This is a genomic window from Sphingomonas soli NBRC 100801, from assembly GCF_001591025.1.
Taxonomy (GTDB): Bacteria; Pseudomonadota; Alphaproteobacteria; order Sphingomonadales; family Sphingomonadaceae; genus Sphingomonas; species Sphingomonas soli.
On the sequence record NZ_BCTZ01000001.1, the window covers coordinates 1 to 111,212 of the forward strand.

Sequence of the window (111,212 nt, forward strand, 5' to 3'; positions counted from 1 at the left end):
GCAACCGCTGCCGACGCGAACGCGACCCTGGCGGATACCAGTGCCACAGCGGCCGCGACGAGTGCGACCAGCGCCGAGGCGGCTGCCGCAGATGTCGCTCTCGCCCTTGCGACGCTACCCACCGCGGCCGGCACGTTCGCAACGCTGAAAGAGGCTATTGCCGCTGCCGGCCCGGCGGGGGTGCTCGTATTGCAGCCCGGCACGACCTACACGCTCGATCGCGGCATCGAGACGCTAGAGGGGCAGCAGATCGTCGGATATGGCGCTACGCTCAAGCGCTGCGATCAATTCACCACGACGACGACGACGGCGATCGTTTCGGGCGTCAGCGTCGAGGTCACGCTCACGGATGCCAGCGATTTCGAGATCGGCATGCAGGTTGCCTTCGCCGAGCAGGGCGTGGCGCGATCGGCCCTGGTGCTTAACTCGACGCTATCCGAGATCCGCGAGATCATCGACAAGGACGGCGACACGATCACGCTCGATATGCCGGTCGGGTGCAATTTAAGCATCGGCAGCACTTGCTTCCTCACCTTCGTATCGCTGCGGCTGGCACAAGGCGCTTCGGTGGAAGGCGTCACCTTCGATGGAAACCGCGACAATTTCGCATTTGCGCGCTGGGAGGTGACTGCCGAGGTCTGGACCGGTTCCACCACCTCCAACCAGACCATCAAGGCCTGCGTATTCCTGAATTCGCCCGGCGAGGCGGTCTCGGTTCAGGGCGACAATCCTTCGATTATCGAGAACCGCTTCGATACGATCGGGGGCAACGGAATCCATCTTTCCGGCGTGGTCGAAGGACTCATTCGCGGGAATACGGCGGCCAATGGCAATGTCGACATCGCAGTCGGCCATGGCGACGGCTTTGTATCGTTCAGCAACGGCAACAGCCGCATCATCATTACCGGCAATATCGCCAACACCTTTATCTCGGGGGTCGGCGCGGTAAACGACACCGACAGCGATGTTACGATCACCGATAACGATTTTAGAAACATGTACTGCTTCGGCATCGAAGGCGGTGGCAGCACCTTCAACCTGATCGTATCTAGAAACCGTATCGACGGAGTGGCGTCGGACCCCTCCAAAAAGCCTGCCTTGCCCTATTATGGCGGCATCGTTCTCGTCGGTTTGACGCAATTCAACTATTCGATCGGCGGAAATCAGGTTACCAATGTCGCTTCCGGGCAGGTGGCCTTTGCGGTCTCGATGCTGACAGGCTCCAAGAATCTGAAAGTCTTCGACAACAGCTTTGCTGGCGATTCCGTGCTTTCGGCGTTCTTCGATTCCGAGTTCGTGCGGAACACCGTCGAAGGCAAGCTCAGCGTATGGCGCTCGGTTCGCACGAAGGTGAACGAGAACATCGTCCGGCCGGCATCCAACCAGTACGGCATCGACCTTTATGGAACCGTCGATCAGGAAGACATCGAGATCGAGAACAACAAGGTCAGCGGCGGCATTTACGGCATCAACTTCGATCCCAACGCAACTTCGTACCGGAGCATTTCGTGCCGCGGCAACAAGCTGTTCAACCAGACCAAGCGCGGCATAAATTTTCCGGCATCCACCGCGACGATAACCGGTTTTTCCATCGACGCGAACGCGATCGTCGCCGGCCCCAATGCGGCCAGCGACTTCCTCGGCATCGTTCTCGGCAACAACAAGGTGTCGTTGAGCCGCAATACCGTGTCGAGCACATTGGCTGCCTCTTCGCGGGTTGGCATTTATCTCAGCGGCAGCTCTACGCCGACACTGGTCGCGGCCAGCAACGAAGTCCGTGGCACCTGGGCGCACACGATGTTGCTCACCGCCAATGCCGGCGCCGTCGGGGTCAATAACATTCTGCAGACGCTCAACGTGACGTCACCGACCGGCAACAGCTTTACCGGAACCGTCATCATCTAGGCATCACGCCAGATGGCCGGGCGGCCGGGATGTCCCGACCGCCCGGCGCTCATTTCCTTACCGTGGCGGACCGGTTGCGTATCGAAAGCATGCCCTTGCCGGGGTTCGTGATCGCGCCGCCATCGAACATGCCTGCTGCGACCTCGAAATTCTCGAACGTCATCGTCACGTTCGGGCTGTCGTTGCGAATGAAGTGCTGGAATGCCCTTGGCGTCGATCCGGATACGCGCACATCCTCGACCCGTACTTCGCTTCGCGGCTGCGAAGGCGGCGCGTAGATGAAGAAGTCCCGATAGGCGAGGGAAGCGTTGCCGAGCCGCTCGATCGTTCCGTGCCGCAAGATGAAGGACTTGGTCGGCAAACTCTGGATGCCATATTCCGGCCAGCCGGTTCGCGACCGGTAGGTCTGCCGCGAAATCCGCTTGAAGCTGAACCCGTCGACAATGACGGTCTTGTTCGCGTTCGAGACGGCGATCGGGACGTAGGTGTTGTCGGTAACGAGGTTGGTCACCAGCACCGTTTCCGCCATCGAGTTCACGCCCTCGTTGCAATCAATCGCCGTGATATTGGCGAGCGTCACGGTCGTGGGCTGTGCATAAACGTTGCCGAGCACTGCGGCCCACATGTTGCGGGCCGTCACGTTGGAGACCTTCATCGAGCCATAGTCGCGGGCGACCAAATTGATCGCCCCCCATTTACGGAACGGCACGCCGGTATTGTCGACGTTTACGCCGTCGATCTCCACCGCCCATACGCCGCTGACCTTGCTGCGTCCGCGAATCTTCTTGCCCAGGAGATTTCGGACCCTGGCCTCGGCGCGGCCTCGTACGGCGTTATCGTAATTTGAGATCGCCGACAGATCGAGCAGCGTCATGGTGTCAGTGCCATTCACATCGGCCACGTCGATCGAGAGCTTGCGCGCCGCCGGCCAGCGCCTGTGGTCCGACACCGCCGACACGGCGACGGCGTGGCCGCAGCATTGCTCGGCGCGAACCCCGCTGACGGTGCAGGCTTCGGGCTCGTCGAAGATAACGACCGATTTGCCTAGACGCTTCCCGCTGACGCCCAGCGCGTGGCAGTTCCTGACGCCGCGCAGTGCCGGGTTGGTCTGTTCGCTGAAGAATTCGACACCGTTGCAATATTGGCCGTTGGTCAGGTTCGTCGCAGAGTCGGCAACGTCTTCGATGTCGGAACTCGTATATTGCGCCTCGCCCTGAAAAACGATGTCGGCAACGGTGATGCCGTCGAGAGAGGCGGCGGCACCGGCTTCCTGTTTGAAGGTCAGCAGCGCATTGCCGCCCGGCCCGCGTGTTCGCCTGCGGACCAGGGTGCCGCCGGTAAAGGTCAGGCCGTTATTGGCCTGGGTGCCGATGATCTGGGTGACCGAATAGGCGCCATCCAGCACGATCGAAACGGTGCGCTTTTCGTCGGCGGGCAAGGATTTGTGATAATCGACCGCGCGCTGGATCGCTGCGGTATTGTCGTCGGCCAGATTGTCGGTCGCGCCGAATTCCTTGACGGAAATCCGGCGCTGGATCGCGGCTCCCAATCCCGCCGAGTACGCGAAAGCGGCAACGCCGCCCGTCGCGAGCACGCCGAGAACCGCTCGCCTGGCGTGAATCGGGGGGGTGCGTGAGGCCATGCCCCCGCATGCCCGACCTCGCATGGTCAGGCAATGCGGGCGAGGCCGGTTGCGTCATGCGCGGACGATGTTCTCCGCAACGATGCCAGCCCTGCCGCAAGCATTGCGGGTGTCGACGATCAGCTTCGCCGCACCGGCCAGCGCGGCATAATCGACCGCGTCGTGGTCGGTGGCGATCAGCACCGCGTCATAGCCGGCAATGGCCGCCTCGTCCCAAGCCACGCCATGCCGCCAGTTGAGCGTCGGATGTTCGCGGGTGCCGTCGATCTGCGCGACATGCGGGTCATAGAAATCGGCAGTGGCGCCGCGCGCCTCGATCATCTCCATCAGGCGCAGCGACGGGCTCTCGCGGATATCCTCGACATTTTTCTTGTAGGCGACGCCCATCACCAGCACCCGCGCCCCGCGCAGGCCGCGGCCGAAGCGTTCGTCCAGCGTGTCGGCCATCACCCGCACGACATGCTGCGGCATATCGGCGTTGATCTGACCGGCCAGCTCGATGAACTTGGTGTGCTGGCCAAACTCACGCGCCTTCCAGGTGAGGTAGAAGGGGTCGATCGGGATGCAATGGCCGCCCAGGCCCGGGCCGGGATAGAAGGGCATGAAGCCGAAGGGCTTGGACTTGGCGGCGTCGATCACTTCCCAGACGTCGATATCCATCGCGGTGAAGATCAGCTTCAGTTCGTTGACCAGCGCAATGTTGACCGCGCGGAATACATTCTCGGTGATCTTGACCGCTTCGGCGGTGGCGGCGGACGAGACCGCAATCGTCTGCGGCACGATGTGCCGGTAAAGCGCCAGCGCCAGCGTTGCCGAGATCGGATCGTCGCCGCCGACCACTTTCGGGATCTTGGTGGTCGAGAAGGTCGGATTGCCGGGATCCTCGCGCTCGGGCGAGTAAGCGAGGTAGAAATCGCGGCCGGCGATGAGGCCATTGGCCTCGAGGATCGGCTGCATCACTTCGCGGGTGGTGCCGGGATAGGTGGTCGATTCGAGGATGACGAGCTGGCCCTTGCGCAGCGTCCTGGCGATCGCCTGCGTGGTCGTCTCGACATATTTCAGGTCGGGCTCAAGGTGGCGCGAGAGCGGGGTGGGGACGCAGATCACGATCACGTCGGGCTCGCCGAGGCGCGCAAGATCGGCGGTGGCGGCAAGCTTGCCGGATTCGGCCAGCGGGGCAATGCGGGCGCCATCTATGTGCTTGATATAGCTGCGGCCCTGCTCGAGCGCTGCGATCTTGGCGTCATCGACGTCGAATGCGAGGACCGGGCATTTCGCCTCGCCGAACGAGACCGCAAGCGGCAGTCCGACATAGCCCATGCCGATAACGCCGATCAACGCCTCGCCGCTTTCGATGCGTGCTTGCAGCTTGAGCCCATGGACGGGCCATTCGATACTCATAAAATCCCCGCGTCAGCGTGTTGGGTGCCAGTTGCGGGCATCTTCGCTCAACAGGGGTTGCGGTTTCGATAACGGACGATGCGGGATCGTTTCATCATCGAACCAAAAAAGTCGCTGCGCCGACTGGGCGGGCTTATGCAGACCCGATGACCAAGACGGCATTGGACGCAAATTGACCGATTGACACAATCGCCGCCTGCGCATCTTGTAGGGCAAAGGGGATGGCGGCTTGCGCTGCTCCGTTCCAGTTAAGTTACGATAAAGACTGAAGAATAGTTTTGCGGGTTTCCGTAGATTTTGGGGGGTGAAATGAACCGGCAATCCCGCGCCAGGCTGAGCCGATCCACTTCGTTGGCTGCGCTTCTGCTCGCCGCCGCATGCAGCAGCGGCAGCGGAGGCGGTGGGGGCGTCAACACGCCGCCGGCGCCCGCTCCCAGCCCGACGCCGACACCCACACCGGTGCCGACGCCAACGCCGGTACCGACGCCCACGCCTACCCCGACACCGACTCCCGCCTATGACACCACGGAGTATCGCTCGACGGTCGGTGCGGTTTCGATGAACGCGCTGGTCGCCTATAATCGCGGCGGCACCGGTTCGGGGGTCAAGGTCGGGATCATCGATTCGGGCATCGACTTGCAGAGCGCTGAATTCGGCGATTGTTCTGGCGGGATCGGCACCGGCACCTGCCGGATCCTCGGCGCTTCGGCGAGCACCGCTGGCAACAGCTCGATCGACGATGAGGGCGGGCACGGCACCGCCGTCGCCTTCACCATCGCCGGACGGCGCAATGGCGCGGGCACGCACGGCGTTGCCTTCGACGCACAGTTGATCGTCGTTCGCGCCGACAATCCCGGCAGCTGCGCGACCGAGACTGCGGACGACGAAGATAGCGGCTGCAAGTTCGGCGACAATGCGATCGCGCGCGGGCTCGACGTGGCGCGCGAAGGCGGAGCGCGGGTGGTCAACATCTCGCTTGGCGGCTCGGCGCCCAATTCGACGCTGATCGCGGCGATCAACCGCGCGACGGCGGCGGGGATCGTCATTGTCGTGTCGGCGGGCAATGACGGGCCGGACGCCGCCAACCCCGATCCGTTCACGTCACCGGCGACCGACCCCGCGGTTTCGCGCGGACTGATCATCATCGCCGGATCGGTCGGCGAGAACGACACGATTTCTAGCTTCTCGAACCGGGCCGGCGCGAGCCAGCAAGTCTATCTGGCCGCGGTCGGCGAACGGGTGCGCGCGCCAAACCAGAGCGACACCGCGTTCTTCTGGTCCGGCACCTCCTTTTCGGCGCCGCAGATCGCCGGGGCTGTAGCGCTGCTGGCCCAGGCGTTTCCCAACCTTACCGGCGCGCAGATCGTGCAATTGCTGCTGACCACCGCGCGCGATGCCGGCGCGGCCGGGACCGATCCGATCTATGGCCGCGGCATCCTCGATCTGACGCGAGCGTTCCAGCCGGTCGGCACGACCTCGCTGGCGGGGTCGCGCGCGCCGACGTCGGAGAATTTCAACGCCGCGCTGTCGGCGCCGATGGGCGATGCCCAGCAGGGCGCGCTGGGCGTAGTGGTTCTTGACGGTTTCGACCGCGCCTTTGCCACCGATCTGGCGCGGACGATCCGGCGCGAAGGCCCGGCGCGGCAATTGCCGCAGCTGATGGCGTCGCGCCAGCGCAGTTTCTCGGTCGGTGTCAACGACATGAAGGTCGCGGTGTCGCTCGTGCCGACGGCGCAGAACGCGGTGCGGATCGAGCGGTTAGGGATCGGCAGCAGCGATGCGGGGCAGGCAAAGGTGCTGGCCGGTTCGGTGATCGCGCGGCTGGGCGGCACTTCGCAATTCGCGATCGGCGCATCGGAAAGCGCCGGCACGCTTTCGGCGCGGCTGGCCGGGGCGGCCGAGCCGGCCTTCCTCGTCTCGCGCGATCCAACGCATAGTTCGGGGTTCGACGTCGATGTGAAGGGATCGGCAGCGGTGCGCCGCCAGATCGGGCCATGGGGCTTTACCATCGGCGAGGAAGCCGGCGACGTGCTGACCCGGCGCGATACCCAGTTCGAGGCGCTGCGCTATAAGGCCGAGCGCTTCGGCTATTTCCGCACCACGCTCGGCGTCGATCATGCGTTCGAGGGGCTGCAGACAAGCTTCACTATCACGCATCTGCGCGAGGCCGATACGTTGCTCGGCGCGCGCTTCTCCGGCGCGCTGGGTGCGACGCGTGCCGACAGTGTCTTTCTCGACGCTGCTGCGCGCTACGATCTTGGCGATGGCTGGAGCTTCGGCGGATCCGTGCGCCATGGCTGGACGCATGCCAAGCTCCGCGGCGGGGTCGAGGGAGCGGGCCTGATCCGCACCAATGGCTTCGCCGCCGATTTCGGCAAGGCCGGGCTGTTCTTTACCAGCGACCGCTTCGGCGTCCGCGTCGCCCAGCCGCTGCGGGTCGCGAGTGGCGGGGTCGATATCCGGCTGCCCGGCGGCTGGGATTATTACACCGAGAGTGTCGATCGCTGGAACGTGACCCGCTTCAATCTGGCGCCGACCGGGCGCGAGATCGACTTCGAGCTGGCGTATAGCGCGCCGTTCCTGGGCGGGGATATCAGCAGCAATCTGTTCCTGCGCCGCCAGCCCGGCAATTTCGCCAGCATGCCGGTAGACAGGGGCGCAGCGGTACGGCTCAACTTTGGCTTCTGAGGTCCAGATTGCGCGGATCGGCGGTGGGGTTTAAGGGCCGCTCCTCGCTTTCAAGAAGGACGTTATGCCGATCAAGCCGCTCCGCAAGGCCGTTTTCCCCGTCGGGGGTCTAGGCACGCGCTTCCTGCCCGCCACCAAGGCGTTGCCCAAGGAGATGCTGCCGGTCGTCGATCGCCCGCTGATCCAATATGCGGTCGACGAGGCGCTGGAGGCAGGGATCGAACAGATGATCTTCGTCACCGGGCGCGGCAAATCGGCGATCGAGGACCATTTCGACATCGCATACGAGCTTGAGACGACGATGGCGGCGCGCGGCAAGTCGCTCGAGATTCTCGACGCGACCCGCCTCAAGCCCGGCGCGGTCGCCTATGTCCGCCAGCAGGAGCCGATGGGGCTGGGCCACGCCGTGTGGTGCGCGCGCGACATCGTTGGCGACGAGCCTTTCGCGGTGCTGCTTGCCGACGATTTCATGCTGGGCGCACCGGGTTGCCTCAAGCAGATGGTCAAGGCCTATAACCAGACCGGCGGCAACATGATCTGCGCGATGGAAGTCGCCGAGGAGGCCACCGACAAATACGGCATCATCACGCCCGGCGCACGCGATGGCGCGCTGACCGAGGTCAAGGGGCTGGTCGAAAAGCCCAAGCGCGGCACCTCGCCTTCGAACCTGGCGGTAATCGGCCGCTACATCCTCCAGCCCGAAGTAATGCGGGTGCTCGAAGGACAGGAGGCAGGGGCCGGCGGCGAAATCCAGCTGACCGACGCGATGGCACGGATGATCGGCAGCCAGCCGTTCCATGGCCTGACATTCGACGGTGTGCGCTACGATTGCGGCGACAAGGCAGGCTTCATCCAGGCCAATATCGCTGTCGCGCTTACCCGCGACGATATCGGCCCGGCAGTGCGGGAATTCGTCGCCGGCCGCTGCTGACTCGCCTTACTGCGATTCGAGATAGGCGTCGGTCGGCGGGCCGATGGGCGACGTGTCGCCGGCGCCGCCATCGCTTGGGTCATTGATGCTCGGCTCGAAGCTTTGCGCGCCCTGAAATCCCTCATCGTCATGGGTTTCAGCCTCGCCGCCCTTCTGGACATCCTCGACCGAAACGGTCGCCTTGTTGGAATCGGGACCGGAATAGGGTGAGTCAGCATGCGATTGCCCGCCAAACAGCGAACTCAAAAGGCCAGCCATGATACTCTCCTGAAGCTGCCGGGCTCGTGCGCCCGCGAACGGAGTCTAAAACCGACCGTCACGGCGCCTGTTCCATTGATCTGCAGCAAGTGATAGCGTGCGCGAACCGCCGGCGATCTGCTGGCGCGCAACATTTTAGCGGCGAGAGGAACGGCTTCTTCGCGGTTGTTGCCCAAACACAACGATTTGCGCCCAACAAATGCTTGACGGGGCCGACGGACCCAATAGCTTGACCCCACAAACAAAGCGGAAGCCATCCGCAACAAAAGGGGCATTCTATGAAACTCGTTCGCAATTCGCGCGCGGCACGCGTCGCGCTGTTGGCTTCGGCAGCCACCCTCAGCCTGGGCTTTGCCGCCTCGGCTTCGGCACAGACCACCGGCAAGATCTCCGCTTCCGAAGCGGAGCGTGAGTCGCAGGGCAGCGGCGCGCGCATCGACGCCGGCCAGGTCGTGCTCGAATCGCAGGGCAGCACGATCGACTATAGTCATGTCCTGATCGAGCCGCAGGCGCATATCGACATCAATGCCCAGCCCGATCCGGAAATCCTGATCGCCAATCCGGGTACCGCGACCACGGCACGCGACCCGGTAAACGTCACCGGCATCGGCCAGGTGATTTCGGATGAGGGCGGCGGCTTTATCGGCTTGTGCACCGGCACGCTGATCAATCCGCGTACGGTCATCTTCGCGGCGCACTGCGTCAACGATACCGCAGCGACCGACTATGGCGTGGGCGGCAAGATGATCGGCATCGGGTTCGAGACCAACACCCGCGCCAACGCCGCAGGCCAGACCGACGAGCTGGTGCGCTGGCTGCTCGGCGGAACCGGTGGCGCCGGCAAGGGCCAGACCAACATCGCCCAGGCATTCTACAACATCAACCAGATCAAATATAACCCGTACTCGCTCGAGCCGGCCGCCAATGGCTTCCTGTACGGCGACGTTGCGCTGGCGACGCTCGACACGCCGGCAGCGAATGTCCCGACCTGGGCGCTGCTGTTCTCGCCGCTGACCAACACCGGGACGATCGGCGCAGCCGGCACCGGCTTCAACGTCGGCATCGTCGGCTATGGCAATAACGGCACCGGCACCGGTGGCGCCTCGACATCGACCGATTTCCGCCGCCGCGCCGCCGAGAACGTCCTCGGCGCACTGACCGATCTGCAGACCTTCGAGGGCTTCCTGTTCGGCGGCGCGCCCAACGGGCTGACCCAGAACCTGTACTTCCTCGATTTCGACGATCCCCGCCGTGGCACTGCCCAGGCCAGCCCGTTCGACTTCAACGCCTTCCGTGACAATGCCCGGCCCGGCGCCAATGGCGGCGCTTCGCTCGAAGGCATTACCTCGCAGGGTGACTCGGGCGGCCCGCTGATCCTGCAGAACTTCACCCAGCAGTTCGTGATCGGCGTGCTGTCGGGCGGCTATACCCGCTTCTTCAACGGCCAGCCCGCCAACGGCTATGGTACGGTCAGCTTCTACCAGCCGCTCTATCTCTACTGGGATTATATCGCGGCGAATAACCCCTATCACTATGTGTCGTCGGTGGCGGGCAACGCCAACTGGACCGATGCGACGCACTGGATCACGACGCTGGATCCCGCCTATTATGTGATGGGCGTGAACGCCACGCCGGTGAACGGCATCCCGACCAATCCGGGCGAGCAGAAGAACGGCACGTCGGGCGATTTCGGCCAGATCTGCTTCCAGTCGGGCGGCACCAGCGACTGCCTCGACACCCGTACTGGCAACGAAGTGGTTGAAGCCCGGCCGATCGGCACTGCCGAAAGCCAGCCGGCCAGCGGCGATATCGCCTCGGCCGCCAGCCAGCCGGCGCTTGCGCGGGTCGATGGCAGCGAAGCGGTCCTCGAATCGCAGGCCGGTGGCATCACCACCCAGGCGCTGCCGCCTGCAACGCTTGCCAATGGCCTGCCCGGCGCGACCAACTTCGTGCCGATCAACGTCGATCCGGTCCGCACCACCGGTGCCGCGGGCCGTTACTTCGACGTGTCGCTGATCGCCAACGGCACGACGACGCTCAACACCGCCACCACCATTGATCGCCTGACCTTTGGCGGCAATGGCGCGACGCTGGCCGTCACCAGCGCCGGCACGCTTAACTCGCTGATCAACATCAATCACTTCGCCGGCACGCTCGACGTGAACGGCACGGTCAATTCGGTCGGCGACTATTCGTTCTTCGGCGGTCTGATCAGCGGCTCGGGCCGCATCAACGCACCGTTCGTGACCAGTGTCCTCGGCCAGTTCGCGCCGGGCACGATGGGCACGACCGGCACGCTGACCATCGGCGGCAACCTGATCCTGTCCTCGGGCTCGACCTACTTCGTCGATCTGTCGAGCACGGCATCGGACGTGATCGCCGTGCGGGCGACGACCTTCAACGGCACCACGCCGACGAACGGCCAGGCCAGCCTGGGCGGTAACCTGGCGATCACCTACACCAACGCGCTGCGCGCCGGGCAGAGCTACACGATCCTGACGGCGGAAGGCGGCATCACCGGCACCTTCGTCACGCCGACCGCTGTCAGCGGCATCCTGCGTCCGACGGTGACCTACACCGCCAACGCCGTTCGCCTCGCCATCACCGCCGGCACCTATGCCTCGGTGATCGACACGACGTCGCCGACCCAGGTCGCGTTCGGCAAGCTGCTCGACCTCAACCGTCCGAACGCAGCGACGCTCGACGGCATCTACGGCCCGCTCGATCTCGCCAGCGCGGCTGCGATCCGCACTACGCTGGAAGGTCTGGCGCCGACCACCGAGACCACCGTTCGCGGCCTCGGCACGGCGATGGTCGACTCGTCGGCATCGCTGATCCGCGATCGCGTCGAGACGCTCGACCTGTCGAGCGCCGGCGGCACGGTGGCCCATATCGGCCAGCCGCTCCGCGTTGCTTCGACCAGCATCAACAGCATGTCGAACCTCGCAGCCCCGGTCCTGATCGGTGGCGGCGACGAGCAGACCACGGTGCAGGAAGGCGCGCTGCCGGAGAATATGAGCGCGTTCATCGCCGGCGGTTACGTCGAGGGCAACAGCCGGGCGATGCCCGCGCTGATCGCCACCGCGCGTGACAAGTTCGATGGCTGGTATGTCGCCGGCGGTCTCGAGACGCTGATCGGCGACAATGGCGCCATCGGCTTCGCCCTGTCGTACAGCGACATGGACAGCGCCGGCGCGGTTGCCGGGCACTCGGCCAAGGCGACGTTGATCCAGGGCTCGCTCTACAGCAAGTATGAGTCGTCGAAGGGCCTGGTCCTCGATGCCCAGATCAGCGCCGGTGCACTCGACACGGATACTCGCCGTGTCGTGAACTTCGTCGGCACCAACTACACGCTCAGCGCCAAGGATACGGCGCTGGCCTTCTCGAGCGAAGCCGGCATCGGCTACAAGCTTGGGACGGGCGGGATTGCGATTACGCCGCGCGCCGCAGTGCGCTCGACCTATATCGACTTCTCGCGCACGATCGAAACCGGTGGTCCGGTGGCCATGCGCTACAACCGCCAGCCGGTGAGCAGCTCGCAGCTGCGCGGCGGCGTGACCCTGGCCGGCAACGGCAGCAAGGTGAAGCCGTTCGTCACCGGCACCTATGTCTATGACTTCGGCAAGACCCCGACGGCCTTCTCGGCGAACTTCGTTGGCGTCAACGGCACCGGCACGCTGTTCAACCTTGCCAAGCCGGACACCGACTGGGGCGAAATCTCGGGCGGCCTGACGATCAACACCGGCTCGGTGAATGTCTCGATCGCCGGTGAGACCACGGTGGGCCGCGACGATGTCGAGGTCCGCAGCATCCGCGGTTCGATCGGCTTCCGCTTCTAAACCGGAAGTCACGAAATCGGGCCGGGGCGGCCGCTCTCGCAAGGAGCGGTTCGCCCCGGCCCTTTTTCGTCATGGCGCGCGGCGGTTCATTCCGCCGCCGCTTTGTGTTAAGTGACTGAAGACTCGAAGGGGGATCGACGAGTGGACGAGACGTTGGAAAGGGATGCGGCCGATGAGACGGCCGCCATGGAGCACGATAACGGCGTCGTGCTCGAAGTCACTGAGCCAAAGGCCTATGTCTTTGACGGCTGGGGAATGACCCCGCTCGAACTCTAGCTGGAATAATGCGCCCGGTACCAGTCGACGAACCGCGCCACGCCTTCATCAGGCGTAGTTGAGGGCACATAGCCGGTCAGCTGCTTCAGCAACGCCGGCGACGCCTCGGTCGCATGGACGTCGCCCTGCTGCATCGGCATGAAATTCTTGATCGCGGTCTTGCCCAGCGCGCGCTCGGCGGCGCCGATATAGTCCATCAGCGGCGTGAGGTTGCCGCCGCCGATATTGACGATCCGGAACGGGGCCACCGGTGACAGGCTGTCATTCTCGACCGGCGTAGCGCCGGGTACCGCCGCGGTAAGCCGCGCGATCGCCTCGACCAGATCCTCGACATAGGTGAAGTCGCGGGCCATCTCGCCATTGTTGTAAACGTCGATGGGTTCGCCGGCGAGGATCGCCTTGGTGAACTTGAACAGCGCCATGTCCGGCCGGCCCCACGGGCCATAGACCGTGAAGAAGCGGAACATCGTGATCGGCGTCTTGAAGAGATGGGCGTAGCTGTGCGCCATCAGCTCGGTAGCGCCCTTGGTCGCCGCATACAGGCTCATGGGCGATGCGGTGCGCTGCAGCTCGTCGAACGGCATCTCCGTGTTGGCGCCATAGACCGAACTGGTCGAAGCCATCAGCAGATGCTCGGGTGGCGTGTGCCGGGCGAGTTCGAGAACGTTAAACGTGCCGACCAGGTTGGCCGCGATATAGCTGGCCGGGGCGTCGATCGAATAGCGCACGCCCGCCTGTGCGGCGAGATGGATGACGATGTCCGGCTTGAACGCCCGCCAGGCCGCGCCGAACGCTTGCGGATCCTCGATCGAGACCCGGGCGACCGAGAAATTGGCATGGTTTGAGAGCATGTCGTTACGCGCTTCCTTGAGCGCCACGTCATAATAGTCGGAGAAATTATCGACCCCGAGCACGGTTGCGCCCTGCTGGAGGAGCAGGCTGCTGATGTGGAAACCGATGAACCCCGCCGAACCGGTCACCAGAACGCGCTTGCCCGTCATCTACCCGCCTTCTTCGTTGATTCGCCGCACGCCATACACGCCCCGGCATCTTTCGGAAGCGCGATCGTGCGGAAGCGCAGGGTCAGGGCATCGACCAGCAGCAATTTGCCTGCGGTATCCTCGCCAAATGGCGCCACCGCGCGGATCGCCTCAAGTGCGGCGAGGCTGCCCATCATACCGGTCAAGGCCCCGAGTACGCCCTGTTCGGCGCAGCTGATGCCTTCGCGCTCGGGATCGTTGCCGACAAAGCAGCGATAGCAGGGCTTGTCCGCCTCCCAGCCGCGATACACCGCGAGCTGGCCTTCGAACTGGGCGACCGCGGCGCTGACCAGCGGGATACGGAGATCGAGCGCGGCGTCGGCCACCGCCAGCCGGGTGGCGAAATTGTCGCAGCCGTCGAGGACGACGTCATGCGCTTCGAGCAGGTTGTGGATGTTATTACGGTCGATCCGCTGTTCGATGCCGACGACATGGACGTGCGGATTGAGGGCTTCGACGCGCTCGACGGCGATTGCAGCCTTGGCACGGCCAATATCGGCGGTGGCGAACAGGGTCTGGCGCTGGAGGTTGGAGAGATCGACGCGATCGTCGTCGACGATCGTCAGGCGCCCGACGCCCGCGGCAGCCAGATATTGGATCGCCGGCGAGCCGATCCCGCCAGCGCCGACCACCAGCACGCTCGCCGCCTTCAATCGCGCCTGGCCGCCCCCGCCGATCTCGCGCAGCACGATATGGCGGGCATAGCGCTCAAGCTCCGCGTCGCTGAGGCTCATGTCGCCGAAATCATTTGGGAAGCGGGAAGGTGAGGCTGGTGCGATACCATTGTTCGCCCGCCGCCATCCGCGGCAGGAGATTGCCGCGCGCAAAGCCGGCGACCAGCGCCGCGGCATATTGCTCGACCGGCGCGCATTTGATCGCGCGGGGCACGGTGGTGCGGATGCCGCCTGCCTCATCGACCAGCACTGCGACATCGACGCGGATTTCGCCGCCGGCGCCCGGGCATTTATTGGCGCGCGCCTCACGGGCGACGAGCGCTTGCATCTCCGGTGTGACCAAGGGCGGCGCACGATATGGCAGCGGCGCCAGCGCGTCCCAGTTGATCGCGGTGGCCTGTAGCCCCGCGGCAAGTGCCAGTATCGCGATCATACTCCTGTGGAACCGAAGCCCCCGCTACCCCGCGCTGTTTCGTCGAGCGACCCGACTTCCTCAAGCCCCGCACGCTGGACCGGCGCGGGCACGAGTTGCGCAATCCTGTCTCCGCGCGCAATCGTGAAGGGCGTGTCACCAAGATTGGCCAAGATCACTTTCACCTCGCCGCGATAATCGCTGTCGATGGTGCCGGGGGTGTTGAGACAGGTGACGCCGTGCTTGAGGGCAAGGCCCGAGCGCGGCCGGACCTGGACCTCGAATCCCTCTGGAATCGCCATCGCGAAGCCGGTGGCGACGGCGTGGCGCTGGCCGGGCGCCAGCACCCAATCCTCGGCGGCGACCACGTCCATCCCGGCGGCGCCGTCGGTGGCATAAGCGGGCAAGGGCAGGTCTTCGCCGTGCGGCAAGCGCTGGAGGAGGATGCGGATCGGCGCGAGCATGTCAGTTCTTCCGAGGGAGCGATGCGGCAAGCCGTTGGGTGGCGGCGAGCAGCTCGGCGTTGTTGAGCAGGCCGTGCCCGGTGGCGGGCACGATCCGGTAATCGGTGGCGACGCCGCGCAGCGCCAGCGCCTCGACATAGGAACGCGACAGGGCAACCGGGGTATAGCCGTCATCGGCGCCGACCAGCACCGCCGCGCGTAGCGATGGATCTATGCCGCCGGCAGTCTGCAGCGGATCGAAGCTCGTCACCGGCTTGCTCCAGCCGAGATCGCCATATGTCTTGACCATGTGCTTGCGCCAATCGGCGAGCGCGCAGGGGCAGCCGGCCAGCACCAGTCCATCGACCAGGCCCGGCTTGGTTGCGGCGATATTGGCGGCGAGCGCGGCGCCGCCGCCATCGCCGACCAGGATCAGGCGGGCATTGCGATAGCGGCTGCGCGCGACGGCAATGGCGGCGGCGACCTTGTCGATCTGGACCTGGCCGTAATCGCCACCAAAGCCGGCCCCGCGATCGCCGGGCGAACGGTTGCCGCGGGCATCGTCATAGCCGGGGCGGAGGACCGTGGCGGCGGCGCTGTTGGGGATCGCCGCGGTGACGGATTGGGCGAACATGCGTTCGTCGTCGCGGATGCGGGGACCGTCATCGCCGTGGAGGACGATCACCAGCGTGCGGGCGTTGCGTGCGCCGAAATAATCGGTGTGGAGGTCGCTTGCTGGCGCGACCGGTGCGGGGCTGACGGCGGTTTGCGCGCAGCCGGCCAGCAGCAGCGCCGCAAGCGCGAAGCTAAAGCGCATCGGCGATCCGTTCCGCCAGCCGCCGCCCGACTTCGTCTTTGGGCAGCTTTTCCCAGCTTTCGACGCCGCCGGATGTGACGAGATGGACGGTATTGGCCTCACCGCCCATCACATCCCCGGAAACATCGTTGGCGACAATCCAGTCCGCGCCCTTGCGTTCGCGTTTCGCGGTGGCGTGCTCGATGACGCGCTCGGTTTCCGCTGCAAAGCCGATGACGAGGCCGGGGCGATGCGGGCTTTTGGCGAGCATCGCGAGGATGTCGGGGTTTTCGGAGAGATCGAGGCGGGGCGGGGCGGCGCCTTCCTTTTTGATCTTCTGATCCGCCGCCTCGGCACGCCAGTCGCCGACCGCGGCAACCATCACCGCGGCATCGGCAGGCAGCGCCTGCGCGACGGCATTGGCCATTTCCTGCGCGGTCTCGATATCGACGCGGGCCACCCCGGGCGGGGTGGGAAGCGCCACCGGGCCACTGACCAGCGTGACCTTGGCGCCGAGTGCGGCAAGGGCTCCGGCAATGGCATAACCCTGTCGGCCCGAGGAGCGGTTGGCGATGTAGCGGACCGGGTCGATCGGTTCGTGGGTCGGCCCGGCGGTGACAAGAATGTGCTTTCCGCGCAATCGCTCTCCCGCTTGCCCTGAGCCTGTCGAAGGGCTTTCGACAAGCTCAGGCTGACCGGAGAATTGGGATTGGATCGCAGCCAGGATCGCTTCGGGCTCGGGCAGGCGGCCCGGGCCATACTCGCCGCAGGCCATAGGGCCTTCATCGGGCTCGAGCACCGTGACCCCGTCGCTGCGCAAGGTGGCGACGTTGCGGCGGGTGGCGGCGTGCTGCCACATGCGCACGTTCATCGCCGGGGCGGCGAGCACCGGCTTGTCGGTGGCAAGCAACAAGGTGGTGGCGAGATCGTCGGCAATGCCCGCCGCCATCTTGGCCATCAGATCGGCGGTGGCGGGGGCGACGACGACCAGATCGGCTTCGCGGCTGAGCTGGATATGCCCCATCTCGGCCTCGTCCTTGAGGTCCCACAGCGTCGTGTAGACCTGGTTTTCGGACAGCGCGGCCAGCGTCATCGGCGTCACGAAATGCTGGCCGCCGGCGGTCAGCACGCATTTCACCTCGATCCCGGCCTTGCGGCACAGACGGATCAACTCGCACGCCTTGTAGGCCGCGATACCACCGCCGACGATGAGGAGGACTCGCTTGGTCATGCGCTCCAGGTTCCACGACGAACGCGCCATGCGGCGAGCGTGCCAATCGCGCTTGCGATGTAGAGATAGAGCGCCGGAACCACGTAGCTCCAGATCGTGAGCTCCTCGGGTTCAAACGGATTCACCGCCAGAAATAGCTCGAACAGCAGAAGCGTCGGGGTGGCTGCAATGAATCCCAGCAGCAGCCAGACGGGAAGGGGCCTTAGCCCTTTACGCTCGGCGAGACGGACAAGGAGGATGAAGAGCAGCGCGACAAAGGCCGCCACGCTTGCGGTCATCATCACGAATGGCAGGATCCCCGGAGACCAGTCCGCAAAATCGAGGCCTTGCGGCGAGCGTAGTCCTCGCCACGCGTCGATCGCGAGGCAGAGCGTTGTCCCGATCGCAAAGGGCACGAACGCACCCACGATCCATGCTTCCGACCAACTGCCGTTGCGGGGTGAAGCTACGTCGCTCATCGCGTCACCCTTGTCACGGTGATGCGCGGTTTGTCGAGCGCCTGGCGCCACAGGTCGCGGATGCCGGCGGGTGCGAACAGCAGGCCGAGCAGGAAGACAGGCGCGATCATCAGTGCCCAGTAAAAGGTGTCGAGACGGGCGAAGAGGGCGATGACAGCAGCGTATCCGGCGAGTATCGCGAACATGCGCAGGCCGAGCGGGTCGCGCCAACTGAGCCAGCCGAACAGCGCCAGCCCGACCAGCAGCGCCCCCGCCCAGACCGGCAGCATCTGCAGCGCCGTTGCCAGCACCGCCGCCTTGATGAAGAAGCCGAAGCCGAGCAGCCCCGCCCAGCCGGGCGACATCGGGTCGTGCGGCCCGGTCACGCCGGCGACGGCCCAGGCATGCGCACCTAGCGCCGCAGCGAACAGTACCAGCGCCACGCCCCAGCCGATCGCCTCGCGGCGCTCGCCTTCGCGCCAGGCGAAGACTGCCATGATCACTACATAGAGCGCAGCGGTTTCGCGGATCAGCATCGCCGCCAGCGCAATGGCGACGGCTTCGATCCAGCGGCCCGGTTTACGCAGTGCCAACGACAGCGCCACCAGCAACGCCGCCCAGATCTCATGGAACGGCGCGAGCTCATATTGCAGGAATACCAGCAGCGAGCCGAGCATCAGGATCAGCGCAGCGACAGCCGGCAGAGGTCTCGTTAACTCGCCGCGCAACCGGTTGGCCCAGGCCCCTGCCACGCACAGCACCAGCGCATAAAGAAACCAGCGCACCGGCAACCATTGCGGGATCGCCGCGAGGACGGTGGCCAGGCCGGGCAGGCGGAACGTCAGGAAGGGTCGCAGCGGATACTGGCCGGCGCGCAGGGCATCGGCGGCGGCGACATAATAATTCTCGCCGCCGCGCACCCCGGCGACGATCTTTTCATAGAGCGCGAGATCGGTTTGCCCGGCATCGTTGCGCACCGTCGATCCCATCGCCTGCGGATCGGGGCTGAGCAGCGCCGTCAGGCACAGCGCCAGCAGCAACGCAAGCAGGCCGAGCGCGACCCGGGCGCGGGTGCGGCCGAACGCGGCGAACCGCGACGGGCTCACGACAGCAGCCACACCGCGATGCCGGCGCTGATCACCGACGAGGCAATGGCAACGGCGATGTAGCGCCAGCCGCCGCCGACGCGGATCACTTCGATCTCGCGGAGCGGTGGCGCGGGCGGGGCGCCGCCGGCGGTGGGGTAGCGAGCCTCGATGTTGCGGATCAGCTGGGGCAGGCGGGCGAGCGTGCGGACATCCTCGATCAGCCGGTCGGCGATCGCGGCTTCTGGGCCCAGCTCGGTGCGGATCCATTCGCGGACGAACGGCGCCGAGACGTCCCACAGGTTGATATCGGGATCGAGCCCGCGGGCGACACCCTCGACCATCACCATCGTCTTCTGGAGCAGCAGGAGGTGCGGCTGGGTCTGCATGTCGAAATCGCGGGTGATCGAAAACAGCCCGTCGAGCATCGAGCCAATCGACATCTCTTTCACCGGCAACCCGCGCATCGGCTCGCCGACCGCGCGCAGGGCGGTGGCGAACTCGGCGACATTATGGTGCGGCGGCACATAGCCGGCCTCGAAATGGATTTCGGCGACGCGCTTATAATTTCCGGTGATCAGGCCGTAGAGAATCTCGGCCAGCCATACCCGGGCACGGCGGTCGATCCGGCCCATGATTCCGAAGTCGATCGCGGCGATGCGGCCGTCGGGGAGCGCGAACAAATTCCCCTGATGCATGTCGGCATGGAAGAACCCGTCCGAGATCGCCTGGCGGAGGAAGGCGTGGACGAGGTTGCCCGCCAGCGCCTGCATATCATGACCGGCGGCGAGCAGGTCGTCGCGCTTGGAGAGCTTGATGCCGTCGACCCATTCGAGGGTCAGCACCTTGCCGGTGGTGCGTGGCCAGTCGATCGCCGGAACCATGAAATTGGGCTCGGCCTGCATGCCCTCGGCCAGTTCGGAGGCCGAGGCGGCTTCGCGGCGGAGATCCAGTTCGCGCGCGGTCCAGCGCTTGAAGGTTTCGATGACCAGGCGCGGGCGCAGCCGCGAGGCTTCGCCCCCCATGCCCTCGACCTGGGCGGCAGCCCATTCATAGGTCTCGATGGCGCGGGCGAATTCAATCTCGATGCCGGGGCGCAGGACTTTCACCGCGACGATACGGCCATCCGTGGTCACGGCGCGGTGGACCTGCGCGATCGAGGCAGCGCCGACCGGGGCTTCCTCGATGCTCGCAAACAGCGCTTCGAGCGGGCGGCCATGGCTGGCCTCGATACGCTGGCGGATCACCGCGAAGGGCAAAGGCGGCAGCTGGTCCTGCAGCCGTAGCAGATCGTGCGCGGCTTCCTCGCCGACCAGATCGGGGCGCGTCGCCAGCGTCTGGCCGAGCTTGATCGCGGCCGGGCCGATCGCCTGGAAAGCGTCGGCATAGCGCGGCACTTCGGGCACGCGGGCACCGAACCGGGCGAGCCGGGCGACGCGGCGGACCGGTTTGGGTGTGTTGGGATCGCGCTCGATCCCGCGCAGCGCACCGTGCCGCGCGAGGATGCGTCCCCATTTGAGGAGACGCCAGAGATGGACGGCAGGGGCGGTCACGGGGCTCTAGATCTTCCAGCCGCTATGGATCGCCACCAGCCCGCCGAGCAGCGGCTCGACCTTGGTCTGGGTGAAGCCGGCTTCGCGGATCATCTTCTCGAATTCCGGCATCGGCGGGAAGCGGCGGATCGATTCGATCAGATAGCGATAGCTGTCCTCGTCATTGGCCAGCAGCTTGCCGAGCTTTGGGACGAGACGATGCGAATAGGCGTCATAGACCTGCGCGAAGCCCGGCCACTGGGTGGTCGAGAATTCGAGCACGTAGAAACGCCCGCCGCGCTTGAGCACGCGGTGCGCCTCCCGCAGCGCCTTGGGAATGTCGGTGACGTTCCGGATGCCGAACGCGATCGTATAGGCGTCGAAAAACTTGTCGGGCCATTGCAGGCTCTCGGCATTGGCTTCGGACCAGACGAGACCGTCGATCCCGCGCTCGGACGCGCGCTCTACACCGACCGCGAGCATCTCGGGATTGATGTCGGCCACCGTGATCGCCGCGCCCGATTTGGCCATGCGAAAGGCGATGTCGCCGGTGCCGCCTGCCATATCCAGGATATGCTCGCCATCGCGCGGCTTCACGCGCCGGACGAACAGATCCTTCCACAGCCGGTGCAGTCCGCCGGACATGGCGTCGTTCATCAAGTCATATTTGGAAGCGACGTTCGAAAAGACCTGGCCGACGCGGGCGGTCTTTTCTTCCGGGGCGATGTCTTCGTAGCCGAAGGAGACAGTGTCGGGCATGCCCGCCGCTCTAGCGGGGGCCGGGGACCGGGGCTAGGGGGTAGACATGCCAGAACTTCCCGAAGTCGAAACGACCGTGCGCGGTCTGGAGCCGGTGTTGAAAGGTGCGCGGATCGAGGGCGTGACGCTGCACCGCGCCGATCTGCGGCGGCCGTTTCCCGAAGGGCTGGGGCAACGCCTGATCGGGGCGATCGTCACCGGGATGGGTCGCCGCGCCAAATATGGGCTGATCGAGACGAATCGCGGCGATACGCTGATCTTCCACCTCGGCATGTCCGGACGCTGGCGGATCGACCCGGCGGAGATCGGCAAGCACGATCATTTCGTGATCGAGACAGCGAACCATCGCCTGGCGCTCAACGATCCCCGCCGCTTCGGATCGCTCGATCTGGTGCAGACGGACGCGCTGGCCGCATGGCCTGCGTTCAAGGCGCTTGGCCCGGAGCCGTTGGGCCCCGATTTCTCGGCGAAGCACCTCGCCGCCGCGTTCAAGGACAGGATCGCGCCGGTAAAGGCGCTCCTGCTTGATCAGCGCGTCGTGGCGGGCCTTGGCAATATCTATGTGTGCGAGGCGCTCTTCATCGCGGGCATCGCGCCCACGCGCGCTGCGGGGACGATCACCCGGCCGCAGCTGGAGAGACTGGTGACGGCGATTCGCGAGGTGCTCGAGGCGGCGATTCGCGCGGGCGGCTCCACCTTGCGCGACTATGCCCGGCCCGATGGCGAACTGGGCTATTTCGCCAAGGAGTGGCGGGTATATGGCCGCGAGGGCGAGCCGTGCAGGTGCGGGGGGCTTGTCGAGCGCCGGGTCGATTCGGGCCGTTCGACCTTTTGGTGTCCGAAATGCCAGCGTTGAGCCACGCAGCAGTTGACCCGAATCGCCTCAGACGTTAAGGGCCGCGCTTTCCCGGGCGTGGGCTCAGTCTCCCGCGCCCTCTATCTTTGAGCTAGGAACGATACGGCATGGCGAATACGCCGCAAGCGAAGAAGCGTATCCGGCGGAACGACCGCCGCGCGGAAATCAATGGTGCGCGCGTCAGCCGCATCCGGACTTTCGTGAAGAAGGTCGAATCGGCGCTCGATTCGGGCGACAAGGCAGCGGCATCGGCCGCGCTCGCAGCAGCCCAGCCCGAGCTGGCGCGTGGCGTTGCGAAGGGCGTGCTCCACAAGAACACCGCCAGCCGCAAGTTCTCGCGTCTCAATAAGCGCGTCGAAGCACTCGGCTAAGCTCAGCTTTTCGGAATATATGCCCCGCCGGACCCGCTCCGGCGGGGTTTTTCGCGTGTGCGAGAGGTCCTTGGGGGTGTCGGCACGCTTAACAGGGGCGCGAGCGACGCAAATCCGCGAGTCGCGCGCGGTAGGGCTTGGTTAACCATGTAAGTGATTGAAAAATCACGGGTAGAAACCACTACCCCTAGGTTTTCAGGCAGTTACGCGGAGTCAACAAAACTATTTCAGATTCTTTACATCCCGCCCCTTGCTCGACTCGCTGGCATCTTCCTAGAAAGGCCGTCCGGGCGGGTTCAGCGCCCGGATTTAGTGCCACTCAGAGTGCGGCCCGGGGGCTAATCCGGCTGCAGTGAGTCTTTTGTCGGGATTGTGTTCAGACGTGGGAAGCGCGGTTTTCCACGGAGGAGAGGTGCGTCTTTGACTCAGGTGCAGACCTTGGAGCGTGACGGAATGGAAGCAGTTGCCAAGGCCTGGGCGCACGTGCGGGGTAATCTCCGACGTTCGGCGGGCCAGCGTCTTTTCGACCAGTGGCTGAAGCCAGTGGTGCTGGTGGATGGCAGCAGCGCCGAATCGGTTCGCCTCGGCCTGCCATCGACGTTCATGACCCAGTGGGTGAAGAATCACTATTCGGAGCGCCTGCTACTCGAATTCCGCGCCGTGCTGCCCGATTGCACCAGCGTCACGCTCGAGACGCTGGCCGAGGAGCCCAAGCGCGTCCTGAAGCCAGTCGCCGCTGAAGCGCCCGCCGCGGCCGCTGCAGCACCGACCGAGCGCCCGCAATTCGATTCGCGATTCACCTTCCAGCGCTTCGTGACCGACGCGACCAATCGCGTCGCGTTCAACGCCGCCAAGGCGGTGGCCCAGCCGGGCGTGCCGCAGTTCAGCCCGCTCTATCTTCATGCCGGCACCGGGCAGGGCAAGACCCACCTGATGCACGCGATCGGCCACGCCTTCCTGGAGGCAAATCCCGACGCCACGGCGATCTATGTGACCGCCGAACGCTTCATGTTCGAATTCGTCCAGGCGCTCCGCGCGAAGGACACGCATGCGTTCAAGGCACGGCTGCGCTCGGTCGACCTGCTGATGATCGACGATCTTCAGTTCATCGGCGGCAAGGACGCGACGCAGGAGGAATTCTTCCACACCGTCAACGAGTTCATGGGCTCGGGCAAACGGTTGGTGATCGCCGCCGATCGCGCACCCCAGGCGCTGGAAGGTTTCGAAACGCGCCTCGCCGGTCGTCTCGGCTCGGGTCTCGTCGCCGACATCAAGCCAGCGGAACTGGAGCTGCGCCGCGCAATCGTCGCGCAGAAGCTCAAGGACATGCCCGCGGTCGACATGCCGCACGAGGTGATGGACCTGCTCGCCGCGCGGATCACGTCGAACGTCCGCGAGCTGGAAGGCGCGCTCAATCGCCTCGTCGCTTATGCCCAGCTTTCCGATCAGACGATCACGATCGATTTCGCTACCGTAACGCTGGGCGAAGTGCTCCGCACCGCGCAGCGCCGCATCACGATCGACGAGATCCAGCGCGCGGTTTCGGCGCATTTCGAGGTCAAGCAGATCGATCTGATCTCGGAGCGCCGCGCGGTCGCCATCGCCCGCCCGCGCCAGATCGCCATGTATCTCGCCAAGCGCCTCACTACGCGCTCGCTGCCCGAGATCGGCCGCAAGTTCGGCAATCGCGATCACTCGACGGTCATCCACGCGGTCAAGCGGATCGAGGATCTGCGCGGCAAGGATAGCGAGATAGACGGCGCTGTGCGCACACTGATGCGCACGCTGGAAGGATAGGGCTCCCTCCCATCGGGAGGGTCAGGGTGGAGGAGATGAGAGCGGGGCAACGCGAATTGTCACGCCTCCACCCTGATTTTTTCTAGGGCACGATCCGGAAGTAATAATTATAGTTTCGCGCCGTGCCGGAAACGATGACGTTGCCGATCGTGACATCATAGATCGTGTTCGCGGTCAGCCCCGCCACGGCGAATTGCAGATTGTTGGGCAGGCCGAAGCCCTCATTGTCGAACGCTATCTTCGAAACGCTCATCGCCGCGCCGCCGCGCACGCGCACCGCTACCGTCGCGCCCGAGAAATTTACGGTCGCGTTGGTGCCGAAATTGCTTGTCTTGTTGGCGATGACCCCGAAGGACAGCAACGCAGAGGTGTTGAAGTAGCTCGCCGGGTAATCCTGATAGGGATAGGCGACGAAATCGGGCAGGGGCCCCGCCGTGTTCTGCGTCGAATTGATCACCTTGATCGACGCCCCATCGGCGCGGTTGCTGGTCTGATAGCGGCCCGCGACCCGTCCGTAGGAAATCGTGCTGAGGAAGGGATAGAGCAGCCAGCGGCGATGCCCGACGCTGTCGATCACGAGATTGTTGACGTCGGTGATCCATCCGATGACGATGTCGGCATCCTGCGAATAGCGCAGCCCGCCCCCCATGCCGAGATAGATGTTGCTTTGTCCGGCAGCGGTGGCGCCAGCAGTGTTGTAGCAGTTCCAGCTCGTCGGCGGATTGTGGTTCAGCGCGCCGTTGGCCGCCATCATCAGCGACGATTGCATCACCGCTGCTTCCTCGCCGCTCGCATAGGTGACCGGGGGAAGCGCGTGGCGGGCGCGGATATCGTTGACCAGGGCGAGCACGCGCGCGCCCACCTCGGGCTTGAGCTGGCCCGGTTGGCACGCCGCGATATCTGGTTGCACGGTGTAGAGTTGGGCGACTGACGAGAAGAAGTCGGAGCCGGTTGGCGGCTCGGTGCTCGGCGTGGGGGTCGGGCCGGGCGCGGGCGTCGGCGCCGGGCTTGGTCCGGGATCGGGGGCCGGGGTCGGCGTCGGCGTGACCACCGTTCCGCCCGAGCCATCGGAGCCGCCGCCGCTGCATGCGGCGATCGCGAGAAGCGAGGGAAAGAGCAGAAGCCATGAACGACGCATCACCGGACCCTTCGGTCGAGGGCGCACACGTGGCGGCCCATCCCTCCGGACAACGCGGCAGTCGCCTGCGTGTTTCCCGGGAGAAGGGGTTAACCCGCTTTAGACCTGCAGCCCGACCGCCTTCTGGGCCGCCAGCAGGGTCGGCGCAGCGAGCGCACCGGCCCGCGCCGCGCCCCGGGCCAGTTCCGCGCCAACCGCCGTTCGATCGTCGAGCAGCCGCACCAGACGGTCGCGCATCGGCGCAAGCACCGACACGGCCAGATCGGCCAGCGCCGGCTTGAACGCGCCGAATCCCTTGCCGGAAAATTCCTCGACCACCGATTGCGGCGTGCGATCGGAAAGCGCGGCGTAGATTGTCACCAGGTTTTTCGCCTCGGGCCGCTCAGCCAGCGCATCGAACGAATCGGGCAGCAGGTCGGCGTCGGATTTCGACTTCTTGATCTTCTGCGCGATCAGATCGTCGCTATCGATCAGGTTGATCCGGCTCATGTCCGAAGGATCGGACTTGGACATCTTTGCCGTGCCGTCGCGCAGGCTCATGATGCGCGGCGCAGCCTTGGAAATCAGCGGCTCGGGCAGGGGGAACAGCTCCACGCCGAAATCGGTGTTGAACTTGGTCGCGACGTCCCGCGCCAGCTCGAGATGCTGCTTCTGGTCCTCGCCCACGGGCACATGGGTCGCCTGATAGACGAGGATGTCCGCGGCCTGGAGCACGGGATAGGTGAACAGGCCGACGCTGGCGCCCTCGCGGTTCTTACCCGCCTTGTCCTTCCATTGGGTCATGCGGTTCAGCCAGCCCATCCGTGCCGTGCCCTGGAGGATCCAGCAAAGCTCCGAATGCGCGGGCACGCGGCTCTGGTTGAACAGGATCGAGCGATCGTCGATTCCCGCCGCGAGCAGGGTTGCGGCCATTTCGATCGTCGAATTGGCAAGGTCGGACGGCGCGATGCCGCTGGTCAGCGCGTGGAGATCGGCGAGGAAGAACAGGCATTCGCCCCCATTTTCATCAAGGGCTCCCTGCATCGCCACCCATTGCCGGATCGCGCCCAGATAATTGCCGAGGTGCAGATTGCCGGTGGTCTGGATGCCGGAGACGACGCGCATGATTACTCCTGGATGCCGTCAGCAGGACGGCGCTTTCGAATAAGGGCCTTGATATCGCTGATCAGAAAGGCGCGGGTGACGAAACAGGCGACCCCATAGATCGCGACGCCGCCGGACACCAGAGCGCCGAGCGCAAGATAGCGCTGCCAGAGGAACCCATCCAGCCACGGATCGACCAGATGTTCGAGCCCGAATATCGCAGCGCCCATCAGCAGCGCGGCGAGCGCCAGACGGGGCAGGCGGCGGCGGAGCTGAGGGTCGGCGGCGAAATGACCGCGCTTGACCAGCGTATGGTACAGCATCGCAACGTTGATCAGCGCCGAGAGCGCGGTGGCGAGCGGCGGACCGATATGGCCGACGGTTGGGATCAGGCAGGCATTGGCTGCGATGTTCACGACGACCGAGATCATCGCGTAGCGAACCGGGGTCCGCGTATCCTGGCGAGCATAATAGCCCGGCGTCAGCACCTTCACCATGACATAGGCGGGGAGGCCGATCGAGAAGCCGGCAAGCGCCATCGCGCAGTTTCGCGCATCTTCCGCGTCGAACTGGCCATATTGGAACAGTCCGCGCACGATCGGCTCCGCCGCCACGATCAGCGCGACCATCGCGGGGAGGGTGAGGAACAGCGCGAGCTCGATCCCGCGATTCTGCGTCTCCATCGCCGCCTTTTCCTGCCCCGTGGTAAGCATCCGCGAGATAGTGGGGAGAAGGATGGTGCCGAGGCCGATTCCGATCATACCAAGCGGGAGCTGGTTAATCCGATCGGCGTAATAAATGTATGATAGCGAGCCCGATGCGAGCAGCCCGCCGGCAAGCGCGCTGGAGATGAGCAGGTTGATCTGCGTCGCTCCCGCACCGGCAGCAGCGGGAAGGATCAGCTTGAGCAGGCGCTTGATCTCGGGATTGAGGCGCGGGCGACGGGGGCGCAGCGAAACGCCGGCGCTCCGGCACGACCAGGCCAGCCAGCCAAGCTGGAGCGCCCCGCCGATCGGGATAGCGATCGCCTGTGCCCGGGCGGTTTCGAAAGGATCGCCGTTGAAGAAGACCAGCGCCGTCACCATCGCGATGTTGAGAAGCACCGGCGCGGCGGCATTCACCCAGAACCTGTCGAGCGAATTGAGGATGCCGCCGAGCAGCGAGGCGAGGCTGATGAGCAACAAATAGGGAATGGTGATCCGCGACAGCTCGACCGCGAAGGCGAACTCGTCCGGAGTCGGGTGCTGCTTCGAAAAGCCGCCCGAGATCGCCCATGTGAGCGGATAGGCGCCGATCAGCATTGCCGCGGTCAGCACCGCCAGGATCGTGAACAGCACGGCCAGTGCCTGTTCCGCGAAGGCCAGTCCGGCGGGCAGGCCGCCATCCTCGCTTACCTTGCGGTTGAACATCGGGATGAACGCGGCGGAAAACGCGCCCTCTGCGAAGAGCGCGCGGAACATGTTGGGAAGGCGAAAGGCGACCGTGAAGGCGTCGGAGGCGAAATTCGCACCCACATAGCGCGCCTGAAGCGAATCGCGCACCAGCGCCAGCACGCGGCTGGCAAGCGTAAGCCCGCCCACCGACCCTAGCGTGCGAACCAGCTTCATATCAAAATCCTCCCCCAGCTTGCTGTGGAAGGGAGATTATCGGCAGCATATTGCAGGGGCCGCGAAGATGGCGGTGGTACCGCCGCTCCTCCACCACCGCTTCGCGGCGGTTTCCCTCCCCGAGACATGCCCGGGGAGGAATTGAGAAGGTCACGGCGCCAGCCCCTGCGCGCGAAATCAGGCTTCGCCGGCCGGCTGGCTAAGCTGCTGTTCCTGCTGCGCGCGCTGCTGGATGTAGATACCGGCGAAATCGATCGGCTCCAGCATCAGCGGCGGGAAGCCGCCATCGCGAATCGCGTCGGCCAGAATACGGCGGGCGAAGGGGAAGAGGATACGCGGCGCTTCACCCAGCAGGAACGGATCGACCTGATCCTCGGGGATGTTGCGAAGGCCGAACAGGCCAGCATAAGACAGGTCCACGATGAATGCGGTCTGGGTCTCGGCCTGCGCGCGTACTTCGATCTTGAGCACGACCTCGTACACGCCTTCGCCCACATTGGCCGATCCAATGTTGAACTGCACGTCGATCGCGGGCTGCACCTGGCTCTGATAGATTGCCGGCGAGCTCGGATTTTCGAACGAGAGATCCTTCACATATTGCGAAATAACGCCCACCGAGGGGGCGGTGTCTTCGCCGTTGGGCGCAGGCTCGCCGAATTCGGGCAGGTTGTCGGTCTCGGCCATTCGAAGTTTCCTCTATAATTCCGGAAAGTTTTGCGCATCCGGCGCGTTTCGTCGCGTGCGCGCCTAGCAGGCGGCGTGGGGCGTTTCAATTGTCACCGCCCGATTGGCCGCGAATCGGGCGGATGATTTGAATAGCGGGCCGCTTGGGCCTATGTAGCGGATAACGAGACTGGAGAACCATGTACTACGTCATCCTCTTCGCAATGGTCGCGGCCTTTCTAGCGCTCCGGCTCTACTCGGTGCTCGGCAAGCGTACCGGGCATGAGCAGTTGCCGCCCAAGCCCGCTGAAGAGCGCCTTGGCCTGCCCGTCGCGCCCCGCACGATCGATGTGACGCCCGAAGTGCGCGAAAGCGGCACGCGCGTGATCGAGACGGGCGCCGAGAGCGGCCTTCGCGCGGTGATCGCCGCCGACTCGAGCTTCGATGTCGCGCAGTTCGTCGAGGGCGCAAAGTCGGCCTACCGAATGATCCTCGAAGCCTTTTGGAAGGGCGATGAGGAAACGCTCGGCTGGCTGGTCGAGGAAGACGTGCGCGAAGGCTTTACCCAGGCGATCGCCGAGCGCCGCAAAGCCGGACATGTGCTGGATAACCGGCTGGTCGCGATCGAGCGTGCGCTGATCACCGATGCGTCGGTGGAGGGCAAGGTTGCCCGGATCACCGTGCGCTTCGATGCGGACATCGCCGCGGTGACGCGCGATGCGGAGGGCAATCTGGTTGCGGGTTCGCTGAGCGACGCAGTCGAAACGCACGATAGCTGGACGTTTGCGCGCAACCTGCGCAGCGACGATCCAAACTGGAAGCTCGTCGAAACCGACGACGCCTGAGCAAGAGGCTGAAGTGATGCGGGCATGGGGGGCGATCGCGCTGGCGGCGTTGTTGGGCGCTTGCTCCGGGGGTGTCGTGCCCCGTTATGTGGAAACCGGCTCGCGACCTGCGCCGGTCAGAACGCCGGAACGCGTGCCCGAGCCGCAGGCTAATGTAGCCGTTCGGCAGCCGATCCCCGCCACCCCGCTGGCTCCCATCACCGCCCCTGCCGCTCCCGCTGCTGTGACCAGCGCGGCGAAGGCGGGAGTGATCGCGGGGCCACCGGTGGATACGCTACCCATCTCGGACGCAAATGCGGCCCGGGCGCTCGACGCATTCAAGCTCAGCTGCAATTCGCTTCAGAAGCGGACAGACAATAGCGGGCTGACGCGGGGGACCGATTGGGCCCCAGCCTGCAACGCCGCGCAGACCACGTCGCCGCGCGACGCGCGGGTCTATTTCTCGCGCTGGTTCGAGACGATCCAGATCGCTGACGGCAAGGCGCAGGCGACCGGCTATTACGAGCCCGAGATCGCCGGGTCCCGCGAGCGTCGACGCGGCTATGAAGTGCCGATCTATGGGCGTCCTACCGACCTGGTCGACGTCGATCTTGGTGCATTCTCCGCCGATCTGAAGGGCAAGCGGATACGCGGACGGGTGAATGGGCAGAGCTTTGTTCCCTATTTCGAGCGCAAGGAGATCGAACAGGGCGCAATCCATGATCGCGCGCCGGTCATCGCCTACGCTGCCGATCCCGTGGAGATATTCTTCCTGCAGATTCAGGGGTCTGGCCGTCTGCGCCAGCCCGATGGCAGCATCATCCGGATCGGCTTCGCGAGCCAGAACGGGCGTGACTATACCGGCATCGGCGCGCTGATGCGTGATCGCGGACTGCTCAAGCCCGGCGGGGCGTCCATGCAGGGAATCATGGCGTATCTGCGCGAGCATCCCGAAGAGGGCCGCGATATCATGTGGGAGAATAAGAGCTTCGTATTCTTCCAGGAACTGAAGGGCGCGGGCCCGCTTGGCTCGATGGGTCTGCCGGTCACCGGGCAGGTGAGCGCCGCAGTCGATGTGCGCTTCGTGCCGCTGGGCGGGCTGATCTTCCTGTCGATGGACCGGGCCGAGGCCAACGGGCTTTGGGTCGCGCAGGATACGGGCGGCGCGATCAAGGGCACCAACCGCGTGGATACCTTCTGGGGCGCGGGAGAGGAAGCGCGCGCGATTGCCGGCGGTATGAACTCGCGCGGAACCGCCTGGCTGCTCGTGCCGCAGGGCACCCTCGCGCGGCTCGCGGCCACGCCGTGAGACGGTTGGCGCCGGAGGAAGCGGCGCTGTGGCAAAAGGTGATCGCGACCGTGAAGCCGATGACGGGCCGCAAGGCTCCGTCCAAGCCCGTTGCCGCCGCGCCTGCACCCAAGCCCGTCCATCCCGCCTCCAAGCCGACGCCGAAGGTGATGAAGCCGGTCGCGCCGCCCGTGCCTGCTCCGCGCACCGTGGCGCGTTCGTCGAACACGCTGGACGGCAGCTGGGACCGGCAGCTCTCCCGCGGGCTCGTCTCGCCCGAGAGCGCGATCGACCTGCATGGGCACAGCCTGGCATCGGCCTATGACCGGCTGGATCGCGGGCTGGAACAGGCGATCGCCCAGGGGGACCGCGTGCTGCTCCTCGTGACCGGCAAGCCGCCACGCCCCGAATCCGAGCGACCCCATGCCCGCGGTGCGATCCGGGCGGCGGTGGGCGATTGGCTCGCTTCGTCGCGGCATGCCGGGCGCATCGCTGCAGTGCGAAATGCCCATCCGCGCCACGGCGGCAACGGGGCCCTATACATCGTCCTGAGACGACCCATTTTGAGCAACCGCGGAGAAAAATCTTAACCTATCTCTGCGATTTTCTCCGCTGCCGGATCGAGCTTTCGACGGGCGCACGAAGGGGGATTGGGCAGCAAAGGTGGAAGGATTCTCCTTAAAGAGCCGAGCCATCGCTTTTGCGATGTGCGCCGGGGCGGTGGCGTTCATCCTCGCCGTCGCCGCCGCATCGACTCCCGCAATGATCACCGTTGAATCCGCAGGCCGCGCGCTGATCGCCGCGATCGTCTGTGGCGTCATGTGCTGGGCTTCCGCCGAGCGCACCGTCGCCAGCACCGCAGGATCGATCGACGCCGCGATCGAGCGGCTGAGCCAGGCCGCGAATGGCGACCTGGAAAGCGAGATCCCGGCGGAGGTGGGCGAGAATGTCCCGCAGCTCGCCCGCGCGATGGAGGGGCTGTTCCGCCAGCTTCATTCGAACCTGGAAAGCGTCCAGCGGCTGGCGATGTTCGACCCCGTCACATCGCTTGCCAACCGCACCAATTTCCGCCGCACCGCGGAACGCATGCTCGCCGATATGCCGCCGGGCGAGAATGCGGTGCTCTATTTCATCGATCTCGACCGCTTCAAGGCGGTGAACGACACGCTGGGCCATGCAACGGGCGACGCGCTGCTGGGGATGGTCGCCAATCGCCTGCGCGCGGTGGCCGATCGCTTCGCTGCGGAAGCCGGCGGGCGGCAGCCGCTGATCGGGCGGCTTGCGGGCGACGAATTCACGATGTTCTTCCCGGCGCTGGCCGAGGTGAAGGATGCGGAGCGCATCGGCCGCGGCATCCTGTTCGCGCTTTCCGAAAGCTTCGACCTGGCGGACCAGGAGGTGTCGATCGGAGCCTCGATCGGCATCGCGATCCGGCCCGAGCATGGCACGACGCTGCATGACCTGATGCGCTCGGCCGACGCCGCCATGTATCACGCCAAGGCAATGGGCCGGGGCCGGGCGGAGCATTTCACCGACGCACTCGCCGCCGAGATCGCCGAGCGTGCCCAGCTCGAAAGCGACCTGCGCGAAGCCGTGGACAAGGACCAGTTCGCGCTGGTGTTCCAGCCGCAGGTTGCGGCCAATGACGGCCGCATCGTGGGGGCCGAGGCGCTGCTGCGATGGCGGCATCCGGACGGGCTCAAGATGCCCGGCGCGTTCCTGCAGCGTGCCGAAGAGACCGGGCTGATCGTCGAGATCGGCGAATGGGTGGTCAATAGCGTCGCCGAGACGATCTCGCGCTGGGGCAAGCTCGGCATCGAGCAGCGGCTGGCGGTGAACGTGAGCCGACGCCAGATCGACCATGCCGGCTTCTTCCGCCGCCTGCGCGAGGCGATGCTGGCCTCGTCCGCACCCGCGACGCTGCTGGAGCTGGAGATCACCGAGACGCTGGCGATGCATTGCTCCAGCGATGTGATCGAAGCGATCATCGCGCTGCGGGCGGACGGCGCCACGGTTGCGATCGACGATTTCGGCACCGGCTATTCGAACCTTTCGCGGCTCCGCGAGCTGCCGATCGACCGGATCAAGCTGGACCGCAGCGTGATCGAGCATGTCGCCGAGCATGCGGAAGCGCGGGCCATTGCGCAGGCCACGATCGGGCTCGTCCACGGGCTTGGCTGCGAAGCCGTGGCCGAGGGCATCGAGAATGAAGCGCAGGCGACGGTGCTGCGCGTCCTCGGGTGCGACGTGCTGCAAGGCTATGCGGTTGCCCAGCCGATGGCCGAAGCGGAATTCCTCACCTGGGTGCGCGGTGTGGAGCCACGGCGGATCGCCGGCTAGCGGAAGGTGACACTAAAGTGACACCAACGCGCGATCCAGGCGCGTGATCTGGCCGGCAGGTTCAAAGAGCGGCCGACAATGCCGACCGGCCCAGCCAAGCAGGCGAAATCCTACATTGCAAGCGTCATGCGAACGCCTGGCGAAGCACTTCCTCATAGACATCCGCCAGCGCTTCGAGATCGGCGAGCGCCACGGCTTCGTCGAGCTTGTGCATCGTCGCGTTGATCAGGCCGAATTCCACCACGGGGCAGATTTTCGAGAGGAAGCGGGCGTCCGAGGTGCCGCCGGTGGTGGACAATTCGGCCTCGACGCCCAGCTTCGCGCGGATTGCCCCCGCGACGAGCGAGGAGAGCGTGCCGGGCTGGGTGAGGAACGCCTCACCATAGACGCGGCCGTTGATCTCCGACGCCGGAGCGTGGCGGCGGACGATTTCCTCGACGCGGGCGATCAGATCGGGGCCGCGCTGCTCATCGTTGAAACGGATGCTGATCCGCGCCGACGCGCGGGCGGGGATGACGTTGGTCGCGCGGTTGCCGACTTCGAGGTCGATCACCTCGATATTGGAAGGCTGGAACCAGGCGTTGCCCGCATCGAGATCGATCGCGTCGATCTCCGCCAGCGCGCGAATCAGGCGCGGGACGGGATTATCGGCGAGATGGGGGTAGGCGACATGGCCTTGCTGGCCGATCACGGAAATGTCGATCACGGTGGAGCCGCGGCGGCCGATCTTGATCGTATCGCCGAGGCGCTGGGCCGAGGTGGGCTCGCCGACGAGGCACATATGGGGCCTGAGTCCGCGCTCGGCCATGCGCTCGATCAGGCGCGGGGTGCCGAAGGTAGCGGGGCCTTCCTCATCGCCGGTGATGATGAGGCTGACCATGCCGCCGGGCACGCGCGAGGCGGCATCGACAAAGGCGGCGATCGCGCCCTTCATGTCGACCGCGCCGCGCCCGTAGAGGAGTCCACCGCGCACCTCGGGCTCGAAGGCCCCGCTCGTCCATCCGCTTCCGGGGGGTACGACATCGAGATGGCCGGCAAAGGCGAAATGCGTGCCGCCATCGCCGCGCACCGCGAGCAGATTCTCGACCGGGCCATCGGGCGCTTCGCCTTCGATGAAGCGCTCGGTCCGGAAGCCGAGCGGCGCGAGGGCGGCTTCAAGCACATCGAACACGCTGCCGCGCGCGGGCGTCACGCTCTCGGCCGCGATCAGCGCCTTGGTCAGTGCGATTGCGTCCATCCACCCCTCGTCATCCCGGCGAAGCCCGGATCTGATGCCTCTTTCCCCGACCGCGTGGCAGTTGCAAAGAGATTCCGGCTTTCAATGGAACCAGGGAGACTATTCGGTGCCCAAGCTCGATCTCGATACCATCCCGCAGAGCAATGCGACGGGCTATCCCGAGCCCTTCGACAAGCCGGTGGCGGGACGCTGGTATCGCAGGCTCGGCCCGGTGAACGGGCTGACCAAGATGGGGGTGAGCCACGTAACGCTGGAGCCGGGCGCATGGTCCTCACAGCGGCACTGGCACCGCGAGGAGGACGAGTTCGTCGTGATGCTGAGCGGCGAGGCGGTGCTGATCGACGACGCGGGCGAACATGTGATGCGCGCGGGCGACTGCGCGACCTTTCCGGCGGGGGAGGCGAACGGGCACCATCTGCAGAACCGGACCGATCAGCCCTGTGTGTTCATCGCGGTAAGCGCCGGGGACAAGGCGCGGGATTCGGGGGAATATCCCGATGTGGACCTGATCTTTGGCCCGGACGGCTATGCGCGCAAGGACGGGACGCCATATTCGGCGAAGCGGGTGGCGTAGGGTTTCTCGGGGTGCGGAATAGGTAGGCAGCGGGACCCCGGGGCAAGCCCGGGGTGACGAAAGAGGTGGGTTGTCACCCCGGGCTTGCCCCGGGGTCCCGCTTCTCGCCTCAGAAGAGCGTGTCGGACAGATCGCGCCAGTCGGGATTCCCGGTTTCGATCAACGAGAATTTCCACGCGCGCCGCCAGCGTTTGACACGCTTCTCGTGCGCTATGGCATCGGTGATGGATGGTGCGTGGTCGGCCCATACCAGCCGGTGCAGTCCGTAGCGCTTGCAGAAATCGGAGCCTTCTCCGCTGCGGTGCTGGTGTACCCGGCGGGGCAGGTCGGAGGTGACGCCGACATAGATCGTGCCGCGGTAGCGATCAGCCATCATATATATCCAGCCGCCGGGGTGCGCCATTTGCGCAGGATGAAGAAGCGGGGCCCCGGGTCAAGCCCGGGGCGACGAAGGTGGGGGGCAGGGCAGCGGGACCCGGGTCAGGCCCGGGGCGACGAGGGTGGGGTCAGGGCAGCTGTGTCTTGTGTGGCTCGGAAGGAAGCGGGAGCCCGGGGTGACGAAAGAGGTGGGTTGTCACCCCGGGCTTGACCCGGGGTCCCGCTCGTCTTGTTCGGGCACGCCGTCAGCGGCCGGGGCGACGGTAAACGGTCCCGGTCAGCCGGTGGCGGGGAGCTCGAATTGTTCGATTACCCAATCCTCTTCCTGCGCGCCGGCGATCCAGTCTTGCATGAAGGGGTGCTGGAGCACGGCCATCATATAGGCCTGGGCGAAGCGGGCGGCGGGGAGGGAATAGGTGACGATGCGGGTGACGACGGGGGCGAACATGATGTCAGCCGCGCCGAAATCGCCGAACAGGAACTGTCCCTCGCCGCCGAAGCGGGCGCGGGCCTGTGCCCATAATTCCATGAGGCGGCCGAGATCCTGCTGGACGTCCGGATCGGGCGTTTTGGGCGGATAGACCTGGCGGATGTTCATGCTGTGCTTGCGGCGGAGTGCGGCGAAGCTCGAGTGCATCTCGGCGGCCATCGAGCGGGCCATGGCGCGCGCGGCGGGATCGGCGGGCCAGAAGCGCTCGTTGCCGGTCTTGTCGTTGAGATATTCGACGATCGCCAGGCTGTCCCACACCACGGCTTCGCCATCCCACAGGATCGGTACCTTGCCCGAGGAGGGGGCGAATTCGTCGCCCTCGCGGCGCTTGTCCCAATTCTCGTCATAGAGCGGGACGACGACTTCCTCGAACGGGATGCCCGACTGCTTGCACGCGAGCCAGCCGCGCAGCGACCAGGAGGAATAGGCTTTGTTGCCGATGATGAGCTTCATCGGGCGGGGATAGCGGGGCGGGCCGTGAGGGGCAACGGCAGGCGCCCGATGCTGATCAGCATTTCCCCCGGCCGCAGCGATGGTAATTTTCCCACCACGCCTTGTCCCGCAGCTTCTGATCGTGGCTGCGATTGTCGCCGCCGCCCGATCCGATGCCGGAGAAGGGGATGGCGATCGGGGGCCTTTGCTGGCTGGCGTTGCGGGCCATCTGCTCGCGGCTGCGGCGCTGCTCGGGCGTCTCGCACGCATGCGGGTTCAGATTGCAGAAGGCGATTTCGTAGCGATCCGAGGTGAAGGCCTGCATCCCGGCGCGACCGGCGGGGAGCGTCCCGATCTCCAGCGTGGCGGGATCGAAAATGACCTTACGGCTGCCGTTCACATAGAGAAACTCGTAATGGGTGGGCGCTTCCTCGACATAGATGAGGCTGGCGCGGGGGCCATTATCCATGCGGAGCAGCGTGTGGCGCGTGCCGGGGCGGCGGGGATTGGGCTGGCCGCGATAGACGACCCGGTAGCCGCTCTCCATCGTCGCCGCGCCCGAAACGATGCGATCGAGCAGCGCGTTGAAATCGGGAAGGATGGCACCGCGCGGAGTCCATTGCGGGCCGACCTGGGGCTTGAGCGCGGTGATGCGGCAGGCGGGCTCGGGCTTGCCATCCTCGCCCGGGCCGAAATCGGCGGTGAAGAAGACCACCGTGCCGCCAACATCGCGATAGTAAAGCGGGCGCGAAGCCTGTGGTGCGGGATCGAAGCCGTTCTCATAGGTGAGCTTGGCGAGATTGCCGCCGCGCTCCGCATCCCAGCACATGTTCAACGAGCCGAGGATCACGCGCTCTTTCATGCCGTAATTCTGGGCCGCTGCGGGCATTTGCAGGGCGGCAAGCATGGTGGCTGCGATCGCGAGGGGCCGGGGCATAACTCTCTCCACTTTGGTGCGACCCGTTACCCATAAGAAACGACTTTCCCGCTGGACGTCAAGGGGATGGCGAGGCCAGCTTAGAGGCGAAGGTGAATCCTGCGGCGATGCAGAGGGAGGAGCGCGGCGAGCACGATCAGCGTGACCGCGAGCGCATAAAGGAAGGAGGCGAGCCAGGGATCGCTTACCCACCCCTGGAGCCACGCAAAGCACCGGGCCTGGAAACCCAGCCGCATTCCCGCCAGCCCGATCAGCAGCGACAATATATAGCCGAGGATGGCGTTCATCCCGAACACGCGCAGCGGGCCGAGCGCGGTGCGGAGCGGGGGCAGGCGCATGGCGAGCACCGAAAGGACCAGCAGCAGCGCCGAAAGGCCGGATGTGAGCAGCACGAAGCTGGACGTCCAGAGCTTCTTGTTGAGCGGGAAGAGCGGGTGGAGGGCGAGGCCGATCGCGACGAGCACCACGCCGCCGATCGCGATCCATCGCAGAGCGCGCTGCGGATCGGCTTTCCATGCCAGAGCGGCGAGGATGCCGAGCAGGACATTGGCGAGCGCGGGAATGGTGGAGAACAGCCCCTCGGGATCGTAAACCACGTTGCCCGCCGCATCCTTGCCATGGCGCCAGATATGCTGGGTGCCGACCAGAGTACGGTCCACCCAGCCGGCGAGATTGCCTTCGGGCGTGAGGTCTCCGCCCCAAGCCATTGCGGCCCAATAGAAGAGCAGCAACGCGGCGGCGGCTCCGGCGATTGCCTGCCAGCGCAGATGGGCGTGGCCGTCTGCGGCCCTTCGTGCAGTGAGGATCGCGATGGTGGCGGTGAGGCCGTAGCAGAGGCCGAGACGAGGAAAGACGCCGAAGAAGCGCAGATTGGCGAGATCGGGGCGGACCAGCAATTGCCACGCCCAGCCGATCGCGATCAGCGCGAAGGTTCGCCACGCGATCCGCTTCCACAGCGCCGCATCGACCGTGCGCGGGAAGCTGAGCCCGAGCGCCACGCCCATCGCGCAGAGAAAGGCGGGGAAGACCAGATCGGTGGGGGTGAAGCCGTGCCATTCGGCATGATCGAGCGGCCACCAGACATAAGCGCCCGATCCCGGGGTGTTGACCAGGATCATCCCCGCGACGGCGAGGCCGCGAAAGATGTCGAGGCCCTCCATCCGGGCAGGGGCCATCCGGGCGGGGGCCATCCGGGCGGCCGGCGAGGCGGTCATTGCGGCCGGTCTGGGAAGACGGTCGGGCCGGGCTTGAGCTTGAGGCGCATGCTGGGCGGGCCGGACGGCTTCCTGCCGCGCGCGGGCGTGCCGGGGAGGCGGACGATCTTTCCGGCGTGCCAGTAATAAGTGAATTTTCCGCCGTCCCACCAATACCATTTGGCGCTGCGGAACTGCCAGCTCTCGGGCGCGCAGGCGTCGCAGGATGCCGCGCGGATCGCAGCGATGCCGGCGCGATCTGGCGGCGGCGAGGTCGCAGACTGCGCCAGCGCCAGCATCAAACCGATCGACAACATGGGCAAGGCTCCTCCGGGGCGCATGGTAGCGCGGGGCGGAGCGGGGTCAAAGGGCGCCGGAGGGCCGGCTGGCGGCCAGGGGCGAGCTTAGCGGATCGCTTCGAGGACCGCTGCGCGCAACTCGGGGATGCCCATGCCCTTTTCGCTGGACGTGACGATGATGTCCGGGTGCGCGGCGGGGCGCTTGCGCGCTTCCTCGGCGGTGCGCGCGGTGACTTCGGCGAGCTCGCTTGCCTTGATCTTGTCCGCCTTGGTCAGGACGATGCGGTAGCTGACCGCGGCGCTGTCGAGCATCTCCAGGATCTCGCGATCGACGTCCTTGATGCCGTGGCGCGAATCGATGAGCACCAGCACGCGCTTCAGCGCCTGACGCCCGCGCAGGAAATCGTTCACCAGATAGCGCCACTTGCGGACCATGTCCTTGGGCGCCTTGGCGAAGCCATAGCCGGGCATGTCGACGAGGCGGAACGCGAGCGGCTGGCCCACGTCGAAGAAGTTTAGCTCCTGGGTGCGGCCCGGCGTGTTCGACGTGCGGGCCAGGCCGTTGCGGTTGGTCAGCGCGTTGAGCAGCGACGATTTGCCGACGTTCGACCGGCCCGCGAACGCGACCTCGTTCACCTCCGGAGACGGCAGATGCTCGAGCGCGGGCGCGGACTTGAGGAAGGCGACCGGCCCCGCAAACGCCTTGCGCGCGGCTTCGATCGCCTCCGGGTCGAAAGCTTCGGTCACTTCGCCTTCGCATCCTTCTTGGGCAGCGGCTCCTTCAGCCCGGGATGCTTCGAATAGAGCCAGCGCTGCTGCGCGATGGTGATGACGTTCGAGGTGATCCAGTAAACCTGGAGACCCACCGCGAACGGCGCCATCACGAACATCAGCATCCACGGCATGATCGCGAAGATCTGCTTCTGGATATCGTCCATCGGCGCCGGGTTCAGCTTGATCTGATAGTACATCGACACGCCGAGCAGGAGCGGCACGATGCCGATCGCTAGGAAGCTGGGCACCGTGAAGGGCAGATAGCCGAACAGGTTGAGCAGCGTCGCGGGATCGGGCGCGGACAGATCCTTGATCCACAGCACGAACGGCTGGTGGCGCATTTCGATCGTGAGCAGCAGCACCTTGTACAGCGAATACATGATCGGGATCTGAAGCAGGATCGGCAGGCAGCCCGCGAGCGGGTTCACCTTCTTGTCCTTGTAGAGCTTCATGATCTCCTGCTGCTGACGCTGCTTGTCGTCCTTGTAGCGTTCCTGCAGCGCCTTCATCTCGGGCTGGATGGCGCGCATATTGGCCATCGACTGGAACTGCTTGTTGGCGATCGGGAAGATCAGGGCGCGGATCGTGATCGTCAGGAAGATGATCGCGACACCGAAATTGCCGACCATGCGGAACAGCCAGTCGAGATAATAGAAGATCGGCTTTTCGAGGATTTCGAACCAACCCCAATCGATCGCCTTGCCGAACTTGGAGACGCCCTGGCTCTCATAGGTATCGAGCAGGGCGGTCTCCTTCGCGCCGGCGAAGAAGCGGCTGGTGTGCGTGACCTTCTTGCCGGGCGCGAGCGCCTGTGCGGCGCGGGCGTAATCGGCCTGATAGGCACCGTTCGGCGCGCCGCGGAACTTGCCCGCGACCATCGCGCTCTGATCGGGCACGAGCGCGGTCAGCCAATATTTGTCGGTGAAGCCGAGCCAGCTGTTGTCCGAGGTGAAATCGACTGCCTTTTCGCCATCGAGATGGCTGAAATTGACGTCGTAATCCGCACCGCCATTGTGCACCGACATCGGGCCGACATGGACCGTCCAGCCATCGGGCTCCTTGAAGATGCCTTTGCGATAGACAAGGCCATAAGGCGCGACGGGGACGAAGCCGGCGCCGGTGTTCGCCACCGTCTGCTTGACGGTGAACATGTATTTCTCGTCGATCGCCAGCTCGATGCGGAAGGTCTGGCCCTGATCGTTGGCGGCCGAGAGGGTGACGGGCTTGCCGGGCGCGAGGACCGGGCCGCTCGCCTGCCAGATCGTATCCGGGCTCGGCGGCTTGAGGCCGTCGTCACGCCAGCCGAAGCCCGCGAAATAGGCGTCGGCCGTCCCCGCAGGCGAGAGCAAGCGGGTGGACGGCGAACCCTTCGCGATCGTTTCGGGATATTTGGCGAGGACGAGATCGTCGATCCGGGCGCCCTTCAGGTTGATCGAACCCTTGAGCGACGGCGTTTCGATCGCGACGCGCGGGGTTTCCTTGAGCACGATGCCGCGATCGCGAATCGCCTGGGGCGTCTCCGCCGCGGGCCCCGAGGTGGGATCGGCGACGGGCATGCTCTTGCCGTCCACCATCTTGGTGGGGGCGGGGTTCTGCGCGGGGAAGATCCAGCTCGCGACCGACGGCCAGCCGAACAGGATCAGCGCGGCCAGCACTGCAAACAGCAGGAAGTTCTTCTGGTCTTCTTTCACCGATATTCCCCGGAATTCTTACGGTACTGGGTCATGGCCGCAGCCGCCCCATGGATTGCAACGAAGGATGCGCTTGCCGGCAAGCCAACTGCCCTTGATCGCCCCATAGCGGCGAAGCGCCTCTATTGCATAGGCCGAACAGGAGGGCGTGAAGCGGCAACTGGGCGGCAGGATCAGCGAAGGGCCGAGCTGCCATGCCCGCGCCACCAGGATGAGGAGCTTGGCGATCATCGATTCGCCACCTGTCGATCCCCGGCGAAGGAGCGGATCCCGGAAAAGGTCCCAGGCGATCGGCCGAGGCGATGGCTCATCGCTTTATCTTTCCGAGCGCCTTGACCAGTTCCGCCCGCAGGGTCGCATAATCGCGCTCGATCCCCGCATTGCGGCCGATCAGAACATGATCCGCGCCCGGCAATCCCTCAGCCGGCAGCACCTCGCGCGCGAGCATGCGGAAGCGCCGCTTCATCCGATTGCGGATGACGGCGTTGCCGACCTTTTTGGATACGGTAATGCCGACCCGCATGACCGGATCGGCATCGTCACGCGCACGCACCAGCAGAACGAAGCCCGGCATGGGAGCCCGCTTCCCCGCATTTGCGGCGAGATAATATTTGCGCTCGGTCAACCGTGCCAGCGGCACGGCACCCGTAGCTACGGCGCTTACGCCGAAAGCTTGGCGCGCCCGCGGGCGCGGCGTGCACGGATCACCTTGCGGCCACCCGGCGTTGCCATCCGCGAGCGGAAGCCGTGCCGGCGCGCACGCACCAGGTTGCTCGGCTGAAAAGTCCGCTTCATCGCTCATCCTCGAACATAACTAAAATGGCCACCACAAGGGCGGCCGCGTGTCGGGTGCCCATAAGCAGGGTTAGCGATCAAGTCAACGCGACTCCTGCGGGAAACCGAGCATTGCCGCCTCGGCCCTGGCTTCGGCGGCTTCCTTGTCGCGCTTCTGGCGCTGGCGGAAGCTGCGTCGGCGCAGCGCCATATCGGCATAATGACCGAATCGGGGCCAGCGCTTCTTGAGCCGCACAAAGCGCCCGCGCGCCCAATGCGAGTTTTGCAGGACCAGAACCAGCCCGGCAGCGAAGGTGAAGATGCCGCCGGGCCCGGGGAGGATGCCGACGAGCGGCGTGACAAGGATGAGCAGCGCGCCCGTCACAAGCAGGGTGATGCGGACCAAAGGGCTGCGGCGTCCTTTTCTCTCCATGACAGTCGAGGTGGGACGCGTGTGTTGCTCGTGCAAGACGGTTGCCGTTTCATCCATCGCGCAAATAACGCGGGTTGCCGCAGTTCGTGCCGTGCCGTTGATTGCCTCCATTTCGGTCCAATCCCGTTCCGCATTGGAGGAAAGCGCTTATGCTCGCTTCCCTCAGGGGGAGACGAGCGTGGTCGCGAGCGTATCGACGGTTGCGTATCTGGGGCTGGAGGCGCGCGCCGTGGAGGTGCAGTGCAACCTGGTTGCCGGTTTGCCCAAGTTCGTCGTCGTGGGATTGCCCGACAAGGCCGTGGCGGAGAGCCGCGAGCGGGTTCGCGCGGCGATGGCCGCGATCGGGCTGGCGCTGCCGCCCAAGCATATCGTGCTCAACCTGTCTCCCGCCGATCTGCCCAAGGAAGGTTCGCATTTCGACCTGCCGATCGCGCTCGCGCTGCTGGGGGCGATGGGCGTGGTCGATGCCGAGACGCTGGCGGGCTATGTCGTGGTCGGCGAACTGGCGCTGGACGGGCGGATCGCGCCGTCGCCCGGCGTGCTGCTCGCGGCGCTGCATGCTTCGGAGGTTGGCAAGGGACTGGTGTGCCCGGTGGCGCAGGGGCCGGAGGCGGCATGGGCGGGGCAGGTGGAGGTGATCGCCGCGCCCGATCTGATCGCGCTTCTCAACCACTTCAAGGGCAACCAGTTGATCGCCGCGCCGCCGCCGGGCGAGGCGGACGCCCCGGGTCACGGCCCCGATCTCGCGCAGGTGAAGGGGCAGGAGACCGCGAAGCGCGCGCTGGAGATCGCGGCGGCGGGCGGGCACAATATGCTGATGGTGGGGCCGCCGGGGGCGGGCAAGTCGCTGCTCGCTTCGTGCCTGCCAGGCATATTGCCGCCATTGGACGCGGCCGAGGCGCTGGAGGTTTCGATGGTCGCGTCGGTTTCGGGCACGCTGGAAGGCGGGCGGCTGACCCGCGCGCGGCCGTTTCGTTCGCCGCACCATAGCGCATCGATGGCTGCGCTGACCGGGGGCGGGCTGAAGGTGAAGCCGGGCGAAGTGAGCCTGGCGCATCTGGGCGTGCTGTTTCTCGACGAACTGCCCGAATTCCAGCGCGCCGTGCTCGATTCGCTGCGCCAGCCGCTGGAGGCGGGCGTGGTAAGCGTGGCGCGGGCGAATGCGCACGTCACCTTCCCGGCACGCGTGCAATTGATCGCCGCGATGAACCCATGCCGCTGCGGGCATCTGGGCGATCCGGCGCTCGCCTGCGCCCGCGCGCCGCGCTGTGCGGCCGATTATCAGGCCAAGGTGAGCGGGCCCTTGCTTGACCGTATCGACCTGCACGTCGAGGTGCAGCCCGTCACCGCCGCCGATCTGGTGCTGCCGCCACCTGCCGAGGGATCGGCCGAAGTCGCAGCGCGGGTGGCCGAAGCCCGTGCGATCCAGCAGGCGCGCTACGCCGGGACGGCGGTGCGCACCAATGCGGAGGCGGAAGGCGGCGCGCTGCCGGTGCCGGATGAAGCGGGCCGCAAATTGCTGGCGCAGGCGGCGGAGGCGATGCGGCTTTCCGCGCGAGGCTATACGCGGGTGCTGCGCGTGGCACGGACGATTGCCGATCTGGCGGGCGCGGAGGGGGTGGGGCGTATCCATGTTGCGGAGGCCCTGAGTTATCGGCGGAGGGCACCGGTAAGTTGACGGCGGCAAAAGACCTCATTGCGGACCTTGAGTCTTTGTCACCCCGGACTTGTTCCGGGGTCCACGAAGCCGCAGGTGTTTAGGCTGGAGCCTCTTCTCCATCGAGTGCCGCCATGTGGATCCCGGAACAAGTCCGGGATGACGAGTGTGGAGGTGGGGATGCCGGCTCCCCACCCAACCGGACGTCGCTTACCTATGCGCGCGTGCTGCGCGTGGCGTGGACGATCGCTGATCTGGCGGGCGCGGAGGCGCTGAGTTATCGGCGTAGGGCATCGAGGAACTGAATATCGCGGGCGCGGCACGCACCCTTGCTCCGCTGCGTGCGTTGGTTTAGCGAGGCCGCCACTGCCCCTGTGGTGAAATTGGTAGACGCGTTCGACTCAAAATCGAATGCCGCAAGGCGTGCTGGTTCGAGTCCGGCCAGGGGCACCATTTCCTATCCTGAACCCCCTGAGGGGACCGGCCTGTGCGGACCTGGTTTCGCAGAACCCGCCCGCGGCGCGAGCGAGGCCAAGCTGGCGGGACCGGAGTATCTGGTGGAGATCATCGTTTCCGCCGCGCTCGACTGACGGCTGGTGGGCAAGGGGCGAGGCGCGTTCCCCTTTGCCCGCTTGCGCTGCGATAGAGGCGGGCGTTCGCGATTCCGGCGGCAGCGGTGCTCGCCCCAAGGCGCAGAAAAAAGCCGCCGCACCCATGGGCGCGACGGCTGTTTCCCCCTTTAATTCCGTACCCTTACATCTTGAACCGGGCACCAAACAAGATGGTACGACCGAAATGATTATATTCGTAGTTCCGGTTCGCATCGAGATCGGTGTAGCGTGAGCGGTAATCGTCGGTGAGGTTCACGCCCTCCACCGAGAGCTCCAGATTCTCCATGATCTTGTAGCGGACCGAGGCATCGACATTGACCGCCCGGTTATACCCCTCAAACACGTTGCCGGTGCCTGAATTGGCATCGACATAGGGCCCGCGATAGCTGGCCGAGATGCGGGCGCTGAACCTGGAATCCTCGTAATAGAGCGTGCCGTTGAACGCGGTCTTGGACAGGCCGAACAGCGTCGAGCGGCGTGTCGCGGCGATGTTGGCGCCGCCCGGTGCGACCGATGGCCCCGCGACGGTGTACACCGCCGAGGAGTCGACGAAGGTCGCGTTCACGATGCCGCCAAAGTTCTTCAGGACCCCGGGCAGGAAGGTGAAGGGTGCCTGGAGCGAAAGCTCGATGCCCTTCAGCTTGGCACCTGCGCCGTTGACGTTGCCGGTGATCGTCCAGAGCTGGCCCTCGGGGTTGATGAAGGCAGGCGAGCTGGGCGGGAGCACCGCAAGCGGCAGGCCGGTCGAGGCGAACGTGCCGCTGCGCGGCTGCGAGACCGGGAAGCTCTCAATATCCTTCTTGAACAGCGCGACCGAGGCGATCGACTGCGGCGCGAAATACCATTCGAGCGCGAGATCATAGGCGGTCGCCCGGAACGGATCGAGGAACGGATTGCCGAAGGTGACGCGGTAGTTGAAGCCATCGACCGAGCCGCCGGGGGTGAGATTGCCCAGCGTCGGGCGCGTGATGACCTTGGCCACCGCGCCGCGGATGATGAACTTCTCGCTCGGATAGAGCGCGAGGTTCATCGAGGGCAGCCAATCCTCATAGTCGCGCTTGACCGTGACGGGGATGCCGCTGCTGAGGCCGCTCGACGATTGATCGGTGCGCGCATAGCGGATGCCGCCGTTGAACGCATAATCCAGGCCGAGCACATTGCCCTTCGCGTCGAACTGGAGATAGCCGCCCTTCACCTCCTCGGTCACGCTGCGGTTGTTGCCCGCATCGAGCGCCGCGGTGCGATTATAGAGGCCGGTATAGGCGGCCGCCTTGGCGATGTTGGGCACCAGCCAGGTGTTCGTGTTGCCCGCAGGCTGCCCGGCATTGCCCAGCGTGAAGCTCTCGCTGAGACCGGTGGAGGGCAGGCCGTAGATCGCCGCCGGGCCGAAAGCCGAGGAGGCGGAGCAGGTGACGGTACGGAGCACCACATCAAGCCCGCCATTGCCGCAGACCACCGCATCGCGGGTGAAGGCGACCGATTTGAACTGGAAGCGGCGGTACATCGCACCCGCTTTCAGGGTGAAGCCATCGGCCACATCCCATTCGGTGCGAAGCTGGGCGGTGCGGAATTTGTTGGTGACGTTCGACGGACGATCGCGGACCTCGGCGAGCTGGAAATTCGATTCCTGCGTGACGCTGGTGCCGAAGGCGATCTTGGGCGACCACATATTGCTGTAGTCGAAGGTGAAGTTCTGCGCGTCGCGATCATCGAACACGAAGGTCGTCTCGACCGGGATATCGGCGTCGGACTTGGAAACACCGCCCAGCAAGGTGAAGCGGAAGCTGTCGCCAATCTCCTGATCCCAGCTGCCGCCGACCTGGTAGAAGGTGGTGTCGGACTTGCGCAGATAATGCTCGGTGCGGACCCAGGCATCGTTGAGCGTGCCGGTGAGCATCGTGTTGGTCTTGCTGTCGACGGTGAAGTTCACCAGGTCGATCGAGCGCTCGTTCGAGCGTAGCAGCACTTCGCCCCATTTCTCCTCGCGGGTTTCGCGGAAGCGCGAGAAGAGACCGTCGATAGAGACCTTGGTAGCCTCGCTCGGCGCCCACTGGATGCTGCCGGTGAAGCCCAGGCGTTCGCGATCGTGGCGGACTTCGCCATAGCGCGGAATGCGGGGGTGGAAGGCGAGGGCGGCCTGATCGCAGACAGCGCTGGAGCGATAGACGCCGCCGCTGTTCTGCACCGGGGTCCCACCCGCAGCCGTGGTGTACCAGCAGGGCGTGCCGTTGACCGAATCAAAGCGCGCCTGGGCCCAGCGGACGGTGTTGTTGCCGAGCTCGAGATTGTTGGTCTTCTGATACGCGCCGGAGACCGAGATGCCGAAGGTGCCGTCCTCATTCTTCCACGACAGCAGGCCGGCAACGCGCGGGCCGACGCGCTTGCTTAGATCGTTATAGCTGCCCTGGAGATTGGCGACGGCGGTGAAGCCATATTTGCCGCCGAGCGGATTGCCGGTGTTGAGATCGACCACCGCGCCCAGCGATCCTTCGTCGAGCGAAGGCTCCGCGGTCTTGTGGACGACGAGGCTGTTGAACAGCTCTGAGGCGAAGACGTTGAAATCGAAGGCGCGGTCGCGGTTTGCGGATGCGCCGTCGGTGGAGGTGGCGACGGTCTCCAGTCCGTTCAGACGCACGCGGGTGAACTGCGCGCCAAGGCCGCGAACCGTGATCGCACGGCCCTCACCAGCGTCGCGCTGGATCGAGACGCCCGGAATGCGCTGGAGCGATTCGGCGAGGTTCTGATCGGGGAATTTGGCGATGTCTTCCGCAACGATCGCATCGACCGCCGAGACCGAGTTGCGCTTCACCGCGATCGCCGCCCCCAGCGACTGACGGAAACCGGTAACAACAATGCCGGGATCCGCGTCCTGAGAGGCATTATCCTGCGCTGCCGGCACGTCCTGCGCTGCTCCGGTGGCCGAGGCGGACGCGGTCTCGTCGCGATCGTCACGTGCTGGTGCAGCGGTGTCATCACGGGGCGCAGAGGCCAGGGCCGTCGCAGGGGCCAGCATGCCAAGTGCAAGTGCTGCGATCGATGCGCCCGCAAGCGACCTGACCGCCCGGCTGCCAGCCGAAGAAACCAAAACCTTCATCATCGCCCTCCTTAGCGCCGCCCAGACGGCATCTGTTTATGCGATCCGCCGGCTTGGGCCGGTCTGGATCGCGTAATTAGCAGGGAAGGGTGGCCCCGGCGTCCTGCCCGGCCCGTCTCTCCCCAAGAGCATTCCATTCTTGCGATGGCTTCGCTCGCCGGTTATTGGAAACCGGTGTCAAGGAAAGTATCGGCACTGCAAAAGCGTGTCAACACCGCCCGGCGATCGTTGACGTCTTGATTTGACACCGGTAGCATTTGGGAGCTTACCGAGGCGGTGAAACGGAACCACGGGAGCAGGTCTTGGCGGGGATTGATGAAGTGGCGTTGATCGAAGGACGGGAAACGGCCGAGGCCATCGCACAGGCATTCGTCGAGGCGCGCCGGGCGGGCACCACCCTGATCCGCTATCCGGGGACGTTGCCCGAATCGCTGGACGAAGCCTATCTGATCCAGGCGCTTGCGATCGGCCTGGCCGGTGGCCGCGTCGCGGGCTGGAAGGTGGGGCGCATCCCCGATTCGCTGACCGGTGCCTATGGCAGCAACCGGCTGGCCGGCCCGATCTTTGCGGACAGCATCGTAGAGGCGCGCGGGATCGAAGCGCCCGAAATGCCCGTTTTCGGCGACGGTTTTGCCGCGGCGGAAGCGGAATTTCTGCTGCGAATCGGCAGCTTGCCTGGTGGCTTCGATGGCGAATGGACCAATGAAGCGGTTGCGGCGCATGTGGACGAGGTTCGCGTCGGCATCGAAATCGCCAGCTCGCCCTTTCCCGGCATCAACGAATTTGGCCCGGCCGTTACCATTTCCGATTTCGGGAATAATAACGGGTTGGTGGTCGGGGGGCGCGTCGATCCGAATTTGCGTTTCCTTGCGTGGCCGGTAGCGCTAACAATTGATGGCGAAGTTGCTGGAACCGGAACTGCCGGGACGATGCTCGACGGACCTTTTGGCGCGGTGCGCTTCCTGTTCGAGCTCGCCCGCGACCGCCAGGTGCCGTTGGCTCCTGGCCAGTGGATTTCGACCGGTGCCGTGACCGGCGTTCACCCGGTGCGCCCCGGCGCGGAGGTGGAGGCCAGCTTCGGCGACGGCATGCGCGTGCGGTGCAGGATCAGGGGATAAGCCCCGGGCTGCCCCGCAAGGGAACGATATTGGGAGAGGCTGGATGGCGATAATGAGTAGGGCGGAAACGGCCCCTGGCGTTGTGCGCGCGGGGCGATACCGCTGGTCGATCGTCGCCCTTCTCTTCGTGGCGACGACGGTAAACTATATCGATCGTACCATGCTGGGCCTGCTCAAGCCGCAGCTCTCCTCCGAACTCGGCTGGACCGAGACCGATTACGGCAACATCGTTACCGCCTTCCAGTTCGCCTATGCCTTCGGCTTCCTGATCATGGGCTGGCTGATCGACCGTTTCGGGCCCAAGACCGGCTATGCAATCGCGATCGGCATCTGGACGATCGGCCATGTCGCGCACGGCTTCGCCACATCGGTCGTTTCGTTCATGGTGTCGCGTGTCGTTCTGGCGCTGGGCGAGGCGGGGCATTTCCCGTCGGTGGTTCGCGCCAGCAGCGAATGGTTTCCGCAGAAGGAGCGCAGCTACGCGATCGGGTGGGTCAACAGCGCCACGACCATCGGCGTAATCCTGACCGCGCCGACCATGTGGCTGTTCATGGTCTATTTCGGGTTCGGCTGGCGCGAGACCTTTATCTACACCGGCCTGTTCGGCGTCGTCCTGCTGGTCATGTGGCTCAAATATTACAGCAATCCGCGCGAGAGCGGGAGGGTGACACCGGCTGAGCTCGCCTGGATCGAGCATGACCCGGCCGAAAAGGTCGAGCGGATCGGCTGGAGCAAGATCGTCACGAAGCGTGAGGCCTGGGCCTTCGCGGTCGGCAAGTTCCTGACCGACCCGGTCTGGTTCCTGATGCTGTTCTGGCTGCCCAGCTATTTCAGCAGCGCCTATGGCGTCGATCTGAAGGTCGTGCTGCTGCCGATGATCATCATGTATCTGCTTTCCGACGTGGGCAGCATCGTGGGTGGCTGGGTGTCGTCGAAGCTGATCCAGAGCGGGCGTACCGTCAATTTCGCCCGGAAGGTGACGATGCTGGGCGCGGGCTGCTGCGTGCTCCCGCTGCTGCTCGTCAGCGGGCTTCAGAATATGTGGCTGGCGATCGTGCTGATCGGCCTGGCGCTGGCGGGGCACCAGGCGTTTTCGTCCACCATCCTCTCGATCCCGCCGGACATGTTCCCGAAGCGCGCGGTGGGCTCGGTCATCGGGCTTGGCGGGTTCGCCGGGGGTATCGGCGGCATGATCATGTCCACCTCGGTTGGGCGGGTGCTCGACGCGACCGGCGGCAATTACACCATCATTTTCGCCGCCTGCACTGTGGTCTATTTCATCGCGGTTGGTGCTATCCACCTGCTGAGCCCGAAACTGGCTCCGGTAACGGTTGAGACGTCCGCATGAGCCGGCCCCTGAAGCTTGATCCTGACCGGCTCTTTCCCGCCGAGGGGCGCACGCGCGATATCGCGCGTGCGCTCTATGCGGAGGTCGCCGGGCTGCCGATCATCAGCCCGCACGGGCACACCGATCCGACCTGGTTCTCGACCAACGCCAATTGGTCGAACGCCACCGAATTGCTGCTCTCGCCCGATCATTATCTATACCGGATGCTCTATTCGCAGGGCATCGCGCTTGCGGACCTGTGCGTGCCCGACAAGCAGGGCGCGCCGGCGACCGATCCGCGCGCGGCCTGGCGGGTGCTCGCGGAGAATTTCCACCTGTTTCGCGGCACGCCTTCGGCCATGTGGCTGGGGCATGTGTTTGGCGAGGTGTTCGGCTTCGACGTGGCGTTCGACGGTTCCACGGCGGACCTCTATTACGACACGATCAACGAGAAACTGGCGTCGGACGCGTTCAAGCCGCGGGCGTTGTTCGATCGTTTCGGGATCGAGTTCCTCGCGACGACCGAAGGGCCGCAGGACAGCCTGAACCCGCATCATGCGATCCACGGATCGGGCTGGAAGGGCAGGGTGGTCACCACCTATCGCCCCGACGCGGTGATCGATGTGGAGCATGAGCAGTTCGCTGACGCCATGGGCGTGTTCGCCGAGAGGACCGGCGAGGACGTATATTCATGGGACGGTTATCTCGCGGCGCACCGCAAGCGCCGAGCGGATTTCCGTGCGGCGGGGGCGACCGCGACCGACCATGGCCATGCCACCGCCCGCACCGCCAACCTCTCTTATGACGAGGCCGAACGGCTGTTCCGCACGATCCTGTCGGATAGCTGGACGCCTGCCGATGCGGAGCTGTTCCGCGCGCAGATGCTGACCGAAATGGCGGCGATGAGCGTCGAGGACGGGATGGTGATGCAGATCCATCCCGGCAGCTTCCGCAACCATAATGGCGGGCTGTTCGCCAGCCATGGCCGCGACAAGGGCGCGGATATTCCGATGCGGACCGATTATGTCCACGGATTGAAGCCGCTGCTCGATCGCTTCGGCACCAGCCGTGACCTCTCGATCATCCTCTTCACGCTCGACGAGACCGTCTATTCGCGCGAGCTGGCGCCGCTGGCGGGGCATTATCCGTGCCTGAAGCTGGGGCCGGCATGGTGGTTTCATGACAGTCCGGAGGGGATGCGCCGCTTCCGCGAGATGACAACCGAGACGGCGGGCTTCTACAACACCGTCGGCTTCAACGACGATACCCGTGCCTTCCTGTCGATCCCTGCGCGGCACGATGTCGCGCGGCGGGTCGATTGCGCCTTCCTCGCGCGCTTGGTGGGCGAGGGGCGGCTGCTCGACTGGGAAGCTGCCGAGCTTGCCTATGAACTGACCAACGGGCTGGTGCGCCGCGCGTACAAGCTCGACCAGAATGTGCCCACACCCGCCGCACAGGCGGCCTGAATTACCAAACCGGAGTAGACCCATGTTCGACCGTACCTATTACGCCACCCATCCCGACATGATGGAATGCGTCTCGAACGAGGAGCTGCGGGATCGCTATCTGATCGACGAGCTGTTTCGCGACGGCGAGTGCGTGCTCAACTACACCCATGCCGATCGCTTCGTGATCGGCGGCGTCGCGGTGAAGGGCGGCAGCGTGAAGCTGCCCGACCAGACCGAGCCGGCGTCAGCAGCCGGGCACCCCTTCCTCGAGCGGCGCGAGCTGGCGATCGTCAATGTCGGCAAGGTCGAGGGCACCGTGGAGGTCGATGGCGACCGCTATACGCTGGGCAACAAGGACTGCCTCTACGTCACCATGGGTGCCAAGGAAGTGCTGTTCATGGGCGAAGGCGCGCGCTTCTATCTCGCCTCATGCCCGGCGCATAAGGCGTTCGAGACGCGCAAGCTTTCGATTGCGGATGCCAATGCGCTGGAGCGCGGCAGCCTGGAGGAATCGAACGAGCGGACGATCTTCCAGCTTGTCATTCCGGGCGTGTGCGACAGTGCGCAGCTCGTTATGGGCCTCACCGTGCTCAAGCCGGGCAGCGTGTGGAACACCATGCCCCCGCACATCCATGAGCGCCGCAGCGAGATCTATTTCTATTTCGAGCTCGACGATCTCGAAAAGGATCGCGTGATGCACTTCATGGGCGAAGGCGAGGCGACCCGGCACATCGTGATGCAGAATGAGGAGGCGGTGATCAGCCCGCCCTGGTCGATCCATATGGGTGCCGGCACCAAATCCTATGCCTTTATCTGGGCGATGGCGGGTGAGAACCAGGATTATACCGACATGAACGTCCTCGACATCTGCCAGCTGGCATGATGGCGAACCCGTTCGATCTCACCGGCCAGGTAGCTGTTGTTACCGGGGCCAATACCGGCATTGGGCAGGGCATCGCGCTGGCGCTGGCGGCGGCGGGGGCGGATATCGCCGCGGTCGGCCGCAGCGCAGCGACCGAAACGGTGGAGAAGGCGCGCGCGCTGGGCCGCCGTGCCGAGATCATCTCGGCCGATCTCTCGACCATCGAACCTGTTGACAGGATCGTGGACGAAGCTGTGGAAAAGCTGGGGGGAATCCACATCCTCGTCAACAATGCGGGGATCATCCGCCGCAATGATTCGATCGACTTCACCGAGGAGGATTGGGACGCGGTGGTCGATACCAACCTGAAATCGGTCTTCTTTCTGTGCCAGGCGGCGGCGAAGAAGATGATCCCCCGCATCGAGAATGAAGGGGGCAGGGGCAAGATCATCAACATCGCATCGATGCTGACCTTCCAGGGCGGAATCCGCGTGCCCAGCTATACCGCGTCCAAATCCGGCATTGGCGGGCTGACCAAGCTGCTGGCGAACGAATGGGCGGCGAAGGGGATCAACGTCAACGCGATCGCGCCGGGCTACATCGCGACCAACAATACCGCCGCGCTGCAAGCGGATGCCGATCGCAATCGTTCGATCATGGAGCGCATCCCGGCGGGCCGCTGGGGATCGCCCGAGGATATGGGTGGGGCGGCGGTGTTCCTCGCGTCCGCCGCTTCGGATTATGTGCAGGGGCATGTGCTCGCGGTGGATGGCGGGTGGCTGGCGCGGTGAAGCGGCGGCGCTGTTCGTCACCCCGGCCTTGTGCCGGGGTCCACCGGGCGGCATCGATTGCCTTTGAGCCTCTTGTCCCGTCTTCGCGGATGAGTGGACCCCGGCACAAGGCCGGGGTGACGGGGGAATTAGGATGACTACAGTCTTCTTCGGCGAATTGCTGCTTCGCCTTTCTCCCCCGGGTCGCGAGCTTTTGCTCCAGACGTCGAAGTTCGACGTGAATGTCGGCGGCGCGGAGGCGAATGTTGCGACCGGGCTGGCGTGCCTGGGTCATGCGGTGCGCATGGTGAGCGCGGTGGCAGATAACCCGCTGGGTGCCGCCGCGATCGGCGAGCTGAGGCGGCGCGGGGTGGATACCGCCACGGTGGCCCGCGAGGCCGGGCGGATCGGACTCTATTTCCTGACGCCGGGCGCGGGGCTGCGCGCGTCCGAAGTGGTGTATGACCGCGCGCATTCGGTGTTCGCGCTGCGAGCGGCGGATAGCTGGGACTGGGATGCGGCGCTCGATGGCGCGACGCGGCTGCACCTTTCGGGCATCACCCCAGCGCTGGGACCGAATTCCGCCGCTGCCGCGATTGCTGCTGCCGAGGCGGCGGCGGCGCGCGGCGTGCCGGTGTCGTTCGACGGCAATTACCGCGCGAAGCTTTGGGAAGCGTGGGACAGCGATCCCAAGGCGGTGCTCACCACGCTGATCGGCCATGCCGATATCCTGTTCGGCAACCATCGCGATATCTCGCTGCTGCTGGGCAAGACATTCTCGGGCGACGGAGCGGATCGCCGCCGTGAGGCCGCCGAAGCGATGTTTGCCGCATTCCCCAAGCTTCAGGTGATCGCATCGACTGCGCGGCATGTTTTGGACGCGGACAGCCACCGCGTGGCCGCGCGGGTCGATCTGCGCAGCGGCGGGCATCAGACCGTGGAAGTGACGATTGCGGGCATCGTCGATCGGATCGGTGCAGGCGACGCCTTCGCGGCGGGCGTGCTGCACGGGCTTTCGCAGGGTGGCGATGCGGTGACTGCGGCAAATGCGGGGCTCGCGCTCACCGCGCTCAAGCATTCGCTGCCGGGCGACGCCAGCCTGTTCGGCCAAGCCGATATCGACGCATTCCTCGAGGGAGAATTGGATGTCCGCCGATGACGGGATTTCGCGCCGCGGGTTGATCGGCGCGGGAGCGGCGTTGACCTTGCTACCGGGAGCCGCGCTCGCTTTGGGCGATCCCGTGGTCGATACGCCGGCAGGCCGGTTCCTTGGCGAGAACGCGGATGGCGTGCAGCGCTTCCTGGGCATTCGATACGGGACTGCAGAGCGCTTTTGCGCGCCGGTGGCGGCGGCCCCGGCCGGCACTGTCGAGGCTCGGAAATTCGGGCCGATCTGCCCACAACGGGGGCTTGCCGGGCTACAGTCCGAAGACTGCCTGTTCCTCAACATCTGGACGCCCGGGGCAGACCGTCGCGCGAAGCGGCCGGTGATGGTCTATTTCCATGGCGGCGCCTATTCGAACGGCAGCGTCACCGCCCCGACCACGCATGGCGGCCCGCTGGCGGGAGCCGAGGATGTGGTGGTCGTTACCGTGAACCATCGGCTCAATGCGCTGGGTTATCTCTACCTCGCCGGGCTGGATTCACGTTTCGCGGATAGCGGGAATCTGGGGCAGCTTGATCTGATCCTCGCGCTACAATGGGTGCGCGATCACATCGCGGCGTTTGGCGGCGATCCCGGAAGGGTGATGGTGTTCGGCCAATCGGGCGGTGGCGCCAAGATCGCGACGCTGATGGGGATGCCAGCTGCCAAGGGGCTGTTTCACAGCGCGGCGACGATGAGCGGGCAGCAGGTCACGGCATCGGGGCCGCTCAATGCGCGGCGGCGCACCCAAGCATATCTGGCTCGGCTGGGTGTGCGGGAGACCGATCTGGAGCAATTGCTGTGGCTCCCTGTCGGCAAGTTGATCGAGGCGACCGATGCGGAGGATCCGATCCTGGGCGGGGGCGTCTATTTCGGGCCGGTGCTCGATATGAAGTGGCTGACCCGCCACCCGTTCTGGCCCGATCCCAATCCGCAATCGAACCATATTCCGATGATCCTGGGCAACACGCGCGATGAGACGCGGGCGTTTGTCGGGCCGGAGAAGGTGAAGGGGCTGGATTGGAGCAATATCGCGGCGCGGATGGCTCCGGAATTGCGCACCGATCTGCTGCCCGAATGGATCGTCGATCAGTATCGGGCACGTTTTCCATCCGACAGGCCCGAGCAGATTTTCTACCGCGCGACCACCGCCGGGCGAAGCTGGCCGGGACAGGTGATTGAGGCCGATGCTCGCGCCGCGGCGGGCGCGAAGGCGACCTGGGTCTATCAGTTCGATTACCAGTCGCCGGTCATGCCCGAGCGCGGGGCACCGCATGCAGGGGATATCCCGCTGGTGTTCGGCACGCTGGGCGCGGAAGGGTCGATCAGCGGCACGGGGCCGGCGGCGCAGAAGCTCAGCCGGCAGATGATGGGCGCGTTCGCATCGCTGGCGAGGACCGGCAGGCCGGGCTGGGCGCCCTATACGCTGCCCAAGCGCGCGACGATGGTGTTCGACGTGCAGAGCCGGGTCGTGAACGATCCGCGCAAGTGGGAGCGCGAGCTGTTTGCGCGGGTGCCGTATATCCAGCCGGGGTCGTAGGGGCGGATGATCGGGGTTTTGCATTCCTCCCCCTTCGGGGAGGAATGGGAATATTACTGCTTGCCGTCGCCCCGCATCGCCTGATCGCGGCCGCTTAGCGATTCCCGGATCGCGGCGGTCTGGCCGGGATAGCGGCCAGACTTCGGCTCCATCGTGTCGAGGTTCCAATCGGCTTCGACGAACGGCGCGCGGGTGGGTTTGAAATCGGGATAGGCGCTGACCTGCTTCTCGTCGTCGATGATCTCGCCGCGGCCCTCGGCGACGAAGAACAGCACGCGGATGTCGTCGGCATCGCGATCCCAGGGGCGAGCACCGGCGGTGCCGAGCAGGCTGGTCTCGACGTCGATCGAAGGGAGGACGGTAATACCGGCAAGGCTCGCCAGCGGCTGCTTCGCTTCGATCAGTTTCGCGCGGGTTTCGCCGTAGCGGCCGAACATCGGGAGCTTGTTGCCATGCCGGTTCACGGCGCGGTTGTCCTTGCCGTAATAGGCCAGATCGCCATCGCCGCCGAGCATGAGGAACGACAGTCCCTCATCGGTGTCGTTGCCGCCGCGCAGCACGTTGCCGACTGCGGTGATCTCGCCGGTGACATAGGGGTGATCGCCCCATTCGAGCGCCATCAGGTTGTAATGCACCGCGCGGTGGCCGGGGTTGTAGATCAGGTTGTTGACCATCAGCACCTGCGCGCCGCCCTTCACCAGCGGATGCCGCTCGACATTGTGCGCCCAGACGTTGCGGTAAAAGACGATGCCGGTGGCGTTGTCGTGGATCAGCGAGCCCTTGCTGTGCTCGCCCTTCGGGTGTGAGCTGTCGGCCAGCCCTTCGGCGGCGAGATTGTTCGAGAAGGTGATGTTGCGGCTGGTATGCTCGCGCCATTCCTTGACGTCCTTGCCGTCGAAGCGCGGGCCCGAGGCGGACATGTTTTCGTCGATCGCCCAGGTGAAGGTGTTGTGATCCAGGATCACGTTGCGCGCGGCGACGGTGGAGAGCGCATCGGCCTCCCAGCCGCTGCGCTTGGGCTGGCCATCGGCCCCGGTGCGCACGCGGATGTGGCGGATGATGACGTCGTGCGTCTTCACGTCGATCCCGGTCTTGATCAGCGTGATACCGGGCGAGGGGGCGGTTTGCCCCGCGATCGTCAGATAGGGTTCGGTGATCGCGATCGTAGTGCGGCGCATGTCGATCACGCCGCCGACCTCAAACACCACGATGCGCGGCCCTTTGGCCTCGACCGCCGCCTTGAACGAGCCGGGGCCGTCGGCATCCAGATTGGTGACGCGGATGATCTGCCCGCCGCGCCCGCCCGGCGTTTCGGCGGCGGGACCGACCGCTCCGGGAAAGGCCGTCTGCGCCTGTGCCGGAGCGACCGCCAGCAGAAGGGCGAGGGGAAATGCGAACAGCTTCATCAACCTCTCCATCATCCGGTTTATGATACCGGTTACCTTACCGGTATTGCCCCTGTTTTTCCGGGTGCGCAAGCGATGTGGCGATTGTCCACGGGACAGTATCGCTTTGGCTCGCGAGCCATTATAGCCCAAGCAATGCGGAGAACCGGCAAACCCACCATCAACGATGTCGCGCGGATCGCCGGCGTTTCCAAGAAGACCGTGAGCCGCGTGATCAATCGCTCGCCGCTGCTCAACGAAGATACGCGCGGCAAGGTGGAGGCCGTGATCGCGGAACTGGGCTATGTGCCCAATGTCCAGGCGCGCGCGCTGGCGCTCAGGCGAAATTTCCTGATCGGGCTGATCCACGACAATCCCAATGCCCAGATGGTGATGAACGTGCAGGCCGGCATGCTGGAGGCGATGCGCGAGACGGAGTTCGAACTGATCGTTCGCCCGATCGATCGCGGTTCATCGACCATGCTGGAGGATGTTCGCAACTTTCTGGAGCGGCAGCGCCCCTATGGCGTGATGATCCTGCCGCCCATCTCCGAGAACGACATGCTGGCCGAGGTCTGCAAGGATCTGGGCATTCGTTATGTCCGCATGGGTTCGGCTACGCTTGATGATCCCGAGCACATGGTCGCGTCGAACGATCGCGAAGTCGTGATCGAGGCGGTGAACCATCTTATCAAGCTGGGCCATCGGCGGATCGGGCTGATCGCGGGTCCTCATGGCTTCCGCTCGGCCCGCGAGCGGCGCAAGGGATTTGAAGAGGCGCTGGCGGCGGCGGATATCAAGCTTCCGCGCAGCCTGATTGCCGATGGCAATTACACGTTCGAATCCGGGCTGGCGGCGGCGGATCGCTTGCTGGACCTGTCGCCGCGTCCGACCGCCATCTTCGCTTCGAACGACGAAATGGGCGCGGCAACGCTGCACGCGGCGCGGCGGCGCGGGATGACGGTGCCCGACGATCTTTCGATCATCGGCTTCGACGATACAGCGATCTCGCGCCATATCTGGCCGCCAATGACGACGGTGCACTGGCCGATCATCTCGATGGCGCGGTCGGCGGCGCTCAAGCTGCTAGCCGACTTCTTCGGCGACGACATTGCGAGCGAAGAACCGTCGCTGTTCACCTCGACGCTGATCCACCGGGCGAGCGTGGCGCCACCGCGCGAATAGCTTTTATGGTGAGACGATGGGGGCGAGATTGCCGATCGCGTAGAGCAAAAGGCCGAGAAGAGCCATCGTCAGCGACCCGAACCAGAGCATCCAAGCCCAATATCTGATGGGCTCGTCGGCACGCACGATATCGGCGCGCCAAAGCGGAAGCTGCCCCGTGCGGAAGCCGTCGAACACATAGGCGGCCATTGCCGCGCAGAACGGCCCGCACAGGGTGATGGTCAGCCAATATTGTGCTCCGGGCAGCCCCTCGGCGAGCAGCCGGACCGCCAGATAGAACAGGATGCTGAGCGGAGCGACGATCCCCAGCGTTACTGCCAAGCGTCGCAAAATGGCGGGCCAGCTGTCCATAGCAGGGTGCGGCGATCCGGCGATCAGCGGCTGTGCGGCGGCAACAGCCCGTATAGCAATGTGCCGGTGGCTGTGCCGTTGTCGTGCCGGGTGAGCGACAGGCGCAAGCGCTGAACACTGCCGCCAGCGGAGCGCTCCCATACCCAGATCGCATCCCGCTCTCCGCCAGCGGGCTTTTCGATCTGCTTGAAAGCGGGCGTCGCGCGTGCGGCCCAGCGATCCATTGCCTCGTCCAGCTTGCCAATCCGCGCGACGGGGACGCTTGCGCCGATCTGGCAGGCACTGCCTGCCTGCTTGAGGTCGCGCCCGACCACCAACACCGCGTCGGCAAGTTCAAACATCCACCATGACATCCCCGGTCCGCCACCAAGCGCTTCGCGATTTTCGCCAGTGACTTCGACGAATCCAGCCTGCGTGGCTGCCTCCGCCAGTGAATCACCGCTTTCGATTACGGGGACGCAGACATCGCTGAGGCCCGCGAGAACGATTTGCCCCAGGTCGGGATCAAACTGGGCCTGGGCTGGAGCGGCGACAGACAAGAGGATCGCAGCGCCGCCGAAGACCATGCGCCGGACGAGCTTGAGAAGCTGCGAGGCTTGCGACGAGGATGGTTTCGTTATCATGCCTGGCTGTTCAACCTCCGCTCACTGCCGGGATCATCGCCCGACCTCTGGCGTGAAACCCCTTGGGCGCTCAAATGACAAACATCGTTATGCCTGCATGGTCTCTGGCCAGGCCGCGATCAATCGGGATCACTTGTTGATAAGGCGACGCTGCGGCTTCATGGCCGCGCCGGCGTTCTGGCGATGCTGCCGCGCATTGCGCCAAAGTCTGCCTCGGCGGCCTGCCAGTGCGCACGGGCGGAGACCGCATCCTTGGCCGCTAGCGAACAGTTCAGGTTCACGGTCTGCGGACCGGCGGAAATCACCGACGCCTGACGGATGACATAGGACAGGTCCAGGCTGCGGAGCTCGGCGTCGTCCACTTCATAGGCAATTACACAGGAATGCCGTGGCCCGAGTTCGCCATCGTCGGTCGCGCCCGCAAGATAGGTCTTGTTCTTGAGCGGTTGGCCGGGCGGATATGCAGTATCCTCGCATACGGAGCGAACCCATTTGGGGTCGGCCCCCAATTCCTGGATCGTGGCGGCGACGTCTTCGCCATCGGGCCCGGTTCGTGCCGAACAGATGCGGTAGATTCCTCCCGTGCTGCTTTCGACCGAAAGGCCGGTCTGCCCGTCGGTTCCCGGCGGCCCGACAGCAAAGCCCTCGGCCAGCGCCATGGAGAGCCCGGCTTCCTTGTCGATCCAGTGGCGCTGGGGCGTTACCTGCGCACCGTGAAAGGCAGCGACACTGGACCCGATAAACGTTGCGGCAAAGATCGGGAGAATCGCATGCAGGAAGCGCATGACGCTTCAGCCGTCCAGCTTGCGCGCCGCGTCGAGCAGCGTGTCATTGCCCCGCAACGCACCGATGATCGCGCCGCATTTCGCCATCACGGCTCGTTCCGCTTCGCCCCCCGGCAATTTCGGTTTCAGCTCGCCGAGAGCAGGGTCTCCCGTCACGCCAAGCTCCGCCAGCCGTTCGACGAACATGAGCGAGAATTCGCGGAGCACCCGGACATTCACTTCGTCCGACCCTTTGGCCGCCGCCCGATCCGCGAGAAGATCGAAGCCGGCCGCGCACAGGCGGACGCTATCCTTGTTACCAAGCAGCTCGACATGGCCGGAGAGCAGCAAGGCTGTGGCCAGAACGATCATCATACGCCCTCCCGCGAAAGTGTGAGGATCAAGATTCCATTGGGCCCCTTTTTCAGCTCAAGGAACGCTCCGCCGTTCGATCCGTCAAGGAGCACGTCCTTTTGCAGAGCCGGGGGATAATGATCGAGGTCGAAGCCGTACCTCGCGCCCCATTGGGCAAGGTGATTGGCGATGGGGATGGGTTGGGCGTCCGGACCGATCAGAAGGACTTCGCAGCTAAATCCATCGGCCTTGATCGCCACGATGTTCGCACCCTGGTTCGCGTTCCATGTCTTTCGAGCTGGATCGTGCGAGAAGCCCGCGGCTTTGGCCTCGTTTCCGTTGATGTCGAAACCGCCGCGAACGGCAGAGCGGCAGAGATCGATGGCCGCGTCGATCCTGGTGGTAATCGCCGATTGCGCATGCGCGAGCGCGGGAGATGCGAGCGACAGCGCGAGAATCCCGGTTAGCGGCACGATTGCCCTGATTCGCCTCACGTGCCGGACGAGGTTCGGCATTTTCGAGGATTGCGAGGAAAGTGGCCTCTTCATCATGCGCTGTCCTCTCACTCCCGCTCATTGCCTTGATGGTCACGGTTCCGGTCCGTTGCATCTCGGTCCGCTTGGCACCGGTGTGGCGTGAAAGCCGTCCGGCACTCAAATGACAAACATCGTTAGAAGCCCGCAAGGCTTCTATGCGGGTGGGGCAGAGTGCCGCTGGACGGGAATGGTGCCGGTTGCAGGAATCGAACCCGCGACCTTCGGTTTACAAAACCGCTGCTCTCGGGTTCAAGGTAGACCAGCAACACAGCCGAAACCCGCAGAAATCCACGGGTTTTTCACTATTAGGCGGGCCCGACTGCGGGGTCAAGGTCATTTTTGGGCACAAATAGGGGCACAGAAATAAGGTGGTGTTTTGCGAGCTTCGGATTCGACTGGATAGGGGTGATCCGCGGTCGATCTCGAAAGCTGTCGCTGCCGGAGGAGGTGGCTATTTCGTCGAAGATGATGCCAAGCCATGCGGCGTTGCGTCCAGATCGGGCCTTCCGGTCGACCAGCGCTCCGCCAGGTTCTCGCGATAGAATTCATCCGCGGCAAATGCCGGGCCGAGCGCGAGAAGTGAGCCGCCTTCGAGCCAAAGTGCACAGTCTTCCGGGTGCAGCAGCAGCGGCATGGTGCGGCTCAGCGGCTCAACAGTCGGGTTGGCCCCGACCAGTACGCCAGCGCAGCGTTCATCGATGCAAAGGCCGGCCCAAGCGGCCAGTGGCTGGTCCCAAAGGCCGATCCAACTTCGCGTGCAATGGTCTCCCGTCGCTACCGGATAGGCAAAGGACTCCAAGATGATCAGACAGCGAGATAGCTGGGCGGCCCCATCCAGACGGCTGCCGCTTCGCCAGAAGTCCCGCGAATAGAGCGCTCCCCGCTGCTTGGGCGGAACCGGCCTCGTGAAAGTCTCGGACGATAGACCCCAGCGCATCGCGGTTAGACGGCGCATGCCGCCTTCTTCCACGACGACCGGAACGGCGTCGCCGGTCCAGATCGATTCTCGCCAGACAAGACCGGGATCGGGCACCGCTGCCGACAGCTGCGCCATTTCCAAAGTGGAGCCCCGCGCACGCAACAAGCAGGTCATGCTCAAGCTCCTGCTGATCGCGCGCGGGATTGGACATCGCCCAGGCCGGAAGCTGCCCCAGATCATTCAGCTCGGCGCGCAGCATCCCGTCAAACACCTCCGGGAAAAGCCGTTTCGCCGCGGACCAGATCGCGTGTCCCGGCCGGATCTGCGCGGCACGATGTCGGGCCTTGGCGAGCGCCGTTTGGAGGGATGCGCGCGACAGCCATTCGTGCGCCATGGTGTTCGCAAGCATTGTCTCAATCAGCGTTGCGTAAGGCATATAGGGGGCTGCGGAGAGGCGCGCATTGAGCATGGCCAATAGCGCGCCTTCCTTGTTGTACCGGCTCACATAGACCCGGTCGCGCCCATCCTTTGCCGATCGCGCGATTGAAAAGAGCATCGCAGCGACCTCCAGGAAGTGCGGGACGCTGCGGATCTCATTCTCGTGCCAGAAGGCATCCTTCCATGCGCTGAGCTCGGGAACATAGGATCGGATCGATGCCCACAGAGGATCGAATCGCTCGGCGACTTTCGGGTTGGCGAAATCGAAGGGCGCGCTCGTTTTGAGCGCTTCCCACCATTTCTCGCGGGCCTCCTGGCAATAATGTAGCAGGCGCGGTGTCCTCCGGTCCTCCAGGAACACCGAGCGGCCCGAACCGCGATCAAGGTCGTCCAGCCGAGCGATGCGTGGCTTGAGCCAACCGGAGTCCCCGTCGAGCCATGTCGATAGCCGCAGGCCATTTGCCGCGATCGACGCATCGAACGCAGCGACATCGAACAGAAAGGCGTTACCGCGCTGGAGTGTAATCACATCGCGAAAGCCTTGAGGGAGGTCCGCCTCCAGCTCACGAAATACCCAGATGAGCGACACGCCCTCCGCTTCATAGTGAAGGTGTCGTGCCGCGATCTCAAAGGCGAAGGGCTTCGAGAGCTGCACCTCGAACGCGAAGCGGCCTATGCCCTCGATCTCGGCATAAATGTCCGGATAGCAGCCACGGTCTTCGATGGCGGGTTTCAGATAACGATCGACCGACACCTTGGTGCAGCGCGGATCCCTCTCGAGCAACTCGGCGATCGTGTCGCATATCCAGCGATGCCGGGCGGATTCCTGATGACCCTGATATTGCGCCGCGCGGGCGTTGTCGGGGATAAGGTTGCGTCCCTGATACCATGGGCAATCATCGACGGCGGCACCAACATAGTGCTGGAACAGCGGGACATTCCCATTGCCGGTCGTCTGCGCGCGAATATAGACCGCGCCTTGGCACAGACGGCACCGCGCCAGCGGCCGCTTGGGTTCGCGCCGGTGTCTCAGATTGATTTCAGCGCGCAAATGCTCCCACGCGGCCGGCTCCATCGCCATGAGCGCGCCGATCGCGACCGCTCCGCGCGGTAGTTCGAAATCCGCAATCTCGACCGTTCGCTGCATCCCGACCCTCCTGGTCAGCACTGCCTGTTATTGCGTTCCCGTCTCAATCGACTCGCTACTTTGTTCAATATTTGTTCTACTATCCGTTCGATGAGTCAAGCAGGTGAGGGGGAGGCGAGCGGAGAACGTCCGGCGCGCTCGCTCCGCGTTTGGCGAAGCTGATCAGTTCGCGTCGAGCGAGGATGCATCCACGATGGTGCGGAACTGTCCGAGGATGTCGGGGTGCCGCTCGGCCAGGTATCGTTCGATATTCTCATTCGCGATCAGGCGGTCGAGATAGCGCGATGAGAGAACGAGCTGCAGCACGTCATCACCGAAGGTCGCTTCGCGTGCCCGGAAATCGGAATTGAGCCCTTCGAGCTCGCGTTCCATCCGCGCCATCTGGTCAGGCGTAACCCCGGCGACCTTTTTCGGCTTGTCGGGACGCGCCAGATCTTTCTGCCGTGTCGCCGCCAGGATCGCCTTGGCGTAGGTCGCGGTGAAGTTGTTCATCGACGTCATCATCTCGGCGCACGCGAATTGCTTGTGCGGCTTCATCTTGCGCAAGACGTCGAAGACCAGGGCGTTGACCTGTTTGTCCTTGAGGATCTCGACCGCGTCCGAGGCGATCCCGTCGAGCAGGGTCCTGCGCCTAGCGAGCGACTTTTCGTCCATGCCGAGCGCCGATGCGATCATCCGGGCCGGGACGCCACGGTCAAGCGCGCGGGTGATCATGTAATGCTCCTGCACCGTCGCAAGGCGATTGACTCGCTTGTTGTAGGTGAACGCCTCATCGTCGTCGGAGATGAGGCAGGGCGCGTTTGTGGCGCCCTGGTTTTTCAGCGCCTGCAACCGGAGATGACCGTCGAGTAGCATGTGGCGATCGTCGGCATCGCCGGCGGTGACGACGAGCGGTTCGATGACGCCGACCTCGTTGATCGAGGAGACGATCCGCCCATAGCGCCGTGAGCTCGTGATCCGTTCGGTCATTGGCCGTAGCGGCAATATACGCTCGATCGGCAGTTCGAGAACATGGGTCTCGAACGAGATGCGAACCGGCTGCACCATGTCAGACATCGCTCAACCCCAGGCGCTGAGCGATCGGCTGCGGCAATTTGGTCAGTCCTTCCGCGCGCAGCAGATCGACGAAATGGGCCTCGGACAGCAGCTTGCTCATCGCGCCGACGATGAAGGTCAGGCGGCTTTCGGTAAGAATGGCCTTTTTGACGAGCAGCCGCTGCCGCGCGACTTCCTTCTGATAGGCGCGGACGAGCGCGACCGCGGATGTCGGCTGCGCGCGCTTCGGGCCAGTTCGTACCGATTTCAGCCCTTTGCCGATCAGGTTGCGCTCATCGACGATCCTGCGGATCGCCAGCACCTGCTGGCCTGACAGCTGACCGGTCTCGTAGGCCTCGGTGAGCGCGCGCTGGACATCCGCGTCATCGGCGCGGGCGATCTCGGCCGCAACGCTGTGCGGGATCACGCCGCGCTCGACGGCATCGAGCAGCCGGTCCTCGCCCTTTTCGAGGAGGAGGTTGATGGTCCACACATATTCAGGGCTGAAACCGACCTTGCGGGCAATCTCTGCGTGGCTGTAGCCGCGTTCGCGCAGCGCGCCGATCTCGCGAATAAGCTCGAGCGGGCTGAGATTTCGGCGCGCGAGATTTTCGACGAGGCTCATCACAAAGCATTCCTCGCGGCTCGCCTCGATGATCATCGCCGGGATCTCGGTCTGACCGAGCTTGATGAACGCCTCCATCCGGCCCTGGCCGCAGATCAGCTCATAGCTGTCGCCCGATGGGGCTCGGCGGACCGTGATCGGGCGTTTGAGCCCGACCGCACGGATGCTTTCGACCAGTTCATCGAAGATCCGGCGGTTGCGCGCCCTAGGATTGAGGACCTCGATCAGCTCGATCGGAATGGTTTCGATGGGCGGGTTCATGCGCGGCGCTCTAGCGGGTGCCGCCGCAGTAGATGATACAGGGGCGCCAGATCGTCGGTACGGTAGGTGTCGAGCAGGATGCCGTTATCCTCGGCCATGCCGAGCCGCGGCGTCGCGCCGATGTCGATCCACGGCAGCAGATAATAGTCGCGGATTTGGCGATTGTCGGGCTCGAGGCGAACGGCGATCGTGATGTCCGGTTGCAGACCGGTATCGAGACGGACGCGCCAGTGAAGCGATCCAGCGGGCGTCGACCGGCAGCGCACGATTACCAGGGCGATCGTCGCTTCATGATTGACCGTGAGCAGGTCGGTTTGTTCGTCGACCTCCACGAAACCGCCAATCGCTTCGATCCCGGCGATCGTCCTCGCGACGACATCGGGATGCATGAGGCGGAGCTGGCGGTTGGTCTCGACATAGCGATAGTCGCGTGCCGGCTGATAGCCGATCAGTTGATAGGCCCTGAGCAGGCTGCCGAACCGGCTGCGATAGGCGGCGGTCGACGGCATCGTGTCGATCTCGTCGATGATCATGCCTGAAAGCTCACCGCGCGAGGCGAGGAGGTGGCGTAGCAATTCGAGCAGCTCCTCGTCGCTGAACCGGCGCGCGCGTTCAGCGAGGATGGTCTGCGCGGCTTGGAACAGGTCCGTATCGACGATCGCTTCGAAGGCGCCTGTCTGGCGCACCCACATGTCAGGGTCGTTGATGACGCGCTTGCGCTTCAGTTTGAAGGAGACGCGGTTGTAGACATTGTTGCCGATATATTTTTCGTTGCTGAGGATCTGCCGGACCGTGGGGCGCGTCCAGGCCGCGCCCGTGTCGGTGCGGGTTCCTTCGAGATTGAGAACGGTCGCGATCTCGCGTTCCGACCGCAGTTCCCCCACGAACATCCGGTAGATGCGGCGGACGGTCTCGATCTCCGCATCGGGCCCGGGCACCAGAATGACGCGGTCGGTCTGGAGGCTCTTATGCTCGCCGCGCTCCAGCGGGGCCTTAAGCTCATTATGCTCGTTGACCAGATGGCGGCGCAGGCCAAAGCCCGCCGGGCCGCCTTGGCGATAGCCGAGCGTGATCAGTCGGCATTGCCCGGCGAAGACCTTGCTCGACAACTCCCGGCTATATTCGCCCGCCATCACGCGCTTGATGCTCTTCATGACATTGGACGGCAGGCTGCCGTCATTGTCGAATTGCTCGGCGCAATAATGGACGTTTATCCCGCGCTCGCGGCAGATGAACTCGTAATAGGCGCTTTCGTCGGCGTCCTGAAACCGGCCCCAGCGGCTGATGTCGTAGACGAGCACGGCTTCGTAATCGGCGACACCGTCCCGGACATCGTCGAGCAGCCGGCGCAGCGCGTCGCGGCCGGCGATGTTGAGTCCGCTACGGCCTTCATCGGCATAACTGCGGACGATCTCGAAATTGCGGCGCGCGGCATAGGCGGCGATCGCTTCAGCCTGGTTCTCGGTCGAATAGCGCTGATGATCGGTCGACATGCGCACATATTGCGCGGCGCGTATCATCGGCACTTGCGTCTCTGGATCAGGCACGGACTACCTCGGCGACTGTCGCGAAGGAGTCCTTCGCCTGTGTTTTTCCTCGCCGCCTTCTATGCAAGGAGGGGTGGAATGTCGTTTTCCGATGAGGACCGAGATTTTCGGGCCGATTCAGGAAAGAAGTTTCCGCTCGATCCTGGCGCCGATACCGAGGCCGCGTTCGCGCTCGTCATCGCCGATGCGTTGCGGCGCGATTTCGGTGCCGTGCCGGCCCGCGTGAAGCACATCGCCCGGCTAACCGGCGCGAATCCACGCACGGTCAAGAATTGGCTTCAGGCGCAGAACGGGCCGAGCGGGGCGGGGCTTGTCGTGCTGATGCGGCACTCGGACGCGGTGACCGAGGCGGTGCTTCAGCTCGCCGACCGGCACGAGGAGCAGCATCGATTGCGCGGCCTCCGGCTTGAGCGATCGCTGCGGGGCCAACTACTTAGCTTGCTCGAGCACCTAGGTCCGGAGTAGCGGTCGCGGACCCATTCGAGCGCCGAATACGCGGTTTCGTGATCGACTGAGGCGCCGTGAGCGACGGGACGCCTTCGCGCCAAATCGCCGGTGTTCGAAAGTGCGATGTATGGCGCGCGCGAGCTTCCCACAGCTTTTCCCACGGCGGTAATTTCTGAGCTTGCGAATCCCTGCATTTACCGTCACGTTTCTGTAAGAGAATGCAACGCGGGTAGATGTCGCCGATGACTGCGCAAGTCGCCATCATGAACCGCGTGGGTGTTGCGCTAGCCGCGGACAGTGCTGTATCCGTCCGACCCGGGGTATTTGCCGACCGCAAGATTTACAGCAGCGTAGATAAGCTGTTCATACTGTCGAATAGTGAACCCGTTGGGGTGATGATCAATGGCAGGGCCGAATATCTTGGCATGCCAGTCGAAACCTTGATCAAAGAATTTCGAGATTCTAAATTTTCCACGCCGCAGCGTACCGTCGCCGATTATGCGCGGCGTTTCTTCGAGTTTCTAGGGAAGCAGTTTCCTGGCACCCTGCAGGATGCTCGCGACTACGCCGCGACGATCGCGGTCTACAAGCTCCAGCGGCTTGTCAAACATGCGGAAGAGCTGTTCGAGGAAGCGGTAGAGAGCGGCGAGCGGCCGAGTTTCGGGCACTTGCTTGCCGAACATTGCCTTGAGGAGGTCAACGCGGGGCTTGAGATCGCTCGCGCTCGCGCTCCGTTGATTGGCATCACGTCCAGCAATCTGCCCCAGGATATTGGCGAGATTGTTAGGCACGCGATCGATCGCACGTTCGAATCGGGGTTTCGAGAGCTCGAAGCGCCGATGACCGAACTCATCAGCCTGCTGATGACTCGGCAGATCGATAGCGGTGAATCCGCGCAGTTCGTCTTTGCCGGTTTCGGCACCGAGCAGCGATTTCCGGCTATTGTCGCGACCGATTGCGACGGCCCTCTGGTTGGCACGCACAAGGTCAGATTTACCGATGATGGCGTGATCGACGACGAAACTCCCGCGCTGATCAGGCCTTTCGCGCAAGTGGACATGGTCAATCGCCTGGTCGATGGGGTCGATGAGACCTACAGTCATTTCTTGACCGGCGCGATTGGCAAGGCGCTCGAGCGTTACGCCGATTATGCGATGAGCAAGGTCAGCCGCCGTAAGCCGTCGGCGGCGCTGCGGGCCGAGTTGGCGATACTCGGCGAACTCTATGTCGGCGAGATCCTGGCGGGCGCGAATGTCTTTCGCGAGACCACCTATCGACGGTCGCTGCTGGAAGGCGTTCAGTTCATGCCGAAAAGCGATCTCGCCGCTCTTGCCAAATCTATCGTCAACTTGCAGTCAATCAATGAAACCGTCGGGGGGCCGATCGACGTCGCAGTGATCTCAAAACATGACGGTTTCGTCTGGATAGAGCGAAAGCACTATTTCGACGCGGAGATCAATTCGCGGTTCCTCGCGAAGCAGACGTCGCGGGTGAACAGGTGGATGTCGGAATATGGAGAGTCTGGAGAGCAACTCGGCGCAGGAGGCGAGCGGTGACGCGGCGCAAGCGCGTGACGCGGTTGACGCGGTGCTGAGGCGTTATCCGCGCGCGGAAACCCGCTTCTCACCGCGTGAGCGCGGTACGAATGCCGCGGATGCTGCCTTTGATCGTGCTGTCGCGGAACTTGCGCAAATTGGCGAGTTGCCCTGCGATGGGACTGGGGCACAATAATGCCTCAGATCAAACAAATTGTTTACTCATCTATCATAATGTTTGTCTGGGGGGCTTTCTGCTGGTATTTGGGACCTGCCCGCGTCGAGGCGACAGGCCCAGTACATCGGCAGTACATGTAAGGTTCTGTATTCGTTGGAATCTTGGGGGAAGGGAGAACGGACGTGCTGACCATGACGCCGGAATATGCCGCACAGCGCGAGCGCAAAGCACGCGAAACGCTCGATTGGCTTGAGGGCAAATTTCAGGTCAAGCCGTTGCGCGCGCCCGTCGTGGCCCGTCTCGATCTTCGCAAGCCTGCATCGTCGCGCGCCAAGCTGCGCCGCGTTTGAACGCGTGCGGCGCGCCACCGCGCCGCCCACATCCAATACTCCTGTCGTTGGCGCCATAATGGGTCGACGGGTATTATTTTACCCGTCGATGCCCTCTTGCGCATTTCCTCCGATTTACGATATCGCGCGTCCTTAAATTCGCGATCAGCGTTGCGGCGGAACCTGTGGCGCTGGTCGCTGGTTTTTTACCCGTACTAACCACGGCCGGATAGGCCGAAGGAGATACAATGCTCTTGATGACGCCAGAATATGCGGCGGAACGCGAGCGCAAGGCGCGGGAAACCCTCGACTGGCTTGAGGGCAAGTTCCACGTCAAACCGCTGCGCGCGCCTGTCGTGGCGCGCCTCGACCTCGCGCGCCCCAAGCGTCGTCGCGGCAAAGCCGCGACGGCTTAATCGCAATCGAGCAACCAACTCGGCGGCGCGACGGCCGCCGCGATGCTGCGCGGACGATCCTTCGGTTCTTTGACATCCAGCCGCCAAACGACGGCGTCCTTGTCGTCGGATCGTCCGTCGAGCGTCTGCTCCATTTCCATGTGCGCGCGTACGGTGAATGCGACGGCGTGCGCGCCGGGATCAAGGATCAGTTCGACCGTGCCGCCGCCGCCATCGCGCCACAGACCGATGCTGCGCTTCGGCGTCGCGCCAGAAATCGTCGCTGGATCGGTTCGGGCGATCAGTCCCAAGGACGTAAGCGTCAGAACCGAGCATCCGGGATCTTCCGACAGAACGGTCGCGTAGCGTCCCGGCCAGCGTCCACTTAGCTGGGACCCATCCATCAGCAACGAGACGAGTAGGGTCGGACCGACGGCGCGCACCGCGGCCTGGCAAGGATCGACGCGCGCCAGGTCCTCGCAGATTAGCGAGGTGACGGTCGCCCCGGGCCGAATCGCCATGACATCGACACTACGGCTAGTGATGTCGATGCGCTCCCACCAGAGCTTGTCGGTGTCGAGAATATGCTGCAGGCCATATTGACGGATTTGGCTTTCATCTAGCCGCCAGCGATGATGTTTTTGTCGTATGGTCCGCACCGCCTGGCGAGTCCCTCGCGACGACAAAAACAGTGTCTGCGACACAAAATTGCCCTCGCGCTGCGTATCCGGCATCGTCGCGTCGGTTCCGATTTCCTCGGTCACAACCCGTTTGTGAAATTGCGATTCGGTCGCGCCGTTGATGAGAAATTCGACGCCAGGGACGTCGAGCAAGGCGACGACGAGCGCGCGATAATAGGCTTCGTTGAGTGATGCTTCGGGAAGAATGACCCCATTGACCGGAATCCCGTCGCATCCCGCTTGTGTGACCAGATCCACAACGAACGCGGCGAACGCGTCGGCGCGCTCACGCATGTCGCTTGGCGCGCCAAGCCACCGCGCGTCGACCTTGAACCATCCCCAACTCTCGCCGTGTCCGGGTTCGGCGCCAGCCACGCTGAAGCACTTGTCGGAAATGGAATAAGGGTAAGGGATGACAAGCAGCTTCAGAGGATCGTCGCAGGTCGTGCCCGGATCACGATCATAAGACCCCCAGCGCACACGTACCTCGCCGCGTGGCGGTAAGAGCGCGAGATTGTGCGAGAGCGAACGCAAGGTGCAGCCGACTCGCGGAGTGCGCGACTTGGGCATGACACTGGCTACATTCTCATTGGCAAACGAGATGGAGAAGAAGTTCTCGTCGAACTGGCCGTCCTCGCGGTTGACCTCGGTGCCGAGCACCAGCTTGAAGACATTGAGGAAGTGCTGAATCTCGGCCGACCCGCCGCTGGGGTCCGGCTTGGTCAGTTCAAGGCCCAGCCCGAAGCTCGCCTCGTCCGAGAGCACCAGCAATTGTAGTGCGAGCGACCACCATTCGGGCGGTCTGGCGAAATCGTTGAGCGCTTCGTAGATCGGCGCGTTCAGCCGGCTCGACAACTCGCTCCACAGCTTCGCCACCAATGCTGGCTTGGGCGCTGGAACCTTGCCGCTGTTCCATTCCGCGCGCCATGCCGCGCCCGCGATGACGCACGCCTCGAGCTGCGCGTCACTGATCTGCAGACGCCGCAACCCGGTCTTGGGTGGCGCGGGGCTGGCCGGGACGACATGGTGATAGGCCCCGCTCAAGTCGAGCAACTTCGCCACGAACGCAAAAAGATCGGGCGGCCAGTCCGGAGCATCGAACGCCACCTTCCGTCGCTGCCCGCGACGGCGCCAGCCGAGTACCTCCGGGAAGCTCGTTCCGTAAGGGAACATCGCCTTCAAAACGTCCTTCAGCGTCTGCATGTTGACCTCCCCTTGAAGTCCGCCCCGCGCGTCGTGGTCGCGTACCGCCCGTGCGGAAGCGACCGAAGCATGCCGTGCCTCATTCCCTCGCATCCCGCCGCGAGGGTGGCTCAAATCGCGGATACGCGGATACCGGCCGCCCGTTGAGGAATAGCCGTTGGACGATGTCGGTGATCGCGTTGGCGCGACCGATGCCCCGGCCCAATCCGCGCAATTTGGCGATGCTCGCCGCGCTGGCGTCGTCGAGCCGCACTTCCTTGGGCAGGACATGGTCGATCCGCACGAAGCGATCGCTTCCCAGCAGTAGTTCGGCCTGATTGAGCGCGCCGATCGCTTGGCCTACGAAGACCGGGTTCAGTATCTTCCAGCGCCACCCCATCAGCCCGGCGCGCGCGCGTTTGGCCAGATCCTCCAACGCGCTCGTGGTACCCACGGAGAGCATCGCGATCTGGTCGAGCCTCGCGTCGCACCGCGCCAAAGCCTCGACCAAGGCCACCATGACCGGCGTATTGGCCCATACGCCACCGTCGATATAGCTCGACCCGACCCGCGGGGCGACTTCGGTCGCCCCGAAATAGGTCGGCGCGGCGGCCGCGGCCAACGCCACGTCGACGGCGCGTAGCTCCTGATCCTGCCAGGCGCGGCTGTGGTGCGGTGTCTTGAAGGTGCAGGCTCGCCCCTTGTGCACATCGAAGGTGGGAATGACGAGGCGCCGCGTGGCGTCACCGAGGCGGCGCTCGCCTAGAATCTCCTCGAGCGCCGCCCGGAGCGGTGCCTGAGCGTGCTTCGGCAGGAACATTCCCTTGATACCGCGATAGAGCCGGGTTCCCATTCGCTGCGGGAATATTGTCGGGCCATGCTCGACATAAAGACGTTCCAGACGTTCCGCTGGAATGCCGAAGGCGAGCCCGATCGCCAAGATGGCGCCGGTGGAAGTCCCCACGATCAAGTCGAAATGATCCGCGACGGATCTGCCGGTATTCGACTCGATTTCGGCAAGGACGGAAGCGCTAAACACGCCGCGGATGCCGCCGCCGTCCAGCGCTAGAATGCGGAATGTCATGCGGCCGTTCTCCGCCGCTTGGGCGGATGCGCCATCTGGTTGCTCATGATCGATCCCCCCTGATCTATCTGGACGAAACTGGAGCTTCTTCGCGAGCTGATCAACCTAAATTCCGCTGGAAATATTGATCCGTTTCTGAGGTATCTCGATCGAAGCACTAAGATTGGCTTCGAGGATAGCGCGAAGGCTGGGTTCAATACTTGCGCTGCAACCGCCAACAACGCCCTTACTCGTCGCGTGCCGTGTTCAGGAACATTGCGGCGGCGACGCGAGCGGGTCGCCGCCGCGCGCGCGGCGGGGTCGCGGACCTCTTTGGTCGAGCGGTGCATGTGACGGATGTGTCGCATGGGCCGTGCCCTCCTCGGGAGAGCCTGATGCCTTAGAAAATCATCGCATGCAAACAAAATTATAGTTTAATGGTACAAAATACTAATTCTGAAGTAATTTCAAAACGGCTTCCAGAGGATCGATACCGAGCCGTTCAAGCGTATCCAGCAAGGTTTGCCGATCACCTCGCTGGCGAAAATGACGTTTAGCGTCATCAAGTGCCCGCTTCGCGGCGACTTGGAAGCGCCGCGCCAGCGCGTCCACGTCGTCCCATTCGACGGTTACCGCTTCGATCGCGTCTCGCACGGCCGCGATCACCAGGGGCGATACTTCAATACGCGGCTGTTCGAGATCGTCGAGAATGGCCCCGACCGCCTTGTTGAGCACTTCCTCTTGCCCGACATCCACCAGCGTGGCGCCGTAGCCGCTCGTGGCTTTGACTTTGCCGCCGCCGAGCGCCTTGACCGTGAAGAGCCCTTTGAGCTGGCGATCGAGTTCCCGCCCGATCCACAGCACTTTGCGATCGACCGCGTCGCGGTAGGATTTGTCGGGCGCGTGGGCGAGCTTTCGGATCGCGAGGCTAACCAGTTTCTCGCCCCCCGCGAGGGTAAGGGGACCAGTGCCGATATTGAGCGCCGTTACGAAGATCGGACCCGCATAGCCGGGATCGATTTGAAAGCCGTGACTTACAAGCAATCCGCGCATCGCGTTGTGGGTGATCGATCCTACGTCGGCCATGAATAGCTTGTCGAAGGAGACGATTTCGCGCGCCATCAGTACCGCGGAACCAAGCCGCTCCAGGCTATGGCTTCTTGTGAATTGCGCCGCTTTGGCCGCCGTTCGGATGCGCGGCAGGCGATCGGCTTCGTCCGGATCGAGGGGATCCCCGTGCTCGGCCTTGAGCAGGATTTGCCACTCGCGATGATTGAGCGCTTCAAAACCCCGAGTGATGATCAACCCGATGGTGAGATCATACGACGCTGGCTCGACCTGATCGCGATTGTAGGGGGCGATGGCGAGGCCTAGTTGGGGGCGCTTCAGCGCGGCATCGATCTCCCGATCGACCAGAATACCGGTTGGGTTTTCCGATAGGCCAGCGAACAATGGCGTATCGGATAGCTCGACGACTTGTCCTTCCGTTCGGCCGCCTTTGTCTTGCAGGGGGACCAATGAATCCCCATCGGAATCGACTAGAATTGTCTCCGTGAGCCACTGTTCGGCGGTGCCCCCGAAATATTTGGACAGCTTGATCGCGACGTTTGACGAGATCGGGCGCTTGCTCGCGGTGATATTGTAGATCGTCTGGACATGGACATCGATTTCATCGGCTAATTGCGATGCCGTCAGGCCTTTCACCGCCATTCGCCGGCGCAAATATTCACCTTGACCGAGTGCCTCGGTATGCCCTTCCGGCTGAAACAACTCTGATTTGCGGATTGTCACCGACACCCCCTTGTTGAGCCGCAAGGCGCAAGCGGGTGAGTAAATCCAACAATTGTTGGAAAATCAAGCCTAAATGCTAACCCTGCTTGGGCGGAGCCCCAAAATGCGAGATCATTGGGCGTCGCGAACTGCCAGGATCCGATCTCGGCATTGTTGCTGCTCTGGCCGTGCGCGGTGGCGGGAGAAGCGCGAGCGCGAGTGTCGCGGTGAGAAGCGCTGATCGGCGGGCCGCCGACGCCGCTCGGCGCCGCTGTAAATTGATGCTGGGCATGACTGGGCCTCGTGAATGCTGGGCCGGGCCGATCGCCGGCCCGCCGCGCAACACTGCCAGCCTGCTGGATTCGCGCGAGACGCTCGCTGCCGCCACAGACCGCCATGGCTTGCCAATGCGCGCCGACCTGTCTCAGGATCGCGGGCGATGGGGGACGAGCGGACATGAACCGGCGCGATCAGGCGATGCCGACCTGGGCCGTCTGGCTCATCATGCTGCTCGCCTATCTGGTGTTCCGGCTGGCGGCCTGGAAGTTTGGCTGGCTTTGAGCATTGCTACCCCAGGGACGGGGTACGCGCCGCGCGGAAACGTGGCGGGCGCCGGCGCCCCGTCCGGCGGCAACGAGGCCCCAAGCCTTTATTCAATTCGCGGCACGGTCCACAGCGGAGACGCTTTTCTCCGAATCGGTTCGGCTTGCGGCGCGGACATGAGAGCGGCAATAGCGAGTCTTGTTTAGGGGAGTGCGGCTGACGGCATGGACGCGATCGATCGTCTGACCGAGCGGCAAAAGGCCTGTCTGCGCCTGGTCGGCCAGGCCTATACCTCCAAGGAAATCGGCCGGCGCTTGGGCATCAGCCCCGCGACAGTCGACAATCATGTGCGGGCGGCGCTTGAGATCCTGCAGGTCGAGAGTCGCGCCGAGGCGGCCCGTTTATTGCTGGCGCGCGAGGCTGGTCAGTCTTTGACTAGTCAGCCGCCAGCGCTTGCCGATCCCTTGCGTTCACCGCCACTCCTGTCCCTGCCGGACCCGCCGCAACACCGCTGGTGGCAGCGTCTGGTTCCGCCGCTGGGAGGGACGCGCAATGACCTGAGCTGGGAATCGAAGAACGCCGCAATCCTCAGGATCGCGCTGTTCGGCTTTGTCGTACTCATGCTCATGACGCTCGGCATCGCCATTCTGCTCTGGGCCTTCAGCTAACCCTTCCCTTGAAGATCAACACGCTAGTGCGCGGAGGCAACAGCCTTCCGCGTGGGGGAAGACTCATGCTTTCAATTCCTGTCGCCGCTGTTCCTGTCGTTGCCGGCGAAACGCGCGCGATGCTTACCGCTACGGATCAGGCGCTGCTCGCCCACGCCCAGCTGTTCGCTGCCGTCATCGAGGGTGCCCGGGATTCCGACGCGCCGATCCAACTCACCCAGCGCCTCTATTCGCGCATTGCCGCGCATGGCGGCAAGCTGATCGAAGGCCGCGAGGATCTCCAGCGCCTGATCGCAGAACTGACTGCAGTCCACGCGCAGAGCGATCAGCACGAGATCGCGCTGGGTTGCCCCGGAGGCGCTCCGACCAAGAAGTCCGGCGAGGATTCGGGCGATGGAATTTTCACGGGCGCGAATCTCAAGGGCGACGGTCAGCCCGCCTGACCCCGATGCTTGACCCGGGAAGCGCCGTCATGTTCGGCGAGGTCGATGTTCATTGCGCTCTCCTTTTGGGTCCTGGCACTGCTGTGCTGCGGCTTCGCAGCGGCGGTCGGCGGCAGGGACGGCCGCAGGGTCGCCGCGATCTATGTGCTGGGCTGCCTCGCTACCTTGGTGGCCTTATGGATGGAGAGCGACTGGTCGCACACCCATCTCGCGACCTTCGCGGTCGATGCCGTGCTGCTTCTCGCCTTTTGGCGCGTGGCGCTCGGTTCGCCGCAGTGGTTTCCGCTATGGGTCGCGGGCTTCCATCTCGTGACCGTCGTCTCTCATGTCGCCAGCTTCTTCGCGCCGGGCTACGCCTTCAAACTCTACTTCTTCCTCCAGAGCTTCTGGTCGGTGCCGATGCTGCTGGCAATGGTCGCGGGCGTGGCGCTAGACTGGCGTGCGGGCTTCGCAGATGAGCCGGACGCATCGCCGCCGAACCGATCCAGCTGACTGCGCTAAGGCGGTTATCGACCTGCCGGGGGTGGCCGAGCGGCTCCGTGCGCTCGCCGATGCCTGTGATCCGCGTCTTGTTCCCGCTAGGCCTGATGAAGGGGCAAGCTGCGCCTCTATTGACGCGCCGGACGCTGTTCCGATCGCGGGATCGGATATCGCGCGGAGGGTACGCATCTATCTCGCGGCCCGGCGCCGGCGCGATGCGCTGCTCGGGTCTGGCTGGTTCGCCGACCCTGCCTGGGATCTCCTCCTCGATTTGCTTGCCAGCCACCACGAGCGGCGGCGGGTCTCGGTCAGCAGCGCCTGTATCGCCGCGGCCGTTCCGGCGACCACCGCGCTGCGCTGGATCAGCATACTGGTCAAAGCGGGGGCGATCCGTCGCATCGAGGATCCGGCCGATCGCCGCCGCGTCTATGTCGAGCTGGCGCCCGAGCTCGCCGCGAAACTCGACAGCTGGGTCGCGCTGAGCCTTTCGCCCATGAACCCTTGAGCGGGCAGGTAACGGGCCCTTCATTGGGTGACGTCCGGGGTTTCGAGCGCCTCCAGTTGCTCGATGCAGTGCATGATAGCCCGGAAGACCCGGTTGCCTTCTAGCTCACCCAGGTCCAGCAGTTCTTCGGCGCGCTTTGCGGCTGCGAACCACGCAGCTGGGCCATGTCGGTTTATCAGCGCGTTGGCGCAGGCCCAGATCTCTCGCTCGTCGATCATGAAGTCAAATCTGACACAGACATCGGGCCTCGAACAATCCCGGCCTTGGATCTCGTTATAGGCCGGTGTCCGCGAACATGCCGGTCCGTCCCGCCATTGTGGCTAAGGGCGGGCGAGCGCTACCGCGTGCTGGCGTGAGGGCGCTATGGGTAAAGAACCAAGTCCTTCCGACCGGCGCGCCAATTGTCCCTTCGCCACTTCCTGACTGAGCCCGCCCTCTTTTGAGTCTGGACTAAGCGCTTCTAGGTCCGTTCAAGCCGCGAAGGCGTTGAGTTTCCTTGCGAATCGAACATGCCAACTCAATCGCTGGTGATGCGCAGCGCGTCCAATACCTCCGTGGTGATCGTGCCGGTGACCGGCAGCCCGCGCGCCTTCTGGAACCTGCGCAGCGCCGCGCGCATGTTGGGACCGACAACGCCGTCGATGCTTCCGGCATAGAAGCCTTGTGCGAGCAGCCCGATCTGAACGCGCTTCACGATGGCCTTGAACCGCGCAGTCCTGCCGCTGAGCGCGGGCAGTGAGTCCGTGCGCGGCGGCGTCGCTTCGCCGGGCTGCGCGCTGCGGAACGGGACCAGGCGCGGCGGCGCAGGTGTTGGGGTGGGAGTCGGCGCCGTGTAGAGGGGTGCCGAGGACGGAGCAGTATAGCTGCCGGCGGTGCTCGAACGGTGACTGGTGTGGCTGTAATGACTGCCGCTGCCCGAACGATGGCTGCTATGGCTACGGTGACTGCTATGGCTCCGGTGGCTGCGGTGCTGCGCCAGCGTCACCGCATGATCCTGTTTGAAGACCTTGAACAGGCTGGTCTTGCCGGGATCGTCATCGCCGGGCGAGAAGCTGGGCATGGCATTGGCATGGGCGCCGTCATGGTGGCCGAAGCCCGCGGCGAGCAGGCTGGGGATAAGGAAGCGGGCGCGTCTCATAGCGGATGAACTCCCTCGACCGCTTCTTCGGGATGCCATTCGAAGAAGCCGGTGCAAGCGTCACGCTCGGCGCAGGTGCCGCAGGCCTCAACATATTTGCGCTTCCAGTCCGAGATCGAGGCGGCTGCCAGATGTCGGAACGGCTCGGGCACGGTGCAGCGCGGGAAATTGAACAGCCGTGCCGGCACGCCGTGCAATGTCGCGGTTGTCAGCGCCTCGGCGACCGGCGCGAAGCTGCGGCTGTGATCGACATAGAGATTGTCCCAGCGGTTGCGCGCGAACCCGATATTCTCCAGCTGCATGATCGACCAGGCGTCGATGAACCGCAGGCGCCGGGTCACATAGCGGGCGAGCGCGGGCAGGGCGTCGAGATTGGGGCTGACCAGCACGGTGCGCAGCTCGACCCGCGCGCCGCTTAGCATCAGCCAGGCGAGGCTCTCCTCCAGCCGTGCAAAGGCGCCTTGCTTACCGACAATCTCGTCGTGGAGCACGGCGTCGCTGGCATAGAGCGGTACGCCCCAGGTCACGCGCCGGAAGCTGGGGTCGCGCAGCCGCTCGACATCACCTTGTCCGAAATGCTGCGCATTGCTTAGGATGTGGAATTCGAGATCGTCGCGCGCCTCGAGCACCCGCTCGATCATGCCGAACAGCTGCTCCTTGTAGAGCGTCGGCTCGCCGCCCGAGATGCCGATGACGATGCCGGGCTCGGCGAGAAGACAGGCCTGCTCCAGCAGATCGAACCGGTCGACATGAGTCTTTTTGGGCGGCTGCGAGCACATCACGCAAAGCTGGTCGCAGCGCTCCGTTATCAGCAGCGTGTTGTGCGGCGAGCCGGCGCGCAGCAGGCGTTCGATCCGCTGAATATCGGGCTGCATCAGCACGACGTCGCCGTCCAGATCGGACGGAAGGACGCCTTCGATCGAGAGCAGGCCGTGCGGGCCCGCGAACGTCGCGCTGGTAGCGTCGCTCTCAAAGAGCAGCGAATCCCCCGCTTCGAGTTGGTCTCGGTCCAGGCGCAGCCGGGTGACGAAGGCGCGTTCGGCCTGGGCCAGGGCGGGGAGCGAGAGCTGGATCATGTGTAGCGCGCCCCCAGCCGCTCCGGATTGCTGTCGAGGCGCAGCCAGCGGCTCAGTGAGTAACGGGTTGCCGGATCGTTGTCGTAGATCAGCTCGAACAGGAAATCGAAGAGATGAAGGTGGCGGCGGCAGAATTCGGTTTCGAGCCTTGGCATGTCGATCCGGCCGTAGCGTGAAATGTCATCGACCAGGTCGCGCCCGCAATAGGGCTGGTAGGTGCAGCGCTGGCAGGCAGGATCGTCGAAGTTGGAGGCATGGGCGTTGAGCAGGTCGCGCTGCTCGCTTTGCCAGCCCGAGATCACATCGCCGATTGAGAGATCGATCACCCCCGAGCGCGACAGCATCCGGGCTTCGTCAGTCGGATAAACCGTGCCGTCATGGTCGATCACCACATAGTCGATGCCCAGGGGATTGGGGTTTCTGAGATCGACATGCCGCTCTGCGCCGGGCTGGAAGATGCGGCGCAGGCAGATGCTGGTATAGGTCTCCTCAAGCACGGTGCTGCGGTCCCGCCAGTTGCGCTCGATGATCCGCCGCACGAACCGCTCATGGTAAGCACGCCACGCCGCATCCTGCTCGCGCGAAGCGCTGTGGCGCTTGCGCGCAAAGCCCTGGAAATTGATCGGGCGCAGAAAGATGCTGTCGAAGCCGAGGCCGGCATAGCTGTCGATGAGCGTATCGATATCGGGCGGTGCGGTGGGATCGATCGTCGGCAGCGCCGAGATCTTGTGGGGTCCATAGCGGTCGATGACGGCCTTGAGGTTGTGAAGGAACAGGTCGGTGTTGCTATCGGTCGCGGTCCGGTTGCGCTGGTGGGTCAGCGCGTCGCCATCGAGCGAGGTGCTGATATAGAGGTCGGGGCGCTCGAACAGCGCGAGGATCTCGTCATCGACGCGCTGCAGATTGGTGCAGATAACGAACTGCCGTTCCTCGAACCGCTCGCATCGCTCGATCACCGCGCGGATCAGGTCCGGTCTGAGCGTCGGCTCGCCACCCTGGAACTCGATCTTGATCCGGGGTGATGGGAGCGTGTCGAGCATCTCCAGAACTGCGGTCAGCGTGGCGTCGTCCCAGTCGAACCCCGGCTGGTTGAGCCCGGCGCGCGAAACCTGACAATAGCTGCAGCTCAGATTGCATCTGAGCGTGGGAACCAGGATCAGATAGTCGAGCTGCTCCGCGAAGGTGGCGCGCTCGGCCAGATTGTAGAGATAGGCCACATCGCCCAGCCGGTCCTGCGGGTCGATCGCATGGCCTTCGGCTTTGAGAAAGGCGAGGTCGGAGGGTGTGAGCTGGTTATCCCCAAGCCGATCCAGCAGCCGTGTTGTGGTCGCAAAGAAGCTGCCGGTATCGTTCACGCAGAGCATGTCGCCCGAGCGGGTCGCTCGCACGCGGAGCGGCAGAAACGTCATTGCGCCAGTGTCGCGAAAGCCTGCGCCCGGCGGACGCGGCCCGCATGAGCCAGGCGCTCAGTGGCGAGCGCCGCCACCCAGATGCGTTCCAGGGATTTGGCATCGGCGCCAGCCTTCGCGGTGCTGAGGACGATCTCGCCATCGGCTTGGTCAACCATGACATGCGGATAGAAGCCGGGGATCCAGCGCGCCGCCGACAAGACAATGGCGCTCGATTCCTCCGGGATCGCAAAGCATATCGTTGCGGCCATCGTACCTCCCCCTGTTACAGGCTATGTCGGTGCGTTTTGCGCAACAAGTGATTTGTCGGTTCGAGACTCGTCCGGATTGCATTTTATTCGGGATTATGAGCGTCTTTGGTCAGCGGAATTGCGGTTTGTCTGAACAGCTGGCGCTTGGGGGAGGGGGATGGCGGAGAAATCGAATCCGTTCGGCACGGGGTGCCTGTGGGTCGTGGGCATCGTCGTGCTGCTGATGGCGCTCGCGAAATGCGTGCCGTCGCAACAGACCTCGCAGCATTTCGGGTCGCCCTCGCTGGAGAATCAGATCGCGGCGATCGAGCCACCGCCGACCGTCGATCCGCTAAACCCTCGAAGCGTCGAGCTCGGCGTGCAGCATTTGCGCGCTGTTCTGGGTGCCGAGGGCATTTCGGGCGCGATGATCTACAGCCAGAATTGCTACGACGCGCTCGCTCGCGATTTCAGCTGGAAAATGCTCGACCGGTGCGGCGCGTTCGACATGCTGGCGGTCAAGGCTGTCGAAGGGGGCGACATGTCGGGGCTGGATTCCGAGGCTCAATATTTCGATCCCGAGGCCGCGGCCGGACGCTACCTCGCGGCCGCGACGAAGGCGGGCGAGGAGGCCGGTAAGGCCGATGTCCGGCTCGAGGCTTTGAAGCAGAAGACGGGCCGCATCACGCTGCCGTCGCCGCGCAAGGCGGCTACAGCGGAAAGCGGAGACGCCGAGGAGGCGGGGCCAGGCGATGAGCAGGTGCTGGATGAGAACGCGCAGGTCGAGGTCTAGGCACGAGGCTCTCGCTGAGCCGGATCATCCATCTGTCTGGTAGCGGTTGAGCCGGGAAGCGACTTCTCTGGCCGGAAGCCGGCATCGCGGATGGGCGGAAATTGCCGACAGGCCGGCATGAAGCATCTCGTTGGCAATGACCGCATGCTCTTCGAGACGGTCGCACAGCCAGAGCACACCGTGAACGGCGAGCCCGTTTCCAGCCGCCAGGCTGCGCAGTGCGCCGTCGCCTGTCAGCAATGTCCATTGCCGCTGTTCCGCCAGCGCATAGGCGAAGCTGTCCTGTGCGGATATCGGTTTTCGCCCGAGGTCGAAACGCACTTCTACGTCTAGGGGGCGACGACCGAGCAACGCATTCCAGGCGAGATCGGCAAGACCTAGGCGCTCGCTTCGCCGAGTTCCGCCAATCCCGGCTGGGTGGTGCAGGACCAGCAGCGCAACGTCGATTCGGAACGCATTGCCAACCGGCCGACCTTCGTTCTGGGCTCGACCACGCTCGAGCTGGGCGCCTTCTACAACAACCGCCTCGTCAAGCATCCGTCACTCATCACGAATCGGGCTATGATCGTCATTCGCATAAACACCACCAAGTTTCCTCGCCTGCTCCGGCGCCATGTCGCACGACCACAATCAACATCCAGCCGGACGACATGATAAATGTAACCTTGACGTTACAAAGGTTGGCGATTATGTAACTCATGGGTTACAAAGAATTGGAGGCGGCGAGATGGATGTTTCGTGGAAGCAGCGGTTTGGCGCCATCGCCGAGATCGTGGCGGTATTCGTCGCACTGTTCGCAGCGGCGGCTGTCATCGGGCAGGTTGCGGCGCAATTGCAGCCTAAGTTCGCGACGCCCGTGCAGGGGCTGGCGCTCTGGGGAGCGGTCGGCGCGGGCGCACTGCTGGCGCGCCGGTCGGGACGCGGCTTCGGCACGCTGGGCCTGCGCGCGCCGGCATCGTGGCGCGCCACGCTCGGCTGGGCGGCGGCAGCGCTGGTGCTTTCCTGGACGGGCACGCTGGTGCTGGGGCTGGCGATCCGCCACGCCACCGACTGGCCGCCGCTCGATGTCGGCTATATTCGCGAATCGATCGAAGGCGACACGCTCGCCTGGCTGGTGTGGATGCTGCTCGTCGTCTGGGGCAGTGCCGCCTTTGGCGAGGAATTGCTGTCGCGCGGCTTCGTGCTCGACCGGCTTTGGACCGCGGGCGGAAGGGGCCGCGTCGCGCTGGTGATCGCCATGGTGCTGCAGGCGCTGATCTTCGGGTGGCTCCATGCGGTGCAGGGCCCCACCGGCATCGTCCTGACTGCCTGGGTAGGGCTTGTCTTCGCGGGTGTCTGGCTGGCGTCCGGGCGCAACCTCTGGGCGCCGATCCTGGCACATGGCACGACCGACACGATCTCGCTCACGCTGATCTATGCCGGCGTGCCGCTTCCCGGCTATATCAACTAAGGAGGTTACGATGGCTTCGGATCCCGCACGCACGCGGCGCAGGCTGATGGCGGCACTGGCGCTCGGACTGCTGCTTCTGCTTCCTTGCGCGATATTGCTTCAGACGGGCACGGGGCCGCAGGCTCCATTGCTCGCGGGAGTCGTCGCAGGCGCCGCGACTGCCATGTCCGCGTCGCTCGGCATGACCGGCCTCCAGCTCCGCGCGCTGGGCCGTCCGGCGCTCGACGAAGTGCTCAACGACGAGCTGTCGACGCGGAACTCGGTGCGCGCAATGGCAGTCGGCTATGTCGCAGCGGTGAGCGTCGCGGGCATAGCGCTGCCGCTTGCGGTCTGGCTGGGCCTGCCCGCCGTGCCGCTGCTGACCGGGGTCGTGCTCGCCGGGGTGGTGGCGCATGCCGGCAGCTTCGCCTGGTTCGAGCGGCAGGGGGACGATGGCGATGGCTAAGGCCACGCTCGGCAATCATCTGAAGAGCTTGCGGACCGAGGCAGGGCTGACCCAGGCCGATCTGGCAGAACGGGTCGGCGTTTCGCGCAAGACGATCAACACCGTCGAGAACGGAGTCTTTACGCCATCGGCGACACTGGCGCTCCAGCTCGCCCGCGCGCTGGGGGTGCCGGTGGAGGCGCTGTTCTTCCTGCAGAACTAGGTGTTCAGTCCCGAGGAGTGGCGGTGCGGATCGATTTTGAATCGGCACGGGTCTCGTTTCCAGATGCGTGCAACATATTCGTATGGTGTGAGGCACAGCGCCGCAGGGTGCGAGCGGCAGCCTGAACGACGGGGCGACCTCTGCCGCGCTTCAATGTGAAAGACCGCCACGCTGGGGGGAGCGTGACGGCCTTTCCCGCCGTGCCGGGTTAGGGGGGAGGGGACTCCGGCCGGGCGGCCTCGGGTCAGCGGAGGCCGGTGATCGCGCTGCTCACCTGATTGCCCACCGCCATCGCCGAGAACTGATTGCCCGTCATCGAGAAGCTGGCCGCGCCGAGCGATCCCGCGCCGCCGTCCAAACGGCTGCCGTTGACGACCGCATAGACGTTGCCGCTGCTCACCTGGCTGTTCGCGATCGCCACCGAAGGCGCCGGCAGGCCGGACACGGACACGCTGTTCGTCGCGGCATTGCCGTAGCCGGTCGCGCTGACGTTGTTGCCGCTGATCGAGAAGTGGCTGCCGTCCAGGTTGCCGGCGTTGAGCGGCACCAACAGGCCGGTGCCGATCGCAGTCGCGGTCACCGGCGCGAAGTTGGTCTGGACGTTCAGCAGCGCTGCACCGCCCGAGGCTTCCGCACCGAAGCGATCCGCTTCCGCCCGCCCGGGCACGCCGGGAACGACCGCGCCTGCCGAGACGGCGATGCTGTTTTCCGCAGCGTTGCCGCGGGCCAGCGCGGAAACCGCATTGCCGCCGATCACGATCTCCGAGCCGCTGGCCGAGCTGCCCTGCGGCACGCTCGCCGAGCCCGCAGCCGAGACCTGTACCGTCGCCGCGTTGATCTGCGTGCTGGCGAGGCCGGCACCGGGCGTGCGGTCGATTGCGCTGACGGAGACGGTGTTGACCGCGCGGTTGGCCGAGGCCTCGCCGCTCGTCCGGTTGCCGGTGACGCGATAGGTCGAACCCTCGCTCCCCGCCGCCGGCGCACGCCCGACGATCGGGGTGGTGACGGTCGCCGCCGCCGAGCCGATCGCGAATTGCTGGTTCGACAGAACATGGTCGCCCCGCGCCGCCGGGGGACCGAAACCGTCCGACGCGACGGCCGATCCGCCGCTACCGAGCGCGGTCACCGCATCGACCGACAGCGCATTGGCGGCATCGTTGATCGCGGCGAGCGCTGCATTGCTGTTCCCGGAAAGGCTGCTCGCGGCACCCGTCTGGCTGGCGCCCAGCAGCTGCGCCTGTGACGTCGCGCCGACATTTGCCTGGCCATACTGGCTCGATGCCAGGGCGGTCCCGGCTTCGCCGATCGTGGCCGCGTCGATCGACAGCGCGTTCGCGACCGTATTCCCAAGTGCGGTGGCCTGTTGGACATTGTCCTCGATCGCGAGCGTCGAACGCGCGCCGCCGTTTGCCACGATGCCGGACAGGGTGAAGACCTGGCTCTGGATCGAAGGGACCAGCGTGGCCTCGTTGGTCGGCTCGCCGAGCTTCTGATTGCTGGCCAGCGCGACTTCTGCAATCGCGCCATAGGCCTCACCGATCGCTCCCGATTGGGACCGCCCACCGGTAGTCCCGCCCATCGTGCCCGCCGTCACGCCGATCTCGTTGGTACCGAAATTGCCGATCGCGGAACCGAGGAAGCTGTTGCCGCTGACCGACAGGCTGACGTTCGTCGCGCCTTCGTCCACCGCGATGCCGAATTCGCCCGGCATCCCGGCGCTGCCCAGGCTCGCCAGCACATTTCCGTTGCCACTCTGCAGGCTGTTGACCGCGAGCGACGTGCCGAGCGCGCCGGCATCGGCCGTCAGCCAGTTGGCGGCGTCGTTTCCGGTCGCGGCGACGCGGTCGCTGTTGCCGTCGACGGCGATATGCGAGCCATCGGCGGTGCCGGTGACCTTCACTCCGATCTTCGCTTCGAACTGGGAGGCCCGGACCGGCCCCGAACCATAGTCCTGAACGCTATGAACGACCGCTCCGGCTTTCGCGGTCGATACGCCCGTCGCATCGACCGTCGCCAGGCCGCGTCCGCGGCCCGCGTCGATCGCCGTGGCGGTGAGGGTGAGCAGGCTCTCGCTCTGGTTCGCCGCGGCGACCGTCCGCATCAGGTTGTGCGAGTCCGAGATATCCGAGCCCGACACGTCGCCATCGACCGTCACGCGGATATTGCCGGCCGTGAACGTGCGGACGTCTAGCCATTGGGCCTTCTGGGCAGTCACGATGGTGGCGATGGGGGAAGGGACCCCCGTCTGGCCGTCCGCCTGCACGACCGACGCGGCAGTGACGCTGCCCGCCGTCGTGGCAAAATTGCCGCGCGCGACCGCCGTGATCGCGTTGCCGTCGGAGACGATCGACGACGAAGTCGTGCCGCCATCGACCAGGATCGCCGAGGTGGGATTGCGATCATCCTCGAACGTGACCGCCTTGAGGATGCCACTCGCCGACTGGACGACCGAGGCCGCCATCGCGCCATTGACGACCACATTGCCTTCGGCAGGCACCACCGACGCGGGATCGATGCGTTCGTCGAGCGTCAGCAGGGGTGCCGCCAGCGAGAGCGCCGATGCCGCCGAATTGCCCGTAGCGACCGCCCGGTCGAGATTGCCGCTGGCTTCGACCTCGCTGTTGGTGAGCGCGCCGGTGGTGACGGAGAACCCGCCACGGGCACGGGCCGCGAGACCTCGGCTTGCGTCCAGCGCCTGGCTGCTCGCTAGGCCGGCACCGCCTTCGACTGCCGACAGCGTCGCGAACAGCTCGTTGCCGGTCGCGGCGGCATCCTGGGCATTGTCCGAAAGCGCGATCTTGCTCGACACCGCGCGTCCCGCCGACATCGACATGCGGCTGCCGACGATGTTGCCGTTGACCGACGTTGCGACGAGCGACTGGCGGTTGGCGACGACCGCCTTGCCCGTCGCCGACGCGCTGCCGGGCCCGCTCGTCACGTCGGCGGCGCGGTAGCCGCCCGAGACCATGCCCTTGCTGTCGAGCGCGAGCTTCGCGGCATTGCCCTTGCCGGTGACAGCGACCGTATCGCCGGAGACCGTGACGGTGCCGCGGTCGATATCGCCGGTCACCGCGCTGCGGATCTCGGCGTCGCTCGCATCGGCAACGATGACGCCGTCGCGCAGCGACTGCTGGTTGGCGACCACCTGCGGTCCGTTGGCGATGGCGGTGCCGCTCTGCGCCTGCGCGGCCGTGGCGCTGAGCAGCAACGCAAGCACGGCGCTCCCGGCGAGCAGGGCGGGACGGCGTGCGGAACGGGGAGATGCATTCGAGGGCATTGAGATACTCCAGGGCTTGGGGGAGGGGGCGCGGAGGCGCGGTTGGTCAGTTGGAGGTGTTCGAAGCGGCGCTCATCCGCTGCGCGAGTGTGGCCGCGCTCGCCGACGCGGTCCGCAGCGCTTGCGAAGCAGGCTCGACGAGGCAGTTGCTCGGGTCGGTCTCGGTAACAGCGCCGACGAGGCGCAGTGTCGCTTCCTCGAGTGCGGTGCGGATGCCGAGCTGGAGCGGCTCCTGGCCCTTGGCGCCCAGGTTCACGTCGAACAGCTCCGAGCCGAAGAAGCGGAAGACGTTGAACCCGACCTCGTAGCCCGTGAACTGCTTGGTCAGGCTGACCGTCTTCACCACCAGCAGCGAGCGGGTGTCGACGATGCGCAGGTCGATCGCGACCGATTGGGTATAGGTTCGCGCCTTGGGTCCGACCTGGCCGACGCGCAGCTCCAGACCGCCCGAGCGGATGTCGTAGTTCAGCTCGGTGATGCCGCCGACGATGTAATAGTCGGACGCCGCGATCGTGCCCCCGAAATAGGGCAGCCACGGCACCGGCGCAGCACCGTTCCCGAAGACATGGGCGCGGCCGTCGCCGAGCTGGCGGCGGTCGGTATAGCCGAGCTCGCGTTCGCCGATCATCGGATCGAACCGTTCCGCCACCGTGACCCCGGCGCCGAGCTTGCCGAGCGCCGACGTCACCATCAGCGCGCCGCCCTGGGTGATCGCGGCGCCCTCGGCGATCGAATATTTGCCGGTATAGTCGCGCACGTCGCCGACCGCGATCACCAGGCGGCGCGTCTGGCGCTGTGCGAGGCGCAGCGCCATGCACGACAGCGCCGGGTCCATCGGGGTACGATTGTCCCGCGCGGCCGGGCCGACCGGCACCGGCACCTCGCCGGGCGCGAAGCGGCGCTGGTCGAGCTTGACGCAGCCGCTGAGCAGCAGCGCGGCGGTCAGCATCGCGACCGGGCCACGGGTGCGAGGGGGAATGCCGGCCATCAGTTGAGCACCCCGAACGCGCAGGCATTGGCGCCGGTGAGCGGATCCAACCCTGGCCAGGATCGAGCGCGAGATAGGACGGCTGGACCCGACGACGCGGCAAGTGTTTCTGATGCACAGGCTGGAGAGCCTCGGCTATCCCGAGATCGGCGCGCGGCTCGGCCTATCCGTTGCCGAGGTCGAGCGCCACATCACGGCAGCCATGCTGCATCTTGCGCGGGCGATGGACGCGGCGGAGGGCAGGGGGACGGGCTGACGCTCCCGGTTCCGATTGGTCTTGCCATCGCGGCGCTGCCTGCCACAGGTAGGAGAACATGATGCATACCGGCCTCGATCATCTGCCTCAGTCCAAGCAGCGCGAGCTGGGCCACGTCGTGCGCGTGCTGATCGAGGAGTTCGAGGCCGCCCACGCCATGGGTACCACGAAGTGGAAGAAGGCGGGACGCCTGTTCAAGCTGGTGCTGTACGGTTCCTATGCGCGCGGCGACTGGGTCGACGATCCCGTCGGCGGCTACCAGTCCGACTACGACATCCTCATCGTCGTGAACGACGAGCGGCTGACCCAGTTCGAATTCTGGTCGGCGGCCGACGACCGCCTGATGCGCGACACCACGATCACCAACGTGCTGAGCGCACCGGTCAACTTCATCGTCCATTCACTCTCGGACGTGAACCGCCAGCTGGAGAAGGGCAGCCCGTTCTTCGTCGATATCGTCGAACAGGGCATTGCGCTCTATGAGGCCGAGGGGTTCCCTTTCGTCCAGCCGCGCGAGCTTCCGCCCGAAGAGGCTCTCGCCGAGGCGCGGAAGTACTTCGACGAATGGTTTCCTAGCGCGGAGGCGTTCCTACAGAACGCGCTCGACAACATCGATCGTAAGCGTCCGAAAGAGGCTGCCTTCCTGTTCCACCAATCCGTGGAGCGGTTCTATCACTGCATCCTGCTGGTCTTCCGCCTCTACAGCCCAAAATCCCATCGATTGCGGTTCCTGCGTTCGCAAGCGGAGTTGGCCGTGCCCGAGCTCGCCGCCGCCTGGCCTCGCGGTGACCGGTTCAGCCGCCGCTGTTTTGAGCTAATCCGCCAGGCCTATGTGAACGCGCGCTACTCACCTCATTTCGAGATTACCGATGAGGAATTGCGCTGGATCGGCGAGCGCGTCTCGGAACTGAAACTATTGGTTGAGTCCGCTTGCGAGAGTCACCTGAAAACGAACGACTGAGATTGGGCCGGTTTCAGACCGGCAGCTTTCGGCGCTCTAGGGGCTGTTGAGATTCATCGGGAATTGATGACGGCGCTGGCGAGATAGATCATGGCGGAGAAGCTGTGATCGGTTTTGTCTGCACGCATGGCGATGCGTTTGAACTCCTTGAGCTTGCAGAAGAAGTTCTCGATGAGGTGGCGCCATTTGTAGATCTCGGCGTCGATCTTGAGCTTCTGCGCGCGGCCAGGATGCTGGGAGATGACGATCTTGGCCCCGCGGCCGTTGAGTTCGGCGACGAGCGCGTTGCTGTCGAAGGCCTTGTCGGCGATCAGGCCTGACCACCAAGCTCCACGCCGTCGTCGATGCCAATGGCATGCCGATCAGCCTCGTCCTGAGCGAGGGGCAAGCCTGGGACGGGCATAGTGCTCAGCGGATGCTGGGGAGCCTGACGCCGGGTTCTATCTTCCTCGCCGACCGTGCCTACGACGCCGACAAGTTACGCCAAGCCATCGCGAGCAAAGGCGCCTTCGCCAACATCCCGCCCATGCCTCAGCGGACGCGACGCTCGGCCTTCAGCCCGTTCCTCTACCGCCAGCGCAACCTCATCGAACGCTTCTTCAACAAACTCAAACACTTCAGAGCCGTCGCCACCCGCTACGATAAGCGCGATGACAATTTCCTCGCCTCAATCCAACTCGCCTCACTACGCATCTGGATGCGGTTTAATGAGTCGGTGACCTAGAGTAGGAAAGGAGCCGGAAACGCGCTCGTAATCTGACCGACTATCAAGCCGCCCAATCTGCAGCCATACCGGCGAACCGCGCGGACTTCCCGATGCGGAGCCGACCTGTACCATTAGAATCTAGACCCGCGCTGCGAGCGATCAGTGCTCGCACAGCGGCCCTAGCTGTCCGAACCGTTGCTCCAAAGGGCATGCCTTATTGGGACTTCCCTCCAAACGGTGTTAACTGAATATGATAACTAGGGTTGCGCGCCAGCTCTCTTTGTGATGCCTTAAATGCGGAGGGGATCAGAATGGATAGATCCGGGGGACGCCCCTAGGCCCGGGCAACAGGTCGACATCCTTTACGCGAAGGATTGTCAGGTCGGTCAGGCGAAGCGAAACCTTGCGATTGTAGCTCGGGTCGAGGTTCAGGAAGTCGAGCAGGCCAGCGGTGAAATTCGCGCGCAGCTCGTTATTGAGCGTGATACCACTGAGGCTGCGCATCGTCTCGATATTATCCGGTGCAGCGGCGTCGCCGGCGGCGCCAAAGCCATCGACCCAGACCGCGCCTACCGGCACGTCAGCGCGCGGCACCTGAAGCGCGGCAAAGCCGTCGTAGAGCCCGTTAGGCCTCGGCATATAGGCTTCCCGCGCGCTGCAACCGCTGAGCAGGATGGCTCCGCCTGCCGCAAGAAAGAGAGGCTGCAGCATCTCAGTGCTCGCTATGTGCGGCAATATAGGCTCGCACGCGCGCGGCAGTCTTGTCGCGAGGCTGCCGGCCATCCCTGAGGTCAAAGACAAAACAAGGGTCGCCGACCGCGTCACGGCCAAACCGGGTCGGCGGGAGTCTGCGTGCCTTGATGTGATCTTCGACAAGCTTGAGCAGTCGCATGGGAACCTCGCGAATCAATGTTCCTTATTTGTTCGCGCGTCATTTCCTACTTGTCTAGGCATTTTCCTACGCTACGTACGATTGTATGAAAGCGCATGACCCACGCACCGAGCTTGACCGGCTCATCACGGAAGGCGGGCATAGCTACGCCTCCATTTCGCGCCTGCTCGGCCGCAACGCCGCTTATGTGCAGCAGTTTATCAAAAGGGGTACGCCCGGTCGCCTCGAGGAAGAGGATCGCGGATTGCTGGCGCGATTTTTTGGTGTCAGCGAAGACCTGCTGGGGGGGCAGTCTCCGGCACCCGCATCCTTGACCCTTATACCGCGCTTTGCCGTCCTGGCGTCCGCCGGCGCGGGAAGCATGGTGGATGGCGAGCTATCGGTAGGTCAATATGGATTTGACCCTCGCTGGCTTCGATCCCTAACATCTTCTCGCCCGGAGCAGCTGTCGATCATTTCCGTTACGGGTGACTCGATGAGTCCGCTTCTGAATGACGGTGATGATGTTCTGGTCGATAGCGCCTCTGCAGCGCAGCGACTGCGCGACGGCGTGTATGTCCTGCGGCGCGACGATACCCTGATGATCAAGCGTCTTTCGCTGCATCCAGGCTCTGGAACATTGACCATCGCCAGCGACAATCCGGCATATCCTACGTGGCGCGATTGCCCGCTGAATACGGTCGATATCGTCGGTCGGGTTCTGTGGGCCGGTCGGCGCCTTCGCTAATCCTACAAAATTGCATCGCATCAACTTTGTAGGAGAAATGTAGGAAATCTCCTGCGACTTCGTTGAGTGTCCGGCAGCGGTGATCCCCTCCTCGGCCGCTGCCGGGCATCAACGGAGAAATGAACAATGCGACGAACAGAGATTCTGTGCGCGGTTGGGCTAACGGCACTTGCTGTCGCGTCCGCGCAATCTGCACCAGTGCCGCTCGGCAACGAGACGGCGACCTATTCCTATGATGCTCTCGGCCGACTGACCGGCAGCGTGATCACGAGCGGCCCCAATAACGGGCGCCAGACTGGCACCTGCTTCGACGCGGCCGGCAACCGGATCCGCCAGGACGCGGCGACGTCGACTATCGCGGCCTGCCCGACGCCGACGCCGAGCCCGACGCCGACTCCCACGCCGACCAATTCCCCGCCGACCGCGGTGGCGGATAGCATCAACGTGCTGTGCAATGACAGCGACACAATCGACCTGATCGCCAATGATAGCGATCCTGAGAGCAACGCACCGCTGACGCTGGTGAGCATCACCTACAGCTCGGGCGGCGGAGCCTCCGCCTCGGTCGCGTCGAGCACATCGGCGGCGGTCACTGGCGACGCGTCACGGAGCACCACCGTATTCACCTACGTCGTTCAGGACAGCTTGGGCGCGCAATCCAACGGCACGCTGACGGTGGTTTCCATCGGCCCATTCAGCGTCTGCAGCTAAAAGGAATCAATGACATGCAAACCAATCGCTATCTGCGCGCGACGCTGCTCGCGTGCGCCAGTCTGCTCGCCTCGACCGCCGCGGCGCAGGACAAGGAACCCGCGCCCAAGATCGACAGCACCAGCCCCGGCGGCGTCAGCTATGGCACCGGTGCCTTCACTTATGAGGTACCGGTCCTCTCGATCGGCTCGGGTGGTTTCCCACAGGCGCTGCAGCTGAGCCATCAGTATCGCAGCGACGGCGCCCGCGATCCGAGTACGGCATGGACGACGAATCTCGACACGCGCATTAGCGCGACGCGCACAGATACCGTCATGGAATCGACCTGCCCGCCTTATTGCAACCCGGGCGACTACACCTGGTCGTGGAACCTCGTCATCGGCCATCGTTCGGCGAGCTTCTACAAGGTCGGCGCGGGCGCGGGTCCTGGGCCATATACGCCGACACAACTCGATGGTTCGTCGCTGACCTATATTCCGAGCGGCGCCTATGCCGGCAAGCATCTCTACACCAGCAGCGATGGCGCGGAGATGGTTCTCGACCTGCCAACCGGCGGCGGCACCAGCGGCCCACCGCTCAGCTGGACCGAAGCCGACGGCACGACGATCGCTTATGGCGCGTCGAGCATCTCGACTAACCGGGGCGTCGCGATCTTTCGCGAAAACGGGACGGGTAAGACCTGCGCGATCAACCTCACCCAATACTATCTGCCCGCGCTCTCCGCCTGCCCCAGCGGCGTGCCGACATCGACGCAGGGCGGCAGCGGCAATATCACCACAATCACCAATAGCAGCGGCGGCACCTACACCTTCACCTATGGCACCGACACCTATGACGGCGACGACGGCCATCTGCTGTGCGTGACCGAACCGGACCAGAGCGGCTGCACGATCAGCAACACTTATGACGACTGCGACGGCTATGGCTATCTGGCCGATGGCGACCTCAACTGGAACGGCAGCCGCGACCGCGTCACCGCCCAGAGTTTCGCGACCGGCGAGACGATCGCCTACAGCTATCTGGAATCGGAATATTCGCCGGGCGTGCCGCGCACGGCATGCCGGATGAATCTCCAGACGACGATGACCCGCGACGGCCAGAATGTCGTGGTCGGCCTGTCCAATGTCGGTGGCCCGACCTCGATCCAGAACGAACTCGGCAAGACGTCGACGCTATCCTATACCGGCCCCAGCGTCACCTATGCCGATTTCACCCGGCCGCTGAAATATACCGCACCCGAGGGCAACAGCGTCGAATATACCTATGACGCGCGGGGCAACATCACCGAGACGCGGCGCAAGAAGAAGACTGGCGCCAGCGAAGCCGATATCGTCACGAGCGCGACCTATCCCTCGTCGTGCAGTGCCAGCGGTATTTCGGCCAAGAACTGCAATAAGCCGGCCACCGTCACCGACGCCAACGGCAACGTCACCAGCTACACCTATAGCGACGTGCATGGCGGCGTGCTGACCGAGACCGGCCCGGCGGTGCAAGTCAACGGCACCGGCTCGGCGATCTCCCCGGTCAAGCGCTACGCCTATGCGCAGCGCTATGCCTGGATCAAGAATTCGGGCGGCACGTTCAGTCAGGCGGCAACGCCGGTATGGGTGCTGACCGAGGAGCGCAGCTGCCGGACCACCGCGACGGTCAGCAATGCCTGCTCGGGCGGCGCCAATGACGAAGTGATCGTCAGTTACGACTATGGCCCCGACACCGGCTTGGTTGGCAACAATCTCTGGCTGCGCGGCAAGACCGTCACGGCCTACGACACCACGCTCACCAGCGTGACCTCGCTGCGCACGTGCTACGGCTATGATGCACAGGGAAACAAAATCTGGGAAACCACGCCGCGTGCTGGCCTCAGCGCTTGCTACTGACCCGAAAAGAATGTGAGAACATATCATGAACAATCGTAAATGGATTGCGCGCAGCGTCGCGCTGCTATCGCTCGGCGTCAGCACACAAGCGCTGGCGCAGAGCAGCGCCTCGGACTTCACCACCGGCACGCGCTACGACAAGATGGGCCGGGTCACCGGTACCATCGCACCCGACCCTGATGGCTCGGGCGCCCTCCGCTATGCCGCGGTGCGGAACTCGTATGATGGTGATGGTCAGCTCATCAAAGTTGAGGAAGGCGAGCTTCAAGTCTGGAAAGATGAGAATGTCCTACCCTCAGGCTGGGGCTCTGACTTCCATCTGCAGCAATACGCGACCACCGACTATGATACGAGGGGCCGTAAGTTGAAGGAGACTGTCTACTCGGCCGTCGACGTACCCCTTGCGGTGACGCAATACAGCTACGACGCGGTCGGCCGTCTCGAATGCACCGCGGTTCGCATGAACTCGGCAATTTACAACTCACTGCCCTCCTCGGCCTGCACGCTGGGCACTGCGGGCAGTGACGGCCCAGATCGCATCACTAAAAATATTTATGACGTCGCGGGTCAGGTACTGAAGGTCCAGAAGGCCTACGCCACCACCCTCCAGGAGGACTATGCTGTCTACACCTATAGCGACAATGGCAAGCAGCTGAGCATGACAGATGCCGGCGGCAACAAGGCCGCCTTCACGTTCGACGGGCATGACCGCCAGACCAAATGGAGCTTTCCGAGCAAGACGACTGCGGGCACCGTTTCGACGACAGACTATGAGGAATACGCTTATGATGCTGGGGGCAATCGCGTCTGCCTACGCAAGCGCGACGGGGCCAAGCTGTTCTACGCTTATGACGCCGCCAATAGGGTGACCGCAAAGACGCTGCCGGTTGGAAGCGGCTGCGCCAACGGATCGGCATCGCCGACCACCCGCGACGTCTATTACGGCTACGATTTGGCCGGTGCGCAGACTGCGGCCCGATTTGATAGTGCAAGCGGTAGCGACGCGGTGACCAGCAGCTACGACGGCTTTGGCCGGCTTGTCACCAGCACCACGGCGATGGGCGGTACGAGCCGCACCATCGACTATCGTTATGACGAAGACGGCAACCGTGCCCGCATGACTTGGCCCGATGCTAACTTTGTCGCCGTCACTTATGACGGTGTTAACCGGACCTCTAATACGGCGTTCAATGGCGCATCTGATCTCATCCATTCGGCCTATACGGCCAGCGGAGAGACGGCCGGATTGTACCGCTGGAATGGCAGTAGTTGGGGCAGCACCTACACTATGTTCGGCTACGATGCGATCTCGCGGATTAGTTCGGTGGGGCATGTACTGCCGGGCGGCTATGGCCTTGCCACTGCCTTTGCTTATAATCCGGCAAGCCAGATCACCTCACGTACCCGCGACAACGACACGTATGCATACACCGGCTATACGACCGCGAGCACCAGCTACACCGCAAACGGACTTAACCAATATAGCGTGGTGGGCGGTGCCAGCTACATATACGACGATAATGGCAATCTGACTTCGGACGGTACGACCAGTTATACCTACGACGTCGAGAACCGGCTGGTGGCGGCATCAGGCGGGGTGACGCTCGCATATGATCCGCTGGGGCGGCTTTACAAGGTGGCGAGCGGCTCGACCGACACGCGCTTCCTCTATGATGGCGACCAGCTAGTCGCGGAATACGACGCATCGGGCAATCTGCTGCGCCGTTATATCCACGGCAATGACGATGATGATCCAATGGTTTGGTATGAGGGTTCAGGCGTGTCATCGCCGCGCTACCTATATGCCGATCATCAGGGCTCGATCGTCGCGGTTACCGATAACGCGGGTAGCGTGACGCGAGTTAATGCTTATGACGAATACGGGAACCCGAACTCTGGGAATAGTGTCAGTGTAGCTGGCCGGTTCCAATATACCGGGCAAGCATGGATCCCGGAAGTCGGGATGTATCACTATAAGGCGCGATTCTATTCTCAAAAGATTGGCAGATTCTTACAGGTTGATCCGGTGGGGTACGAAGATCAGGTTAATCTATACTCCTATGTAGACAATGACCCTCTCAACAAAGAGGATCCTAGCGGTAAGTGTCTTTGGGATCTTTGCATTAGCGAGGGCACCGCAGTTGCTGTGATCGGCGTAACTATAGTTGTGGGTGCGGGGTGCTATTTTTCTGGCGCGTGCGCTCGCTTTTCCGATGCCGTGCAAAAAGGCGTTGAGCATTGGACGAAAAAAGAAGGTTCCGACGCAAAGCCCAAACCTAACCGGAATCCCCCCGTTCCTGGGACTGGCAAGCGCGCTGGTCAACCCCAGCACGGCTCTGTTAAGCCGGGTGTAGATGGACCGCCAAAAGTGAATCGGCCAACACATGGGCCGAAGAAGAGCGACGCGCCTAAGGAAGCCGCTCGCGGCGGGCGGCATGGCGGTGTGGTAGGATCCAGAGGTGATCGTGGCAAAATGAATGGGCGTCAGGACGCGGGTCATCGTGGCGGACCTAAGCATGGACACCCAACTCCGCAGGAGGGGCGAGGGCATCTTTGGGAAAGAGAATGATGGATAATTTCAAAGATTACGACTTATCTCGAATGTTTGTCGACGATAGCGATTACGAAGTTCTATTCGAAGATGGGATATTTAGGCTTACCGATAACGTATCTAAATCTGAATTTATATTTGAAGTTTTTGATAATTCTTTTCAAATTAGACAAGCCGTATATTTTAATTGCGACCAATTATCTGGCGACAAGATCAGTGAAATCAACAAATTGTGCTCAAGAGTGAATTCCAGATTTAGCGGATGTAAAAATTACATAGATGAGTGGAATGTTCTAATTACAGTATACGAGTCTTTACACCTTATTAACGATATTGAATTAATCAAAATTGTACTTAATCAAGTCGAATTTGTTTCTGAGGCAATGCTTGCATTCATGGGTAATATCGAGAATGATGAGGTATTAAGCGATGAGCAAATTGATAGAGTATTTTTAGGTCCGACACTTCAGTGAAAATTCAGGGCGGCGATATGATATCGCCGCCCTAAATTTATACGGTGTCACTGCAATAGCAGCGCTTGATTCCGCTCGTTCTGCACAATCGAATTACACTCATATCGGGCGCAATTCTGGCCGACCGCTTCGGCCTGACGCGAGTCCCACGAACGGATGACAGATTTCGGGATAACTCCGAGATGGTTGAATGGCCGAACTTGATGCCGTGGACGGCTCTCCACCCCCGGCGGAGTCGGACCTAGTCTGCTCCGCTCATGATGGAGGAGAAGCGCCATGTCGGATGTTCGTGTCATCGGATTGGATATCGCGAAGTCGGTTTTTCAGTTGCACGGTGTCGATGATGCCGGGGCGACCGTCTTGCAGAAGCGGCTGACGCGAGCGCGACTACTGCCGTTCTTCGAGAAGCTGCCTCCCTGCCTGATCGGGATTGAGGCATGCGCCACGTCGCACTTCTGGGCGCGCGAGCTCACCAGGCTCGGTCACGAGGTCAAGCTCATGCCCGCTCAGTACGTGAAGCCGTACGTCAAGCGGCAGAAGAACGACATGGCCGACGCGGAGGCGATCGCCGAGGCGGTCACCCGGCCGAGCATGCCCTTTGTCGGGCCCAAGTCGCCGGACGAGCAGAGCGCGATGATGCTTCACAAGGTCCGACTGATGCTCACGCGGCAGCTGACCATGATTACCAACGCGATCCGCGCACACATGGCGGAGTTCGGGATTGTCGCGCCGGTCGGCAGAGGTGGCGTCGATCGCCTGCTCGCCATCGTCGACGACGACACCGATGAGCGGATACCTATGCAAGCTCGATCCTGCCTCCAGATGCTGGTTGCCCAGCTCAGGCTCGTCAAGCTGCAGATTCTCGATAACGACCGCCAGGTCCTCGCGCTGGCCCGATCGACCGAACTTGGCTGTCGCTTGATGGAAGTTCCCGGCATCGGGCCGCTGGTCGCTTCCGCGCTGATCGCGTGCGTGCCCGATCCGTCGATGTTCCGCTGCGGGCGCAACATGGCGGCGTGGCTCGGTCTCGTTCCAAAGCAGAACTCGTCCGGTGGCAAGGAGCGGTTGGGCTCTATCACCAAGGCCGGCAACCGCTATCTGCGTCAGATGCTGTTCGCCGGCGCTATGGCGGTCATTCGCCGGGCGATGCAGGGCACGCGCCGTACTTGGCTGATCCGATTGCTGGAACGGCGCCGACCCAAGATCGCAGCGATAGCGCTGGCCAACAAGAACGCCAGGATCGCCTGGGCCATGATGATGAGCGGTGAGCACTATCGGGAACCGATGGCGATCGCAGCCTGATGACATCGCGCGGCTGAGAGGCAGCGCCTAGAGGTTGGAAAGGGCAGAGGAACTATTGCACGAAAGCCGGTCGACACCGCCAGATCAGACCACCCCATTTGCGCCCCGCACCTCGAGTGCGCGAAATTGATTGGGGACCAGATCTGCGGAAGGCATTATGGCCAGCGGCGATGACAAGGCCGCACAACAGGCCGGACACATGGCCGCACCGACCACCTAGTGCAGATGCTCAACTAGCTCTTGCCAACGGAGGGCCGTCCACACATGGGGCGCAAAGCGGTCGCGCAATCTCGTCAGCTTCGATAGCGGGCAATCAGCTTCTTCCATTCATAGTCGCTGGGATCCTCGAGCTTGGGCCCTGTGGGTGCGTCCTTGGTCTTCTCGATGAGCGGTCTGATCTTCGCCCGGCGGGCCAGAAGACAGTGCGGACAATGGAAGCGCTGGCACACGCTTGCGACGTCGTCGCGCCAGTGTCTGCGGTGAAACAGATACCAGAGGCCCGCGCCGCTCATCACACGCACATATCCGCATTGCGGGCAGGTCAGCCGGACATGCCATTTGCGTAGCGCGAGGTCGGTCAGCGTGCGCAAGGGTGGCCAGTCGTCGGCGAGGTTGCCGCGCATCAGAAGAGCGTCGGCTGTTCCTCGCGGCCTGCCAGGAACAGCGGGCGCGCGATTTGCGCCGCTTCAACCGACTGACGATAATGGATCGTGCCACGCTTCTCCGCCTCGTCGAATCCGACTGGCGCCCAGTCCTCGCTGGGATAGACGGTGTCATAGATCGCGCGCGCAGCCGCGCGCAGGCAGAGGTCGTGCTGCATGTCAGGGTTCCGGTTTGTGCGACTCGAGGGACGGGATTGATAAATCCAACCGGCCGGTCCCGACAAGAAGTGTGTTCTTCTTTCGTTCGCGCGCTATACAGCGCGCCTGACGAGTCGGGAAAAGCGCGATTCATGTCACGGCTTCACTGTTTCATCGCCACGGCCAGGGAGCTTGCCGCCCCGTTCGCGGCAAGCTGGCCGCAGGACATCGCCGTGCCGCAGCAGAAGGTCGAGGGTCTGATGGGCGCGGTCATTCTGAACACAGAACCCGGAAAATCATTGCGCGTCATGCGTTGGGGCTTTCCCCGGCGCGTGCGGGGCGACCGGGACGGGCCTGACCGGATCGGCCTCGTCGCTGACCTGACAAACTCGATGTGGAACGAGATGGTGGTGGATCCCCGCTATCGCTGCCTGATCCCCATCACGCATTTTGCGCACCCGGACGGACCATCGGGCGCGAAGACGCGCACATGGTTCTCGGCATTGCGCGCAGTAGCGTCCTTGGTGACAGCGTTTGAAAGCTGCGCGCAAGGCGGTATCAGTCGTGCGGCTCGTCCGGGTGGCTGCCGCTCTGTCCAGGCTCCGGCTAAAGGCGCAGCGCATGTCCAAGCATGTTCTCAACTGCCCGGTCGAGCCGCCCGCGAAGCGGTTCCGCCAAATCGCTGGTCGGCGCTTGGTTGTGCCGGGGCTGGCGGACGAAAATGCCGCTGGCGCAGATTGCGCGCAGCTGCGCCTGTCGCGTGGGGGAGGCCGGCCGCCGATGCGGCATGCCGTTCCTCGGCGACGATCGCCTAGGCCAGCTGAACGGCGCTGCCCGATACGTGATCCGCTCGTGCGGCGAAGGCGCGTGGAGCCAGGTGCGGGACGGTCCCCTGATTCCTCCGTTTCCGATGCATCTGCGCTTGCGCATCTTGCATCCGGCGGCGCTTCCCGTACCTTCCGAGTCGCGCCGCGTAGAGGGCGGCGCCGAGGCGTGAGAACCTCGCTTGGGGTGATGGACCGGAAGTCGCATGGCGGCCGGGTGGCTGGCGCGCATGTCCAGGCCGTTCGCGGCTAAAGGCGTCGGCGCGTGTTTTCCCAAGCACGTTCTCATCACCCGGCTTTTGCCGGCAGGGCCTCGCTCGCTTGGAGATCGGCGCGTGGGGGCTGGAGTTCGTTTTTGGGAGGCCGGGTGGCATTGCTGCCGGCGATCGGCATGCGGCTGAGCTCCGCCCGCGATGCGCACAATGAGGAGTCTTCCTCGCCCGGCGATGTGGCCGTCCTCTACGCCACTGAGGCGCCGCGGCTGTGGCGTTTCTTCCGCCGTCGCATCCGCTGCCCCGATGAGGCCGAAGATCTCGTCCAGGAAACCTTTTCGCGCGCGCTCGGGCAGGTGCCGGGCGAGGGCTTCCGCAATCCTGGCGGCTATCTGACGCGCATCGCCCAGAATTTGCTGCGCGACCGCGCCAAGTTCGCGCGGCGGCGCTCGACGGATTTGCATGAGCCGGCCGAAGGCGCCGACCTTGCCGGAACGGACCAGATTAAACTGCTCGAGGTGCGCGATATGCTTGACCGGCTCGAGCTTGCCATGCTGGAGCTTCCCCAACGTGACCGGGAAATCTTCATGGCGCACCGACTCGAAGGGCTGTCCTATGCCGATATTGCCGAGCGCACCGGCTTGACCGTGAAGCAGGTCGAGAAGGCGATCGCCCGCGCCCTGGTGGAACTCGACCGCGCGCTGGGCCCGCGCTGATGCCACCCATCACGCCGGAACCGATGGACGAGGAGTCGCTGCGCGCTGCGGCCGCCGAGTGGTACGCCCGGATGCGCGGCCCCGACGCAGAACGGCACCGCGCGGCGTTCGAGACATGGCTGGCTGAGCATCCCGCGCACCGCCAGGCCTATGTCCGGATGGCATTGCGCTGGGACCAGGCCGGGCTGGTCGGGCACACGCCCTCGGGTCAGGCTCGCCAAGGATTGCCCGCTTCGCCGGTGCGCCGGGCCATGCCGATGCGCTATGCCGCGCTCGCCGCCAGCCTGATCGCGGTGATCGCGCTGAGCGCACTCTTTTGGTTGTCGCCGTCCGGCACGCCGACCGTTCCCCAGGTCGCCGCGCGCGAGTTCGTCTCGCCGGTCGGCGAGATCCGTCGCGTGACCCTCGAGGACGGCTCGGTCGTCACGCTCGATACCGGCACACGGCTCGAGGTTGCATTCACGTCCGCCGAGCGCCGGCTGCGGTTGCTCGCTGGCCGCGCCCGGTTCGAGGTCGCCCACGATAGCGCGCGGGCGTTCGTCGTCATGGCCGGGGAGGGCGAAGTGGTCGCCACCGGCACCGTGTTCGACGTCAGTCTGGTGGGGCCACGTCCGCGCGTGCGGCTGATCGAAGGGTCGGTCGAGGTGCGCAGCAGGGCAGCGAATGCGTCGCCGAAGCCGGTCGCCCGGCTGGTGCCGGGGCAGGCGATCACGCTGGGGACGCCCCAGGTAACGCCGTCGCCGGCGCCGCCCGCCGAGGAGCGGTGGGTGTCGGGAATGCTGAGCTTCGACGGCACGCCGCTCGCCGACGCGATCGCCGAGGCCAATCGCTATTCGGAGCGGCGGATCCTGCTCGGCGATCCGGCGCTCGGGACGCTGCGCGTCACCGGTGCCTTCAAGGCCGGCGACCAGGTGGCGATCGCCGGCGCGCTGGCGGCAAGCTTCGGATTGCGCGTCGTGCCGGGTCCCGGCGGCGCGCTGACCCTGGTCCGCTAGCCGAAACTCCAGGGATCGATCAGCTCGATCCCGCAGCCCTCGAAGTCGCGCAGGTTGCGGGTGGCGAGGCTCGCGCCGCGCGAGCGGGCGATCGCCGCGATCTGCGCGTCGAACTGGCTGATCGGCCTGCCGAGCCGGCGGCGCTCGGCGGCGATCCCGGCGAACTGCGGCGCCGCCTCGGGGTCGAAGCCGAGGATGCGGCCCGCGAAATCCTCCGCGAACATCGCTGTCGCCGCTGCCTGCAATTCGTCGCGGCGGCGGCCGGGATCGAGGATCGCGATGCCGTAGAGGATCTCGGACTGGGTAACCGCGGTGACGAACAGCGCCGCTGGCGCCTGCCCGCCGAGCCAGTGCATCACGCGGGCGTCGGGAGCGGGACGCAGCGCCTCGGACAGGACATTGGTGTCGAGGACGATCATGCCAGGTTAGGCGGTTCGCGCATCGCCTCGCGCGCCGACAGGTCGAGTTCGGCGCCGCCGAGCGGTGCGAAGCGCGCGCGGATCGCCTTGGCGAGATTGCCGGGACGCGGCGCACCCGCCGACAGCGCGGCACGCAGGATGTCGCGCGCTTCCTCCTCCATCGAACGGCCATGCGCCGCCGCCTGCATGCGCAGCCGCCGCTTGAGGCCGTCGTCGATGTTTCGGATCGTCATGCTGCTCATCGGCGTCTCCCAGGGAACATGATAATCATTGATTGCGGATTCATCAATGATTGCAAGACGAGGAAGCGGGCTGCCGGAGCTACTGGTCAGCGCGCGTCGCCCGGCCGCAGCACCACGTCATGGTCGAGCGGCGTCGCTTCGATCTTGTCCAGTTCGGAGAGCAGGTCGTCGAACTGGCCATCGTCGTCGACGGCGAAATGCCGCGTGAAGGTGCCGCCCAGCCGATCGAGGTCGCGCTGGGTCAGGAATCCGATGGAAACGATCCTCTCTCCTGGCATGGGTCAGAAACGACGCGCAGTCAGGCTTTCTCCGGGGCTACGAGAAATATTTCGCACGAGCCGGGGGAAGTTCCTGCGACTGTCGTCAAGCACCTCAAGCGCACCGCCGAGAAAGGCGGGCGCAAGGGGAGAAATAACCATGGGCCGCTTCGGACATCTCTATCTCGGCACTGCCGGTGTCGCGGCAATTGCACTGGTCGCCAGCCTGCCGGCCTGTGCCCAGGCCGACGCGCCGCAGCGCTTCACACTTCCCGCGCAGGACCTCGGCGCCGCAATCCGTGCCATCGCCCTGAGCTCGGGCCAGACGGTCGTCGCCCCGACCGATCTGGTCCGGGGCCTGCGCGCGCCTGCGATCGATGGCACTTATACCCCCGAGGAAGCCGTGGCTCTGCTGTTGCGGGGCACGGACCTCCGGGTCGCCCGCGTTGGAAACGCCTTGGTGATCCAGCGCCAGCCCGCCGAAAGCGCGTCAGACGCCCAAGGCGAGGCTGAGGGTGCCGGGGACGAGGCGATCCTCGTAACCGGCACCCGTATCCGCGGACGTGCGCCGGCAGGCGCGTCGGTCCACGTCATCGACCGCGAGGCGATCGACCGGTCAGGCTATGCGACGACCCAGCAGATTCTCCAGACGCTGCCGCAGAATTTCGGGGGCGGTCCCAACGAGACGACGATCGAGACCAACCGTGGCAATGCAGGGCTCAACCAGACCTATGGCTCGGGCATCAACCTGCGTGGTCTCGGCAGCTCGTCGACGCTGATCCTGCTGGGTGGCGAGCGCCCGCCGATGGGCGGGTTCGCCGGCATCTTCACCGACCTGTCGATGGTGCCGACGGTGGCGATCGAGCGGATCGAGGTGCTGCCCGACGGTGCGTCGGCGCTCTATGGCTCGGACGCGGTCGCCGGCGTGGTCAACATCGTCCCGCGCCTGCGCTTCGACGGGATCGAGACGGGCTTTCGCTACGGGCGGGCCGACGGGTTCGACGAGGTGCAGGCCAACGGCATCGCCGGCACGCACTGGTCGAGCGGGCGGCTGGTGGTGTCCTATGAATATTATCAGCGCGGCCGGTTCGCTGCCGCCGACCGGCCCTATGTCAGCGAGGACCTCCGCCCGCTCGGCGGCGGCGACTATCGCGGGCTCTACGCCAATCCCGGTACGATCGTCGCGGGCGGGCGAACCTACGCCATCCCGGCAGGGCAGAACGGGCAGGCATTGCCGCCCGGGAGCCTGGTCGCGGGAACGCTCAACCGCGGCGACCAATGGGCGGCCGCCGACGTGCTGCCCGAGCAGCGCCGGCATGCGGTGTTCGGCGCGATCAGCCAGTCGCTCGGGCCATCGATCGAGCTCTACGCCCAGGCACTGTTCGGCGATCGCCGCTTCGACAAGCGGCTCGTGTCGAGCATCAACAATGCGGCGCGTACGGTCCCGGTCGCCAATCCCTTCTATGTCGATCCGATCGGCACCCGTCAGCCGGTCCAGGTCCGCTACAGCTTCGTCCGCGACCTTGGTCCGGAATCGACCCGGGGCTCGGCGCGTGCGTTCGGCGGCACCTTCGGCGCGCGGGCGACGCTGGGAGCGTGGCAGCTCGATCTTCACGGCGGCCACGGCGTGCAGGACGAGCATTGGCGCCGCTACAATCTCGTCAACACCGCGCGACTGGCCCAGGCGCTCGCCGATCCCAACCCCGCGACCGCCTATAATCTGTTCGGCGACGGTCCGAATACCAATCCGGCGACGATCGAGCGGGTGCGCGGCAGCACCAGCAGCAGCGGCCGCTACACGATGTGGACCGCGCAGCTGCGGGCCGACGGACCGCTGTTCGCGCTGCCCGGCGGGCAGGCGCGGCTCGCGGTCGGCGGCGAATATCGCCGCGAGCGCTACCGCGACACCGGCGGCATCTCGGACCGGTCGTCGCTGACGCCGCAGCCGCTCGCCGTCACGCCGTTCCCCGACGGCCGCGAAGTCACCGCGGGCTATGCCGAGCTGTCGCTGCCGCTGGCCTCGCCCGAGCTTGGGGTTCCGGCGTTGCATCGGCTCGAGCTCTCGGCGGCGGTCCGCGCCGAGCGCTACAGCGACTTTGGCGACACGACCAACCCCAAGCTCGGCCTGACCTGGGAGCCGGTTGTCGGCCTGGGGCTACGCGGCACCTATGGCACATCGTTCCGTGCGCCCAGTTTCGACGACGTCCGTCAGGATCCGGCAAATATCGGCTATTTCGCGATCGAGCTCGCCGATCCCGCGGCGCCGGGCGGTGCAACCACCGCGCTGATCATCCGCGGCAACGATCCCGACATGCGGCCCGAGCGCGCGACCACCTGGACCGTGGGCATCGACCTCAACCCGAAATGGCTGGACGGTTTCCACGGTCGCCTGACCTGGTTCGACATCCGCTACCGCGACCGGATCGCCAGCCCCTCAGCCGACGTCTACAACTTCCTGGTCAAGCGGGCGATTTACGCGCCGATCATCGACGCCGCGCCGAGCCGGGCGGCGATCGATGCCTATTATGCCAGCCCCTATTTCCTCGACTTCTTCGGGATCCCGGCGAGCCAGGTCACTACGGTGATCGACGCGCGCAACCAGAACCTGTCGCTGCAGCATCTGACCGGGCTCGATTTCGATCTTGGCTATAGCGGCTCGTTCCTGGGCGGGACCGCCGAGGTCGGGGTCAGCGGCAGCTATCTGCTCGACTTCAAGCAGGCGCTCACGGCGGATGCGCCCGCGGCCGAGTTCGTCGACACGCTCGGCTATCCGGTCGACCTGCGGCTGCGCGGCCGTCTGAGCTGGTCGGGCGAGGCGTTCGGCGCAGCGCTGTCCGTCAACTATATCGACGGCTATACCAACCGCACCCAGGCGACGGTGCAGCGCGTCGATGCCTGGACCACCCTCGATCTGCAGCTGAGCTATCGCTTCCCGCAGCAGCGGGGCCCGCTCGCCGGGCTGCGTCTGTCGCTCAGCGCGACCAACCTGCTCGACGCCGATCCGCCGTTCACCGTCAATGCGCTCGGTTCGACGACGATCGGCTACGATCCTGAGAATGGCAACGCGATCGGCCGGCTGATCGCGTTCCAGGTCAGCAAGCGATGGTGAGCCGCTGGCGGCTCGCGGCGGCGCTCGCCGGCATGCTTTCGAGCGCGCCGGCGAGTGCCGGGTGCGCCGAAAGGCTGCTGCCGGAGCGCGTCGAGGCAGCGGAACGCGATGTCGGCCCGGTGGATCTCGCCGAGCTTCGCGACTTCGGGGCCCCGGCATCGCACCCTGCGATCGCGTCGCCGTTCGCGCTCTCTCCCGATGGCCTTATGGCAGCCGTGGCGCTGCGCCGCGCCGACACCGCCGGCAACAGCTATTGCCTGGGCGTCGCGCTCGTTCCGCTCGATGGCGGGAAGCCGCGGCTGATCGACGTCGGCGGCGAACCGCTGATGGTTGCGTTCGATCTGCGCGGCGGCGCCGATCGGCGCAACGGGGTGGTCACCGCGACTCCGCTTGGCTGGTCTCCCGACGGGCGCTGGATCGCCTATCTGCGGCGTGACGGCGGCCACACCCAGTTGTGGCGCGCCCGCGCCGATGGCGGCGGTGCCGAGCCGCTGACCCGGGCGGCAACCGATGTGCGGCGGTTCGCCTGGACCGCTGGCGGGCGGTTGCGCTTCACGACGCGTCCCGGGCTGGCGCCGGCCGCGGCGGCGATCGAGGCCGAAGGGCTTGGCGGCTTCCGCTTCGACGTGCGGTTCCAGCCGATGGCCAGCGATCGGCCGGCGCTGCCCGCCTCGGCGGCGTTCGAAACAATTGAACTGGATCCGGTCACCGGCGCCTTCGGGGCTCCCGGCCCCGACCCGGCGCCATCGGATCCGCCCGGCGCGCTGCGCGCGGTGCATGGGCTTGGCGGCGGGGTCGCCTGGACCAGCGACCGCAATCCCGGTGCCTATGCCGGGCCGGCGATGCTTCAGGCGCGGGTCGGCGTGCGAAGATGGGCGTGCGACGACCCCGGTTGCGCCGACGGCGTGGTCGGCTTCTGGTGGCAGGGACCGGCCACGCTGCTGATCCTGCGCGACTGGCCCGAAACCGGCCGGATGTCGCTCTACCGCTGGCGCCTGGGCTACCGTCCCGAACGGTTGTGGGACACCGCCGATCTGCTGCTCGGGTGTCAGCTATGGCGCGCCGAGCTGATCTGCGCCCGCGAGGCGCCGCTCGAGCCGCGGCGGATCGTGTCACTGTCGATAGAGCGCGGCACCTCGCGGCCGATCTTCGACCCGAACCCGGAATGGGCAGGGTTCCGTCGCCCGAGCGTAACGCATCTCGATGTCGCCGCTTCCGACGGCGCGCGCACCTTCGCCAAGCTGGTGCTGCCTCCCGGGCATCGTGCGTCCGAGCGCCGTCCGCTCGTGATCGTGCAATATGAGAGTCGCGGCTTCCTGCGCGGCGGCACGGGCGACGAATATCCGATTCCCGTGCTCGCGGCCCAAGGGTTCGCGGTGCTCAGCTACCAGCGGCCGCAGCAATTCGCCTATGGTTCGTCGGCGGCCAGTCTCGGCGAATTCCAGCGGATCAACGTGACCGGCTGGGCCGATCGCCGCCGCGCGTTCAGCGGGCTCGAGGCTGCCGTCGATGCGGCGATCGCGCAGGGTGGCGTCGATCCCGGCCGGATCGGCATCACCGGCTTGAGCGACGGCGCGAGCACCGCCGCCTGGGCGCTGATTCACAGCCGGCGCTATCGCGCGGCGATCGTCAGCAGCTGCTGCGAGGATCCGAGCGCGAGTGGTTTCGTGATCGGCCCGGCCTATCAGGCCGAGACCGCCAGCTACGGCTATCCGCCGTCGGGCCAGGATCCCGAATTCTGGCGGCCGCTGTCACTCTCGCTCAACGCCGAGCGAATCGAGGCGCCGCTGTTGATGCAGCTTTCCGACCGCGAGTTCCGCATGGCCCTCGACGCCGAGGCGCGGCTGCGCTCGCTCGGCAAGCCGGTCGCGCTCTACGTCTTTCCCGACGAATACCATGTCAAATCGCAGCCTGCGCACCGCCTCGCCATCTATCGCCGCGTGCTCGCCTGGTTCGACTTCTGGCTCCGACGCGCAGACCCCTCCAAGCCGGCGGCGGAGCGGTTCTCGGAGTGGCAGCAGCTCGAAGCCTCAGTCCCTGTGCCATGAACGCGCCCAGGCCTCGATATCGGCGAGGTCGAGCAGGCGGTTCGCGTCGTCGCCGGGTACGGGTGCAGCGGCGTCCAGCCGCGTCGCTACCGCCGCGCGATCGACGATGCGGTGCTCCGCGAGCAACCCATCGCACAGCAACTCGCGTAGCGCGCCACGACGGTCCTCGACCAGCCGCGCGGCGAAGCCGTCGAAACTGCCCTTAGCCCGCCGGGCAAGGATCGTCTCGGGGAGGATGTCCGTGAATGCGGCACGCGCCACGGCGCGATTGCGGCCGCCGGCGCACCACAGCCAGCTCGGCACGCCGAGACAGGCTTCGACGAGCGGCTGCGCGAGCAAGGGGCAAACCAGCGGCGCATGCGCCTGATATTCATGCGCCTCGAGAAAATTGTGGATGCGGACGAGCCCCGCGACATGCGCGCGCTTCCCCGGCAGCGCGTCGCGGCAATCGGCATTCCATGCATGTTCGGCGGGGTCGGGCGTGTCGCGGGCACATTGGTCGGTGAGGAAGGCCGTCTGCCGGAACCAGGCGCGCGTAGGACGTGGATATAGATAGCGTTTCGCCGCCTTGCGCAGCGCATCCCAATAGGCGACCTCGCGTAGCGTGCTCAGGTCGCGGAGCGTGGCGTCGAACCCCCGCCAGCCCTCCAGCGCCAGGCGGTCGATCGCCGGGAGCACCGATCCCTGGTAGCAGAAAACGTCGTCGCCGCCCGCGCCGCTGAAGAAGGCGTCCGCATGGATCTCGCGCGCAAGCGTGAGGCTGAGCCGGTCGAGCACCTGTGCGAAGCTGCGGGCATGCGGCCGGGGGAGCGCCGCCGCGGCCGACCGCGACAGATCGATGTCCGAAGGGTCGGGTGCGAGCGGATGCAGCGGAAAGCCGAAATGGTCGGCGACGACCTTCGCATAGCGCACTTCGTCGAGGTCGGAACCCCGTCCGCGGAAGGTCATGCATTGCGCGGGAATCGATGCCCGTCCGAGGCCCGCGGCGACGATGCTCGAGTCGAGCCCGCCGGACAGCTGCAGCAGCGGTCGCGCGAAGCGCGCACCCCAGGCGCCGATCGACGCGAGTGCCGCCTCGCGCACCAGCGCCGCCGCTTCGCCGAAGTCGTGCGTCAGCGGCACGAGATGCGTGCTGGGCTTCCAGTGCAGCACGGGCCGCACCAGCCGCCGGTCGAGGCAGAGCTCGGTGCCGGGAAGCAGTTCTTCGATCGGGCTGAGCGCGGTCGAGGCGCTACGGGCGTCGACGTGCAGCGCCGTGCTCGCAACCTGCTCCCAGGCGATAACCGGCGCGATCAGCCCGCTCGCCGCAAGCAGGGCTGCGTCCGACGCGATGGCCCGTCCGCTCGTGAGCGGGGCATGGTAGCAGGAAACCGCGCCCGACGGATCGCGCAGGACCGTCGCCGGCCCGGCGCCCGTCCGGATCAATAGATAGCCGCCCCAGATGGCGTTCACGATCTCGCCGGCCTTTGCCGTCGCGGCGTAGTGGATGAGCGTCTCGGGCGCCGGCGCCGCGCACCGGCCGCTGCGCGCGAAAGCGTGGCCGATCAGAACTCCTGCATCATCCGGCAGCAGCGCGACCGGCAGATCCGGGCTGGCGAGATAGGTCAGCGCCCGATTGTCCACGATGACCGCCAGGCCGAGCCGAGCCGCGGAGGCGCGCACCGGCGCCAGATCGGCGGCGCGCGCGTGGATGAGCGCAAGAAAGCCGGGCCTGCTCACAGCGCCCGGATCGGCACGAAGCGCGACACCGTGTCGATGTCGTCGTTGAGGACATACGTCGCATCCTGCACCCAACAATGCGCACGAAACGGGGCGAGGGTGACTCCGAACACGAGCGTCGGTCGCGGTGTGTGTGGGCCGAGATAGCGCAGCAGCGCGACCGAGCCTGACAGGCAGTTGAGCCGGATCGGCAGCAGCCTGCGTGCCGCGCGGAACGAAAGGCACGCAGCGTGCAGTTCTCGATCGGCTGGCGCACCTGGAGGGGGAAGATCCTGGAGCACGCGCACCAGCGATCGCATCCGAAGCGACGCGCGCGCCGACACGCTGGCGATCACGGCGCGTCCGAGCATCGCCGCAGTCACTGGCGCCGATCCCTGGGTAAGATCGTCGGCGGCGGTTCGGGTGTCGCACGCGCGGATCTCCCTTGCGGGCGCTTCGGCACTGACCAGCAACCGGTTGCGAACCAGCGCGTTGGGCGGCGCGCCCGTCTGGTCTGTCAGCCAGATGCGGGTTGCCGCGTCGACCTCGGCCGGCAGGCAGAAATAGCGGTCGCGGCGAAGATCGAGAAAGACGAGGTACTTTCCGGCGTCGCAGAAGCTGACTTCGGGAGCGAGGGTCCAACCCATCGAGCGATGGACCGGCGCCGGCTGCCCGGCGCCGGTCCCCGAGCTCATTCGTCGGCAATGCCGAGCGGGAGCTGGCGCGCCTCGATGTCGACGAACTTCTCGCCGCCACCCTGGGTCTCGACGCTGGCGGCGCCGAGGTCGACGAGCTCGCTATGTTCACGGTTGTCCATGATCGTCTCCTTGGTCTGCCACGGATGAGTCGTGGCAGGCTGAGGATCGATCCGCGGATCCGATACCCGAACTTTATATGACCGATATTCGCAGATTGTTTGGCGGGTTGCGGTGCAGCATCAG

Annotated in this window: 111 protein-coding genes, 1 tRNA gene and 2 pseudogenes (1 of these 114 running past the window's edge); 51 read left to right on the top strand and 63 right to left on the bottom strand. The window is 64.7% G+C overall.

Annotation, left to right across the window (positions count from 1 at the left end):
* A partial coding sequence (locus SSO01S_RS00005; RefSeq protein ID WP_083942735.1) for a right-handed parallel beta-helix repeat-containing protein occupies nt 1–1,905 on the top strand: 1,905 nt, incomplete at its 5' end.
* 49 nt (nt 1,906–1,954) lie between these two features.
* Here the strand turns inward: SSO01S_RS00005 and SSO01S_RS00010 are convergent.
* Together SSO01S_RS00010 and SSO01S_RS00015 are read right to left on the bottom strand one after the other, a co-directional pair.
* Entirely contained in the window at nt 1,955–3,547 is a 1,593-nt protein-coding gene (locus tag SSO01S_RS00010; RefSeq protein WP_157073547.1) for a hypothetical protein, read from the bottom strand.
* A gap of 54 nt (nt 3,548–3,601) precedes the next feature.
* On the bottom strand, nt 3,602–4,948 hold the full coding sequence (locus SSO01S_RS00015; protein ID WP_066793319.1) for a nucleotide sugar dehydrogenase: 1,347 nt from the start codon (nt 4,946–4,948) through the stop codon (nt 3,602–3,604).
* Between the two features lie 309 nt (nt 4,949–5,257).
* Between SSO01S_RS00015 and SSO01S_RS00020 the strand changes: the two genes are divergently transcribed.
* Nucleotides 5,258–7,636, top strand: coding sequence for a S8 family peptidase (locus tag SSO01S_RS00020; protein WP_245646527.1), 2,379 nt, complete (start codon nt 5,258–5,260; stop codon nt 7,634–7,636).
* Between the two features lie 64 nt (nt 7,637–7,700).
* The gene (gene galU, locus SSO01S_RS00025) at nt 7,701–8,567 is read left to right on the top strand and encodes a UTP--glucose-1-phosphate uridylyltransferase GalU (RefSeq protein ID WP_066793332.1); all 867 of its coding nucleotides are present in this window, start codon (nt 7,701–7,703) and stop codon (nt 8,565–8,567) included.
* A gap of 6 nt (nt 8,568–8,573) precedes the next feature.
* Here galU and SSO01S_RS00030 read toward each other — a convergent pair whose 3' ends face one another.
* The gene (locus SSO01S_RS00030; protein ID WP_066793335.1) at nt 8,574–8,825 is read right to left on the bottom strand and encodes a hypothetical protein; all 252 of its coding nucleotides are present in this window, start codon (nt 8,823–8,825) and stop codon (nt 8,574–8,576) included.
* A gap of 278 nt (nt 8,826–9,103) precedes the next feature.
* Here SSO01S_RS00030 and SSO01S_RS00035 point away from each other — a divergent pair, with 278 nt between their 5' ends.
* Together SSO01S_RS00035 and SSO01S_RS17955 are read left to right on the top strand one after the other, a co-directional pair.
* Entirely contained in the window at nt 9,104–12,664 is a 3,561-nt protein-coding gene (locus tag SSO01S_RS00035; RefSeq protein WP_066793338.1) for an autotransporter outer membrane beta-barrel domain-containing protein, read from the top strand.
* 141 nt (nt 12,665–12,805) lie between these two features.
* Nucleotides 12,806–12,940 carry a hypothetical protein gene (locus SSO01S_RS17955; RefSeq protein ID WP_281178652.1) on the top strand — a complete coding sequence of 45 codons (135 nt, stop codon included), beginning with the start codon at nt 12,806–12,808 and terminating at the stop codon, nt 12,938–12,940.
* Here SSO01S_RS17955 and SSO01S_RS00040 read toward each other — a convergent pair.
* Genes SSO01S_RS00040 through SSO01S_RS00085 form a run of 10 tightly spaced genes read right to left on the bottom strand, consistent with a single transcriptional unit; the run spans nt 12,937 to nt 21,349 of the window.
* On the bottom strand, nt 12,937–13,941 hold the full coding sequence (locus SSO01S_RS00040; protein ID WP_066793341.1) for an NAD-dependent epimerase/dehydratase family protein: 1,005 nt from the start codon (nt 13,939–13,941) through the stop codon (nt 12,937–12,939). The two genes, SSO01S_RS17955 and SSO01S_RS00040, sit on opposite strands and share 4 nt — an antisense overlap.
* Entirely contained in the window at nt 13,938–14,714 is a 777-nt protein-coding gene (locus tag SSO01S_RS00045) for a HesA/MoeB/ThiF family protein (RefSeq protein WP_066793344.1), read from the bottom strand. The genes SSO01S_RS00040 and SSO01S_RS00045 overlap by 4 nt, the downstream gene beginning before the upstream one ends.
* Before the next feature lie 10 nt (nt 14,715–14,724).
* A complete protein-coding gene (locus SSO01S_RS00050; protein WP_066793347.1) occupies nt 14,725–15,087 on the bottom strand; it encodes a hypothetical protein in 363 nt (120 codons plus the stop codon).
* On the bottom strand, nt 15,084–15,530 hold the full coding sequence (dut, locus tag SSO01S_RS00055) for a dUTP diphosphatase (protein WP_066793349.1): 447 nt from the start codon (nt 15,528–15,530) through the stop codon (nt 15,084–15,086). Before dut ends, SSO01S_RS00050 begins: the two co-directional genes overlap by 4 nt.
* Nucleotide 15,531: 1 nt before the next feature.
* Nucleotides 15,532–16,326, bottom strand: a complete 795-nt coding sequence (locus SSO01S_RS00060; protein ID WP_245646528.1) for an alpha/beta hydrolase family protein — start codon at nt 16,324–16,326, stop codon at nt 15,532–15,534.
* Nucleotides 16,316–17,536: a bifunctional phosphopantothenoylcysteine decarboxylase/phosphopantothenate--cysteine ligase CoaBC gene (coaBC, locus tag SSO01S_RS00065; RefSeq protein ID WP_066793352.1), complete on the bottom strand. Its 1,221-nt coding sequence runs from the start codon at nt 17,534–17,536 to the stop codon at nt 16,316–16,318. Before coaBC ends, SSO01S_RS00060 begins: the two co-directional genes overlap by 11 nt.
* Nucleotides 17,533–17,994, bottom strand: a complete 462-nt coding sequence (locus SSO01S_RS00070) for a hypothetical protein (protein WP_066793355.1) — start codon at nt 17,992–17,994, stop codon at nt 17,533–17,535. The genes coaBC and SSO01S_RS00070 overlap by 4 nt, the downstream gene beginning before the upstream one ends.
* Nucleotides 17,991–19,091 carry a hypothetical protein gene (locus SSO01S_RS00075; protein ID WP_066793358.1) on the bottom strand — a complete coding sequence of 367 codons (1,101 nt, stop codon included), beginning with the start codon at nt 19,089–19,091 and terminating at the stop codon, nt 17,991–17,993. The genes SSO01S_RS00070 and SSO01S_RS00075 overlap by 4 nt, the downstream gene beginning before the upstream one ends.
* Complete coding sequence (gene ubiB / locus SSO01S_RS00080) at nt 19,076–20,611, bottom strand: 2-polyprenylphenol 6-hydroxylase (RefSeq protein WP_066793361.1); 1,536 nt, start codon at nt 20,609–20,611, stop codon at nt 19,076–19,078. The genes SSO01S_RS00075 and ubiB overlap by 16 nt, the downstream gene beginning before the upstream one ends.
* A 6-nt stretch (nt 20,612–20,617) precedes the next feature.
* A complete protein-coding gene (locus SSO01S_RS00085) occupies nt 20,618–21,349 on the bottom strand; it encodes a class I SAM-dependent methyltransferase (protein ID WP_066793363.1) in 732 nt (243 codons plus the stop codon).
* A 46-nt stretch (nt 21,350–21,395) separates the two neighbouring features.
* Between SSO01S_RS00085 and mutM the strand changes: the two genes are divergently transcribed.
* The 3 genes from mutM (at nt 21,396) to dnaA (ending at nt 24,373) form a co-directional block, all read left to right on the top strand.
* The gene (gene mutM, locus SSO01S_RS00090; RefSeq protein ID WP_066793366.1) at nt 21,396–22,205 is read left to right on the top strand and encodes a bifunctional DNA-formamidopyrimidine glycosylase/DNA-(apurinic or apyrimidinic site) lyase; all 810 of its coding nucleotides are present in this window, start codon (nt 21,396–21,398) and stop codon (nt 22,203–22,205) included.
* A 107-nt stretch (nt 22,206–22,312) separates the two neighbouring features.
* Entirely contained in the window at nt 22,313–22,576 is a 264-nt protein-coding gene (rpsT, locus tag SSO01S_RS00095; protein ID WP_066793368.1) for a 30S ribosomal protein S20, read from the top strand.
* Nucleotides 22,577–23,029: 453 nt separating this feature from the next.
* The gene (dnaA, locus tag SSO01S_RS00100; protein WP_066793370.1) at nt 23,030–24,373 is read left to right on the top strand and encodes a chromosomal replication initiator protein DnaA; all 1,344 of its coding nucleotides are present in this window, start codon (nt 23,030–23,032) and stop codon (nt 24,371–24,373) included.
* 82 nt (nt 24,374–24,455) lie between these two features.
* On the opposite strand, the gene SSO01S_RS00105 is transcribed toward dnaA, so the two are convergent.
* The 4 genes from SSO01S_RS00105 to secB form a co-directional block, all read right to left on the bottom strand.
* Complete coding sequence (locus tag SSO01S_RS00105) at nt 24,456–25,511, bottom strand: CAP domain-containing protein (RefSeq protein WP_066793372.1); 1,056 nt, start codon at nt 25,509–25,511, stop codon at nt 24,456–24,458.
* Nucleotides 25,512–25,610: 99 nt separating this feature from the next.
* Nucleotides 25,611–26,615, bottom strand: coding sequence for a tryptophan--tRNA ligase (gene trpS / locus SSO01S_RS00110; RefSeq protein WP_066793374.1), 1,005 nt, complete (start codon nt 26,613–26,615; stop codon nt 25,611–25,613).
* Between the two features lie 2 nt (nt 26,616–26,617).
* Nucleotides 26,618–28,201, bottom strand: coding sequence for a murein biosynthesis integral membrane protein MurJ (murJ, locus tag SSO01S_RS00115; RefSeq protein WP_066793376.1), 1,584 nt, complete (start codon nt 28,199–28,201; stop codon nt 26,618–26,620).
* Between the two features lie 177 nt (nt 28,202–28,378).
* On the bottom strand, nt 28,379–28,885 hold the full coding sequence (gene secB / locus SSO01S_RS00120; protein ID WP_066793379.1) for a protein-export chaperone SecB: 507 nt from the start codon (nt 28,883–28,885) through the stop codon (nt 28,379–28,381).
* 179 nt (nt 28,886–29,064) lie between these two features.
* Between secB and SSO01S_RS00125 the strand changes: the two genes are divergently transcribed.
* The 4 genes from SSO01S_RS00125 to SSO01S_RS00140 all read left to right on the top strand — a co-directional run bounded on the left by SSO01S_RS00125 (nt 29,065) and on the right by SSO01S_RS00140 (nt 33,316).
* On the top strand, nt 29,065–29,709 hold the full coding sequence (locus SSO01S_RS00125) for a Tim44/TimA family putative adaptor protein (RefSeq protein ID WP_066793382.1): 645 nt from the start codon (nt 29,065–29,067) through the stop codon (nt 29,707–29,709).
* Between the two features lie 16 nt (nt 29,710–29,725).
* Nucleotides 29,726–30,997, top strand: coding sequence for a murein transglycosylase A (gene mltA, locus SSO01S_RS00130; RefSeq protein ID WP_083942740.1), 1,272 nt, complete (start codon nt 29,726–29,728; stop codon nt 30,995–30,997).
* Nucleotides 30,994–31,566, top strand: a complete 573-nt coding sequence (locus tag SSO01S_RS00135; protein ID WP_245646529.1) for a Smr/MutS family protein — start codon at nt 30,994–30,996, stop codon at nt 31,564–31,566. The genes mltA and SSO01S_RS00135 overlap by 4 nt, the downstream gene beginning before the upstream one ends.
* Before the next feature lie 73 nt (nt 31,567–31,639).
* A complete protein-coding gene (locus tag SSO01S_RS00140; protein WP_066793385.1) occupies nt 31,640–33,316 on the top strand; it encodes a putative bifunctional diguanylate cyclase/phosphodiesterase in 1,677 nt (558 codons plus the stop codon).
* 124 nt (nt 33,317–33,440) lie between these two features.
* Here the strand turns inward: SSO01S_RS00140 and dapE are convergent, their stop codons facing one another.
* Entirely contained in the window at nt 33,441–34,553 is a 1,113-nt protein-coding gene (gene dapE / locus SSO01S_RS00145; protein ID WP_066793388.1) for a succinyl-diaminopimelate desuccinylase, read from the bottom strand.
* Nucleotides 34,554–34,659: 106 nt separating this feature from the next.
* Here dapE and SSO01S_RS00150 point away from each other — a divergent pair, with 106 nt between their 5' ends.
* Nucleotides 34,660–35,127 (top strand): cupin domain-containing protein, encoded by a 468-nt coding sequence (locus SSO01S_RS00150; RefSeq protein WP_066793391.1) that lies wholly within the window; start codon nt 34,660–34,662, stop codon nt 35,125–35,127.
* Between the two features lie 109 nt (nt 35,128–35,236).
* Here SSO01S_RS00150 and SSO01S_RS00155 read toward each other — a convergent pair whose 3' ends face one another.
* From SSO01S_RS00155 to SSO01S_RS00205, 11 genes are all read right to left on the bottom strand, one after another.
* Nucleotides 35,237–35,530 carry a GIY-YIG nuclease family protein gene (locus tag SSO01S_RS00155; protein WP_066793399.1) on the bottom strand — a complete coding sequence of 98 codons (294 nt, stop codon included), beginning with the start codon at nt 35,528–35,530 and terminating at the stop codon, nt 35,237–35,239.
* A gap of 252 nt (nt 35,531–35,782) precedes the next feature.
* Nucleotides 35,783–36,448, bottom strand: a complete 666-nt coding sequence (locus tag SSO01S_RS00160) for a glutathione S-transferase family protein (protein ID WP_066793402.1) — start codon at nt 36,446–36,448, stop codon at nt 35,783–35,785.
* A 55-nt stretch (nt 36,449–36,503) separates the two neighbouring features.
* Nucleotides 36,504–37,364 (bottom strand): hypothetical protein, encoded by an 861-nt coding sequence (locus tag SSO01S_RS00165; RefSeq protein ID WP_066793405.1) that lies wholly within the window; start codon nt 37,362–37,364, stop codon nt 36,504–36,506.
* 80 nt (nt 37,365–37,444) lie between these two features.
* Nucleotides 37,445–38,578 (bottom strand): acyltransferase family protein, encoded by a 1,134-nt coding sequence (locus SSO01S_RS00170; RefSeq protein ID WP_157073548.1) that lies wholly within the window; start codon nt 38,576–38,578, stop codon nt 37,445–37,447.
* Nucleotides 38,575–38,874 carry a hypothetical protein gene (locus SSO01S_RS00175; RefSeq protein WP_066793409.1) on the bottom strand — a complete coding sequence of 100 codons (300 nt, stop codon included), beginning with the start codon at nt 38,872–38,874 and terminating at the stop codon, nt 38,575–38,577. The genes SSO01S_RS00170 and SSO01S_RS00175 overlap by 4 nt, the downstream gene beginning before the upstream one ends.
* Nucleotides 38,875–38,961: 87 nt before the next feature.
* The gene (gene yihA / locus SSO01S_RS00180; RefSeq protein WP_066793411.1) at nt 38,962–39,603 is read right to left on the bottom strand and encodes a ribosome biogenesis GTP-binding protein YihA/YsxC; all 642 of its coding nucleotides are present in this window, start codon (nt 39,601–39,603) and stop codon (nt 38,962–38,964) included.
* Nucleotides 39,600–41,321: a membrane protein insertase YidC gene (yidC, locus tag SSO01S_RS00185; protein WP_066793413.1), complete on the bottom strand. Its 1,722-nt coding sequence runs from the start codon at nt 41,319–41,321 to the stop codon at nt 39,600–39,602. The genes yihA and yidC overlap by 4 nt, the downstream gene beginning before the upstream one ends.
* An 18-nt stretch (nt 41,322–41,339) precedes the next feature.
* On the bottom strand, nt 41,340–41,552 hold the full coding sequence (gene yidD, locus SSO01S_RS00190) for a membrane protein insertion efficiency factor YidD (protein WP_066793415.1): 213 nt from the start codon (nt 41,550–41,552) through the stop codon (nt 41,340–41,342).
* A 76-nt stretch (nt 41,553–41,628) separates the two neighbouring features.
* The gene (gene rnpA, locus SSO01S_RS00195) at nt 41,629–41,961 is read right to left on the bottom strand and encodes a ribonuclease P protein component (RefSeq protein ID WP_281178654.1); all 333 of its coding nucleotides are present in this window, start codon (nt 41,959–41,961) and stop codon (nt 41,629–41,631) included.
* 20 nt (nt 41,962–41,981) lie between these two features.
* Entirely contained in the window at nt 41,982–42,116 is a 135-nt protein-coding gene (gene rpmH, locus SSO01S_RS00200; RefSeq protein WP_066793417.1) for a 50S ribosomal protein L34, read from the bottom strand.
* A gap of 82 nt (nt 42,117–42,198) precedes the next feature.
* A complete protein-coding gene (locus tag SSO01S_RS00205; protein WP_245646530.1) occupies nt 42,199–42,528 on the bottom strand; it encodes a hypothetical protein in 330 nt (109 codons plus the stop codon).
* 178 nt (nt 42,529–42,706) lie between these two features.
* Between SSO01S_RS00205 and SSO01S_RS00210 the strand changes: the two genes are divergently transcribed.
* From SSO01S_RS00210 to SSO01S_RS00215, 3 genes and pseudogenes are all read left to right on the top strand, one after another.
* Entirely contained in the window at nt 42,707–44,206 is a 1,500-nt protein-coding gene (locus SSO01S_RS00210) for a YifB family Mg chelatase-like AAA ATPase (protein ID WP_066794192.1), read from the top strand.
* A gap of 194 nt (nt 44,207–44,400) precedes the next feature.
* Nucleotides 44,401–44,490: pseudogene (locus SSO01S_RS18095) on the top strand (magnesium chelatase subunit ChlI family protein); the annotation flags it as partial.
* Between the two features lie 63 nt (nt 44,491–44,553).
* A tRNA-Leu gene (locus tag SSO01S_RS00215) sits at nt 44,554–44,638 on the top strand.
* A 300-nt stretch (nt 44,639–44,938) separates the two neighbouring features.
* Here SSO01S_RS00215 and SSO01S_RS00220 read toward each other — a convergent pair.
* Nucleotides 44,939–47,809, bottom strand: a complete 2,871-nt coding sequence (locus SSO01S_RS00220; RefSeq protein ID WP_066793423.1) for a TonB-dependent receptor — start codon at nt 47,807–47,809, stop codon at nt 44,939–44,941.
* Here SSO01S_RS00220 and SSO01S_RS17375 point away from each other — a divergent pair.
* From SSO01S_RS17375 to SSO01S_RS00255, 8 genes are all read left to right on the top strand, one after another.
* On the top strand, nt 47,808–47,966 hold the full coding sequence (locus SSO01S_RS17375; RefSeq protein WP_157073550.1) for a hypothetical protein: 159 nt from the start codon (nt 47,808–47,810) through the stop codon (nt 47,964–47,966). The genes SSO01S_RS00220 and SSO01S_RS17375 overlap by 2 nt on opposite strands.
* Nucleotides 47,967–48,192: 226 nt before the next feature.
* Nucleotides 48,193–49,008: a 2-keto-4-pentenoate hydratase gene (locus tag SSO01S_RS00225; protein ID WP_245646531.1), complete on the top strand. Its 816-nt coding sequence runs from the start codon at nt 48,193–48,195 to the stop codon at nt 49,006–49,008.
* A gap of 52 nt (nt 49,009–49,060) precedes the next feature.
* Nucleotides 49,061–50,356, top strand: coding sequence for an MFS transporter (locus SSO01S_RS00230; protein ID WP_066794198.1), 1,296 nt, complete (start codon nt 49,061–49,063; stop codon nt 50,354–50,356).
* Nucleotides 50,353–51,801: a glucuronate isomerase gene (gene uxaC / locus SSO01S_RS00235; protein WP_066793426.1), complete on the top strand. Its 1,449-nt coding sequence runs from the start codon at nt 50,353–50,355 to the stop codon at nt 51,799–51,801. The genes SSO01S_RS00230 and uxaC overlap by 4 nt, the downstream gene beginning before the upstream one ends.
* 22 nt (nt 51,802–51,823) lie before the next feature.
* Entirely contained in the window at nt 51,824–52,666 is an 843-nt protein-coding gene (gene kduI / locus SSO01S_RS00240) for a 5-dehydro-4-deoxy-D-glucuronate isomerase (RefSeq protein ID WP_066793428.1), read from the top strand.
* The gene (gene kduD / locus SSO01S_RS00245; protein WP_066793430.1) at nt 52,666–53,436 is read left to right on the top strand and encodes a 2-dehydro-3-deoxy-D-gluconate 5-dehydrogenase KduD; all 771 of its coding nucleotides are present in this window, start codon (nt 52,666–52,668) and stop codon (nt 53,434–53,436) included. The genes kduI and kduD overlap by 1 nt, the downstream gene beginning before the upstream one ends.
* A 133-nt stretch (nt 53,437–53,569) precedes the next feature.
* A complete protein-coding gene (locus tag SSO01S_RS00250; protein WP_066793432.1) occupies nt 53,570–54,574 on the top strand; it encodes a sugar kinase in 1,005 nt (334 codons plus the stop codon).
* The gene (locus tag SSO01S_RS00255; RefSeq protein ID WP_066793434.1) at nt 54,561–56,099 is read left to right on the top strand and encodes a carboxylesterase/lipase family protein; all 1,539 of its coding nucleotides are present in this window, start codon (nt 54,561–54,563) and stop codon (nt 56,097–56,099) included. The genes SSO01S_RS00250 and SSO01S_RS00255 overlap by 14 nt, the downstream gene beginning before the upstream one ends.
* 53 nt (nt 56,100–56,152) lie before the next feature.
* Here SSO01S_RS00255 and SSO01S_RS00260 read toward each other — a convergent pair whose 3' ends face one another.
* Nucleotides 56,153–57,505: a pectate lyase family protein gene (locus SSO01S_RS00260; RefSeq protein WP_066794200.1), complete on the bottom strand. Its 1,353-nt coding sequence runs from the start codon at nt 57,503–57,505 to the stop codon at nt 56,153–56,155.
* A gap of 135 nt (nt 57,506–57,640) precedes the next feature.
* Between SSO01S_RS00260 and SSO01S_RS00265 the strand changes: the two genes are divergently transcribed.
* The gene (locus tag SSO01S_RS00265) at nt 57,641–58,669 is read left to right on the top strand and encodes a LacI family DNA-binding transcriptional regulator (RefSeq protein WP_066793437.1); all 1,029 of its coding nucleotides are present in this window, start codon (nt 57,641–57,643) and stop codon (nt 58,667–58,669) included.
* Nucleotides 58,670–58,672: 3 nt separating this feature from the next.
* Here the strand turns inward: SSO01S_RS00265 and SSO01S_RS00270 are convergent, their stop codons facing one another.
* The 10 genes from SSO01S_RS00270 to SSO01S_RS00315 form a co-directional block, all read right to left on the bottom strand.
* On the bottom strand, nt 58,673–58,999 hold the full coding sequence (locus tag SSO01S_RS00270) for a hypothetical protein (protein ID WP_157073552.1): 327 nt from the start codon (nt 58,997–58,999) through the stop codon (nt 58,673–58,675).
* A gap of 44 nt (nt 59,000–59,043) precedes the next feature.
* A complete protein-coding gene (locus SSO01S_RS00275; RefSeq protein ID WP_066793449.1) occupies nt 59,044–59,586 on the bottom strand; it encodes a hypothetical protein in 543 nt (180 codons plus the stop codon).
* Nucleotides 59,587–59,801: 215 nt separating this feature from the next.
* Entirely contained in the window at nt 59,802–60,428 is a 627-nt protein-coding gene (locus SSO01S_RS00280) for a hypothetical protein (protein WP_066793452.1), read from the bottom strand.
* Nucleotides 60,429–60,434: 6 nt separating this feature from the next.
* Nucleotides 60,435–60,782, bottom strand: coding sequence for a hypothetical protein (locus tag SSO01S_RS00285; protein WP_066793455.1), 348 nt, complete (start codon nt 60,780–60,782; stop codon nt 60,435–60,437).
* Nucleotides 60,779–61,276 (bottom strand): hypothetical protein, encoded by a 498-nt coding sequence (locus SSO01S_RS00290; RefSeq protein ID WP_157073553.1) that lies wholly within the window; start codon nt 61,274–61,276, stop codon nt 60,779–60,781. The genes SSO01S_RS00285 and SSO01S_RS00290 overlap by 4 nt, the downstream gene beginning before the upstream one ends.
* 472 nt (nt 61,277–61,748) lie before the next feature.
* On the bottom strand, nt 61,749–61,931 hold the full coding sequence (locus SSO01S_RS00295; protein WP_066793461.1) for a hypothetical protein: 183 nt from the start codon (nt 61,929–61,931) through the stop codon (nt 61,749–61,751).
* 58 nt (nt 61,932–61,989) lie between these two features.
* The gene (locus tag SSO01S_RS18125; protein ID WP_157073554.1) at nt 61,990–63,735 is read right to left on the bottom strand and encodes a competence protein CoiA family protein; all 1,746 of its coding nucleotides are present in this window, start codon (nt 63,733–63,735) and stop codon (nt 61,990–61,992) included.
* Nucleotides 63,736–63,963: 228 nt separating this feature from the next.
* Nucleotides 63,964–64,857, bottom strand: a complete 894-nt coding sequence (locus SSO01S_RS00305; protein ID WP_245646532.1) for a plasmid partitioning protein RepB C-terminal domain-containing protein — start codon at nt 64,855–64,857, stop codon at nt 63,964–63,966.
* Complete coding sequence (locus SSO01S_RS00310; RefSeq protein ID WP_066793468.1) at nt 64,850–65,722, bottom strand: plasmid partitioning protein RepB C-terminal domain-containing protein; 873 nt, start codon at nt 65,720–65,722, stop codon at nt 64,850–64,852. Before SSO01S_RS00310 ends, SSO01S_RS00305 begins: the two co-directional genes overlap by 8 nt.
* On the bottom strand, nt 65,719–67,242 hold the full coding sequence (locus SSO01S_RS00315; protein WP_066793470.1) for a recombinase family protein: 1,524 nt from the start codon (nt 67,240–67,242) through the stop codon (nt 65,719–65,721). Before SSO01S_RS00315 ends, SSO01S_RS00310 begins: the two co-directional genes overlap by 4 nt.
* A 66-nt stretch (nt 67,243–67,308) precedes the next feature.
* Here SSO01S_RS00315 and SSO01S_RS00320 point away from each other — a divergent pair, with 66 nt between their 5' ends.
* The 4 genes from SSO01S_RS00320 to SSO01S_RS17385 all read left to right on the top strand — a co-directional run bounded on the left by SSO01S_RS00320 (nt 67,309) and on the right by SSO01S_RS17385 (nt 70,174).
* On the top strand, nt 67,309–67,734 hold the full coding sequence (locus SSO01S_RS00320) for a hypothetical protein (protein WP_157073555.1): 426 nt from the start codon (nt 67,309–67,311) through the stop codon (nt 67,732–67,734).
* 224 nt (nt 67,735–67,958) lie between these two features.
* On the top strand, nt 67,959–69,272 hold the full coding sequence (locus SSO01S_RS00325; protein ID WP_157073556.1) for a hypothetical protein: 1,314 nt from the start codon (nt 67,959–67,961) through the stop codon (nt 69,270–69,272).
* Between the two features lie 339 nt (nt 69,273–69,611).
* The gene (locus tag SSO01S_RS17380) at nt 69,612–69,779 is read left to right on the top strand and encodes a hypothetical protein (RefSeq protein WP_157073557.1); all 168 of its coding nucleotides are present in this window, start codon (nt 69,612–69,614) and stop codon (nt 69,777–69,779) included.
* A 236-nt stretch (nt 69,780–70,015) separates the two neighbouring features.
* A complete protein-coding gene (locus SSO01S_RS17385) occupies nt 70,016–70,174 on the top strand; it encodes a hypothetical protein (RefSeq protein ID WP_157073558.1) in 159 nt (52 codons plus the stop codon).
* On the opposite strand, the gene SSO01S_RS00330 is transcribed toward SSO01S_RS17385, so the two are convergent.
* The 3 genes from SSO01S_RS00330 to SSO01S_RS00340 form a co-directional block, all read right to left on the bottom strand.
* Nucleotides 70,171–72,036: a hypothetical protein gene (locus SSO01S_RS00330; RefSeq protein ID WP_157073559.1), complete on the bottom strand. Its 1,866-nt coding sequence runs from the start codon at nt 72,034–72,036 to the stop codon at nt 70,171–70,173. The two genes, SSO01S_RS17385 and SSO01S_RS00330, sit on opposite strands and share 4 nt — an antisense overlap.
* 79 nt (nt 72,037–72,115) lie before the next feature.
* Complete coding sequence (locus SSO01S_RS00335) at nt 72,116–73,099, bottom strand: CBASS cGAMP-activated phospholipase (RefSeq protein WP_066793483.1); 984 nt, start codon at nt 73,097–73,099, stop codon at nt 72,116–72,118.
* Nucleotides 73,100–73,528: 429 nt separating this feature from the next.
* Nucleotides 73,529–74,893, bottom strand: a complete 1,365-nt coding sequence (locus tag SSO01S_RS00340) for a helix-turn-helix domain-containing protein (protein ID WP_066793485.1) — start codon at nt 74,891–74,893, stop codon at nt 73,529–73,531.
* 722 nt (nt 74,894–75,615) lie between these two features.
* Here SSO01S_RS00340 and SSO01S_RS00345 point away from each other — a divergent pair.
* The 4 genes from SSO01S_RS00345 (at nt 75,616) to SSO01S_RS00360 (ending at nt 77,487) form a co-directional block, all read left to right on the top strand.
* Nucleotides 75,616–76,059: a helix-turn-helix domain-containing protein gene (locus tag SSO01S_RS00345; RefSeq protein ID WP_066793487.1), complete on the top strand. Its 444-nt coding sequence runs from the start codon at nt 75,616–75,618 to the stop codon at nt 76,057–76,059.
* 65 nt (nt 76,060–76,124) lie between these two features.
* On the top strand, nt 76,125–76,502 hold the full coding sequence (locus SSO01S_RS00350) for a hypothetical protein (RefSeq protein WP_066793489.1): 378 nt from the start codon (nt 76,125–76,127) through the stop codon (nt 76,500–76,502).
* 45 nt (nt 76,503–76,547) lie between these two features.
* Nucleotides 76,548–76,994: a hypothetical protein gene (locus SSO01S_RS00355; RefSeq protein WP_066793491.1), complete on the top strand. Its 447-nt coding sequence runs from the start codon at nt 76,548–76,550 to the stop codon at nt 76,992–76,994.
* A gap of 31 nt (nt 76,995–77,025) precedes the next feature.
* Nucleotides 77,026–77,487 (top strand): helix-turn-helix domain-containing protein, encoded by a 462-nt coding sequence (locus SSO01S_RS00360; RefSeq protein WP_245646533.1) that lies wholly within the window; start codon nt 77,026–77,028, stop codon nt 77,485–77,487.
* 20 nt (nt 77,488–77,507) lie between these two features.
* Here the strand turns inward: SSO01S_RS00360 and SSO01S_RS00365 are convergent, their stop codons facing one another.
* The 5 genes from SSO01S_RS00365 to SSO01S_RS00385 all read right to left on the bottom strand — a co-directional run bounded on the left by SSO01S_RS00365 (nt 77,508) and on the right by SSO01S_RS00385 (nt 81,361).
* A complete protein-coding gene (locus SSO01S_RS00365) occupies nt 77,508–77,705 on the bottom strand; it encodes a hypothetical protein (RefSeq protein WP_066793494.1) in 198 nt (65 codons plus the stop codon).
* Between the two features lie 299 nt (nt 77,706–78,004).
* Nucleotides 78,005–78,625 carry a peptidoglycan-binding protein gene (locus SSO01S_RS00370; protein ID WP_066793498.1) on the bottom strand — a complete coding sequence of 207 codons (621 nt, stop codon included), beginning with the start codon at nt 78,623–78,625 and terminating at the stop codon, nt 78,005–78,007.
* Entirely contained in the window at nt 78,622–79,701 is a 1,080-nt protein-coding gene (gene hxsC, locus SSO01S_RS00375; protein ID WP_066793508.1) for a His-Xaa-Ser system radical SAM maturase HxsC, read from the bottom strand. Before hxsC ends, SSO01S_RS00370 begins: the two co-directional genes overlap by 4 nt.
* The gene (gene hxsB / locus SSO01S_RS00380; protein WP_066793510.1) at nt 79,698–81,110 is read right to left on the bottom strand and encodes a His-Xaa-Ser system radical SAM maturase HxsB; all 1,413 of its coding nucleotides are present in this window, start codon (nt 81,108–81,110) and stop codon (nt 79,698–79,700) included. Before hxsB ends, hxsC begins: the two co-directional genes overlap by 4 nt.
* Nucleotides 81,107–81,361: a hypothetical protein gene (locus SSO01S_RS00385; RefSeq protein WP_066793512.1), complete on the bottom strand. Its 255-nt coding sequence runs from the start codon at nt 81,359–81,361 to the stop codon at nt 81,107–81,109. The genes hxsB and SSO01S_RS00385 overlap by 4 nt, the downstream gene beginning before the upstream one ends.
* 202 nt (nt 81,362–81,563) lie before the next feature.
* Between SSO01S_RS00385 and SSO01S_RS00390 the strand changes: the two genes are divergently transcribed.
* Entirely contained in the window at nt 81,564–82,133 is a 570-nt protein-coding gene (locus SSO01S_RS00390; protein WP_157073560.1) for a hypothetical protein, read from the top strand.
* Between the two features lie 24 nt (nt 82,134–82,157).
* Here the strand turns inward: SSO01S_RS00390 and SSO01S_RS17390 are convergent, their stop codons facing one another.
* Nucleotides 82,158–82,454: a PIN domain-containing protein gene (locus tag SSO01S_RS17390; protein ID WP_157073561.1), complete on the bottom strand. Its 297-nt coding sequence runs from the start codon at nt 82,452–82,454 to the stop codon at nt 82,158–82,160.
* A gap of 99 nt (nt 82,455–82,553) precedes the next feature.
* Between SSO01S_RS17390 and SSO01S_RS17395 the strand changes: the two genes are divergently transcribed.
* From SSO01S_RS17395 to SSO01S_RS00415, 4 genes are all read left to right on the top strand, one after another.
* Entirely contained in the window at nt 82,554–82,787 is a 234-nt protein-coding gene (locus tag SSO01S_RS17395; RefSeq protein WP_066793521.1) for a hypothetical protein, read from the top strand.
* A 73-nt stretch (nt 82,788–82,860) separates the two neighbouring features.
* Complete coding sequence (locus SSO01S_RS00405; RefSeq protein ID WP_066793523.1) at nt 82,861–83,583, top strand: CPBP family intramembrane glutamic endopeptidase; 723 nt, start codon at nt 82,861–82,863, stop codon at nt 83,581–83,583.
* 10 nt (nt 83,584–83,593) lie between these two features.
* The gene (locus SSO01S_RS00410; RefSeq protein ID WP_066793525.1) at nt 83,594–84,028 is read left to right on the top strand and encodes a hypothetical protein; all 435 of its coding nucleotides are present in this window, start codon (nt 83,594–83,596) and stop codon (nt 84,026–84,028) included.
* On the top strand, nt 84,021–84,230 hold the full coding sequence (locus SSO01S_RS00415; RefSeq protein WP_066794205.1) for a helix-turn-helix transcriptional regulator: 210 nt from the start codon (nt 84,021–84,023) through the stop codon (nt 84,228–84,230). Before SSO01S_RS00410 ends, SSO01S_RS00415 begins: the two co-directional genes overlap by 8 nt.
* A 244-nt stretch (nt 84,231–84,474) precedes the next feature.
* On the opposite strand, the gene SSO01S_RS00420 is transcribed toward SSO01S_RS00415, so the two are convergent.
* Together SSO01S_RS00420 and SSO01S_RS00425 are read right to left on the bottom strand one after the other, a co-directional pair.
* On the bottom strand, nt 84,475–87,507 hold the full coding sequence (locus SSO01S_RS00420; RefSeq protein WP_157073562.1) for a beta strand repeat-containing protein: 3,033 nt from the start codon (nt 87,505–87,507) through the stop codon (nt 84,475–84,477).
* Nucleotides 87,508–87,553: 46 nt separating this feature from the next.
* Entirely contained in the window at nt 87,554–88,495 is a 942-nt protein-coding gene (locus SSO01S_RS00425) for a CsgG/HfaB family protein (RefSeq protein ID WP_083942743.1), read from the bottom strand.
* Nucleotides 88,496–88,577: 82 nt separating this feature from the next.
* Here SSO01S_RS00425 and SSO01S_RS17055 point away from each other — a divergent pair, with 82 nt between their 5' ends.
* Together SSO01S_RS17055 and SSO01S_RS00430 are read left to right on the top strand one after the other, a co-directional pair.
* Entirely contained in the window at nt 88,578–88,751 is a 174-nt protein-coding gene (locus tag SSO01S_RS17055) for a sigma-70 region 4 domain-containing protein (protein WP_439646548.1), read from the top strand.
* Between the two features lie 58 nt (nt 88,752–88,809).
* Complete coding sequence (locus tag SSO01S_RS00430; protein WP_369404230.1) at nt 88,810–89,712, top strand: HEPN domain-containing protein; 903 nt, start codon at nt 88,810–88,812, stop codon at nt 89,710–89,712.
* Between the two features lie 53 nt (nt 89,713–89,765).
* Here the strand turns inward: SSO01S_RS00430 and SSO01S_RS18045 are convergent, their stop codons facing one another.
* Nucleotides 89,766–90,026, bottom strand: a complete 261-nt coding sequence (locus SSO01S_RS18045; protein ID WP_218000320.1) for a transposase — start codon at nt 90,024–90,026, stop codon at nt 89,766–89,768.
* Here SSO01S_RS18045 and SSO01S_RS00440 point away from each other — a divergent pair.
* Nucleotides 90,020–90,436 (top strand): annotated as a pseudogene (locus tag SSO01S_RS00440) (IS5 family transposase); the annotation flags it as partial. The gene SSO01S_RS18045 and the pseudogene SSO01S_RS00440 sit on opposite strands and share 7 nt — an antisense overlap.
* 288 nt (nt 90,437–90,724) lie before the next feature.
* On the opposite strand, the gene SSO01S_RS00445 reads toward SSO01S_RS00440, so the two are convergent.
* Nucleotides 90,725–91,129 carry a hypothetical protein gene (locus SSO01S_RS00445; RefSeq protein WP_066793536.1) on the bottom strand — a complete coding sequence of 135 codons (405 nt, stop codon included), beginning with the start codon at nt 91,127–91,129 and terminating at the stop codon, nt 90,725–90,727.
* A 266-nt stretch (nt 91,130–91,395) separates the two neighbouring features.
* Here SSO01S_RS00445 and SSO01S_RS00455 point away from each other — a divergent pair, with 266 nt between their 5' ends.
* From SSO01S_RS00455 to SSO01S_RS00475, 6 genes are all read left to right on the top strand, one after another.
* The gene (locus tag SSO01S_RS00455; protein WP_066793537.1) at nt 91,396–92,037 is read left to right on the top strand and encodes a S24 family peptidase; all 642 of its coding nucleotides are present in this window, start codon (nt 91,396–91,398) and stop codon (nt 92,035–92,037) included.
* A gap of 198 nt (nt 92,038–92,235) precedes the next feature.
* Complete coding sequence (locus SSO01S_RS00460; RefSeq protein WP_066793538.1) at nt 92,236–92,748, top strand: Ig-like domain-containing protein; 513 nt, start codon at nt 92,236–92,238, stop codon at nt 92,746–92,748.
* A 14-nt stretch (nt 92,749–92,762) separates the two neighbouring features.
* Nucleotides 92,763–94,625 (top strand): hypothetical protein, encoded by a 1,863-nt coding sequence (locus SSO01S_RS00465; RefSeq protein WP_066793540.1) that lies wholly within the window; start codon nt 92,763–92,765, stop codon nt 94,623–94,625.
* 25 nt (nt 94,626–94,650) lie between these two features.
* The gene (locus tag SSO01S_RS00470; RefSeq protein ID WP_066793543.1) at nt 94,651–97,194 is read left to right on the top strand and encodes an RHS repeat domain-containing protein; all 2,544 of its coding nucleotides are present in this window, start codon (nt 94,651–94,653) and stop codon (nt 97,192–97,194) included.
* The gene (locus tag SSO01S_RS17400; RefSeq protein WP_157073564.1) at nt 97,191–97,649 is read left to right on the top strand and encodes a hypothetical protein; all 459 of its coding nucleotides are present in this window, start codon (nt 97,191–97,193) and stop codon (nt 97,647–97,649) included. The genes SSO01S_RS00470 and SSO01S_RS17400 overlap by 4 nt, the downstream gene beginning before the upstream one ends.
* A 276-nt stretch (nt 97,650–97,925) precedes the next feature.
* Nucleotides 97,926–98,951 (top strand): IS110 family RNA-guided transposase, encoded by a 1,026-nt coding sequence (locus SSO01S_RS00475; RefSeq protein ID WP_066793546.1) that lies wholly within the window; start codon nt 97,926–97,928, stop codon nt 98,949–98,951.
* A 293-nt stretch (nt 98,952–99,244) separates the two neighbouring features.
* Here the strand turns inward: SSO01S_RS00475 and SSO01S_RS00480 are convergent, their stop codons facing one another.
* The gene (locus SSO01S_RS00480; protein WP_066793549.1) at nt 99,245–99,574 is read right to left on the bottom strand and encodes a hypothetical protein; all 330 of its coding nucleotides are present in this window, start codon (nt 99,572–99,574) and stop codon (nt 99,245–99,247) included.
* Entirely contained in the window at nt 99,574–99,771 is a 198-nt protein-coding gene (locus SSO01S_RS00485; protein WP_066793552.1) for a hypothetical protein, read from the bottom strand. The genes SSO01S_RS00480 and SSO01S_RS00485 overlap by 1 nt, the downstream gene beginning before the upstream one ends.
* 1,171 nt (nt 99,772–100,942) lie before the next feature.
* Here SSO01S_RS00485 and SSO01S_RS00495 point away from each other — a divergent pair.
* Entirely contained in the window at nt 100,943–101,503 is a 561-nt protein-coding gene (locus SSO01S_RS00495) for an RNA polymerase sigma factor (RefSeq protein ID WP_157073565.1), read from the top strand.
* A complete protein-coding gene (locus tag SSO01S_RS00500) occupies nt 101,503–102,498 on the top strand; it encodes a FecR family protein (protein WP_083942745.1) in 996 nt (331 codons plus the stop codon). Before SSO01S_RS00495 ends, SSO01S_RS00500 begins: the two co-directional genes overlap by 1 nt.
* On the opposite strand, the gene SSO01S_RS00505 is transcribed toward SSO01S_RS00500, so the two are convergent.
* The 3 genes from SSO01S_RS00505 to SSO01S_RS00515 all read right to left on the bottom strand — a co-directional run bounded on the left by SSO01S_RS00505 (nt 102,495) and on the right by SSO01S_RS00515 (nt 103,437).
* Complete coding sequence (locus SSO01S_RS00505) at nt 102,495–102,917, bottom strand: type II toxin-antitoxin system VapC family toxin (RefSeq protein ID WP_066793565.1); 423 nt, start codon at nt 102,915–102,917, stop codon at nt 102,495–102,497. The genes SSO01S_RS00500 and SSO01S_RS00505 overlap by 4 nt on opposite strands.
* On the bottom strand, nt 102,914–103,159 hold the full coding sequence (locus SSO01S_RS00510; RefSeq protein WP_066793567.1) for a FitA-like ribbon-helix-helix domain-containing protein: 246 nt from the start codon (nt 103,157–103,159) through the stop codon (nt 102,914–102,916). Before SSO01S_RS00510 ends, SSO01S_RS00505 begins: the two co-directional genes overlap by 4 nt.
* A gap of 86 nt (nt 103,160–103,245) precedes the next feature.
* Complete coding sequence (locus SSO01S_RS00515; RefSeq protein WP_066793571.1) at nt 103,246–103,437, bottom strand: hypothetical protein; 192 nt, start codon at nt 103,435–103,437, stop codon at nt 103,246–103,248.
* 139 nt (nt 103,438–103,576) lie between these two features.
* Between SSO01S_RS00515 and SSO01S_RS00520 the strand changes: the two genes are divergently transcribed.
* Both SSO01S_RS00520 and SSO01S_RS00525 read left to right on the top strand, forming a co-directional pair.
* Nucleotides 103,577–106,525: a TonB-dependent receptor gene (locus SSO01S_RS00520; protein ID WP_066793575.1), complete on the top strand. Its 2,949-nt coding sequence runs from the start codon at nt 103,577–103,579 to the stop codon at nt 106,523–106,525.
* Nucleotides 106,522–108,573 (top strand): Atxe2 family lasso peptide isopeptidase, encoded by a 2,052-nt coding sequence (locus SSO01S_RS00525; RefSeq protein WP_218000319.1) that lies wholly within the window; start codon nt 106,522–106,524, stop codon nt 108,571–108,573. Before SSO01S_RS00520 ends, SSO01S_RS00525 begins: the two co-directional genes overlap by 4 nt.
* Here SSO01S_RS00525 and SSO01S_RS00530 read toward each other — a convergent pair.
* The 4 genes from SSO01S_RS00530 to SSO01S_RS00540 form a co-directional block, all read right to left on the bottom strand.
* Nucleotides 108,556–110,292 carry an asparagine synthase-related protein gene (locus SSO01S_RS00530; protein ID WP_066793585.1) on the bottom strand — a complete coding sequence of 579 codons (1,737 nt, stop codon included), beginning with the start codon at nt 110,290–110,292 and terminating at the stop codon, nt 108,556–108,558. The two genes, SSO01S_RS00525 and SSO01S_RS00530, sit on opposite strands and share 18 nt — an antisense overlap.
* Nucleotides 110,289–110,966, bottom strand: coding sequence for a lasso peptide biosynthesis B2 protein (locus SSO01S_RS00535; RefSeq protein WP_066793588.1), 678 nt, complete (start codon nt 110,964–110,966; stop codon nt 110,289–110,291). Before SSO01S_RS00535 ends, SSO01S_RS00530 begins: the two co-directional genes overlap by 4 nt.
* Complete coding sequence (locus SSO01S_RS17405; RefSeq protein WP_157073566.1) at nt 110,963–111,088, bottom strand: benenodin family lasso peptide; 126 nt, start codon at nt 111,086–111,088, stop codon at nt 110,963–110,965. Before SSO01S_RS17405 ends, SSO01S_RS00535 begins: the two co-directional genes overlap by 4 nt.
* 120 nt (nt 111,089–111,208) lie before the next feature.
* Nucleotides 111,209–111,212 carry the end of a GntR family transcriptional regulator gene (locus tag SSO01S_RS00540; protein WP_066793591.1) on the bottom strand. It continues 590 nt past the right edge of the window, so the window shows 4 of its 594 coding nt (coding positions 591–594); its start codon lies off the right edge, out of view; the stop codon is at nt 111,209–111,211.

Excerpts from the sequence above, each read along its gene's own strand:
- SSO01S_RS00010 (WP_157073547.1), bottom strand. The coding sequence starts at position 3,547 with ATGGCCTCACGCACCCCCCCGATTCACGCCAGGCGAGCGGTTCTCGGC.
- SSO01S_RS00015 (WP_066793319.1), bottom strand. The coding sequence starts at position 4,948 with ATGAGTATCGAATGGCCCGTCCATGGGCTCAAGCTGCAAGCACGCATC.
- SSO01S_RS00020 (WP_245646527.1), top strand. The coding sequence starts at position 5,258 with ATGAACCGGCAATCCCGCGCCAGGCTGAGCCGATCCACTTCGTTGGCT.
- galU (WP_066793332.1), top strand. The coding sequence starts at position 7,701 with ATGCCGATCAAGCCGCTCCGCAAGGCCGTTTTCCCCGTCGGGGGTCTA.
- SSO01S_RS00030 (WP_066793335.1), bottom strand. The coding sequence starts at position 8,825 with ATGGCTGGCCTTTTGAGTTCGCTGTTTGGCGGGCAATCGCATGCTGAC.
- SSO01S_RS00035 (WP_066793338.1), top strand. The coding sequence starts at position 9,104 with ATGAAACTCGTTCGCAATTCGCGCGCGGCACGCGTCGCGCTGTTGGCT.
- SSO01S_RS00040 (WP_066793341.1), bottom strand. The coding sequence starts at position 13,941 with ATGACGGGCAAGCGCGTTCTGGTGACCGGTTCGGCGGGGTTCATCGGT.
- SSO01S_RS00045 (WP_066793344.1), bottom strand. The coding sequence starts at position 14,714 with ATGAGCCTCAGCGACGCGGAGCTTGAGCGCTATGCCCGCCATATCGTG.
- SSO01S_RS00050 (WP_066793347.1), bottom strand. The coding sequence starts at position 15,087 with ATGATCGCGATACTGGCACTTGCCGCGGGGCTACAGGCCACCGCGATC.
- dut (WP_066793349.1), bottom strand. The coding sequence starts at position 15,530 with ATGCTCGCGCCGATCCGCATCCTCCTCCAGCGCTTGCCGCACGGCGAA.
- SSO01S_RS00060 (WP_245646528.1), bottom strand. The coding sequence starts at position 16,326 with ATGCGCTTTAGCTTCGCGCTTGCGGCGCTGCTGCTGGCCGGCTGCGCG.
- coaBC (WP_066793352.1), bottom strand. The coding sequence starts at position 17,536 with ATGACCAAGCGAGTCCTCCTCATCGTCGGCGGTGGTATCGCGGCCTAC.
- SSO01S_RS00070 (WP_066793355.1), bottom strand. The coding sequence starts at position 17,994 with ATGAGCGACGTAGCTTCACCCCGCAACGGCAGTTGGTCGGAAGCATGG.
- SSO01S_RS00085 (WP_066793363.1), bottom strand. The coding sequence starts at position 21,349 with ATGCCCGACACTGTCTCCTTCGGCTACGAAGACATCGCCCCGGAAGAA.
- mutM (WP_066793366.1), top strand. The coding sequence starts at position 21,396 with ATGCCAGAACTTCCCGAAGTCGAAACGACCGTGCGCGGTCTGGAGCCG.
- rpsT (WP_066793368.1), top strand. The coding sequence starts at position 22,313 with ATGGCGAATACGCCGCAAGCGAAGAAGCGTATCCGGCGGAACGACCGC.
- dnaA (WP_066793370.1), top strand. The coding sequence starts at position 23,030 with ATGGAAGCAGTTGCCAAGGCCTGGGCGCACGTGCGGGGTAATCTCCGA.
- SSO01S_RS00105 (WP_066793372.1), bottom strand. The coding sequence starts at position 25,511 with ATGCGTCGTTCATGGCTTCTGCTCTTTCCCTCGCTTCTCGCGATCGCC.
- trpS (WP_066793374.1), bottom strand. The coding sequence starts at position 26,615 with ATGCGCGTCGTCTCCGGCATCCAGACCACCGGCAATCTGCACCTCGGC.
- murJ (WP_066793376.1), bottom strand. The coding sequence starts at position 28,201 with ATGAAGCTGGTTCGCACGCTAGGGTCGGTGGGCGGGCTTACGCTTGCC.
- secB (WP_066793379.1), bottom strand. The coding sequence starts at position 28,885 with ATGGCCGAGACCGACAACCTGCCCGAATTCGGCGAGCCTGCGCCCAAC.
- SSO01S_RS00125 (WP_066793382.1), top strand. The coding sequence starts at position 29,065 with ATGTACTACGTCATCCTCTTCGCAATGGTCGCGGCCTTTCTAGCGCTC.
- mltA (WP_083942740.1), top strand. The coding sequence starts at position 29,726 with ATGCGGGCATGGGGGGCGATCGCGCTGGCGGCGTTGTTGGGCGCTTGC.
- dapE (WP_066793388.1), bottom strand. The coding sequence starts at position 34,553 with ATGGACGCAATCGCACTGACCAAGGCGCTGATCGCGGCCGAGAGCGTG.
- SSO01S_RS00155 (WP_066793399.1), bottom strand. The coding sequence starts at position 35,530 with ATGGCGCACCCCGGCGGCTGGATATATATGATGGCTGATCGCTACCGC.
- SSO01S_RS00160 (WP_066793402.1), bottom strand. The coding sequence starts at position 36,448 with ATGAAGCTCATCATCGGCAACAAAGCCTATTCCTCCTGGTCGCTGCGC.
- SSO01S_RS00165 (WP_066793405.1), bottom strand. The coding sequence starts at position 37,364 with ATGCCCCGGCCCCTCGCGATCGCAGCCACCATGCTTGCCGCCCTGCAA.
- SSO01S_RS00170 (WP_157073548.1), bottom strand. The coding sequence starts at position 38,578 with ATGACCGCCTCGCCGGCCGCCCGGATGGCCCCCGCCCGGATGGCCCCT.
- SSO01S_RS00175 (WP_066793409.1), bottom strand. The coding sequence starts at position 38,874 with ATGTTGTCGATCGGTTTGATGCTGGCGCTGGCGCAGTCTGCGACCTCG.
- yidD (WP_066793415.1), bottom strand. The coding sequence starts at position 41,552 with ATGATCGCCAAGCTCCTCATCCTGGTGGCGCGGGCATGGCAGCTCGGC.
- rpmH (WP_066793417.1), bottom strand. The coding sequence starts at position 42,116 with ATGAAGCGGACTTTTCAGCCGAGCAACCTGGTGCGTGCGCGCCGGCAC.
- SSO01S_RS00205 (WP_245646530.1), bottom strand. The coding sequence starts at position 42,528 with ATGGAGAGAAAAGGACGCCGCAGCCCTTTGGTCCGCATCACCCTGCTT.
- SSO01S_RS17375 (WP_157073550.1), top strand. The coding sequence starts at position 47,808 with ATGCCAAGTGCAAGTGCTGCGATCGATGCGCCCGCAAGCGACCTGACC.
- SSO01S_RS00220 (WP_066793423.1), bottom strand. The coding sequence starts at position 47,809 with ATGCTGGCCCCTGCGACGGCCCTGGCCTCTGCGCCCCGTGATGACACC.
- SSO01S_RS00230 (WP_066794198.1), top strand. The coding sequence starts at position 49,061 with ATGAGTAGGGCGGAAACGGCCCCTGGCGTTGTGCGCGCGGGGCGATAC.
- uxaC (WP_066793426.1), top strand. The coding sequence starts at position 50,353 with ATGAGCCGGCCCCTGAAGCTTGATCCTGACCGGCTCTTTCCCGCCGAG.
- kduI (WP_066793428.1), top strand. The coding sequence starts at position 51,824 with ATGTTCGACCGTACCTATTACGCCACCCATCCCGACATGATGGAATGC.
- kduD (WP_066793430.1), top strand. The coding sequence starts at position 52,666 with ATGGCGAACCCGTTCGATCTCACCGGCCAGGTAGCTGTTGTTACCGGG.
- SSO01S_RS00250 (WP_066793432.1), top strand. The coding sequence starts at position 53,570 with ATGACTACAGTCTTCTTCGGCGAATTGCTGCTTCGCCTTTCTCCCCCG.
- SSO01S_RS00255 (WP_066793434.1), top strand. The coding sequence starts at position 54,561 with ATGTCCGCCGATGACGGGATTTCGCGCCGCGGGTTGATCGGCGCGGGA.
- SSO01S_RS00260 (WP_066794200.1), bottom strand. The coding sequence starts at position 57,505 with ATGAAGCTGTTCGCATTTCCCCTCGCCCTTCTGCTGGCGGTCGCTCCG.
- SSO01S_RS00265 (WP_066793437.1), top strand. The coding sequence starts at position 57,641 with ATGCGGAGAACCGGCAAACCCACCATCAACGATGTCGCGCGGATCGCC.
- SSO01S_RS00275 (WP_066793449.1), bottom strand. The coding sequence starts at position 59,586 with ATGGTCTTCGGCGGCGCTGCGATCCTCTTGTCTGTCGCCGCTCCAGCC.
- SSO01S_RS00280 (WP_066793452.1), bottom strand. The coding sequence starts at position 60,428 with ATGCGCTTCCTGCATGCGATTCTCCCGATCTTTGCCGCAACGTTTATC.
- SSO01S_RS00285 (WP_066793455.1), bottom strand. The coding sequence starts at position 60,782 with ATGATGATCGTTCTGGCCACAGCCTTGCTGCTCTCCGGCCATGTCGAG.
- SSO01S_RS00290 (WP_157073553.1), bottom strand. The coding sequence starts at position 61,276 with ATGCCGAACCTCGTCCGGCACGTGAGGCGAATCAGGGCAATCGTGCCG.
- SSO01S_RS00295 (WP_066793461.1), bottom strand. The coding sequence starts at position 61,931 with ATGCCGCTGCTGCTGCACCCGGAAGACTGTGCACTTTGGCTCGAAGGC.
- SSO01S_RS18125 (WP_157073554.1), bottom strand. The coding sequence starts at position 63,735 with ATGGCGATGGAGCCGGCCGCGTGGGAGCATTTGCGCGCTGAAATCAAT.
- SSO01S_RS00305 (WP_245646532.1), bottom strand. The coding sequence starts at position 64,857 with ATGTCTGACATGGTGCAGCCGGTTCGCATCTCGTTCGAGACCCATGTT.
- SSO01S_RS00310 (WP_066793468.1), bottom strand. The coding sequence starts at position 65,722 with ATGAACCCGCCCATCGAAACCATTCCGATCGAGCTGATCGAGGTCCTC.
- SSO01S_RS00315 (WP_066793470.1), bottom strand. The coding sequence starts at position 67,242 with ATGATACGCGCCGCGCAATATGTGCGCATGTCGACCGATCATCAGCGC.
- SSO01S_RS00325 (WP_157073556.1), top strand. The coding sequence starts at position 67,959 with ATGACTGCGCAAGTCGCCATCATGAACCGCGTGGGTGTTGCGCTAGCC.
- SSO01S_RS17385 (WP_157073558.1), top strand. The coding sequence starts at position 70,016 with ATGACGCCAGAATATGCGGCGGAACGCGAGCGCAAGGCGCGGGAAACC.
- SSO01S_RS00330 (WP_157073559.1), bottom strand. The coding sequence starts at position 72,036 with ATGCAGACGCTGAAGGACGTTTTGAAGGCGATGTTCCCTTACGGAACG.
- SSO01S_RS00335 (WP_066793483.1), bottom strand. The coding sequence starts at position 73,099 with ATGACATTCCGCATTCTAGCGCTGGACGGCGGCGGCATCCGCGGCGTG.
- SSO01S_RS00345 (WP_066793487.1), top strand. The coding sequence starts at position 75,616 with ATGGACGCGATCGATCGTCTGACCGAGCGGCAAAAGGCCTGTCTGCGC.
- SSO01S_RS00350 (WP_066793489.1), top strand. The coding sequence starts at position 76,125 with ATGCTTTCAATTCCTGTCGCCGCTGTTCCTGTCGTTGCCGGCGAAACG.
- SSO01S_RS00355 (WP_066793491.1), top strand. The coding sequence starts at position 76,548 with ATGTTCATTGCGCTCTCCTTTTGGGTCCTGGCACTGCTGTGCTGCGGC.
- SSO01S_RS00365 (WP_066793494.1), bottom strand. The coding sequence starts at position 77,705 with ATGATCGACGAGCGAGAGATCTGGGCCTGCGCCAACGCGCTGATAAAC.
- SSO01S_RS00370 (WP_066793498.1), bottom strand. The coding sequence starts at position 78,625 with ATGAGACGCGCCCGCTTCCTTATCCCCAGCCTGCTCGCCGCGGGCTTC.
- hxsC (WP_066793508.1), bottom strand. The coding sequence starts at position 79,701 with ATGATCCAGCTCTCGCTCCCCGCCCTGGCCCAGGCCGAACGCGCCTTC.
- hxsB (WP_066793510.1), bottom strand. The coding sequence starts at position 81,110 with ATGACGTTTCTGCCGCTCCGCGTGCGAGCGACCCGCTCGGGCGACATG.
- SSO01S_RS00385 (WP_066793512.1), bottom strand. The coding sequence starts at position 81,361 with ATGGCCGCAACGATATGCTTTGCGATCCCGGAGGAATCGAGCGCCATT.
- SSO01S_RS00405 (WP_066793523.1), top strand. The coding sequence starts at position 82,861 with ATGGATGTTTCGTGGAAGCAGCGGTTTGGCGCCATCGCCGAGATCGTG.
- SSO01S_RS00410 (WP_066793525.1), top strand. The coding sequence starts at position 83,594 with ATGGCTTCGGATCCCGCACGCACGCGGCGCAGGCTGATGGCGGCACTG.
- SSO01S_RS00415 (WP_066794205.1), top strand. The coding sequence starts at position 84,021 with ATGGCTAAGGCCACGCTCGGCAATCATCTGAAGAGCTTGCGGACCGAG.
- SSO01S_RS00420 (WP_157073562.1), bottom strand. The coding sequence starts at position 87,507 with ATGCCCTCGAATGCATCTCCCCGTTCCGCACGCCGTCCCGCCCTGCTC.
- SSO01S_RS00425 (WP_083942743.1), bottom strand. The coding sequence starts at position 88,495 with ATGGCCGGCATTCCCCCTCGCACCCGTGGCCCGGTCGCGATGCTGACC.
- SSO01S_RS00430 (WP_369404230.1), top strand. The coding sequence starts at position 88,810 with ATGATGCATACCGGCCTCGATCATCTGCCTCAGTCCAAGCAGCGCGAG.
- SSO01S_RS00445 (WP_066793536.1), bottom strand. The coding sequence starts at position 91,129 with ATGCTGCAGCCTCTCTTTCTTGCGGCAGGCGGAGCCATCCTGCTCAGC.
- SSO01S_RS00455 (WP_066793537.1), top strand. The coding sequence starts at position 91,396 with ATGAAAGCGCATGACCCACGCACCGAGCTTGACCGGCTCATCACGGAA.
- SSO01S_RS00465 (WP_066793540.1), top strand. The coding sequence starts at position 92,763 with ATGCAAACCAATCGCTATCTGCGCGCGACGCTGCTCGCGTGCGCCAGT.
- SSO01S_RS00470 (WP_066793543.1), top strand. The coding sequence starts at position 94,651 with ATGAACAATCGTAAATGGATTGCGCGCAGCGTCGCGCTGCTATCGCTC.
- SSO01S_RS17400 (WP_157073564.1), top strand. The coding sequence starts at position 97,191 with ATGATGGATAATTTCAAAGATTACGACTTATCTCGAATGTTTGTCGAC.
- SSO01S_RS00475 (WP_066793546.1), top strand. The coding sequence starts at position 97,926 with ATGTCGGATGTTCGTGTCATCGGATTGGATATCGCGAAGTCGGTTTTT.
- SSO01S_RS00480 (WP_066793549.1), bottom strand. The coding sequence starts at position 99,574 with ATGCGCGGCAACCTCGCCGACGACTGGCCACCCTTGCGCACGCTGACC.
- SSO01S_RS00485 (WP_066793552.1), bottom strand. The coding sequence starts at position 99,771 with ATGCAGCACGACCTCTGCCTGCGCGCGGCTGCGCGCGCGATCTATGAC.
- SSO01S_RS00500 (WP_083942745.1), top strand. The coding sequence starts at position 101,503 with ATGCCACCCATCACGCCGGAACCGATGGACGAGGAGTCGCTGCGCGCT.
- SSO01S_RS00505 (WP_066793565.1), bottom strand. The coding sequence starts at position 102,917 with ATGATCGTCCTCGACACCAATGTCCTGTCCGAGGCGCTGCGTCCCGCT.
- SSO01S_RS00510 (WP_066793567.1), bottom strand. The coding sequence starts at position 103,159 with ATGAGCAGCATGACGATCCGAAACATCGACGACGGCCTCAAGCGGCGG.
- SSO01S_RS00515 (WP_066793571.1), bottom strand. The coding sequence starts at position 103,437 with ATGCCAGGAGAGAGGATCGTTTCCATCGGATTCCTGACCCAGCGCGAC.
- SSO01S_RS00520 (WP_066793575.1), top strand. The coding sequence starts at position 103,577 with ATGGGCCGCTTCGGACATCTCTATCTCGGCACTGCCGGTGTCGCGGCA.
- SSO01S_RS00535 (WP_066793588.1), bottom strand. The coding sequence starts at position 110,966 with ATGAGCTCGGGGACCGGCGCCGGGCAGCCGGCGCCGGTCCATCGCTCG.
- SSO01S_RS17405 (WP_157073566.1), bottom strand. The coding sequence starts at position 111,088 with ATGGACAACCGTGAACATAGCGAGCTCGTCGACCTCGGCGCCGCCAGC.